Origin of the sequence: Methylomonas rapida (assembly GCF_024360925.2) — a bacterium.
Classification (GTDB): domain Bacteria; phylum Pseudomonadota; class Gammaproteobacteria; order Methylococcales; family Methylomonadaceae; genus Methylomonas; species Methylomonas rapida.
Window position 1 is genome coordinate 4,334,920 of the sequence record NZ_CP113517.1, and the last position, 115,343, is coordinate 4,450,262.

Here is a 115,343-nt window from a genome sequence, read left to right on the forward strand (position 1 = left end):
GCACATTCACATTCTCGTAAGAGAAATCAATGATCTTGCAGTCGTTTTTGTACTTGGTGGTGCGGTTGACGCGGGAGATCGTCTGTATGGCACTGATGCCGCGAATCTCCTTATCCAGAAACAAGGTATGCAGCCGCCGTTCATCGAAACCGGTTTGTAACTTGGCGACCACGATGATCAAACCATTTTTTCTCAGCGAAAATTGCTCCAGCACCTTCTCTTCGGATAGGCCGCCATTCAGGCCTTTGGCGCTTTGTTCATCCTGGTTTTCCGAATAAACGATATAAATCGGGGCGTCGGCGTATTTCTGGTATTTAGGCTCTTTGACCCGCTCATTAAAATATTTAGTCACCGCCTCTTTGTAAGCAATGGCGGCTTTGATCGAATAAACTGCCAGCATGGCTTTACCGGTACCGCGTATCTGCCGGTAAACATCTTTAACCAACATATCGGCCACATAGTTGGCGATAGCGTCTATGCGCTCGCGATTTTCGTAGATTTGCTTCTTCTGCACATCCTTGTATTCCTTGACCTCAAAGCCTTCCAACACGTTTTGCGGCACATCGAACAGCATCTTGGAGGCCACCGGCACGATATTCTTCAGCGGATTTAGAATAAAGCCATCCTCAATGGCTTCTTTCATGGTGTAAGAATCAAACGGCACCCACAACTTTTCGCTTTCGGCATAGCCGCTGTATTCGCCAAAACGGGCCAGGGTGTGATCATCCGGCGTCGCCGTAAAGCCGATAATCAGATTCTTCTTGCTGCGCTTGGCTTGGTAGGCTTTGTCCTGATCGAAAGCGGATTGCAATTCATCGAAGATATTGACCATGTCTTCGTGCAACTCGCCGCTGTTGGAGCGGTGAATCTCGTCAATCAAAAACACGATACGCAGCTGGGCCAACTTGTCCAACACCTCTTGATCCAGCATGTCGCGGGCGGCGCCGAACTTTTGCAGGTTGACAATCACAATCCGCATGTCGGATTTCAAGGCCTCCTGAAAGGTCTTCTTGTTGTGCGCCTCGATATACATGCGCTTGTCGATGTTCATGTTCAACATCAGGGAATCGAGCTGGCTGCGCAGCTGGAGCCGGTCGACCACAATCATGATCTTGTCGTAAACATACGCGCCATTGCGCCGCATGTCCTTGAGTTGCAGGGCCGTCCAGCCAATGATATTGGATTTACCAAAGCCCGCCGCGTATTGCATCAACAACGAATAAACATTCTTGTTGTTGGCGTAGGCCTTGCGTTTGTCGATCAGCTCCTGGCGTTTGGCGGGCGAAACATTCGTCAGTTGTTTTTCCAGCAAGGCAATGAAGTAGTCATCTTCGCCTTCGTGTTCCAAAAACTCGTCAATTTTGGCGATGATTTTGTCGGTGCCGAACTTTTGCTTGGGCCTCGGCGAAATCAGCTGGCCTTTTTCATCTTTAAGCTGCTTTACGCCATTCACTACATAAACATCGCGCTCGATGAAGTTGTAATACAGGATTTCCTTTTCGATGAATGCCTTGCCGTAATGGCAGGTAAATAGCTCCTTGAATTTGTCCTTTTTATCGGCGCCGGGGTTCAGCAACGGATAGGGCTTGAACACCTTCATCACCCGTTTTTCATACTCTTCGCGATCAAACTTGCCCTGGCGGCAGGTTTCCAGAATCTCGTCGAAAAAGTCGGCGATATTGCGAATGACGTAAGTGTCCTTGATGTCGGTGGTGGTGATATGAATGGCTTTTTCAAAGACTTTCAGAAAATCACGGCGGACGGCTTCCTTGTCTTTTTCACTGAGCAGGGCGTTGGCGTCAACGTGCGTGTAATAAGCCCTCACGGCGTCGAAATAATCCTTGATGACTTTGCCGCGACCGTTTTTTTGCGCGCTCTGGTTGGTGTAGTTGGATTTCAGCTCGCTATAGCCCAGATAAATGCCGTTTACAAAAAACGCTAAATCCGGTCGGAAGGAATAGATCAGCTTGTCCTGGTAGCGGTATTTATACGGCAGTTCCTGCACCACCGAAAAAATATTCTGCTCAAACAGCGCGTTGTCGTGGATCACGCTGTCGGCGGTGTAAAACAAGTGTAATTTGATGCCTTGCAAGGCGATGGATTTATTGGCGTTCAAGAACAAGGCCTTGTTACGACTGCTGCCGCAACGTTCCTGGATCAGTTCGATTAAATCGTTTAACAATGTCCGTCTGTTGCCGGCGTATTTTTTCAGCAAGGTCTCATAAGGCTTCTGGTTCAGTTCGGTTTCAGAAATGAAGGCTTCCAGGTCTTCTTCGATAATCAGCGAATGAGTGACGGTATTGGCTTTGACTTCCCGGTAGCCCAGGCTATCGCGCAGAAACGGCAGCAAAAACTTATCTTGCAGGTGTAATTCATTCATCGTCGGTCATCCATTCCGTTTTGACTTGGGCAATCACGTCTTCCAATAAACTCGGGCGAATATGCAGGGATGATTTTTGCGGAATGGCGGTCAATAACGCCACCACTTCGGCAGGGCTGCGGGTTTGCTTACGCACCGCACGGATCAGCAAACCCAGCGTGCCGTGCGTGGTGATATTGAGGTTTTTAGCCGCCAAACGCGCGGCCGTGTCATCGGTTAGCATCATGGCAATATCATGCTGCAAGCACAAGGCCAGTGCCTCACGTTCGCCGCTATGCAAGGTATATAAAGCCGCCACCGCGTTCACTTGAGGTGAAGCGGATACTATCGATTGCCGGACCAGATTCACGGCAGGATGCAACAATGCACTGGGTCGATGCCGCTCAACCTCCTGCCAGACCGCTTCAGGCACCAAAATGGCGGCGTAATCGCTCAACACATCCAGGGCGGCCAATTCATCCAGATGAATCAACGGCCCGGCGTCGGCGACGACCAGCGCGATTTTAGTCGTCGCCATGCAAGCCCCATTGCACATCATCCTTGATAAAGGCTTCGGTCAACGCCTCTTGATGGGATTCCAGATAACGCCGTAAGGCATCGTTGACGATTTCCTGAAAACTGCCTGCCCAACCTTGATGTACCAGGGTTTGCGCCTGGTTGAACAATTGATCGGGTATTTCGGCTTGCACGGTTTGGGTCATGGTGAATCCTCCTAAAGGATGCAGATTTTGCCGGTCACGACATCGTTGATCAGGGTTTTACGCAGTTCTTTAAGCTTTTCAATCTGAGCGTTGATGGCTTCGACAATGGCGTCGATTTGCGCGGTTTTCTCGTCGAGGTAATCGGCGATGGCTTTTTGCTCGCGTTGAGTTGGTAATGCTGTGCATATTTGAAAAAAATCTTTGGAGTACAACCTCAATCGAGAAGATACAATTCCTTTAGAGTTCCTTGTCATTTCGGTTATTGCATTCGGTGTCCTATATAAATAATCGAAATATCGATAACTATATGGCTTATATTTATTGGGTTTATAAACGCCATAAGCCGGACTACAAATACCATCTTCTTTTGCTGTTCCTAAAGCCCCCATCCAAGCCCACATGGTGTTAATAATCAAATCACCTGTTTTGCACAGCTTATAGCCTTCCATGGTTTCAGCCATAAACATATTTACATTTTTTTCTGAACGGCGTGTAACCCCAGTGATGTGTGAAACGGTGAGTAACGTCTCATCGCCAAAAATGCTAAGGCTCCCTCTTTCCTCAAAAATATCTTTATTTCTGGTGACTTCCCAATACGCCGGAATCTCACCAATCCACTCAATCCCACTGTCTTTCATGGGAACCGATTTATCCAGCCCGCGCGTGACGGTTTCGTTAATCAGCGCTTGCTTGAGTTCGCCGTAGTGCTTCGCCTTTTGAGTCAACAGGTCGATTTGTTGGTCGATTTTCGCGGTTTTTTCGTCGAGATAATCGGCTATGGCTTTTTGTTCTGGGGAAGGTGGGAACAATAAAGGTATATTTGCTATTTGACCCAGATTAAAGGCTTCCTTCGACGCGCCGTTTTGTTCAAATTGAATGTAATTTTTTATAAACGGCGATTTTAGAAAGAGAGAAATATAAAAGACATTAAACCAAGATTTTATTCTCAAAAATGCAATGTGTTGGCTAATATTAGCAGAACCAAAGCCAACAGGTACCACACAAGTTCTACCGATAGATGCCCCAGTGATATTAATTAAAATATCACCTGCTTTTAATCGAGAGCCTTTCATAGACTCATGAATTTCTTCTGGAATAAAAGAGGCTCTTCCGTATTTCGCGGAGTAGCCCCGACATATAGGGTTATGCATAACCGAACAACCGTCTCCCTTCGATATCAAGCCAGATATGCTGAAACAGGCGGACGGTATTGTAAATGCCAAAGCAGCGTCGTTTGATGCTTTTGATTTTGTTGTTAAGCCCTTCAACAAAGCCACTGGTTTCCCGGCGAATGAAATAGTTGGTGATTTCATTTCGCCAGTTTTGATAGGTTTTGACAAACGCATCAAAGCCCTTCAACTTCAAGACTTTGATATGCTCCATCCAGCGATCCAAGGCTTTTTCGGCCTCAGCCTTATTGAGTCGGCGCTCAAAAATACCCGTCAAAAGCTCCCGTTGGATATAGACTTCTCGCAAAATGGGGGCTTGCTGGAATAGAAAAAGCAAAACGGTTTGCTGATCGGCAGAGAGTTCCATCCAGCGCTTCCGAAAAGCCCACATCGCGCCTTTCAGCTTGGCATAATCCTCGGCAGACAGGGTATTCTTGAGTTTTTTCATTTCCGCCTTGCGGACCTGGTCGGCGCCGTCTCGATAATGCTTGGCGACATGGAAGCGATCAACCACCACCTCGACGCCGGGCAATGTCTCATAGACGGCGTTGCGATACCCTTCATACATGTCCACGCAGACGCGTTGTAACGCGTGTTGCTGTGCCTCGGGAATATTCTGCAAAAAGGCTTTAACCGTTTCTTTTTTGCGGTCGGGCAGCACCGCCAGAATCCGCTTATGGTCCTCGGTATCGATAGCCGACACGATGACCACAAAATCTTGATGCCCTTTTTTCAAAGCGATTTCATCCAGTCCCAGCAAGCGAATGCCTTGGATGGCAGACCAATCAACTTGTTGGGCCACGTGCCGATTGATAATCCCTTCCGCCGCTTCGGCGCTGATGCCGTGCTTCACGTCCATGTCGGTCACGCTGCTGTTGATCAATTCACGCAATATCCACTGCTCATACGCTTTGGTATGGGGGCTTTTCCAGTTATACCAGCCACATTGTTGCGTGGTCGTCGGACCTTTGGGGCAGTCAGGGCATCGATAGCGCTTGGGGGTTAGCTTGATCCAAACCGGCCGATCGAAAATCGACAAATGACGCAAGGTGATTTCTCTGCCATAGCCATAAAACTTATCGATCCTCTGGCCGCATTGATGGCAGGTTGCACTGGTTAACGTACTACTGACCGTGATGATGAACTCGCCTTTGGCGGTGGTTTCAACTTTTTCGATACAAACATCAGGTATATCCAGCGGTATTTGAAGTAGCGACTGTGTCATCACGATACTCCAGCGTTAAATTGTCGACCTTAGCAAAACTCACTGTGGCAGGCAAAGACTATAGCACTACATGTAGTGGTTTCTCCGCAAAATACGGAAGAGCCATAAAAGATACGTTGTCAACTCTCAAACCATCATCATGAACATTTTGGCTTCTTAGAAACGGTATCCCTGAGTCGGTATATATTTCACTACCTCCCTTGGGCGTCACACCATTTCCAATTTTTACAACGGTATCTTTGACTCTAAAAAACATCCAAGTCCCTGGGACATCTCCTAAACACTCAATCCCACTATCCCGATAGTTGTCATACCGCTTGGAAACCTGCTGGATCATAGTGTCAACCCTGCTTCCAAAGCCTTGATTTGCTCATCCAGCTTGGCGATGTCCGCCAGGATGGCGGTAACCGGTCTTAGTGATTCCGGCTTGTAAAACACCTTGTTGAAGTTGATTTCAACGCCGACTACGTTTTCCAGATAGGCAAACGGTTTGCTGACGTATTGGGCCATGAAAGCCTCAATCGCCTGCTGGTTTCCAGCGGCGTCTTTGTGAAAAGGAATGATCTCGTAGTCTTTCTGGTAATCCGGCGTGAGTTCTATCGTGATTTCAATCCGTTCCGGCTGGCTGCGGTTGGCATTTTTCAGGCTGGCTTTCACCACGATCTTGCCGCAGCCTAGTTCTTCTGTTTGACCGTTTTCGGTTTTGATCAGGGTTTCCTTGTCGTTATCAAAATGATAGTACGCTTTTGCGGTGGTGACGACCAAGGGCTGTTCTTTGTAATCCAGCGCGGCGACAAAAGGCTTGATGTCGTTTTCAAAGTAATCGGCCAGTGACGCAAACTGGGCGGCGTCGAATGTGGTGATGTCAAAATCGGTCAGGGTGCGCTCGCCGTTGTCCAGTTTGACCGGTTTCAGCTTTTGGCTTTTTTTGTCGCCGTCCAACTGCGATTCAAAGCTTCTGCCGTTGTCATCGACGTTGGTCAGCATGATGGCTTGCTTGTTGAAGTAGAAATACTCCTTGTCGAAGACGCGGGCATAGTCGTTGTCGACAAAGCGGGTCAGCGTGTCCACGATCTCCAGGCGACTTTGTTCGTCGACTTCCTTGCGCTTGGAACCCTTGCTTTTCTTGAGTGGTTTGAATTTCTCGTTGGCATTGATCAGCATGACCTTATGTTTGCGAGCGGCATCCTTGTTTTTGTTCAGCACCCACAGATAGGTATAAATACCGGTGTTGAAAAACTCATCGGTCGGCAGCTGGATGATCGCTTCGACAATATCGGTATCCAGCATCCATTTGCGGATATTGCTTTCCGCCGATCCGGCATCGCCGGAAAACAAGGTCGAGCCATTGTGAACCACTACGCCCATGCCGGTGGCGTCGAGCTTGGCAATCAGGTGCTGCATAAACAGCAACTGACCGTCGGATATGGACGGAATGAATTTGAAGCGACCGGTTTTGTCGTTGAGGATGTCTTTTTGGTAACCCTTCCAACTGACGCCATAGGGTGGATTGGCAACCACTACGTCAAATTCGTCGTTATAGAATTTGTCATCGGTCAGGGTGTTGCCATGCTCGATTTTGGAATCCACCCGAAACCGGCTTTCGATCTTGGCCAGCGCGTAAAGCGCATCGTTCCAGTCCTGGCCGAAGGTTTGGGTCATCCGCTTAACTTTCTGGCTGATCCTGTCCTCCACGCCAAACAACATGTTGCCGCCGCCGCAGGTGCAGTCGTAAAGCTTTAACAACTTGTCGGATTCTTGAATCTTGGAGGCGATAATCTCGGCAATCAGGCCAATCACGTCATCCGGGGTGTATTGCTCCCCGGCGGTTTCGGCGGAAATATCCGCCCATTTGCGTTTGATGTGCTCTTCCAGCGTGGTGATTTCGGAGTTATTGAAGGGCTTGAGGTCGATCTCGCTCCATTCCTTGGTATAGCCCAGCAATACTTTCTTGGCTTTGAGTTTGGTAATCACGCCTTTGATGTCGAGAAACTTCTCGCCTTCAGTGGCATCCACGCCCAGCAGGTCTTTGGTTTCGCCGTCGAAGCCATGTAGATAGGCGTCAAAATCGATGTCGAAGGACTTGTCGTTAGCGCAAATGTCTTTCAGGGTTTTGTGGCGTTCGAAGATATAGACGTTGTAGCCTTGGCCCTTGTCCTTGATCAAGTCGATATAGTCGGCCTTATCCATGTCTGACAATGTCTCTTTGCCATAGACCGTTTTCATGTCATCCAACATGCGAATCAAGCGGCTTTCGATCATTGCCAAAGCAAAAAACGGCATCATGAAAGAGGGCCATTCGGATTCTTTGATACCGCAGCCTCTTAACAGGTCGGCGGTGGCCCATATTTTGGATTCGTATTGCAGGATGTTTTGATTGTCGGCCATGGTTCCTAAATAGCTCGTATTCCGTTGTTTATGTACAGTCAGGGGCGGCCAAATGTACTTCGTTTTTATGGGTTGCGTATTGGGGCTGTTCAAGAAAAAATCAGCCGCTGCATAAAGCGGCAGGATTCCTGACGATGGTTTATTCCGGCTCAGCAAACGCAAACCGGTGAATAATGGCGAATCAGCCGCCTAAGTGCAAGGTCAAATCATGAGCGGAAGACGACTGACTATTAGATGCGGTTCTGATTTTGGGGATAAATCATTTTGTATTGGTTTGATAACGAACTTCCTTTTAAATCGCTCTAAAAGCGACAACTTAGTCTCCGGCATTTATTTCTTCATTACCAAGCTTATATTCAATCAACTGAATAATTTGCTTGTCTTCCGTGCCATCTTGTTTTCGGGAAGCGGTTTCTGATTTCACGCTACGACGGAGTTCTGGCACATACCATGATGTGTCGGAGCCGAAGGTGGTTTCGTCTTTGGAAACGTCAACCAGTTCTGATTTTGTGATGAGTTTTATGGCATTGAAGGTGCCGGCGGGAACGGTCACGGTTTCACTGCCCAATACTTCCGATGACAGCGTATGCGTCCGCTTTGCGCCGGTTTTTATGTCTGTCTCAACGGTGGTTTGTTGCCATTTTTTCCCGGTCGACAAGGGAAAGTCGTAATATTTTAACGGGGGTGTGTAATCCAAACCACTGCCATCAGGGTTTCTTGAACGGATCAAGTTCCATTCTGGGGTGTAATCCAATACTCTAACCGTGCCTTTTTTACTGGACAGGCTTTTCGACTCCACCACCATTTTTGTAGCGTCCGCGTAAACCACTTTTCGTTCGGTTTTAGCGCCAGGCTTCCCGTCTACTAGGTTAATGACTTCGGTAATGTAGGTATCACCCACGACATGACTAGGTATTGGTATTTGATCTGTGGTTGTGGTCGAATTGTTAGGAATTGGATTACTGGAATTGCTATTAGCTGCTGCGTGCTGGTCAGTGGCTGTGTTTGGGGCTGGATTTTTCAATTGATAACGGGTGCCGTTGAAGCTATATTTTTTCTCAATAACCGATTTTTTGCCCTCATCATCGAAGTCTATCACTACCGTGGCTTCTGCATAATTCTGCTCGGGATTGCTATTGTCCAGCTTCAAATGCAGGTCGCTGATGGTTTCGCTCTCGTCCAAAGATTCCAGTATCTGCTCCCATCCGCCCTCTTTCAATGTGTAAATCCCCATATAGGCAGAGATGACGCCTTGATGCATATCGGTGATTTTGGCCGAGATCGCATGGATATTTTTGCCGAGATTGACCCAGTTCAGCTCAGGTGGTGCCCCGTACACTCCCATTACGTCTAAATAACGGTTATCGGATTCAATGCGCCATTTGTCACCCACGCGAACAAAGATTATGGCGCCCAATAACGGGCCGCAGGGATGACAATCGTTGCTGCCATCGGTTAGTTGGGTTTGAGTGAATACAATGTGTTTAGTGTCGTTGCCTTGTTGGTATTCCTCGGAAAACACGATTTTGACAATGCCATCCTTACCGGAAAAATCAGACGCGGACTGGGATAAGTTGGCGGGTGGATTGATATTGGTCCAATAGGCAGCTTTCAATTCAGGATGGTAAGGCCCATAAACTAATTCCAGCGCTTTGATGTCATCAAACGCTCCCACAATCATGCGACTTTCGTCGGCTTTCTCGCACACTTTATTGACCAATGCCGATAAAGCCGGCTGATCACGGTAAGCTGTAAACCCGGCATCCGCAGGATAATTGGCTTCGCTGGCACCTTCTTTTGTGAATTGGGTGCCTGCAAAACCCTTATAGGTGTCTCGACAGTTGGTAACAGCATCGTGAATCGCGTAACCGGTATCCAGAACACGGAGCTGTTTGAATGTTACGCTGCCATTAGCATCACGCTTGACTGAATCAAGATCGACGAATAAGCGCGACGTTTGCTTGTCCGTACCGATCTGTACAAATCCGGGAAACTGATCGGGTTTGGGTTGATCGGATTGACTGCATGCGACCAATAGTAATCCGAGCGAGCTATAGGCGATCTTCTTCACGTGGTTACTCTCCATCCGTGCGGGTATTGCGTTCGATTGCAAGTAAAACAAGTATCAAACTAAACAAGGCAATAATGACAATACCACTGCCAATGGCGCCGGCATACCATAGCCAAGCTTCTTTCTGGGCAGCAGCCGAGATTTCTTCCGCAGCTAATTTTTCTTTCTTCAGTTCGTGATAGGTATTGATCGCATCAAATGGCGCGATGTGCTCTTTTTCAGCCTGAGTGACTGCGGCCGCCATTTCATCTAAAAAGGTTTGCTGCTGTTGATGCGGGACCGCGCTAAGCCAATTGATCAGTGTCTCCATATTATTAGGATCACTGAAATGCTTTTGCAGGATAAACGGCAATTTCAACCCCAACGGCAATCGTTTGGCTTGCGGTTTGGAAGGGGTTTGCACGGCAGTCGGTTCAGCATTTTCAACCGGCAAGGACGGTTTTAAAATATCAATGACTTCCTGTGGTTCGACTTTATTGGATTGATTGCCTGTCTGATTGACCAAAACCACCAACCCGCCAATTAACAATCCGACCAGCGTTGTGAAGATAAAAAACATCGCAAACGCACGGGTTAAACCAAACAGAAAATTACGTTCAAATTTAGCCAAGAATGTCATTTAATTCATCTCAAGTCCGAAGTGAAAACCAGAATAGATTGATGCCGTTTAAAAAGAATAGCCGTTATTTGGTTTTTTCGCTTACCTATTCGAGTTAAAGATCGATAGACGCTAACGGTTGCATCTAAATATGCCTGCCAGTAACTACACATTTGTTCCATCAGCACACACTGGGTGTTCGACCTGCGACTGATGATAACGCATAGCATGAGTGCCGGTAGTCATCGAGATGTAGTCATGTTGTTCTGTATTGAGCCATTTGTAAGCAAATGCGTGGCAACTTTACCGGTCAAGTTGCCTGATTGTTGTTCTTACTTTTCAAAAGTGCCCTGAAATAGCTATCGTAGTTCCAGCCCTTATGGGTTGATGGCGAAGGTATCTGCGGTTTTTGAGTTGCTGACATATAAAGTGCCTCTTATTGTTAAGGATCGAAAAACCATCTAACTCGAAGAGCAAACTTTGAGTTGACGGGGGATGAACCTCCAATGAGGGTACTGAATTCCTTTCGATCAATGCCAAGGTTAAGTCAAACAACACGGATTTTGTTGCCTGTAAAAACAAGGGGATATGGAAGTTAAGACTTCCATATCATTGGCATTAGTTTACGTGAACCGATACTGGTGTCCAACTGTTACCATTTTTACAGGAATAAGACCATGTTCGATAAGTTCGGCAGAATAGCTCAGTCAATCAGGCAATACACCGAGCTAAGGACTGGTGCATTGCCATTATGTTGTTGGCTTGCTGCAAGCCTAACGGATAGGGTTAATAAAACAGTTCAGGATCGAAAGATCTTGGTCGGCCTGTATTACTCATTTTGGGTTCGGGCATTTCTTTACGACCAAAGGTTCTACCGCGATTCGGTACCAACGCTCTAGCAATGTGATCAATCTTGGTGAGGTACTTGACCGCATTTTTCAGGGCGTCTATCAGATGCAGGTCGTAGTAGTTAATCATGCCGATGCAAACGGTTTCGTATTGAGGTTTGTGAGCATTGCAGTTGAAGTAAAGCCCTCTGTCCAGGGTAAGTTTTTTCCAGTATTCACCGATGCTCATGGCCAGGGTTACATCTTCACGTACCTGTGAGCCGTCGCAAAAGAAGAGTACGTGGTAATGCCAACCTTTATCGGGACCACACTCGAGTTTCCAAACATAACCCACCACATGTTTAAACAGTTTGTTTGAATCCATATTATCTAGGAAGCGTTTAAGATCTCTTTTGGCTTCAAAGAACTCAAGTTGCCAATCCCGATCCTTTCCATCGACATCCCGCTGATAGCCGAAATCCACCCTCAACACCAGTAGTCGAGCGTATCGCTCGAATAACGCTTTGATATACTCCAGCAAACGATCATAGTTATCGCTTGATACTCGTTGAGCGTTATAGACCAGCGTTTTAAACCCAGCACTGCGCATCTCATGCCTGATTTGGTTGATGAAATCTTCAATGCCCATTGCCATATCGTCGAAGATCTTGTATTCGTGATCGTTTTTATAAGCGCTGTCCTGGATATTTAAGGCTTCGTGACGCCTTACCTTTTCGATCAAGCCACCGTTCTCTGCATTTCTAACAAAGATGTCGATATAAGGGTTAAACGTGTAGATCGGGTAGTAACTGGCGACCTGTTCCATGCAGTGAGCTAAGGTCAGCATCACTGCGTATGCAAGCAGTGTCGGGGTAATTTGTTTAATATCGTCATCACCCGTAGTGTCGACAAACAAACAGTCATCTGTTTGTTGCTGGATGATCGGCATTAGATTCTTGATGTGATTCAAGGCATGGATCGGATGTTGCTGATGCTCCTTTAGCTGGATGCTTTTGATGATTTTATTGAGTATGTGGTTGTTTGCTTTGAATGCATGTGCGTTCATAACTGCCTCTTCGTTTTAAGTAAATTGAAAAACATCGATGGAGTTATGGCAGTAACGGATTGTCGTAATGTTATGGGAACATAACTCACGACATAGGCTAGCCATGGTTAGGCAATAGATGGTCAGTATCTGGGTGATAGCTAGTGATGGTTTATTTGAAGTAAACCATCACACGTCCCTAAGCATCTGTTAGGGTTTGAGGGTTACTAGCAGAGATAGACGGAAGTGGACTGGGCTAGTCTTGTCTTGTCTTGAATGAGTTATTAATACCTGAATCCGTGACTCCACATATTGCCAGACCTTTTATTCGTCATACTCTTCCAAAATTCGCTGAATTTAAAAGTGTGGTCCAGGCAATCGAGTTTAACGGCTAGAAATGCAGCGTATTATCTGGAATATTTTCCCTGCATGATTCAATTTGATGGACTTTAGGCGCAGGATTCCCAAGCCACTGTGAATTTGCGGCGTTGTGCTATCGATGGCAGAGCGATCAGTCGCTAGCCGGCGGCGAGTTTGGCGTAGGTGGATTCAAAAGCGATGAAACCGGGACAGCTCTGTGAAAAGCGCAGCTTCAGCCGGTGCCCGCTACGGATGAGTCGTGCAGCCAGGTACATAAGCTCCTGGATCACAGTTTTGATACGACGGCGTTTGGCAGGATGCCTAACGGGGCTTTGTTCGCCCAGCAAACCCATCAGGCCGATCCAGCGCAAGATGTTGTAGCTGTGGGCGCTGAGGCTCATGATGAGATCGTTGGTGGCAAATTTGCCGGACGGCAGGCGCTCGATGTCCAAATCGGTTTTGAATTCGCTGTGAAATTGTTCGGCGGTGGCGTGGTCACGATAGAGGGCGATGATGCGTGCGTCGTCATATTCAGCGGCATCAAGACTGGTCCACCAGCCTTCGATTTCGATATCCGGTAGCACGAGGGATTGGCCTTGAGCCGTGATGGTGCGCTCGGTGATTTGCATGACCCGGCGCCAGGTATAGATTTTACCGTTGCGCGTGTGGTGCTCCATGACGCTGAACAAAGCCACGCGTTTGCCTTCGCGCGGTGTGGTCCACTGGCCGTGTTGTTCGGCGTAGGCCAGCCAGGCGTCGATATCTTGTTTACGTGGATTCCATTTGATGATGAAGTCAACTTGGTCGGCTGTGTCTAAATCGATACGATTGTCGAGGGCGTCGTGACCGCCATCCAGACGCACTAATAACGGTAATGCGGTTAAGCGTTTGGCGGCGACCAAGCCACGTTCCAGCGCATACCGAAATTCGTATTGGCAATGCTGCTTGCCTTCGCGCAGTTCATTGCCAATACACCAGCCCTCTTTACCCAGATAGAGGGCGATCGGGGCGTAGCCGTCAAAACCTTTGTAGGTTCGTAAGCGCCCAGCCGTCCCACCTGTGAAAAACATTCGTCCTACGGCATCCTGTGATTTTTTCAGCAGGAGAAGTCATGGCCATCACATCGAAATGGCGTCAGCATATTGAAGCGTGGCAAAGCAGTGGCTTGTCGCAAGCCGAGTATTGCGCAGCGCAGCAGATCAATGTTCGCACGTTCGCGGCACGACTGAGCGACTATCGCAAATTATCCCAATCCGATTCGGTAGTCTTGATACCCGTGCAGGTTTCACCCTCTGAGCCCGTCGATGCGGGCATTCTCTTTACCCATGTCCAAGGCCATCGCTTGGCGCTGCCTGCTTCGGTATCAGCGCGCTGGGTGGCGGAGTTGCTGCGATGCCTGGCCTGATCGGTTATCCAGCGCAGATTTGGATTGCCGTGGCGCCGGTGGACATGCGGCGCGGCCTGGATGGTTTGTCGGCCATCGTGCAGCATAGTTTGGGGCATGCACCTTGCGCCGGCTCGGCTTTCATCTTCCGCAATCGGGCCGGTAATCGCTTGCGCTTGCTGCTGTGGGATGGCAATGGCGTCTGGTTGTGTCAACGACGTTTGCATCAGGGCAGTTTTGTCTGGCCCAAGGCTGATGAGGCGGTGTTTGGGATCAATCAGGCTCAATGGCAATGGTTGGTGACGGGTGTCGACTGGCAACGATTATCGGCCGTCCCCAAAGCCGAATGGCAAGTCTAAAATGAGACTCAAAAAAGAGGAGCCAAAAGCCGTCAAAACCCAATAAATTCAAGGCATTCAGAGGGGTGATGCGGTATAATAAACTCCATGAATCCCTTGGCCGAACTCGATCAATTAAACCTGGAACCCGCCGCGAAAACTCAAGTCGCGGCGATGATTCAGGCGCTGGTCGAGCAAGCCGCACAGGATGCCAAGATCATCCAAGCCAAAGAGGCTGTCATCAATGCCAAAGACGCCAAAATCGCCGCGCTGACGCACGAACTGGCTTACTACAAGCGTATCCGCTTCAGCCACAAGAGCGAAGCCCTGGCGCCGCTGCAACGCGATGTGTTCGAGGAAACCTGGAACACCGACATGTCGGCGATTGAAGCCGAGGTCGAGCAACTACAGGACAACAGCCCATGCGATACGGTCACTCGGCCCAAGCGCCCGCGTGCCGGTCGCCAACCTTTGCCGCCTCACTTGCCGCGCATCGAACATCGTCACGAACCCGAGTCCTGCACCTGCGGGAAGTGTGGAAAAGACTTGGTCAAGATCGGCGAAGATATCAGCGAACAACTGGATGTCGAGCCGGCCAAGTTTTTCGTGCATCGCCACATTCGGCCGCAATATGCTTGCCGGGCCTGCGAAACCATCACGGCGGCACCGATTCCGCCGGCCGTGATCGATGGCGGCATGGCGGCGATCGGTTTGCTGACGTGGGTCATGATCAGTAAATTCCTGGATCATTTGCCCTTGTACCGGCTGGAACAAATCGCCGCCAGAAATGGCGTGATCTTGTCCCGTTCCACCCTGGCCGATTGGGTCGGACGCATCGGCGTCGCTTTACAACCCTTGGCTGACCGCCTGACTTGGCATCTATTGCAACGCGATAGCCTGCACGCCGATGAGACGCCGGTGCCGCAGCTTGATCCGGGCAACGGTAAAACCAAGAAAGCCTATCTGTGGGCCTATCGCAGCAACGACTTGCAACCCGGTCCCAAGATCATCGTCTTCGACTACCAAGCCGGTCGCAGCGGCCGGCATGCGCAGCAGTTTCTACAAGATTGGCACGGTCACCTGATGGTCGACGACAAATTGCTCCTGCATTTGCTGCATTCGCGCCTTCCTTGGCGCTCACGACTATGGCGGCTATAAGGCCTTGTTTGCCACTGCCCGCGCGCACCCGGAAACCCGACTTCTGCTTGAACCGTGTATCGAACTGGCGTGTTGGACACATGCGCGCCGGAAGTTCTTCGACCTGTTCCAAGCCAGCCAAAGCCCCGTGGCGCAAGCAGCCTTGCAGCGGATCGGCGCCCTGTATGCCATTGAAGCCGAGGGTCGAGACATGAGCAGCGACGAGCGTCAACGCCTGCGGGCGGAAAAAAGCCAGCCCGCCTTATCCGAACTGCACGATTGGTTGCAGAAAACCCGACTGCTGATGGCGCCCAACAGCGCAACCGCCAAAGCCATCGATTACAGTCTGAAGCGCTGGCCCGCGCTGACGCGTTACGCCGAAACCGGCGATCTGCCCATCGACAACAATCTTGTCGAGAACAGCATTCGCCCCATTGCCCTGGGCAAAAAGAATTGGTTGTTCGCAGGCTCGGAACGCGCCGGCCAGCGGGCTGCCGTCATTCAAACCCTGCTCGGTACCGCCAAACTCAACGGCCTCGATCCAGCCGCTTGGTTAAGAGACACCCTGGAAAAACTCCCCACCTGGCCCAACAGCCGCATCGACGAACTGCTGCCGTTTGCTAACGCCGATTAAGTTCTGCCAGCGAGCTGGGGGCGTGGTACCGCTGTTCGCTTACGTAGGTTCGGGAGACGCCTTCTTTGCAGGTTTTTTCGTTGTTCATGGGGTAAACATCGATATCCAACGCGACATGGCCTGTGGCTAACGGCGTTACCGGCACCTGGGCGTGAGCCAGAAAATCGAGGTTGCTTTGATAAATGATCGGTAATAAGGCGTCGGCGTGTTCATCCAGCCGCTGTCTGAGGCGGGCGCTGGAGGGTACTTGATGAATGGCGAGTGCGGCTTTGAAATAGTCGTCGTCGCGATGGTTTTCGATGGCTTCGAAGTCGCTTTTGCCCAGGCTAAGGGTGCCTATATAGCTTTTGATAATATCGGCGTGAGCAATACCGTGCCGTAGCGGAATACCTTTTTCCAGCGCCTGATTGAGCTGGCCATATTGATTCAAACATAAACCGACCAAGGCTAATCCAGAATGGCTGGTATAAAATTCAGTTTCAGATTGCTCCAGGATAAACCGCTTCATGAATCACTCGCCGGGTGAATGGAAGAATAGCGGTATTATCCCAGAATAAGCGTTTTAAATCATTGTGTTGCGGCCGTGGATGACCTTTTAAGTCACGGATTTAGGTAATATTAATAACATAAACTCCAAAACTACCCTGCCACAAAAGACACTGGGAATCCTGATTCAATAGTTACTGAGTATTCAGGATTTCAAGTAAAAACAAAACTGACGATATATGCCAAGTTAGTGCACAACTCCATACTATCTACAGTTTTATCGAACGATCCAAAGCCAGAGTTTCCTATCGGGCGATGTTGAGGCAGTATCACTTATGACAATAGAATTCTTACCCAGCGAAAGTCTTTGGCTCTTCCGTATTTCGCGGAGTAGCCCCGACATATAGGGTTATGCATAACCGAACAACCGTCTCCCTTCGATATCAAGCCAGATATGCTGAAACAGGCGGACGGTATTGTAAATGCCAAAGCAGCGTCGTTTGATGCTTTTGATTTTGTTGTTAAGCCCTTCAACAAAGCCACTGGTTTCCCGGCGAATGAAATAGTTGGTGATTTCATTTCGCCAGTTTTGATAGGTTTTGACAAACGCATCAAAGCCCTTCAACTTCAAGACTTTGATATGCTCCATCCAGCGATCCAAGGCTTTTTCGGCCTCAGCCTTATTGAGTCGGCGCTCAAAAATACCCGTCAAAAGCTCCCGTTGGATATAGACTTCTCGCAAAATGGGGGCTTGCTGGAATAGAAAAAGCAAAACGGTTTGCTGATCGGCAGAGAGTTCCATCCAGCGCTTCCGAAAAGCCCACATCGCGCCTTTCAGCTTGGCATAATCCTCGGCAGACAGGGTATTCTTGAGTTTTTTCATTTCCGCCTTGCGGACCTGGTCGGCGCCGTCTCGATAATGCTTGGCGACATGGAAGCGATCAACCACCACCTCGACGCCGGGCAATGTCTCATAGACGGCGTTGCGATACCCTTCATACATGTCCACGCAGACGCGTTGTAACGCGTGTTGCTGTGCCTCGGGAATATTCTGCAAAAAGGCTTTAACCGTTTCTTTTTTGCGGTCGGGCAGCACCGCCAGAATCCGCTTATGGTCCTCGGTATCGATAGCCGACACGATGACCACAAAATCTTGATGCCCTTTTTTCAAAGCGATTTCATCCAGTCCCAGCAAGCGAATGCCTTGGATGGCAGACCAATCAACTTGTTGGGCCACGTGCCGATTGATAATCCCTTCCGCCGCTTCGGCGCTGATGCCGTGCTTCACGTCCATGTCGGTCACGCTGCTGTTGATCAATTCACGCAATATCCACTGCTCATACGCTTTGGTATGGGGGCTTTTCCAGTTATACCAGCCACATTGTTGCGTGGTCGTCGGACCTTTGGGGCAGTCAGGGCATCGATAGCGCTTGGGGGTTAGCTTGATCCAAACCGGCCGATCGAAAATCGACAAATGACGCAAGGTGATTTCTCTGCCATAGCCATAAAACTTATCGATCCTCTGGCCGCATTGATGGCAGGTTGCACTGGTTAACGTACTACTGACCGTGATGATGAACTCGCCTTTGGCGGTGGTTTCAACTTTTTCGATACAAACATCAGGTATATCCAGCGGTATTTGAAGTAGCGACTGTGTCATCACGATACTCCAGCGTTAAATTGTCGACCTTAGCAAAACTCACTGTGGCAGGCAAAGACTATAGCACTACATGTAGTGGTTTCTCCGCAAAATACGGAAGAGCCCACAAAATAAAGTTACTGTTTATGTTTAATGGGCGGATAACTGTTACATGGGAATCAGCAACAAGAGAATTTGGTTTTACTTTCGCTAAAACGTTAATTCGCCCAACAGTCCCTGTTCCGGTTGAATTCCACAACAGATCGTTTTCCACAAGAAATCGCTCTGGCTGATAGCTAGTTATGGAATCATCATCTACATATTTGGCTTGCAATAAATCAAAGCCATTCCATTGAATACATTTTTGGGAAATTACCCGTACTTGACCTTGATCTGCGTATTTTGGACCTTTACCCCTTTGGATATACGCTGAAACATCCTGTAATCTAACCCATTCCCAGCCAGATGGAAGCCCGAAGGATTTCTCATCATCATTGATTTCTGGCAAGGGATTTTGCTTTTTTATCTTTCCTTCTTTAACCAACCGCTCTTTTTCAACTGCAATTTTTTCCAGCAACACACTCGCTGGCTCGTCATTCGGGTCTTGCGGTACCAACTTCCCCCGCACCGCCAATTCCAAAATCAATTCGCGCAGTTTTTTTATTCCATAGGCGGTTTGCTTATCGCTGGTTCCGCGTCCGGCGGTGCTTTTGTTGAATATTGCCGAAGACCACAAATCTAAATTCTCGGTAATTGCATCAACCATTAACGGTCTCCCACCAACGCCTGTTGCAGAATGCTTTTGAGCTGGTTGCGCAATTGGCCGATTTCCTGTTGCTGCTGGGCATAACGTTGCAGCAGTTCGTCCGGGTCGTGGCTGATTTGTTCGCCGACGTGTGGGTTTTTGATGTCCAGGTTGTAGTTGCGGGCTTTGATGTCGTCGATAGACACCGGCCAGGCTTGTTCGCTGGCTTGGCGGCTGGTGTAGCCGTCGGCGGCGCTGCCCCACCAATCGATTTCGGTTTGAAATTCTTCAAAACGCATCGGCTTGGTTTTGTTGTAGCTTTTCACGCCGTCCGGGTACGGGTGTTCGTAATACCAGACGGTTTGCGTGGGCGTGCCTTTGTCGAAAAACAGGATGTTGGTTTTGATGCCGGTGTAGGGGTTGAACACGCCGTTGGGCAGGCGGACGATGGTGTGCAGGTTGCATTCGCTCAGCAGGCTTTCCTTGAGGCGGGTTTTCATGCCTTCGCCGAACAAAAAGCCGTCCGGCAACACCACGGCGGCGCGACCCTTGTCTTTGAGCAGTTTGATAATTAAGGCCATGAACAAGTCGGCGGTCTCGCGGGTGCGGAACTGGGCCGGAAAGTTGTTTTCGATGCCGTCTTCTTCCATGCCACCGAACGGCGGGTTGGTGATGATGACGTCGACGCGGTCGGCGTGGCCGTAGTCTTTGTAAGGGCGGCTGAGGGTGTTGTCGTGGCGGATGTTGGTGGGCGTGTCGATGCCGTGCAGAATCATGTTGGTGACGCAGAGCATGTGCGGCAGGGCTTTTTTCTCGACGCCGCGCATCGAGGCTTGCAGGGTTTGTTCGTCTTGTTCGGTTTTGACGTAGCGTTCGCGCTTGTGGTCGATGGCGCAGCTTAAAAAGCCGCCGGTGCCGCAGGCCGGGTCGAGCACGGTTTCGCGCAGTTGCGGGTCGATGCGGTTGACAATGAATTGGGTGACGGCGCGCGGGGTGTAAAACTCGCCGGCATTACCGGCGCTTTGCAGGTCTTTGAGGATTTGTTCGTAGATGCTGCCGAAGGTGTGGCGGTCGGCGGTGTTGTTGAAGTCAATTTCGCCGATTTTGTTGATGACCTGACGCAGCAAGGTGCCGGATTTCATGTAGTTGTAGGCGTCTTCGAACACGTCGCGCACGACTTGGGCGCGTTGGCCGGCGGGGCCGTGCAGCGGCAGTTTGTCTTTAAGCGTGGGGAACAGTTGCAGGTTGACGAAGTCGGCCAGCTCGTCGCCGGTCATGCCTTCCGGGTCTTGCGCCCAGTTGCGCCAACGCAGGTGCTTGGGCAGCGGCGATTGGTAGTCGTCTTCGATCAGTTCCAATTCTTTTTCGCGGTCATCGAATATCTTTAAAAAGAATAGCCACACCAATTGACTGATGCGCTGAGCGTCGCCGTCGACGCCGACATCTTTGCGCATGATGTCTTGGATGGATTTGATGATGCCGGAAACGTTGCTCATGTTATTTTTTGTCCTTGGTTTTAAAGCCCTCTCCAGAGGGAGAGGGTTGGGTGAGGGGAAATTTAAATAAAGTGGCTTCGCATCGTTTTGATTTCCCTCATCCTAGCCTTCTCCCTGAGGGAGAAGGAACTGTTAGCCTAATATTCGGTTTTTAGAATCGCCATGCGGATAGCTTCCAGAACGCCGGTGGTGTTTTGTAAAACTTCATTATTCCAAAATCGAATGATCTTAAAACCGCGTTTTTGCAATTGTTCGGTACGGCACTGGTCGTATTCGAGCTGTTCGGCATGTTGCCCGCCGTCGAGTTCAACGATCAATTTTACCTCCAGGCAGACGAAATCGACGATAAATGGCTCGACTGGAAATTGCCTACGAAATTTTTGGCCGCATAGTTGCCGGTCTCGCAAATGTCGCCACAGCAGGCGTTCGGCGTCGGTTTGGTTTTTTCTGAGATTGCGGGCGTTGCTGGTTAGGGACATTTTTTATTCTCCTCACCCCAGCCCTCTCCAGCTGGAGAGGGAGTTACTTGGCTTTGTACAGTTCCTGTTCTAATTCATAAATCGCGGTTTCGTATTGGTCTTTGCCGCCAAAGACTTTATTGATGATTTCGACCGGCGTGCCGATGTCGCTAAACGGTTTGAGTTTGAGGACTTTGGCGCTTTCGATGGTGCTGATGCCTTCATCGGCGTATTTTTCCAACAAGGCATTCAGCACGGCGCGGGCTTGTTCGCCGTATTTGGTGAAATAATTTCGCTTTTTGACGTTGTTGGCACGTTCCTGGCGGGTCAGCGGCGGCTGGTCGTAGGCGATGTGGGCGATCAGATCGAAGTCGCCGTAATCCTTGCCGACTTCGGCGGCGAGGTTATCCAGCACGATGCCGTGGTCTTCCAGCAAGTCGATGATGGCCTGTTTTTTCTTGGCGCCGTGCCAGCGTTGCAGAAAGTCGTCCAACGAGGCGAACTCGGACTGAATCTGTTTGCGGGTGAAGTCGCGGTAGGATTCGGTAATCAGGGTGCCGTCCGGGCCAAGGTATTCGACGCGCTCGGCGATGATTCTGACCGGTACGCCGCTTACGCGGATTTTATAAGTGCTGGCGGGTTCTTCGATGTCGTCGCCATCTTCTTCGTCTTCCGGTGCCGGGTCGGGCGGCACGGGATTATCATCATCGCCGGGTTCGTAAATCACCACCGGTTCGCCGTCGAAATCCGGATCGCGGAACAGCTCGGTGGCTTTTTTGAAGTCCATGATGGTGAAGAAGAACTTACCGAACTCTTCGTCGATACGGGTGCCGCGGCCGATGATTTGCTTGAAGATGGTCATCGAGCTGATGGTTTTATCCAGCACGATCAGCTTGCAGGTTTTGGCATCGACGCCGGTGGTGAGCAGTTCCGAGGTGGTAGCGATGACCGGGAATGTGCTTTCAGGATCGATGAAGTTATCCAGCTCGGCTTTGCCTTCCACACTGTCGCCGGTAATGCGCATCACGTATTTGGGATTGTCGATAGCCAGTTGACCGGCCGCGTTGACGATGGCGACCCGCATGCGTTCGGCGTGATCGATGTCTTCGCAGAAGATGATGGTTTTGGCGTAAGGGTCGGTTGCCAGCAAATATTGCATCACGCGCTTGGCAACCAGTTTGGTGCGTTGGTTGAGCACCAAAATCCGGTCCATGTCCGCTCGGTTATAGGTGCGGTTTTCGATGGCGTTGCCAAGGTCGTCGGTCATGCCGGGCGGCGGCGTCCAGCCGTGGATGTCTTTGTCGATGTCGATGCGCACTACTTTGTAGGGGGCAAGAAAACCGTCTTCGATGCCTTGTTTGAGGCTGTAGGTGTAAACCGGTTTGCCGAAGTAATCGGTGCTGGAGACGTATTTGGTTTCCTTGGGCGTGGCGGTCAAACCGAGCTGAATGGCGTCTTTGAAGTAATCGAGGATTTCCCTCCAGGCGGAATCGTCGGCGGCGCTGCCACGATGGCATTCGTCGATGACGATCATGTCGAAAAAGTCGGGCGAGACGTTTTTGAAGATTTTGTCTTCTTCTGCCGGACCGGTGATGGCTTGATAGAGGCCGAGGTAAATTTCGTAGGCCGGATCGAGCTTGCGATTTTTGATTTTGGTCATCACCGAGCCGAACGGTTTGAAATCGTTGACCAGGGTTTGATCGACCAGAATGTTGCGGTCGGCTAGAAACAGGATGCGTTTAACCTGTTTGGCTTTCCACAACCGCCAGATGATCTGGAAGGTGGTGTAGGTTTTGCCGGTGCCGGTAGCCATCACCAGCAGCACGCGCTTTTGCTGGTTGGCCACGGCTTCGATGCTGCGATTGATGGCCTCGACTTGGTAATAGCGCGGCTCTTTACTGCTACTGTCTTCGTAGTAGGGTTGGATGACCAGTTTTTCGGCTTGATCGGCGATGCCGCGGAAGTGTTTGTAGCGTTGCCAAAGCTCTTCTGGCGGCAGAAAAGCATCGAGCGCGAATTCGATTTCGATGTCTTCGTTTGGCTTTGGTGTTTTGTTGTGGCTGGCAAAAGCATCGCCGTTGGAACTGAAGGCGCTGGGGACTTGCAGAATCTCCGCGTAGCCCAGGGCTTGTTGCAGGCCGTGGCTGACGGTGTGGTTGTTGTCTTTGGCTTCTACTACCGCAACCGGGACGCCCGGCTCCCAATACAAAACGTAATCGGCGAATTTCTTCTTTTTCTTGTTGCGGGACGACATGTTGCCCCGCACAACGATGGGGCCAGGGGTTAGAGTGACTTCACGGCGGATTTGGCGTATGGCGTCCCAGCCTGCTTCGCGGATAGCGGGGGTGATGAAAAGGTCGCAGATGTCTGTTTCGCTGAGGGCTTTTTTGTCCTTACTATCCATTGTAAAAAGTCCTAATTTGAGTCGAAACGATGGCATGAAAGGAAATACGCATTCACTGGTGAACACTTTAAGGTCCGGCCTGTGCGGCTAGAAATCATTGTGGCATCCCTTTTTTACGAGCCAATTGCTGTGGAAGATAAGAATAGCAACAGCGGATTATCCGGCGAAGCTTCAAAGCCAAAACGCCGATAGTAACCAGCCGCTGGTTCATCAATGGCGTCGACAAACAAACCAATGCCACCCGCCTCGGTGTGAATGCGCCGCGCACGCATCAAGGCGTCAATCAGCAGTAACTCGCCGAGTCGCTTATTTTGGAACGCCTGCTCGACGGCCAACCGACCTAGTCTAACCCCGGGTATGCGGCGAGGCAGTTTTTTGCGCCACGCATCCGGCAGATGGCGATTTTCGAGTTCAGCTAGCGTGAGTGCGTAATAGGCGCAAATTTGAGTGGGCTTGGCTTCGTCGATAGCCACAAAGGTTTTCGACAGTCCTTTGTCCTGATGCTGGCGAGCAACCTTTCGCAACCAGTCATTCAGTTCTTCACGGCCGCAATCAAACCGTTGCCGATCATGGTCCCCAGTTAAAGGTATTATCTGCATTGTTTTGCTTCGCGTCCTGGTAGTGCTTCATAGCGGCCTGCAACTTGGCGTTGGGTTGCGGCGGGTTTTCCATCAGATCAAGCAACCAATTCCAGTCGCGAGGAGATAAACGAATCACTTCTTCACGCTCGATAACGGCCTGGGCTTCTTTTAAGGCCGACTGCACTAAAAACTGATTGACCGTGGCGCCGGTCAGTTCGGCAGCACGGCACAATGTTTCGTAAACCTCATGCGGGACGCGTGCGCCGATGCGGTCTTGCTTGGCTGTGACAGTTTCCATAGTGTTTACCTGCGATCAAATGGAATATTCTGTTTAGTGTAGCACTGTCGCCATAATGACGCCATATAGAATAGTGTTCAGCTAATCCCTTCTGAGGTGCAAACCTCGGTTTGCACTCTGACGCTTAACGAGGCCGGGCGCTGTAGGTATTTTTCAGTATTACATGGCTTCGCATGTTCACAGCACCTGGATTGCAAAACCCACTCTATCTGGCGTTTTGTGTAGTCGCATGACTCCACTTTTCTCATGGCAAATAATCACACTTTGCCGCGCGGAAACCTGGTCGAAAAATCAGGTTTTATCACCCTTCATGAGTTCGCTTTTTCTTCGGGCAATGACCGTTCATCGCTGCCCGCGCTTTGCCAGCCAGGGACGTCGGCCCTGTACTGCACCCCCCATGAAATAGACAACGCCCGTTTCGATAAATCGCCGTGCTTTTGCAAGGCGTTCCAGCTCGCGTAGTTTTGGCGCCGCATTGCAGGCCACGCAAATCATCCGGGAAAGCAGGGTAGCGTGGCGGCATACGGTCATTACCTTGTTCCCATGCATCTCTGATAGCGTCACATTGCCGGAAATAGGATTTTAAGCGTTTACGTTGGCTTGATGTACTCATGGTTGAATCTGCTTTCACCTACTTTAGATGTTGGCGGCAGGCTGTGCTCTGGAAACCTTGCCCAGCGTGGCGGCATTCGCGATGACTTCAGCAAATTGGTCGTGCCGTTTCCGATATGCGGCAATTTGTTGTTGCAACTGCGTATGCTCGCGTTGCTCTGCACTGTTCAATGTCATTTTTAAAGCCTCTTTAAAGATTTAATGAATTTTCGATTATTTTAATAACCCCTTGCTATTAACTGTTTATGTCACCCCCGCCACACTGTTAGTTACCACATGACAAAAGCCCTCAATCGTAAGGGTTGCCGCGTAATTGAGCTGGAAGGATTGGCGGTGCTGTGGATTGATAAGCAAAATCGGCACAACCACGCGCCAGGGTAAGCGATTGGCACGGTAGGCTAATACTGGCGTCAATCCGGCTTGACCGGCCTGTGTGACTGCCTGATCCCACCATTTTTGAATCTGCGCATCGGTGGCGGTCTGGTAGCGTTTGCTTTCAATGGCCAATAATCTGAAAGAATCCGCTACGCTGCCCACTTCATCAGGATGAACAATCAAATCATGGCCGCCGCTGCGGGTTTGCTCCAGGTTGCGGATTAAGCGAACGCCAGCCCAATCATGAATCAACCCGGCAAACTCTCGCTCTGCTGATGCACCTTTAGCTCGACTATTAATTGCCATGATTACGAACCTCAAAGCCGTTTTTACGATAAATAACACCTCGCTTTCTAGCGGCTGAAAATCCGAATGCGCACTTATCAACTATGTCTAAAACATATGCGCATTTCTTGCCTGGAAATGGCCGCCTTGCACGTCCGATTGATTGAAGCAATCTGGTTGCTGCTGGCGCTTCTCGCTTAACCTCCGCGCTTACAGGTGCCGCGAACACCACCGCGCCCACATGAGGCCAGTCGATACCTTCAGACAATAGCGACAACGTACCCACGATGATTGGATAATTGGCCGCCGCTGCCATGCGCTCGGCTCTGACTTTGGCCGGCAATTGTCCATGCAATAGTAACGACTCGCGGCCATGCTGGTTAATGATCTGGTGCAAGCGTTCGGCATGTTCGATAGTGCTGGTTAATATTGCCGTGCCAGTGGTGAGACTCGCGCGAATGGCTCGATTGACGATTAACTGATTTCGATGGTTATCTTCCGCCAACAGCTTGTTGAACTGTTGCCAGCTCTGCGGGTTGCCTTGTAACTGATAATGCAAAACGGACACAACGACCGGCAAAACAGCGCCTTCAACTTCACTGGGCTTGATTTCCGCCACGATGGGGCCAAGTGCGGCGTGTATCATCATTTCCAAACCATCACGCCGTTGTGGAGTGGCAGACAGGCCGAATTTATAACGACAATTTAACCCGTTGATGACTTGGTAAAATTGGCTTGCTGGCGCGTTGTGGCATTCATCCGCTATGGCCATGCCGTAATTCAGTCGGGATAGATCACGCTTAACCAAGGTTTGCACGGTGGCAATGGTAAACTGTTCGCCCTCTGTATCTTTTCCACTGCCAATCAGGCCAGCATTCAGGCCTGTGAACTGTTCAATTGCTGCCCGCCATTGTTCAGCCAAGTCTTTGGACTTGACCAGGATAAGGCAACGCTGCTGCAACTGAGCCGCAAGGGCAATACCTGACACCGTTTTACCGCTGCCAGTAGCCGCCACCATCACGCCACCACCTGCTTGCATGGCATTACTGACAAAGCGTTGCTGATAGTCCCGCAATTGCCCGGTAAAGCTTATCTGAGCTGCTACCGTGCGCCGTTGGTCATCGATCACAGCGCCAGCTGTGAACAGTTCCGGCAATAGGCCGACGGGAACATTCAAGCCGTCGTCGTTTCGTTTGGATAAATTGATTATTCGCTCAATGCCGCGCGTCGATCTGCTCTGCTTGAGTGCCTCGGCAAATTTCGGACTAGAAAAAGTACAGCGTTTTTCGATCTGGTTAATGATCGATTCCGAAGCCTCGATTCTGGCTTGGTGGGTTAGGGTGATTTTCATTTTTTACTCTTAAATTCTGGAAACAGTGAACATCGAGCAGCGGGCAAACGGTGTACGAACAACACCGAACACCCCTAAAGGGGTGTGTTCGTGTTCGTTCGTTCCGAACACCCTGAACGCTGTTTTGATTTGTTCGGAACTGTTCGGTTGTTCGAAAATAATCATTCGTATATTCGCCATGCATAGCCGTCATATTCAGCGGTAGCCCCATGGTTAAAAAGCTTGTCCCTTGCTCGCTTGAATGCCATGCGCTTGGAGTCGACGGTATCTTTATCGGTGACAATCACCTTATAGGATCGATCCCGCCAATGATCGACATGCACAACCTTGGCGGACGACCACTTATCAAAGCCTGCAAACTTCTCGCGGATTTCTGCCGATGGTTCAACACCATGCTTATCGATAGCCTCAGATAGTGCCGTCAATATGGCTTCGTCACGCGCCGATAATTTGCGCTTGTTGGTGGTTGACTTCGCATTGCCGGCATGCTGTAGATAAACCGATCTCAGCGGTTCGCCGTCATCATCCAGCCATGGCAGATCAATCGACATAAGGCTGAATTGTTGCGGCTTGAAGGCTTCAAAATCCTTGGCTTTGGTACAGGACAGAACAACATTCAAGCCATCTTTAGTGGCTGAAAATTCGCCATCCATTGCCGCTCTGATTGATGAGCTGCCACGGCTGCGCTGGGATGTTCCGTGGCCTGAGTGATGCACGATCAAAACCGCCGCGCCCAAGGGTTTCAGATGATTGTCGATATTGGCGACAAATTGCCCAATGTCAGAACTGCTGTTCTCATCGCCGGTCATGTTGCGGTGTAGCGTGTCGATGATGATTAGGCCCGGATTTGGGCAAAGTGCCGTGATGGAGTCCGCCACCCATTGCGCGTTATTTTCGTCGATCAAGTCGGCAGGTCGCTCACTGACAAACAGCCGATCAGGTGACGGCCTGCCGTATTTCGACTCTAGCGCCATTAACCGCCGCGCCATTCCTGCAAAGCCTTCGCCAGCAATGACAACAACGTCAGTTTGTTCGGTTGGGCAGCCTTGCCAGTGGATCCCATGCGCCAGACAGAACGCCCAATCCAGGGCAAACAACGATTTACCGGCTGCTGGCTCACCGAATAGCAAATTCAGAGAACCGCGCTCAAGAATGCCAGCCAACAACCATTGAATGCTGATGGGTTTGGCGGTAAGTTCTGCCGCGCTGGTAAATGGAAATGGTTTTGGCGGTTCAGACTGTGCCGGGTATGGGCCGCTTAAGTCGATCACATCAGGCAGCATTAGCCACCTCCCGCGCACGATTCACGCGATAGGTTTTAATCGACGGCTGATCTTTCGGCCATTCAAGATGCGGGTTCGAGTAATCCACCCAACGCGGCCAGATAGTCACCGACTCAGCGCCGGCTTTCAGTAATGCCTTTGCCAGTTCGACCACCATTTGTTCCGGGGCTGGTTGCGTCCACTCGATCACGACCATGCAATCTTTGACAGGCCAAGACAGCGCCACCAAATCAGCATCAGGTGGCAACACCAACGCGACAGAATCGCCGCGCTGATTTCGGGCTTTGGCACTGTTCCAGGCATCGCCGCCAACGCACACCACCACCAACCAGGGCGGGTTTTTAAAGCGTTGCCGATCTGCAAGCAGTTTTCCGAAGGGCGGAAGTTTTTTCTTGGCCATGACCTACGCTGCCTTTTGAGACGCAACCCATGCAAAAAATCTCCTCTCATCGATTAGCACCTTGCGCCCAAGCCGGACGATGGCACCGGATTTCGCGAGGCCGTTGCTTTGCTCATTGAAAATCAGCGCACGCAACCCTCCCTTGGTAAAAGCTGGATGCTTGTCAGCAAACTGATTGACGGTTAAGTAGATGATGACCGCTTGCGCGGCTTCGTTTTGTACTGGAGTCATGATTTTTATCCCGATTCGCTGCTTAACAAATTTTGTTACCAGCATTTGCCAATAACTTGGGTGCGATGATAAATGTATGATTTACAATACAAAACGGGGCAAATAGAGACAAAACCGGGACATTCTTTTAATATCACCATTTCAAAACCGCGACAGCCGGGGGGGCTTTGCTGTTTTCCCTCGGGCGAAAAAAAGGGCCTTTCGGCCCTTTGCTTTTTAAGTTACGGTGTCTTTCCGCCCTCGTGTCAGTGAGCATAACTTCTGCTTTTTCCAAAAGTGGCGCTCGAATGACCCAAAATTAAGCGAGAGAAACAGATTTCCATTCGCCTGCCCCAACTCGTCATACATCTTGCGGACCGTGAAATGTTTTGGCAGTTTGCAGCCAATGGCGTAATCGTTATGAATGAGCCATTGCTCAAGCACCTTTAGCCTCTGCTCATACTCAGACTGGCTAACGGTTTCACCCACTTCGGCTTCTTCAAAAAACTCTTCCGGTAAGACGTCATCAAAGCCACAGCGCTCTGCCCAATCAATCAACTGTTCGCGAGTACATGGTAATTCGAGTTTCAAGTTCTTCAACAGCTTGCGCATTTCATCAAGCTCAGGCCCGTCGGATAACAAGTCCTCGTCGCGCTCATTAAGGTATTTCGGGAAAAAACCTTTGCGAGTGATTTTTTTGCAAAGGTCACGCCACCAAAAATCGCTACGTTTTTCCAAGCCAAGCGCTTCCAGCACATCATCAAGCTCAAACAGCTTATCTTTCATCGATAAATCTCCCGCCTGTGGCCGATTTCGATCACCAAAACAACCAACTCTTCATCTTCAAACCGACACAACAACCGGTAATCGCCCACACGATAGCGCCATAGGCCGGATAGATTGCCCTGCAAAGCTTTACCGCTGGCGCGTGGGTTTTCGGCGGCTTGAATGCGCTCTTGCAGAAACGCTGCGATGCGCTTTTGTATCGGCTTATCCAGTTTTTGCAAGTCGCGCTTGGCGTCGTCGGATAACTTAACTGTCCAGGCCAAGGCTCTTCACCACATCGCCGAGGCTATGAGACACCTTGCCGCCATCCAGGTAACTCTGGTAGGCGGCTTCGGCGAGTTTGGCATCCTGGCAATCTTCCAGATATTCAAAGAGAGCTGCCTTGACCAGCTGCGTGGGGCTCAGGTGCTGTTCGGTTGCCAATGCGTTTAATACTTTGGCGGTTTCGTCGTCTAGTTCTAAGGTCATCATGGCTTGATTCCTTTGGGTTGATCGTTGAAGACTATTGCCATCACAAAAACGGATTGATGATTTTCAACTTGCCGTCAATCACTTGGCTGTGCTGCAAATCCTCGGAATATAAAACCGTGCAATCAGCCTGCAAGGCGGCTGCCACAATCAGGCTGTCGTAATGTGAGAAGCCGTAACGCTGGGCAATACCAAGTCCTCCACACAGGGTGTCTAGCGTCAACGGCTGCAACCGGCAACAGATTTGACTTAGCTTGTCCACCACACTGATAACGGCGCTGGCATCAAAGCCCAATTTACGGCGCATGGTGTTGGCGGTTTCGCTCAATACTTGAACGGACATGACCGGCCTATCAGCCAAAATCATTATCGCTGCACCTCGCTTGGCTTCATCCTTGCCAAGGCTGTAAATGACGATGTTGGTATCGACAAACTTACCGGGCATTGGCTTCGTCCCGGTCAAACTTGAAGCCGCTTAGATCGGTCTGGTAAGGCTTGAAAAACTCATCAAGCTGCTTTCGCCGCTCGTCGGCCTGCTTGGCTTTTAAATGCTCGACAAAGTCCAGCACCTCGGCGGCTTGTTGGTCGGATAAATCTTTTACTGCATCGAATACTTTTTCGGCGATGGTCATAATGGTTTCTCTGTGGTTCATTAATTGGTGCCGAATAGGCGGTTATTCATGCGTTCGACCACGTTTGCAATATGGCCGTCTGATAAGTGGCTATACCGCTTTACCATGTCTAAGGTTTTATGGCCCAACACCGCAGCGATTTCGACCATAGACGCACCGCCCATTGCCAAATAGGACGCGGTGCAATGTCTCAAGTCGTGCCAGCGAAAGTTATTCACCTCAGCCGCCTTGAGTGCGTTTGCCCAGGCTTTCTTTAGCTCGATGGGCTTATGGGGATGCGTGGGGCTTGGAAAGACAAGGGTAGTATCCAGTCGCCGCACCTTGGCGAGTTTTTGCAGTTCAACCAAGGCAAGACTGGTTAAGGGTACTCGGCGCCGGTCGCCGTTTTTGGTTTCGTGTAGGATGATGCAAGATTCCGCCAGATTGACCACGCCCCACGCGGTTTCGGTCGGTGGCGTTTCCGGTTCCCGCCAATATAGGTTCATGGTTTCGCTTTGTCGCATTCCGGTTGAAATCGCCAGAATGAAGGCCGGATAAAGCAATTGGTTTGGGGATTCCTTGCAAGCCTTTGTTAAACGCGCCAGCTCTTCATCATCCAGAAAACGAACGATACCGCGCGGCAATTCCGGCAATTCCACGCGACCATCTCTCAGTGGTGACTGCTCCAACCAATGCCACTCATTGACGCAACGCTTTAGAATGTCCTTGGCGACGACAAAGTATTTATTGATGGTGGCCGGGGATAGCGGCTTCCCCTTGCGCCCCGATTTAGCCAAGCTATCGCGGGCTTGGGCAAAGTTCGCCGTGGTTAGGTCGGCCATTACGCAATGACCTATTTGAGCCTTCCACCATTCCAGCATAGGCAGGCGGTTTCGTTGCTCGGTACTATTGAACCGTATCGGCAAAACATCCGCACTATAACGGTCAATTGCATCGGCAAAAGTATGTTTTTTGGCTTCGGTAGTTTTGAAGTGGCGGCCTTCTTTAATCGCCGCCTCGGTCAGTTGCGCCCATTTCTTGGCATCAGTTAGCCGGTCAAACGTGGCGGTTTCGGTAGGGTAGCCTTTGAGCCGGATTTTTACGCGGTAGGATGTTGCGCCGTTTTGGTCTGTACGTTTTTCGATGGTTGCCATGATTGCCCTCTTGGGATAGCAATCGGCTTTTTTGATATGATGCTTTCAGCCATTGCTTAACCCTGCTTGTTAAGTTGTGGTCATGGGCTTGATTGGTGTTCGCTGCACCTGTCAGGCCCGCTTTGTTTGTGGGCTTTGAGTATATCACCGTGGGACACTCATGGGACACTAAACCACAAAAAAACAAAGCAACCCACAAAACAGCTCAACAACAAATAAGCATTAATGAATTGATTTTATTTGTTATTTATTGCTGCCGTTTATTGTGGATTTTTGGCTTACTCGCACTCGTAACGCGAAGGTCGTAGGTTCGATTCCTATTGCCGGCACCATTTGATTTGCCAAAACCCGTTCATTAGCCTATTTTGCCGGCTTTGGTCGCGGTTTATACACTGGCGGCAAAACATGAAAAGCGTTTGTCAAATGTACTAACTGACACATCGGCACGCCAAACAATCACCGAAAGAATCACAATGAACGGCGAAACTCACAGCCAACTAGCCAATTTTATTTGGAGCATTTGCAATCTGCTGCGGGGTCCTTACAAGCGTAACGAATACCGCAAAGTCATTCTACCCCTCACCGTGTTGCGGCGTTTCGATTGTTTACTCGCACCCACAAAAAATGCGGCATTTGAGGAATTTCAAACCCTCAAAACCAAGCCGGAACGGGTCATCCAGGCCAGACTGCAATCTATTACCGGCCACCGCTTCTACAATTTGTCGCGGATGCAGTTCGATAAAAACGCCGATCATTCCCTGCTCAACGATCCGAACAATCTGGCGCCCAATCTAAACAGCTACATCAACGGCTTTTCTCCAAATGTCCGCGCCATCATGGAGAAATTCAAGTTCCGCGAGCAAATCACCCACATGGCGGAAAAGAACATCCTGTTCGAAGTGGTCAAGGCTTTTGCTTCCATCGACCTGTCACCACAACGGGTCGATAACGTGCAAATGGGCTATGTCTTTGAAGAACTCATCCGTATCGGCGCCGAGCAATCGAACGAGGAAGCCGGCGAGCATTTCACCCCGCGCGAAGTCATCAAACTGATGGTCAATCTATTATTGGTGCCGGAACAGGATTTAGCACAAAGCCATGTCGTCAAAACCATTTATGATCCGGCTTGTGGCACTGGCGGCATGCTATCGGTGGCAGAAGAATACATCCGCAAGCTCAATGCCGATGCCCAGCCAAAACTATACGGCCAGGATTTTAACGACGAGGCTTGGGCGGTCTGTAAGTCGGATATGCTGATCAAAGGCGAAGACGCCGACAACGTCATTCTCGGTGACACCTTTACACGCGACGGCTTTGATCGCGACAGCGACAATAACAAATGGACGTTTGATTACATGCTGGCCAACCCACCTTTCGGCGTGGAATGGAAACAGCAACAGAAATACATTCAACAAGAAGCCGATACCTTGGGATTTGCTGGTCGCTTTGGTGCCGGTACGCCGCGCATCAACGACGGTGCATTTCTGTTCCTGCAACACATGATTGCCAAAATGCGCTCTATCGCGGCTGGTGGCAGCCGTATCGGCATCGTTTTCAACGGCTCGCCTTTATTTACCGGCGATGCTGGCAGCGGCGAGAGCGAAATCCGCCGCTGGATTATCGAGAACGACTGGCTGGAGGCGATTGTCGCCTTGCCGGAGCAACTGTTTTATAACACCGGCATTTCCACGTACATCTGGATCATCAGCAACCGTAAGGAACCACAGCGCAAAGGCAAAGTGCAATTGATCGACGCCCGCAATTTCTGGGTGCCGATGGAAAAATCTTTGGGTAACAAACGCCGCAGCATCGGCGACCCTAGCGACAAAGCCAAAGACCCGGACCATATTGGCGAAATCACCCGCATCTACGCCAACTTTGCCGATGGTGAAACTCGTAGCTTTACATTTGACGGCAAAGACAAAGAACTAGTTGTCAGCAAAGTATTCGATAGCGAAGACTTTGGGTATCACAAAATCACCGTCGAGCGCCCGCTCAGGCTCAATTTCCAAGCCAGCACCGAGCGCATCGCCCGCCTGGAAGAGCAAACCGCGTTTATTAACCTCGCCAGCAGCAGTAAAAAGAACGAAACCGTCCGCCAAAAAGAAATCGAAGTCGGTCGCGCCCGCCAGCAGCAAATCCGCGATTTACTTGCCGCTTTTGCTGAGCTGCATGGCGACACCCTGTTTTTGGACCGCAAACAGTTCTTGCTAACACTGCGCGACATCGACCGCGCCCATGACGTGCGCCTGTCTGCCCCGGAACTCAAAGCCGTGTTGGCGGCGTTGAGTGAGCGTGACGAAACAGCAAACATCTGCACAAATAGGCAAGGCAATCCGGAGCCGGATACCGACTTGCGCGATACCGAAACAGTCCCGCTTAAGGAAAGCATCGACGAATATTTTAAGCGTGAAGTGTTACCGCATGTTCCCGATGCTTGGATAGACCATAGTAAAACCAAAGTTGGGTATGAAATTCCTCTGAATCGGCATTTCTACCGCTATGAGCCACCGCGCGATCTGGAAAGCATCGAAGCCGAAATTAAGGCGCTGGAAGGCGAGATTGTCGATTTATTGAAAGAGATCACTGCATGACGGACATGCAACCAATCCAAGGACAGGGTGAAGTCATTCTTTACCAAACCGACGATGGGCAAGCCAAAATCAACCTCAAGGCCATAGACGGCTCGGTTTGGCTCACGCAGTTGGAAATTGCCGAGCTGTTTGCCGCCACCAAACAGAACATCAGCTTGCATATCAAGAACATTCTTAAAGACGGCGAGTTGGTCGAAGCTTTAGTTGTCAAGGAATCCTTGACAACTGCCGCCGACGGCAAGAACTACAAAACCAAACTATTCAGCCTGCCGATGATCCTGGCCATCGGTTACCGTGTTCGCTCGCCAAGAGGAACGCAATTCCGGCAATGGGCCAGCCGCCATTTATCCGAATACTTGATCAAAGGCTTTGTTATGGACGACGAGCGGTTGAAAAATCCAGGTGGCTGGGATTATTTCGACGAGCTGCTGGCGCGCATTCGCGAAATTCGCGCCTCGGAAAAACGCTTTTATCAAAAAGTGCGCGATCTGTTCGCCCTCAGCAGCGACTATCAAGACGATGAAAAAAACGCGCAATTGTTCTTTGCCGAAGTGCAAAACAAATTGCTGTATGCCGTCACCCAGCACACCGCCGCCGAAATCATCGTCCAGCGTGCCAATGCCAACACGCCCAATATGAACCTGACCACCTGGAAAGGCAGCCGGGTGCGCAAAGCGGATGTGATTATCGCCAAAAACTACTTGAGTGCCGACGAAATCGACTCGCTGAACCGCCTGGTGGTGATCTTCCTGGAGCAGGCCGAATTGCGCGTCAAGGAACGCAAGCAACTGACCCTGGATTACTGGCGCAGCAATGTTGACCGCTTACTGGAGTTTAACGACAGGCCCATCTTACGCGGCGCGGGTTCGATCAGTAAGGCCGCGATGAAAACCATCGCCGAACAGCGCTTCGACGATTTCGACGCGAAACGCCGCGCCGATGAAGCAACGGCTGCCGATGCTGAAGATTTGAAAGCCTTGGAACAACTGGAGCAAGCACTGGAAAAAGGCGGTCGGCAATGAAGTATCCGGCTTATCCGCAATACAAGGACAGCGGCGTGGCTTGGTTGGGCGAGGTGCCGGAGCATTGGGAGGTGAGGCGACTCAAATATCTTGCTTCGATCAACGACTCTGCTTTACCAGAATCAACGGACGCTGATTTTGAGTTTTCCTATATTGATATTGGCAGCGTCAATTTAGTTGACGGAATAACCGCCACCGAATCAATGGCTTTCGAAAATGCGCCCTCCCGCGCAAGAAGAGTGGTGCAGGCCGGAGATATTATCGTTTCTACTGTCCGGACTTATTTGCGAGCTATTGCTTCGATTCCTCAAAGTGAAGAAACACTGATCGTTTCAACAGGGTTTGCAGTTATCCGCCCTCGGCGAATCGAGTCCAAATTTTTGAATTACGCGTTCAAAGAATCCTCATTTGTAGAAAATGTTGTATCCCGTTCAGTCGGTGTGAGCTATCCGGCAGTCAATGCAAGTGAAATTGGCGATATAAAGATTCTGGCTCCGTCCGAAACCGAACAAATCGCCATCGCCAATTTTCTGGATAGTGAAACCGGGCGGATTGATACGCTGGTGGCGAAAAAGCGCAAGCTGATGGAATTGCTCAAGGAAAAACGCAGCGCGCTGATTTCCCGCACCGTCACCCGCGGCCTGCCCGCCGACGCCGCGCGGGAATTTGGCTTAGCGTCACATGTTCACTTTAAGCAAACGGAAATTGAGTGGTGGGAATCTGTTCCCGAGAGCTGGGAAATAAAGTCTATAAAACAGCTACTAAAAGCTAAGAAAGGCGCAATAAAAACAGGACCATTTGGAAGCCAGCTTCAAAGCGCCGAAATGTTAGAAGGCGATATTAAGGTTTATAACCAGCGCTCAGTGATTGATAGAGACTTTAGCGCAGGCGAAAATTATATTAGTCAGGAGAAGTTTAAAGAACTCAAGGCATTTGAAGTGTATGCGGGCGACCTTCTAGTAACGACAAGAGGAACTATTGGAAAATGTGCAGTATTGCCCAGGGATGCAGAACAAGGAATTCTCCATCCTTGTTTAATGCGTTTACAGTTAGATGAAAGAATTTGCTTGGCTCGTTTTGTTGAGATATTGATACAAGAAAGCGGAAAAATTCTTGAACAACTGCGTATCGAAAGTAATGCGACAACGATTGATGTCATTTACTCAGAAACGCTAAAAGAAGTTAAAGTTGCATTGCCACCATTAGCCGAACAAACCGCCATCGCCACCTACCTCGACCGCGAAACCGCCAAAATCGACCGGCTGGTGGCAAAAGTCGAAACCGCCATCACCCGCTTGCGGGAATACCGCAGCACGTTAATCACCGCCGCCGTCACCGGCAAAATCGACGTGCGAGGGACGGCATGAATCGGCATGCCATATACTCCGCCACTCGTTCCCACGCTCCCGCGTGGGAATGCAGACCGTCGTTCGATGCCGGTATGGATTCCCACGGAGACCGCTCATCGTTATACACATCTCTGTGCGACAACCTGCTGAGCTTCCAATGCAATGACAAAATCGCGCAAACGCTGCAGTCCGATCCACATGGCTTTGGCACCCGGCGGCCCGTCATGCTTGCGTCCGAGATAACCGCCCAAGCTCGCCACCAAGAGAATCACTTCGCCCAAGCGAGGTGGCGTAAGCGGCGGCGGGCAAAGCTTAACCACAATGTAAGCAGCCCGCCACTCCTGTGGATCGAAGATAATTTCACAATCCATGTCCGGCGTAGTCCGTCCCAACATCAGCGTGAACAATACCCGCCAGGCAATAACCATGTACAACGCTAAACAAGGTAGCAGTCGGTCCTCGGTTTCCAGATGCAGTCGCTTAATCTGGCATCCGCTCTTGAGCACATGGAAGTACACTTCAATGCACCACCGCACGGCGTACCACATGACGATCGTTGCCGCCTGTTCGAAACAATCGATCGGCAAGCTAGTCAACAATAGCCATTCCAAACGTTCCACGCCAGACGGTGGTGCATCTTCGCGTGCCAGCACCGCATTGATGGTGAGTTCCGGTAGCCGATACCCTATCCGCTTAGGCGGTTTGAGGGTCACTGTAATGGCGCGTAACGTGATATGCGCCAGTCGCGCCGTGCGGTTCGGTCGCGGTTTGACGTTCACCTCAGAGTAACCCAATACAGGAGCTTGCTCCACGGCGGCCCACAGGCATTTCGTACCGTTCTCCGGCGAAGCCAACACTCGGTTTTGCGCCGCACGTACGATCCATTGAGCCCGTACCGCAGGTGCGTAGTCATGGTATTCGGCAAACCACTCGTAAATATCGCCCTCCCTGTCGGCAAGATTGATCAGCAGGGTGTCCGGCATTTGCGCCTGTAAAGCGCAACTGTCCTGGTAACTTTCCAGCCAATGGCGACTCTCTTTTTCGTCTACGCCTTTGTGAAGTCGTTCACTCCTTTGGCTTGGGATCTCTCGAGGCCAATACGATGCTTTCACGACACCCAAACAAATACGCGATGGCGTAAAGGCAACTGTCGGATGCAGGCGGCGCAAGTGTTTCTCCACGTCTTTCACTGTGCCAAGTCCCTTCGGCCCCAAGCAAATATTCTTATCGTCCTCGGTGGTGTCCTGTGCCAGCAGCACGATTGGGCTGCTCTTCATGCGCTCGATCGTGGCATCTCGATGCGGCGCCAGTATCTTCTCGAATGTCGTCTTAGCGTTATTGAAGAAGCGATAGGCTCCCATCGTCTCCTTCCAGCCTCCGCAGGCCGCCGGAATACTGAGTTGTGGATGCTCGCCCAATTGCTCCAATAGCAAGGCCAATCTCTTGTTTAGACGTTGATCTTCCAAATTGGCAGTTTGCACTTCTTCTTCGGCCCAGTTGCTCATCGCCTTTCTCCTGTTTCTGTGTCTCCTTGTAGTTTAGTCTTTGAGGGACTTGTGTATAACGATGAGCGGAGACCGTGGGAACCAGGAAACCGCCATCACCCGCTTGCGGGAATACCGCAGCGCTCTGATCACCGCCGCCGTGACCGGCAAAATCGATGTGCGGGAGGCGCTATGAAGTTCGAAACCTTCAAAGCCGGTTCCTGGCAATCGCGCTATCAATACAAATGCTTCGAACCGGTGCCGGTCAATCACGCGTGGATTTGGGAAGACCCGGTCATCAACACCTTGCTGGAGCAAGCCACCCGTGCGCTGGGCCGAACTGAATGCATTTTCGCTGATCGTGCCGGACATCGATCTGTTCATTCAAATGCACGTCGTCAAGGAGGCGCAAACCTCCAGCCGTATAGAAGGTACACAGACCGGCATCGACGAGGCCTTGATGCCGGAGGAACAAATCCTACCGGAAAAGCGCAACGATTGGCGCGAGGTGCGCAATTACATTGACGCGGTCAATGTCGCCATCGAGGAGTTGAGCCGCTTACCGTTGTCCAACCGGTTACTCAAGCACACCCATGCCATTTTGATGCAGGGCGTGCGCGGCGAGCATAAACAACCGGGCGAGTTTCGTTCCAGCCAAAACTGGATTGGCGGTTCGAATTTGATGGACGCGGTGTTTATTCCGCCGCACCCGGATAATGTGGCGGAATTGATGGGCGATTTGGAAAAATTCTGGCACAACGAAGCCATCACCGTGCCGCATTTGATCCGCATCGCTATCAGCCATTATCAATTCGAGACCATACATCCGTTTTTGGATGGCAACGGTCGCATCGGTCGTTTGTTGATTCCGTTGTATTTGGTGAACAATGGTCTGCTGGCCAAGCCTTCGTTATATTTGTCCGACTTTTTCGAACGCAACCGCGCCAGCTATTACGACGCCCTGATGCGGGTACGGATGAGCAACGATTTGATTCACTGGGTTCGCTTTTTCCTGGGCGGCGTGGCACAGACCGCCAGCAAAGGCCGTGACGTATTCCGGCAAATATTGGCGCTCCGCAACGAAATTGATAACCAGTTGATCGGTTTGGGCAGTAAACGTGCCGTCAACATGAAGCAATTGCTGAATTTGCTGTACCGCAAGCCGGTGATTGTGGCGAGCGAAGTGGAAAAATTTTTGGCAGTGAGTACGCCCACCGCCAATGCGCTGATCAAGGAACTGGAACGCATGGGTTATTTGAAAGAGATTACCGGTCAGCAACGCAGCCGGATTTTTTCGTTTGAACCTTACCTTAAATTGTTCGTTAGTTAAGTAAAATGACTTTTTCTTAACTAATCTTGGAATTAAGTTAAGAAACAATAAGGACATCTGAATGGCCCAAACCACCGAAAAAGCCTTCGAAAGCTATGTCGAGCAAATGCTGCTGGCCAAAGGCTGGCAACCGGGTTCGGTAAAAGACTGGGATAAGGAACTGGCTTTATTTCCTTCACAAATTTTCGAATTTATCGCCGCCACCCAAACGCCGCTTTGGGACAGCATGCACGAACAGCATGGCGCTAATCTGCAAGCCCTGTTAATCAAAGAGCTGGTTAAGGAACTGGCGATTAAAGGCTCGTTGCATGTGTTGCGACACGGCTTCAAGTTTTACGGCAAAACCTTCCGGCTGGCCTATTTCAAACCGGCGCACGGTTTGAATGCCGAGGTGCTGGAACATTATCAACAAAACCGGCTGACAGTGACTCGGCAAGTGCCTTGCCATCCGGGCGACCACAGTACGCTGGACATGTTGTTTGCGGTTAATGGTTTACCGGTGGCAAGCTGCGAGCTGAAAAACCCTTGGACTGGGCAAAACTGGCGGCACGCAGTAAATCAATACCGCAACGACCGCAATCCGCGCGCGCCGTTGTTTGAGTTTAAACAGCGGGCGCTGGTGCATTTTGCCGCCGACCCGGACGAAGTCCACATGACTACCCGGCTAGCGGGCAAAAAAACCTTTTTCCTGCCCTTCAATCGCGGTAGCCACCCAGGCGAAGTAGTTTGCGGTGCGGGCAATCCGCAGCATCCGTCCGGTTACCGCAGTGGTTATTTCTGGGAAGAAGTGCTGGAACGTGAGCAGTTTTTGGACATTCTCGGTAATTTTATTTTCATCGAGCGCAAGGAAGAAAAAGTCGACGACGGCAAGGGCGGCAGCCGCCTGCTGCAAAAAGAAGCGGTGATTTTTCCGCGCTATCACCAGCTCGATGCCACCCGGCGACTGCTATCTGCCGCGCAATTGGAAGGCCCAGGTCAGAATTATCTGATCCAGCATTCGGCCGGCAGCGGCAAGACCAATTCGATTTCTTGGTTGTCGCATCGTTTGGCCAGTTTGCATGATGGCAACGATCACAAGGTGTTTGATTGCGTGATTGTGATTACCGACCGGCAAGTGCTGGACAGGCAATTGCAGGACGCGATTTATCAAATCGAACACGCGCAAGGGGTGGTCAAGGCCATTGATCAGGATTCCAAGCAATTAGCGGCGGCACTGATTGATGGCACCAAGATCGTGATTACCACCTTGCAGAAGTTTCCGTTTGTGTTGCGCGGCTTATTGCATGCCGCTGGCGCGGATAATATCGACGCAGCGGATGAGATGGCCAAAAAGCAGGCCAAAGCCTGGGAGCAAGAGATAGCCAAGCGTCGTTACGCGGTGATCGTCGATGAAGCGCACTCGTCGCAAACCGGCGAAACGGCCCGAGAACTCAAGTCGATTTTGGGGGCGACTGCCGCCAACGGTGAAGACGACGAAATCGATTTTGAAGACCGTTTGAATCAAGTCATGGCTTCGCGTGGTCGCCAACCCAACATCAGTTTTTTTGCCTACACCGCCACTCCGAAGGGCAAGACCTTGGAGCTGTTCGGTCGTGTCGGCCACACCGGCAAGCCAGAACCTTTTCATCTATACAGCATGCGTCAAGCCATCGAGGAAGGTTTTATTCTGGACGTGCTGCAGAATTACACGACCTACAAAACTTATTTCAAATTGGTCAAAGCCATGGAGGACGACCCGAACCTGCCCAAGAAAAAGGCGGCACGGGCTTTAGCCAAATTCCTGGTATTGCATCCCACCAATATTTCGCAAAAAATCGAAATCATCGTCGAGCATTTTCGCAACCATGTTAAGCATCATTTGGGCGGCCAAGCCAAGGCCATGGTGGTGACCGGCTCTCGGCTGCAGGCCGTCAAATACATGCAGGCGTTTCAGGCCTATATCGAGCAACACGCTTACCACGATGTACAGGCCTTGGTAGCGTTTAGCGGTACGGTGCTCGACCCTGACAGCGGCCAGGAATACACTGAACCAGGCATGAATACCGACAGCGTGACCGGTAAAGCGATCGGCGAAAAGCAATTGCCGGAGCGTTTTAATTCGCCCGATTATCAAGTGCTACTGGTGGCTAACAAGTACCAAACCGGTTTCGATCAGCCGAAGTTGATGGCGATGTATGTCGATAAACGCCTGGATGGCGTGCAGGCGGTGCAAACCTTGTCGCGCCTGAATCGCATGCTGCCGGGTAAGGAAGCGCCGTTCGTGCTGGATTTTGTCAATGAAGCTGATGACATTTACCGCGCATTCAAACCTTATTACGACGCCACCAGCTTACAGGAAACGTCCGACCCGGCTTTGCTGGAACAGGTCAAACATGACTTGGACAGCATGCAGGTTTATTACTGGAACGAAGTGGAAGCGTTTGCCCGTATTTTCTACCGATCACCCAATAAGCAAAATCCGGCTGATCACGCCCATTTGCAACGCCATTTACAACCGGCAGTGGACCGGTTCAAGGCGATAAGCGATGAAGAGCAGCGCTCGGTGTTTCGCGATAAGTTAAGCGGCTATGTCAATGTGTACGCGTTTTTGAGTCAGATCATGCCGTATGCCGATCCTGATCTGGAAATGCTGTATAGCTTTGGCCGCTTGTTGTTGCCTCATTTGCCGCTGGATAGAGATAACACCAACGTCAAGCTGGGCGACGAAGTCGATTTGCAATATTACCGGCTGCAACGGGTGTTTTCCGGCGCAATCGATCTGGCGGATGAGCATGGCGAGTACACGGTAAAAAGCCCGACCGATGTTGGCACCAGCAAAACCAAGGACGAAAAAGCCCCGTTATCGGAAATTATCGAGATGTTGAACAACCGGTTTGGCACGAACTTTACCGAAGAAGACCGCTTATTCTTCGAGCAAATCAAAGAAAAAGCCACCAATACACCCGAGGTGATCCAGCTACGGCAAGCCAATCCGTTTGACAAGTTTCAACTGGGCTTGCGGCAAATGTTGGAGGACTTAATGATCAAACGCATGCACGAAAACGACAAAATCGTCACTCGTTACATGGACGACAAGGCGTTTGAGAATGCGGCGTTTGCGGTGTTGTCGAAGGTTATTTCGACAGCATTCCTCAAGCCAAGGGTTAGACCGGATCGCAATGTTCAAGACCTATCCATTAATGACGGCAATAACGTCTAGCTTGCTTTCACTGATTGGCGCGCTTCTTGGAGTGCTTGCGTTGTGGTCAGCAGTGAACAAAATGAGGTGAAAAAATTTGCAAGGTTAGGCTTGGATATAGTGCCACACCGGAAAAAGATGGTGGAACGTGACTTGGAGGCCGAATTTAAAATGAAAACAATCCCTTCCGCTTGGTAATAGTCTGCGCCATGTGGATTACCGGTTTTGATGTGCCGTGTGTATCGACAATGTATTTGGATAAACCCATCAAGGGTCATACCTTGATGCAAGCCATAGCTCGCGCGAACCGGGTCTATGACGATGAGAAAGAAAACGGCTTGATTGTCGATTATGGCAATGTTTATAAGCAATTGAAAAAAGCTTATGCCATTGCCGAGCTTTTTTCTCACACATTCCTTACCGCTCGATTCGCATATTGCCGCCGCCTTTGTTCCGCATTACGCAAAACTTGACGCCGCGCAATATCGCCGGCTTGCGACCATTGGCAAATTTCTTCCAGCGACCGAAAGCAACCCAGACAGATATTCTCGTCATTCAAACAGCAATTACGCACACAGGGCGACGCCACATTCTTTTCCGGTTCAGCCATGGCTATTTCCGGCAAAAAAGGCCTGTGCCGCCTCGACGTCTAGCTTGATTTGACTTTTCAGCGCCGCCAAGGAATCGAAACGCACCTCGTCGCGCAATTTGGCCTTGAAATGCACTTCGACATAGTGGCCGTAAATGTCCCGATTGAAATTGAAAAGATGCGTTTCCAGTACGGCTCTGGCACCGCCGGCCACGGTGGGCCGAGTGCCCAGATTGGCGACACCTTGCATTTCGCCGTTGTCCAGGCCGGTCATCGTCACCGCGAACACGCCCACTAGCGGAGTGTTCTTGCGCAGCATCTCCAAATTAGCGGTAGGAAATCCCAGTTGCCGCCCTCTTTTATCGCCGTGCGCCACGCGGCCGCATACCGAATAGTCCCGGCCCAACAGCGTTTTGGCCAAGGCCAGATCGCCCTCGCCCAAGGCATCGCGAATCAGCGTGCTGCTGACGCGCAGGCCACCGATTTCAAAGGAATGCGTGGCCTCCACCGTAAAGCCCAATTCCTGACCTCTATGTTGCAACAAGGCAAAATTACCGCGCCGGGCCTTGCCAAAATGAAAATCGTCGCCGATCACCAAATGCTTGATGTTGAGCTTGCCGATCAGAATATCGCGAATGAAGCGCTCGGCATCGACGTCGGCAACCGTACGGTTGAACGGCATGACCAGCAATTCATCAATCGGCAGCCGGGCAAATTGAATGGTTTTTTCGCGCAATCGAGTCAGGCGGGACGGCGCATGATCGCCGAGAAAGTATTCCAAGGGCTGCGGCTCGAACACCATCGCCACGACCGGCAAATTCAAACTCCGGCCACGTTCGGCCAGTTTTTCAATCACTTGTTGATGGCCCAGATGCAGGCCGTCGAAATTGCCTATGGTCAGCACACAGCCGTTACGCAACGGCTCAAGATGATTCAAACCCCGAATTAAGCGCATGATTGGTTCGATAGCAAAAGCGTGGATTTTATCAGTAACCGACTTTTTACGTGCAAGACGCAAGCGAATCGCCTGTCATTGACGACGTTTATCTTGGCCCACCCTTCATCCCTTATAATGACCACCCAACTCCCGCCAACCGTCAGCCTTGCGATGATAAACACCCTGTATATCGAAACCGCCGTCGAGCATCACCCGCGCGTGGAAGCTATCCGGCGGCGTTTTCCCGAGGCCAGGATCGTTTCCTGTGACCGCTACGGCGAGGTTTTCAACCCCAAGGCGCAAAATTTTCGCCTGCAAAAGCAGCAACCGGCGTTGATCCTGGCCGAGAAATACCAAAGATTCGTGTTACCGACGCCGGCTGGCTACGGCATCGGCGGCCAGCGCAATTATTATTTCTCGCATATGCTGAATTGCCTGTACGACTGCCGCTATTGTTTTTTGCAAGGCATGTATCAATCGGCCAATTACGTGTTGTTCGTGAACTTCGAGGATTTTCAGCAGCACATCCGCCAAGCCTGCGCACAAGCGCCCGATGAAGACGTCTATTTTTTTTCCGGCTACGACTGCGACAGCCTGGCCTTCGAGCCGGTGACGGGCTTTGCCGAGTCGTTTTTGCCATTGTTTGCGGAACTACCCAACGCCTGGCTGGAACTACGCACCAAGAGCACGCAAATCAGAAGCCTGATGCACCGTGAGGTAATTGACCGCTGCGTGGTCGCCTTCAGCTTGTCGCCGGATACGGTAGCCAACAAAGTGGAAGCCAAGGCCCCGAGCGTGGCCAAACGCATCGAAGCCGCCGCCAAGTTACAGCAACAGGGCTGGCCCATCGGCTTGCGCTTCGATCCGATGATTTACCAACACGACTACCGCCGGCTTTATCAAGCCTTGTTCGAGCAGGTCTTCGCGGTCATCGATGCCGACGCGCTGCACTCGGTCAGTCTGGGCGCATTTCGTCTGCCGGAACAATATTTCAAGAAAATCCACAAGCTGTACCCGGAGGAAAAACTGTTCGCTAGCCCGCTGCAAACCACCGCCGGCATGGTGTCCTATCGAGCCGATCTGGAACAATCGATGATGGCCAATTGTGGTGCGATGCTGTTGGAATACATCCCGCCAGCCAAGTTTTTCCCATGCAGTCTATGACACGCACGGTACTGGTGACGGGCGCCAGCTCCGGCATCGGCCGGGCGATTGCCGAACGCCTGTTGCGGCACGGTCACACCGTGATCGGCACCTCGCGCGATAGCCGGCGTTTCACCACGGCGCATCCCCATTTCCACGCCGCAGAACTGGATTTGGCGGAAACCCGGCAAATACCTACGTTTGCCAATCGCTTGCAGCAGGATTTTCCCGCGCTGGATGCGGTGGTCTTCGCCGCCGGTTTCGGTCAATTCGGCGGTTTGGAGCAGTTTTCCTATCAGCAGATCGAAACCCTGCTGACGGTCAATTTCACGGCCCAGGCTTTCCTGACCCGCGCGCTACTGCCCCGGTTAAAACGAAAGACTCAAGCCAATCTGCTTTACATCGGCTCGGAAGCGGCTTTGAAAGGCAGCCGCAACGGTAGCATCTATTGCGCCAGCAAATTCGCGCTACGCGGCTTCACGCAGGCGCTGCGGGATGAATGCGGCAAAACCGGGGTTAGGGTATCCCTGATCAATCCCGGCATGGTCGATACGGCGTTTTTTGAAACCTTGCATTTCGCCCCCGGCAGCCAACCGGGTCAGGTTTTGCTGGCCGATGACATCGCCGATGCCGCTCTTTATATCCTGCAGGCCGGCTTGCATTGCGCCATCGATGAAATCAACCTGAGCCCGGCCAGCAAGGTCGTGGAATTCAAAAAGTAGCCCGAGATTCGCCCCCGCTTGAGTCAAGGATTCCATGCAAAATAACTTCCGCACTTTCTTTTCTCCCTCGCCCTGTGGGCGGCGTAACAATAAAAAATGCCAGCGTCACTCGGTTAAAGCTATGGATTTGGTTGAAAATAATTTCCCGCACTCCGGCCTCAATGCCGTTTTAAAACCGGCTCCACTCAAAACGTTGCGCGTCATTCCATTCAAGCCGGCCCAGCTTTTACCACGCTTCATTAGCGAGGTGGCGGCAGGAGATTGCGGGCACCGGACTTCAGGCTGTCGGCGCCTTGGTCGATGATCGCGTCGACCGGATTTTGCGGAGAGCCATAACGGGGATCGCCATAGCGCGGATCGGAATATCTTGGGTCGCCATATCGCGGATCTCCATAACCTTGCGGTTCGTGCATGTCGTGACGCTCTTCGGACCGCTCCCGGCCTCGCTCGCTGGATTCCAAAGCCTGTTTGTTGGTGTTTTCCCAGCGTGATTCGGTCTGACGTTTTGCCTTGTATTGACCTTTGCCTTTTTCATGGCGCACTTGGGCGTGCTGCTTTCCTTTTGCCTGTTCCTTACCTTTCGCCAGCACCGGATTGCCGATTAACATTGCCGAGATAAAGAGGGCGATTAATGGGGCGATTTTGTTCATTTTAGCGCTCCTATTGTTTTTTTCCGCCTAACTATAGCCGATTATTTTTGACCCGGCGGCAATTCCCACGAAATTTCGGTTTGACGGATAACGGCCACAGCCGGCACACTCCCACCGGTAATCCATTTAACAGCCATGAGGACATTGTCATGAGTAATCAAGCAAAATTGCGCTGGGGCATAGTGGGCGCCGCGCGCGTCAATGAACGTTTGCTGCCGGCCATCGTCGAAGCATCCAATGCAGAGCTAGTGGCGATAGCCAGCCGTCGGCCCGGCGCGGCTGCGGAAACCTTGAGGAAATACGCCCCCTGCTATCCCGGTATTCACGCCTATGACGATCTGGAGACCGTGTTGACCAATCCCGACGTGCAAGCCGTCTATTTACCGATGGCCAATCACGAGCATGCGGAATGGGCACTGCGAGCCATCGCGCACCGCAAACACGTGCTGGTCGAAAAACCGATGGCCTTGACGGTGACCGACATAGACGCGATCGAGACCGCCGCCCGTCGTTATAAAGTCAAGGTGATGGAAGGTTTCATGTACCGCTTCCATCCTCAACACGTCCGAGTGATGGAGATTTTGCGCTCCGGCATGATAGGCGAAGTGCGCTCGGTGCGCGCCAGCTATTCGTTCATGATGCGTCCGGCCAGGATGTATCGATTGGCCGAGCATGTCGAACGCGGCGGCGGCGCGATGTGGGACATCGGTTGCTATGCCATCCATTCTTTGCGGATGTTTTTCGAGCAGCCGCCCTTGGCCGTGACCGCGATGGCCAAATATGTCGAGAGCGGTGCCGATATTTCCACCAGCGGCATCCTGGATTATGGCGACGGCCGCTTTGCGCACTTTGATTTCAGTTTTGAACGCGCGCGTCGTTGCGAATACGAAATCGTCGGCACGCAAGGGGGCTTGAAATGCCATGTGGTCTGGCAATTGCCGGGCGATGTGCCGGTGATTTCCTGGTGGACCGAGGATGGCCGCCAGGTCGAGGAGCGTATGCCGGCTTCGAATCACTTCAAACTGGAAATCGAGCATTTCAGCGATTGCGTGTTGAACGATAGGGAACCGGCCTTGTCGCTGGACGACGCCCGCGATAATTGCCGCGTCATCGTTGCGGCGCTGGAGTCGGCGGCCAATGGGCAAGTGGCGAAAATTTAGCGCCGCACCCGATAGGTGCCCAGATAAATCGACATGCGTTTAGTCGAACAAACCACGCCGGAGCACAACCGCAAACCCAGCAGTTCCCGTTCAAGGTTGCTGTTTTTCGCTCTTGTATGCTTGCTTTCACTGCTGGTTGTTGCTTGGTGGTGGCGCGGCTTGCTGATGCAGTGGGCGTTGCAACAGTTCTTGCAACGCCCGCCGTTTGCCGATGCGGTCGTTTCTGGTATGGGTTTCAGTCTCGATCAGGCCCACGTCAATAGCCTGCAATTGGGCTTGCAAACTGCGGCAGGCCCATTATCGATGCGATTGCAAGACGTTCGTGCCAGCTACGATTTAAGAGCATCCAACATCGACACCATTGCGGTAGCTAAGGCTGAGTTGCGGTTTACCTACCAGCCGACTCCCGACGCAAGCGAACAATCTGCGACGGCATCCAATAGACTGGTGGTGCCGCTACAACATCTGACAATCGACAACCTGGATTTGAGCGTCGATACACCGCAGGGAACTATCGTTTTCAATGGCGCTTGTGAACTGAATATTTCCTCAGCGCAAGCCATTCAGGTTGTATTTCAAGACACTAGTTATTCTTTGAGGCTGGATGTTGCGCCCGATTGGCACAAGGCCAACGTAATAGTCGCGCAACATGCCGGCGGCACTGTTTTGCAGCTGGATTATCATTGGCGGGATGTACAAAAGCATGCAGCTAAGCTAGAGGCGGATGCCAGTGCGCTGCTGAAATGGCTGAGCAGTAGCGGACTGATTCCGGCAACGCTAAAAAAAGACATGGCCTCGTCGGAACTGATGCGGGCAGCTCCGGGTATGGCGGCAGTCAAGTTGGCCCTGAGTGCGGAATCGCCGGATGATTTGGCGAATCTGACTGGTCGTTTGTTGCTGACGCGGGACGAGGATTATCTCGCCACTGCCGATCTAGCGCTGAAAACCGCTACCATGCGATTGAAAGCCGATGCACACCTGGACTTGACCACGGTTGAGATTGTCGAATTGTTCAAACCCTGGCTGCCGGAAGTCGTCAATGCCTGGCGTTTCGCCACCGGTCATGCGATGACAACGCTGCATCTGGAATGGCGACCGCAACATGCTTTGACAGGATCCGCCTATCTGCGGGCTTATCACTTGGGCATAGGCTTCGGGGCGATACAGGTCGAAGACGGTTTTTTGCAATTGGACGTCAAGGACTGGGCCAAATTCTCCGTGTTCATGTCGGCCGACGTGCCGAAACTCTTACTGGGCAAAGAAACCACGGTGCGCGACCTGACGCTGAAGGCGCACCTTCAAAATCCTCTTTTGACGATAGAGCGGGTCAATCTGCCGGTTTTCGGTGGCGTGTTGGAAGTGCTGCCGGCTACCGTAAATATCGAGCGCTGGCCGGTTCAATTGACACTAGGCGTCAAGGACATCGATTTGGCGCAACTGCTAGATAGCTTGAATTATCCGGCTTTATCCGGCACGGGCACTCTGAATGGTAAGCTCCCGTTAAGCCTGACACCGGACACTTTTGAAATCAACGGCGGCTTATTGAAGGCTACGGTTCCTGGGGTATTGCGTTATCAAGGACCGACGGCGGATGACGAAAACATTGCCTTCAAGGCCTTGCGCAATATGCTGTACCATAGCCTGCAGGCTAGCATGGATTATCGGCCCAACGGCGAATATCACATCGGCTTGAGAATAGAGGGCAAAAACCCGCAGTTGTTATCCGGCCACCCGGTCGCCTTTAATCTAAATTTAAGCGGCCAGTTACCGGAGTTACTGCAAAAAGGCATTTTGACAGGGGATTTCAATCAGCCTGTGCTGGAACAACTGAATGGAACTGGCCATCCTTGAATCATCAGTAAAATCATCAATTCAAACCGCCACGGCGGAACGGAGCAAGCAATGAATTGGAGTGCAATAACGATTGCGGGTTTATTTTCCGCGGCTTTCTATCTGTCGGGATGTTCGCCATCCGTCAAGCTGGAAGCGCCGGAAAAACCCATCGAGATCAATATGAACGTCAAAATCGACCATGAAATTCGTCTGAAAGTGGAAAAAGACGTCGACGAATTGATTACCAGCAACAAAAATCTGTTTTGAAGGAGCGAGCGATGAGAAACCCAAACCCGCTATCGATGTTAATCGCCGTATTGCTTGGCTTTTGGCTGACTGCGATGCCCGTTTCAGCGGCCGATCTGGCACAGGTGAAAGCAGCAGGCCTGGTTGGTGAGCAAATGAACGGGCTACTAGGCCTGGTCGACCCGAATGCGTCGGCCGATGTGAAGGCGCTGGTGAACAGCATCAACGCCCAGCGCCAGGCCGAATACCAACGCATCGCCGCCAAAAATGGCGTACCGGCCGATGAAGTGGCAAGATTGACCGCGCAAAAGGTCATTGGCCAGGCGGCGGCGGGGCATTATGTGCAAACGCCGTCCGGCTGGCAAAGACGCTAAACTTATAGCTTGGTCGGGTTAGGGCTGACACCTAACCCGCTCTGCTGTCTATTTCGCATCCCCGACCGGCGCGGCAAACCCATCCGATACCAGGGTGTGTACATTGCTGCCGGTCAGCGCTTGTAAAAAGGCCACCAGATCGGCGATTTCCCCGTCCGTCAACGCCAAAGACTTGATGAGCGGCGACAGGTTTTCATTGGCAATACCGCCCTGATTATAAAAGCGCACCACGTCTTCCAAGGTCGCCAGCGAGCCGTTATGCATATAGGGCGCACTCAAGGCCACGTTGCGCAGTGTTGGCGTTTTGTACGCCCAACGATCCGCCGGGTTTTGGCTGACCTCGTAATAGCCCAAGTCGTTGGGTTTTTCACTGTTCAAGCCTTTCAGATTCTCGCTGTCGACATCGACAAACACCCCCGGCGCAACTTGGACTTTTTGCCTGCCCGGCGTTTTTTGCATCGCTTCGGCGTAGCCTATGCCGGTGTTGTGGCGTTTTTGGTCGGTGAACAAGGCGGATTTCTCGCCGATGGTGTGGCACGTGTTGCAGGCGGCCTTGCCGGTAAATATCGCAAAACCGCGTTGAGCTGGCTCGCTCAAGGCATTTTTTTGTTTGCCGAAATACCAGCGATCGAACGGGGAGTCGGCCGAATTCAAGCTGCGTTGGTAGCTGGCCAGAGCTTGACCGATGGTTTCCATGGTCGGGCCTTTGTTGAAGGCTTTTTCAAACAGGCCGCGATAATCCGGGCTGGCCTTGAGTTTATCGATCACATAGCCGATGGATGGGTTGGCCATTTCGTTATGCGCCAATAGCGGGGCCCAGGCTTGCTGTTCCAGACTGTTTTCGCGGCCATCGTGAAACAGCAATTGCGCATAGCCTACATTGTACAAAGACGGCGCATTGCGGCGTACGCTACGGCCTTCGATGCCCACCGCCGTCGCCATTTCGTTGTTGGCAAAGCCCTGTTCGGGAATGTGGCAGATCGCGCAGGAAAAGGTGTTATTCAGCGACAGGCGGCGGTCGTAAAACAGTTTGCGGCCAAGCTCGATTTTGGCCGTCGTCAGCGGGTTGTCCTTGGGCTCGGGTAATTTGGGCAAGCCCAAGGGCGGTTTTTGCGCAAAAGTTATCAGTTTGGCGGGGCTGCCCTTGCGTTGCTCCAGGGCCAGTGACCGCGTTTCATAATCGGCTCGTTGATAGTTTTGCTTGTCGTCGCCGGCGCGATATGGCACGGATTCTGGCGGCGCGTTGTCCGCGACGGGGGCCGCGTTGCCCACTATTAGTGTTTTGACGTCGTTGATGACCGTATCGGCATGCAGAAAATCCACGCTATAAATATTGCGTATGTTTTTGTCCTTGTCGATCAGATACACGCGCAACAAATGCGAAAAGGTACCGGTGAACTGGCCTTTGTCATCGTATATTTTCTGCACGTTTTGCTGGTAGCCATCCAGTATCGGCTGCAAGGCGGCTTCGTCGCGGGTAGTCAAAAACTGCCAGTCGAACTCGCCGGCTTTAAAACCCTCGCCATAGTGACGCATCATTTCAGGTGTGTCGTGAGTCGGATTGAAGCTCAGCGTCAGCAGGCGCAATTTGTCCGCCAATTCTGGCTGTTTCTGCAATTGCCGGCTGATTTTGTGCAGCACCTGAGTCGCCAGGGGGCAACCGTTGACATCGCTGCAAGCGGCGTAGATGAAGCTCAGCAATACCAGCTTGTCGCCCATCAGGTCATGCAGTCGTTTGGGCTGGTTTGCCGTGGTCAGAACCTCGCCATTGGCGGCGGGGCCTATGACCGGCAGGGTATAACTGCCTGGCGTGGCGGGCTGGTAGGGCAAGGCGGAATAACCAGGCGCCAATGGCTTGGCGTCCTGGGCCTGGATGGCCGTGGAAGCCAGAATCGAGAGAAGCACAAGCAGATAACGATATTTCATGATTGCTGTTTACCCTCTCTATTGAATTGATACAGCTTACAATCGAGCCGAAAGTACAGATAGGTGAGTTTTCGGCATCGATCGTCGTTTATTCCAGGATTCTGCGGGATCAGTTGTTAGGCAGTGTCAGTGAGTGTTGTTCTTTTTGCTCTTTCGGTACCGGTATGCGCGTCATGGCCGTGGCATCCGGCCCCATCTTAATCGAGTAGTCGGTCGATGAGATGATGTTTTGCGTTGCGATGTCAACGATACGCAGCGACACATACACGTTTTTACGTCCGGCGGCGTACGTGCCGACCAACAAGGCGTTTGCATGAACGTTGTTCAAGGCTTCCTTGGTGGTATCGGGTAACTGCAGAATTCCTGCTTCGTTTTTAGTGAAAATCTCGGTCGGCAGTTCCATGCCCATTACCCGGTAACCATTCTGATGCATGGAAGAGGCGATTTGATCGGAAACGATGCGGCCAAAAGGCAGGTTTTGTCCCAAATCGTTGACATTGACCAGTGAATTGATGACGACCAGGCTTCCCCGTGGCAGCGGTTGTCTCAGGTCGCTCAATAGCTGGTCGACGCCGTCATAACTGACATCGATCCAGTCATCGTCATAAACATAACGATATTCATTGTATATACCGCAGCCGCTCAGCAGGCTTAGAGCCAGTATTGGATACACCAGCAAGGACTTTTGTTTCATGAAACCTCTCCTAATTAGAATGTGAGTATTTTATAGCCGAAGATACCGAATGGTTGTAGTGTAGCAAAGCCGATCCCGGCCACCTCACCTTAAATGCCGTTGCCTGCCTGGAAATGATGAATCGCAACTCCGCCAAACCCAAAAATCCATTATTCAAACCACAAGACCGTTATTACGTAAACGAACAGGGCTGGTGGTTTTACACGGTCGATAAAATCAGTGGACCCTATAAAACCAAGGCGGACTGTGTCGATGCTTGCCGGCTTTACATTCAGCGCCGCGATGGGCTCTTACCCTAGACGGTCTATCATCTGTTCCGCCTGCTTGGCGAAGGCTTTCAAGTCGCCGCTTTTGATGGTTTCCCGCGGAATCACGATCGCGGCGTCGAAATCGATGTAAATATAGATGTAATCCTTGTGTCTTTCGACCCGCAGCATGTCGCCCCACGGCGTTTTGTGCTTGCCGCCGGGTGATTTTTCCAGCAAATATTCGGGCTCGATTTTCAGATGGTGAATGCCGAACATCGCCTTCTTTTCTGCTTCGGTGTATTTGTTGAAAAACTGCCGGCGCATATCGATTTTCATGATGAAAGGCGATGCGATCCCCCAGCCTATCGCCAGCAGGGTGATGTAGGCGGTCGTCATCATTTCTTGGTAATAAACATAATAAAACAGGCCAAACACCAGCATCACGCCCGGCACCAGCATGCGGTTCTGGCGGATTTTCTTTTGCATTTCCGGGTTGTTTTTCAGGCGCAGTTCGTTGAAGTGAACCAGGTCTTGCTCGCGGAATTCGTATTCGATTTCAAACATTCAGATTACTCGCTGGAGATTAAGGTTAGTGCATTTTGATTTTGGCGTGCGTGCTGCGGCGGAACAAGTTGGACAGCGTCAGCATCGCGGTGCGGAAATAGCCGTGAATGGCGACTTGGTGCATTTTGTACAAGGACAGATACACGACGTAGGCGATGAAACCGCCGACGCTGACGGTCCCCATCAGACTGCCCATCAACGAACCGACGGTGCTGAATTTGCCCAGCGATACCAAGGAACCGTAGTCGCGATAGACAAAGGGCACCGCCGGCTTGCCTTTCAGGCGGTTGATGATGGTCTTGGCCACGGTCGAAGCCTGTTGGTGAGCCGCCTGGGCCCGGGGTGGCACGTTGCCGCCGTGGCCGACCCACGCGCAGGCAGCGCAGTCGCCAACCGCAAAGATGTCGTCGTCGCTGGTTTTCAAGGTCTGATCGACCACGAGCTGGTTGATGTGGTTGGTTTCCAGTCCGTCGAGATTTTTCATCCAGTCCGGTGCCTTGATGCCTGCGGCCCAGACTTTCAGGTCCGCCTCGAATACCTCGCCGTCGTGGGTATGCACAGCAGTCTCGGTAACTTCGGTCACCCGGCGGCCCAGTTTCAGGTTGATGCCGAGTTTGACCAATTGCTGCTGGGTGGCCTGTGATAGGCGTGGCGGCAAGGCTGGCAACAACTGGGTGGCGGCTTCGATGATGGTGATGTCGACCTTGATCGAGCCTTCCAGCCCGTAGGTAGCCAACAGTTTGGTAACTTCGTGCAATTCGGCCGATAATTCCACGCCTGTCGCGCCCGCGCCGATAATGACTATCGAGAGTGGCTTGTCGCGCTGATGGCTCTGGCTGGCATAGGATTGGATGTAATAGGTATCCACCAGTTGCTTCTGAAAGCGAAATGCTTCCTTGGTGGTGTCGATGAAGCGGCAGTATTGATCGACGCCCTTGATGCCGAAGGTGTTGCTGACGCTGCCTACCGCCATCACCAATGTGTCGTATTTAAAGGTTCGGCGCGGAATCAATTCAACGCCTTGCTTATTGGTAATCGGGCTGACGATGATTTCCTTCGCCGCGCGATTCAGGCCTTCCATGCGCCCAAACAAAAAACGGAAATGATTGCGATGCGCTTGCGCCAGATACTCGATTTCTTCGGCTTCGGCCAGGGTGCCCGAGGCCACTTCGTGCAGCAGTGGTTTCCAAATATGCGTCGATGCCGCATCCAGCAGCGTGACTTCCGCCAATCCGCGCTGGCCGAGTTTTTGCCCTAGTTCGGTCGCCAGTTCCAGTCCGGCTGCGCCACCGCCGACAATCAGTATTTTGTGTTTATCGTCAGCCATACTTTGTCTTCCCCTCACTATAGATGCCGTTTGCCGGCCGATATGAAACGCATCCCTTCTTCTTATTGAAATTCCATTGGCCGGCATTATAACCAATAGCGTTATTCGGCGAAGATTTTGACGAATGACCGCCATCATGCACTTGAGGGGATACAGCTTTAAGGCATGAATTTTCGGTTAAGCCTGACGCTTTCGTTCGGTAAAGTGTAAACCCGCTTAAGCTTATCGGTATTTGAGGCTACACTTGCCGACAAAACTTTAACCGGAGCAGCAAAAATGAATGTCGTTCGCCGCCTGTTGATGCCACTGATGTTACTCGCTACCGTCTTTCCCGCAATGGCGATGGATTTGCAAGCCATTCCAGAATCGCTGAAGCCATGGATTCCCTGGGTGCTAGCTGACCAGCCCCAATACCAATGCCCATTCTTTTACCGCGATTTTCAACAAAAGCATTGCAGCTGGGCCGGGCCAATGCAGCTGGAGCTGGATCGCAGTCAGGGCAGCTTCAGCGGCGCATGGACACTTTATCAGCCGGACTGGATCGTGCTGCCGGGGGATCAGGAGCACTGGCCGCAGCAAGTCAGCATCGAGCAAAAACCTGCGATCGTGGTCGAGCAGCAGGGCAAGCCCGCCATCTGGATGCCGGCAGGACGTTATCGGGTCAGCGGGCGTTTCTTCTGGGACAAGCTACCGGAAAGCCTGGCGATTGCCGGCGACATGGGTTTGGTTAGGCTCAGCATCGACGGCAAGAACGTTGCTTATCCTCGCATCGAGCAAGGCGCCTTGTGGCTTTCCTCGGCACAAGGCACGATTAGTGCAGAACAGCAAAATAGCCTGGATTTGCAGGTGTTCAGGCAAGTCATAGACGACAACCCCTTACAGATGATCACCCGACTCGAACTGAACGTGTCCGGTGCCGCTCGGGAAGTGACATTGCCTCATGCCTTGTTGCCGGCATTCATTCCGATCAGGCTCGACAGTCCTCTACCAGCCAGAATCGAGCCCGATGGCCATTTATTGGTGCAAGTGCGTGCGGGGCGCTGGATGATCGATATTCATGCGCGCCACCCCCAGACCTTGTCACGGCTGGATTTGGCTGTTCAAGATCCCGACTGGCCGCAGAGCGAGCTATGGGCTTTTCAGGCCATGCCGGCGCTACGGCTGGTCGAAATCGAAACGCTGGCCGCCGTCGATGCCAGCCAGACCAACATGCCGGCGGAATGGCGGCATTTGCCTGCCTATCAGGTCAAGCAAGGCCAAAGCATGCAATTCAAGCTGATTCGGCGAGGGGATCCCGAGCCCGAGCCCAATCAGCTGAACCTGGTGCGCAAATTGTGGCTGGATTTCGAGGGCGGCGGCTACAGCGTCAGCGACCATATCAATGGAAAAATGACGCGTGACTGGCGGTTGAATGCGTTACCCGAGCTGCGCCTGGGGCAAGTGTTGTTGAACGGGCAAAATCAATTGATCACCCAGTTGAGTGATCAACAGCAGGGCGTGGAAGTCCGCCGCGGCGCGATTCAGTTGCAGGCCGATAGCCGTATCCAAGCCGGCATCGGCGAACTCAACGCGGTGGGTTGGCGGCAAGCGTTTCACCAGGTCCGGGCGGAATTGAATATACCTCCCGGCTGGCGTCTATTGGCCGTCAGCGGCGTCGATAACGAACCGGACAGCTGGTTGACCCGATGGACTTTGCTCGATTTGTTCTTGGTCCTGATTGTGGCACTGGCGACCGCGCGGCTATGGTCTTGGCACTGGGGCTTGCTGGCCTTGTTCAGCCTGATGCTGTTTTGGCACGAAGCCGACGCGCCTCGCTGGATATGGCTCAATACGCTGGCGGCATTGGCTCTGTTACGGGTGTTGCCGGACAACCGGTTTGCGTATTGGGTCAAGTGGTATCGCAATCTGTGCTGGCTGGGGCTGGGGCTGATCGTGGTGCCGTTCATGATCGCGCAAATTCGCATCGGCATTTATCCACAACTGGAAAAGCCCTGGCAGCCCATCATGCCGGCACCCTATGTCGATAGCAGCCTGGACGATGAAAGAGCCATACCCATGCAGACGATGGAAATGGCGCAATCGAAGGTGGCGCCGATGGCAGTGCCGAGAAGGGACAAGGCTTACGGTTTGGCGGCGGGCGGCTTTGCCAGCTCGGCGCTCAATGTCGACCGTATCGATCCGGAAGCCAACCTGCAAACAGGGCCGGGGCTGCCGCAATGGCAATGGCAAACCGTGTATTTGAGCTGGAACGGTGCCGTGGACGACCAGCAACGCCTAAGCTTGTGGTACTTGTCGCCACGCTGGACGCTATTGCTGCATATCGTTCAAGCCTTGCTCGCGGCCGTGATGACTCTGCGCATGCTGGGAGTATTGGGCGATACATGGCGGCTGGCGTTACCGATGGCGAGTGCCTGGCTGCTGCTGCCACTATTGATATTACCCGGAGGGGATTGTTTGGCCGATATTCCGGATCAGGCCATGCTGGATCAACTGAAAGCCCGCCTGCTGGAAACGCCCAAATGTTTGCCTGTGTGCGCGCAAATGCCGGATATGGCGGTCGACATCAAGCCCGACTCGATGCAGATCACGGCACGGATTCATGCGCAGCAGGATGTGGCCGTACCGTTGCCGGCGCAACTCGAACAGTGGTTTCCGGAGCAAATCCAGGTCGATGGGCATGAGGCCGAAACATTGATCAGACAAAACGACGGCTCCTTGTGGCTGGGAGTCAGGCAAGGGGTGCATACGGTCGTGATGCAGGGGCGGCTTGTGCCGCAGCAGAAGTTTACCTTGCCGTTGCAGCTGACCCCGCAACGCGCCGAGGTCAACAGCGATGGCTGGCGCGTCGATGGCGTGTATGAAAATGGCAAAGTAGGGCCGCAATTGGAATTCAGCCGCCTGCAGATTGAGCGGAATGCGTCCGCGCAAACTCTGCAACAAGCAGCCTTGCCGGCGTTTATTCGGGTTGAACGAACCCTGCATTTGGGACTGGACTGGCGCATTACCACCCGCGTCGTACAGTTGGCGGGGACTAATACCCCGGTGGTGCTGGAGTGGCCCCTGTTGCCGGGAGAGGCGGTGATCAATGCCGATGTGCGGGTCAAAAACGGCAAAGTCTTGATCAATATGGCGCCCGGACAGGGTAGTCTGGAGTGGCAATCGTTGCTGGAAAAGCGCGAGCAACTGGAATTGCAGGCGGCCGATACCACGCAATGGCATGAGCTTTGGCGCGCGGACGTCAGTCCGATTTGGCATTTGGATGCCGCTGGTATTGCCGTCGTGCATCATCAGGATCAGCAAGGCGCATGGCTGCCTGAATGGCGACCCTGGCCGGGCGAGACTCTACGCTTTCTCATCAGTCGTCCGCAACCGGTGCCGGGTCCCACCCTGACCATCGACAAAAGCGAATTGAAGCTGCAGCCGGGCAAACGCAGTCAGTTTGCCGATTTGAGCTTGAGCATCCGCAGCTCCAAAGGCGGGCAGCACACCGTGACCCTACCGGCGCAAGCCGTGTTGCAAAGCGTCAGCATGGACGGTGTCGACCAACCGATTCGGCAAAAAGGCGGGACGGTGACCTTGCCGATTCGCCCAGGAGCGCAACAAGTGGCGCTGAATTGGCAGACGGCACAAGAGCTATCCGCGATCATGACCACGCCTCTTGTTAATCTGGGCGTCGACAGTGTCAATAGTCATATCCAGGTGACTTCCGGGGCGGATCGCTGGGTTTTGTTTACCTTCGGGCCCAAATTTGGTCCCGCCGCATTGATCTGGGGCTTGTTGATCGTGTTGTCGTTGCTGTCCTTGGGTTTGGGGCGTATCCGGCTGACGCCTTTGAACGCGAGGCAGTGGTTGTTGTTGCTGATAGGCTTGAGCCAGCTGCATGTGGCCGCAGCCATGGTGGTGGTCGCCTGGTTGTTTGCCTTGGGCGCACGCGCCAAACTCCGCATCGAGGGGCCATTGCGTTTCAATTTGCTGCAGACTGGGTTGGGGCTGATGACGCTAATTTCTCTGCTGTTGCTGTTCGCCGCCGTGCAGCAGGGGTTGTTGGGGACGCCGGACATGCAGATTACCGGCAATCAGTCATCGGCAAACAATTTGCAGTGGTATCAGGATCATTCGGGTCCCGAATTGCCCACCGCGGTCATGGTATCGGTGCCGATGATGGTGTACCGGGTATCGATGCTGTGCTGGTCGCTCTGGATGGCGATTGCGTTGCTGGATTGGTTGCGCTGGGGCTGGGATTGTTTCGCCAGCGGCGGCCTGTGGAAAGCCAAATCGGTTGTGGCGAAGTCCGGCAAGGTAAAGGAATGAAGCCAGCCCGGATAGCGAGCGCGCTATCCGGGCCGTAATTCAGATGCCTTGGTTCTTCTCCTCGACCATGTCGTCGATATGCTGCATGACCAAGTTGCTGGCTTCTTCCGACAACTGCATCTGCTTGATGATTTCTTCCAGCTTTCTTGGGTCCTCCGCCCAGTTACCGCGGGAAATTTGGTAGGCCATTTGCGTGGTTCTGTGTACTTCCTGATGCGGAAAATCCAGATTGCTATAAGCCTTGGTGATGCGGAATTTCTCGTAACCTATGCCTTCATAATACCATTTGCCCAGGCGGCAATTGTGGTTGTCGACCATGATGGCCTGGTGCTGCGGGCAATCTTCCGCGGTTTCTATGGCTATATAGCCGTTCTGTTTGTAGATGATGTGGTCCAGTTTGGTCAGCAAGGCGAAAGACTTGTCCTTCGCGTAGGAGATGTAACCGACCGATGCCTTGGCCGAGTCCGACAGTCCGGAAAACTGATGGCGGAAGGAGTTGACTTGCTCCATGACTTCCTGGGACAAATTGGCCGAGGTTTCAGCCTCGACATGCATTTGCTCGACCCGCTTGTTGAAAGCCTTGAGCGTTTTTGAGACCTCCAGCGCGGCATCCTTGGTGTGCTCGGAAAGGTTTTTCACTTCGTCGGCGACCACCGCGAATCCCCGCCCGTGTTCGCCGGCCCGGGCCGCCTCGATCGATGCGTTCAAAGCCAGCAAATTGGTCTGGTCGGCAATGCCTGTAATCATCGATAACGATTCGGTGATTTTTTTGCTGTCGTTGATCAATGCCGTGATCACTTCCGAAACCGAATGCACGTTATCGTTGATGTTGTTCAGCGATATGCTGATTTGTTCGACGGTCTCCAGGCTGGCATCGGCATTCTGCCCGGTCTGCATGGTGATGTTTTCGACCTTTTCCAATTGCTGGGTGATGTTGATCAAGTCGTTTTGGCTGGTTTTCAGGTTGCCCGACAGATTGGCAGTGTTGAGCGCGTGCAGGCCGGCGGACAGGCGTCTTTTGATCATCAGCTTTTCGTTCTCGTTCATGTGCTGCAGCGCAATGTTCATGTTTTTGCCGGACTGTTTCAGCAGACCCGGCAAGCCATCGACCAGCGCATAACGATCCAGGTTGCCGCCCGCGGCCTGGCTGAAACAGGCATTGATTTCCTTGAAATAGGACTCCATGATGTCCAGCATTTCATTCAACTCCCAAGCCACCTTGCCTAACTCGCCCAGGCCTTGGGTCCCGGTGATCCGGTGGTATAGCTCGCCGCGATTGGTGCAGATCAGAACTTGCTCGATGCGTTCGACAACGTCGAGATTGCGCTGGGCGGTTTTCCAAACCTCGTAAGCAATTAAAGGCGATGGCAGTGCCAGTATCAAGGCAATCCAGGAAAAGCCATGTGCGATCAGGCTATAAGCCAGTTGCGCCAGCGAGAATAGAACGATTCCCGTTACCGCGTAGTTGACCTTGGTTCTCAAGAACGGGATATTTGCGCTCACTCTATTCATGTTTAGTTATGCTCCGTTGGGCTTGTATAGTTTTAACACCAGATTGTTATAGTTTTTTGCCCCGGATTGGTTGACAGCATCCTGGAGATATTCCAGGGATTTGTTCGGAGCCTCCTTGGTGGAACTGCGTTTTTCTATTGCCAGCATTTCCTGATAGATCGGAATGATGACCTCGAGCGCTGACCGCGGCGGGTTGCGGCGCACCGAATAGTAGCCCTGTAGCTGGCCATCCTTGTCGTAATCCGGCGTGATGTTGGCAAATACCCAGTAATAACCGCCGTCGGCGCAAAGATTTTTGGCGAAACCAAAAAACTCCTCTCCCGCTTTCAAGGTGTTCCACATCAGCCGAAAGACGCCGCGCGGCATTTCGGGATGTCGAATGATGTTGTGCTGGATTCCCAATAATTCATGCTCGGGGTAACCTGCTATTTCCATGAATATCCGGTTGGCGTAGGTAATACGCCCGGTAGGATCGGTTTTGGAAACGATAAAGTCTTCCTCGGCCAGCTTTTTTTCCGTGTTGTTTGGGGTGATCGCAGGTTTCATTGTCCGCACCTTGTTAAGAATTCTGACGAATTCTAGGCCTTTTTTGTAAAAACGCTAAATCGAAACAAGCCTGAAGCCAGTATCCGAGGGTTTACGGCACTTTATTCCAAAACTTGAATGAGGTAGAGGTGTCAGTCGGTACCTGGTTGGCACTGCGACGGGGTTGAGTTTTGTTTGGAAGGGGTTGATGAATGGCAGAAAGCAGACGGTATTTTACGTGTCAGATAGTTGAGGCGGTCGGCTTGTCGCTCGACCACCCCGAGCATGTGTTACTGTTCGGTCATGGCTTAGTTCAAGACATTATGACCACGTTGTCTCAAGCAGCTACGATAGGCATTTTTGTAGCGATCGTCGGATTGAAAACCTTGATATCCGGCACCGCTGGCGCCGCCGGCAACCGCTCCGATGGCTGCCCCAGTGCCGGGATTACCGGTAATTGCGCCAATAGCGGCGCCGCCAGCTGCGCCCACCAGACCGCCGACTGCGGCGCCGGCTGCGGTGTCTTTAACGCCGCTGGTGGCGCTTGATGCGAGAGCTCGGCATTCTTCCATGTCTTGATTGAGGCGGTAAGCATTGGGGTCGTTGTAGGTGTCGACAGTGGGGGTCCAGCCGCGTTGCTCGGCGCAGGCCGATAACAAAAGGCTACAAGTGAAAATGGTGCTGAAAGTGATTCTATTCATGAGGGTACCTGGTTTTGAGTAGAAAATATGGTTATATTTTTATCATTGAATTGAACCACTTTCTACCAATTTGCCTGCGCAAAGTCAAATTGACATCGAGCAAGCTCTTCACGTATTATCCGCAGCCTTTTTATCCGTTTTATTTAATTAGGCAAAATCCCATGAAAAGAACCTATCAACCCAGCAAAATCAAACGCGTCAGAACACATGGCTTCCGCGCCAGAATGGCTACCGTTGGCGGTCGTAAAGTCATCAATGCGCGCAGAGCCAAAGGCCGCGCCTCGTTGACCGTTTAATTGTCGGCCGAAGATTTCAGCTTCCCCGATCTGTATCGGCTCAGGACGCCAGCCGATTATAAAAAGGTCTTTAGCGATCCCGTAAAATCCACAGACCGGTATTTTACGGTATTAGCGATCTGCAATCCCTTGCCGCACCCGCGGCTGGGATTGGCGATCGCCAAAAAAGCCATCAGAAAAGCAGTCGCACGGAATCGCATAAAAAGAGCTGTACGGGAAAGTTTTCGCTTACAACGTCAACAGATTGTCAACATTGATATTGTCGTATTGGCACGCGGCGACGCCGCCAATGCGGATGTGCATATTTTGAGGAAGTCATTGGAAAGGCATTGGCTTAAATTGGTAGATCGATGCGATTCCTGCTCATAACCCTGATCAAGGTTTACAAATACTTCATAAGTCCTTTGCTGGGACCCAGGTGTCGTTTTTATCCCAGCTGTTCAAGTTATGGCATAGAGGCAATCCAGCTTCATGGTGCTATCAAAGGCTCCTACCTCACGCTTCGACGATTACTGAAATGCCACCCTTTTCACGAGGGCGGCGTCGATCCTGTTCCAGAAAAATTGAGTAAATAACAATGGATAACATTAGATTCATACTTGTCATGGCGCTGCTGATGATTTCCTATATGCTGTGGGAGTCGTGGCAGATCGATTACGGCCCGAAACCGCAGGCAATCGTTTCCGACAAGCCCCTGGTGGCTGGCGGTGAAGTGGCGAGCGCCACTGCTGCCGCAAACACGGCCACGGGCGAGTCGCAAGCAGCAAGCAAGGCGGAACCGAGCCAAAAGATCATCAAAGTCAAAACCGACGTTTTTTCACTGGAAATCGACACCGAGGGTGGCACCTTGCGCAACCTCGATTTGCTGCAATACCCTCGTGAAAAAGAAAACACTTACGTCAAGAAAGCCTATGGTTTGATTGGCATGCAAGCACCCGAAAAAGACCTGTCGCCGGTCCGTTTGTTCGACAGCAATCCGGAACATTTGTTTTTGGCGCAAAGTGGCTTGGTGGCCAGCGGCAATGCCGCGGGGGCGCCAGACCATCACGCCAGCTATAGCGCGGAAAACACCAGCTTCGAGTTACAGGAAGGCCAGGACGAATTGAAGGTCCCGCTGAGCTGGATCAACGATCAAGGCTTGCGCATCACCAAAACCTTTACCTTCAAACGTGGCAGCTATGCGGTCAACGTGGAGCACAAGGTCAACAATCGTAGCGACAAAGCCTGGACGGGTCGTCAATACAATCAGTTGATGCGCGTCGAACACAGCGATAAAAGCAACAACAATTTCATCAGGACCTTTTCCGGCGGCGTGATCTACACCGACAAGGACAAGTTCCAAAAAATCAAATATGAAGACATGGCCGACGGTAATCTGGACGTCACCGTTCAAGGCGGCTGGACTGGATTCATCCAGCACTATTTCGCCAGCGCCTGGATTCCGCCGGCGGATCAGGAAAACCATTTCTACACCAAGGCCTTGAACGACGCCCGTTATGTGATCGGATCGTATTCGCAGGATCTCAGCGTTCAGCCTAACAGCGAAGGCGTGTTCAATGCGCAAATGTTCGTCGGTCCCAAAATACAGCCTGTCATGGAAGCCATGGCGCCCGGACTGGAATTGACCGTCGATTACAGCTGGCTGACCATCATCGCCAAACCGATTTACTGGTTGCTGAACAAGATTTACGGCTTCGTCGGCAACTGGGGACTGGCGATTCTGGGCGTGACCTTCTTCATCAAGGCCTTGTTCTTCAAGCTGTCCAAAGCCAGCTTCCAGTCCATGGCCAAAATGCGCAAGATTCAGCCCAAACTGAAAGAGCTGCAAGAACGTTACGCCGACGACAGGCAAAAGTTCAACACCGAAATGATGGCTATGTACAAGCGCGAGAAGGTCAACCCGCTCGGAGGCTGCTTGCCGATCATGGTGCAGATCCCCGTGTTCATTTCCTTGTACTGGGTGCTGATCGAAACCGTCGAATTGCGTCAGGCCGATTTCGCCTTGTGGATACAGGATCTGTCGGCGCAAGACCCGTTCTACCTATTGCCGATTCTGTACGGCATCACGATGAAGATTCAGCAAAGCCTGAATCCGGCGCCTATCGATCCGCTGCAAGCACAGGTCATGAAAATGTTCCCTATCGTTTTCACGGTGTTCTTCCTGTTCTTCCCATCCGGCTTGGTTCTGTACTGGATCTGCAACAACAGCTTGTCGATCATTCAGCAATGGTATATCACCAAACACGTGCTGGCAGAAGGCGATCGACATCATCACTAAGGCATGAATACCGGCGACACCATAGCCGCCATCGCCACACCGCCGGGTAACGGCGGTGTCGGCATCATCCGCATTTCCGGCCCGGCTGTGTCCGATATAGCACGCCAAATTACCCGGAAATCGCTCAAACCCCGCTACGCGCAATTCTGTTGTTTTCATGATGCCGATGACAGCGTCATAGACTCTGGCTTGGCCCTGTATTTTCCAGGCCCTGCTTCGTTTACCGGCGAAGACACGCTGGAGTTGCAAGGCCATGGCGGCAGCGTCGTGCTGGATATGCTGTTGCGGCGGGTGTTAAGTCTTGGCGCAAGGCTGGCCAATGCCGGCGAATTCAGCCAACGCGCGTTCTTGAACAACAAAATCGATCTGGCGCAAGCCGAGGCCATCGCCGACTTGATCACCAGCGGCACCGAGCAAGCGGCACGCTCGGCCCAGCAATCGATGCAAGGGGTATTCTCCGCGCAAGTCAACGAACTGATAGACGAGTTGATCGAGCTGAGGGTGTACATAGAAGCCGCGATAGATTTCGTCGATGAAGAGATCGATTTTCTGACCGACGGCATGGTAGCCGGCAAGATCGAGCAATTACACGGCAGAATCCGCGAAATTCACGCCACGGCCCAGCAAGGCCGCCTGCTGCACGACGGCATGACCGTGGTGCTGGCCGGCAAGCCGAACGCCGGCAAATCCAGTCTATTGAATGCGTTGGCGGGGCACGAGGCGGCCATCGTCACCGAAATCGCCGGCACTACCCGCGACGTGCTGCGTGAACGCATCCAGATCGACGGCATGCCGCTGCATGTCATCGACACCGCCGGCCTGCGCGACAGCGACAACATCGTCGAACAGGAAGGCATACGCCGGGCCAGGCGCGAGATCGAAAACGCCGATAAAGTCTTGCTGTTACTCGACCTGACCGATGGCGATCAGGCAACGTTGCGGGAGCAGCTGCCTGACGACATCGATGTGACCAGGGTGTTCAACAAAATCGACTTGTGCGGGCAAACGCCGCGCATCGAGACGCGCGAGCATGGCGCCGACATTTACTTGTCCGCCAAAACCGGCGCCGGCCTGGATTTGCTGAAACAACATCTAAAAAGCAGCGTCGGTTTTGGCGAAAGTACCGATAACGTCTTCATCGCCCGCCGCCGCCATCTGCAAGCCTTGGGCCAGGCGGAAAAATCGCTGGAAAACGCCTGTTTGCAATTGAGCAATCAATCTCCTGAACTGGTCGCGGAAGAACTCAGACAAGCACAAACCTGCCTCTCCGAAATCACTGGCGAATTCACCTCGGATGATTTGCTGGGTGAGATCTTCGGCAGTTTTTGCATCGGAAAATAACCATTGAACCCTAGCGCAACGAGCACGACAATCAAGCCAATGGTTGCCGATATAGGAGTAATCTATTGGCCGCGACCTAAAATGGCAAGTCGGCTGTAGTGCGCAATATCCCTTAAAGGCGGCAGCCGGCCAATACCTGACAGTCGGGGTCACTATCCAATTTCAATGATTAAGGCATCCAGTGCCCCTGTCGGCTGTCCGGTATTCAGCGAGCAAATTGACATTATCACTGCCTCAATTCGGCAATTTGAGACATTCAAGATGCTAAAAATGTTAGTTGTAAATGGCAAGTTTTAACTTGATTAAGTATGCTGGCATCGCGGAAATATGCTAGTCTCTCGGCTATTGTGGCCGCTCATGGTCTAGGCTAGATAAGTTTGATGGGAGTACGTTTGATGAATGGCAGAGATTTTGATGATGAACAAGTAAGTCCAATACTTGAAGCGTTAAGAAACTGGGCAGGTACTCATCCCGCACCAGATCAACCATTTTTTATCATTATGGACGATGACGATGACGATGACGATGACGACGATCAGGATAATAATTATCACGAAAGATACGATCATCGTAGCAGGAACATTACACCAAATCAGTTTTTGAATGCAGTGGAGGATCAAACTAAGTTTGGTTCCCGGTTCTTGAGGTTTATCTTCGCTCAGGCAAAGATTTACGACAGGCGTGCAGAGGATTTTATCTGGTCTGCGGTTGAAGCTAATAAGAGACCAAATATCGAACAGGAGAGTTAGTGATGCCCAGCTCTATACTTATTATAGCCACTTGCTATGATGTGGGTACATATTACCAGGGCAATCGCGCTTTGTAGCACTTGCACGGGCAAGGGGTTTAGTATAGCGATTTTGCCTAATATCCCAGATGCTCCCAGATCCAACCCCCTATTTTGCTGACCTCACAGACCCGCGGCGAGAGGGCAAAAACAAACTCCACAAACTCACGGATATCGTGATGATCGTCTTATGCGCAGTATTGAGCGGCATCGAGGATTGGGTCGGCATGGAAGAGTTTGCCGAAGAAAAAGAAGATTGGCTGCGGACCTTTTTGGAATTACCGAATGGAATTCCCTCGCACGATACCCTGAGTAATGTCTTGGGCCGCCTGAATCCCCAAGCGTTTGCCGAGACCTTTCAACGTTGGGTGCAGGCGGCATTGCCAAGCCTTTCAGGACAGCAAGTCTGTTTGGACGGCAAGACCTTGCGCGGCAGCCGCGAAGGGGATAAGGCCGTGCATTTGATGAGCGCCTTTGCGGCTGAAGCGCGTTGGGTGTTGGCGCAACAGGCGGTGGATGAGAAGACTAACGAAATCAAGGCGATCCCCGATTTATTGTCGATGTTGGACATCAAAGGAGCTCTGATCTCGATCGATGCCATGGGTTGTCAAAAAGCCATTGCGAAAACCATCGTTACGGCGCAAGCGGATTACGTGTTGGCACTGAAGGATAATCATCCGAACCTTTGCGAGGATGTCAGGTTGTGGCTGGATACTGAAAATGCCAACGACCGCTTACCGGTCTACGAAACCATCGACAAAGATCACGGTCGCCTGGAAATACGCCGTTACAGCTTGAGTAGCGAGATTGCTTGGTTGACGCAAAAACCTGACTGGGCCGGGCTACAAGCCATTGGTCGGGTTGAATCGATTCGCACCCTCGGTGACAAGACCTCGGTTGAGTGTCGCTACTATTTGTGTTCGTTTACGGATTTGCAGCGCTTTGCCGAAGGGGTACGGCAGCATTGGGCGATAGAAAATTCCCAGCACTGGGTGCTGGATGTGCAGTTTGGCGAAGATGCGAATCGCGCCAGAACAGATCATTCCGCCGAAAACTTGGCGTTGATGCGACGGATGGCACTCAATTTACTACGAAATAACGGACCTACTAAAGACAGCTTGAAGCGCCGCAAGTTGCGAGCATGTTTGAACGATAACTATCGCTTTAAATTACTCTTCGGAACATCTGCAACATAGCGCGATTGCCCTGTACATATTACACGCATTCATGGGCCAAAACTCTTCAAGAGGACTCGATGCGAAAAGGACACAATTGCATATTGCTGGATGCCGAATCTTTGTGCCATTCTGGATCGACTCTAAGAGAGGCAATCGAGCGAGTTGACTACGTAATATTTTATGGGCACGGCCTCCGGGATCAATGGACTGCGATGCCTTCGAGTTCTAGTGCGGGTGGTGTAGCAGAACGTCCATTGATCGACACTAATAATGTGAGCGTCCTTGATGGACGACAGGTTTATGCGGGGTGCTGTCATTCCCTGACCCAATTAGGTCAAAGTTTCGTAACGATATGTTCTGGCGAGTATGTCGGATATTCACAACGATTTCAGTTTGAGACTACGAACCATCGAGATTTTAGCGCTGTCGTTAACACGTCTGTCATGGCCTATGTTGCAGGGGACTCCGCCAGCAAGGTTGCAACAGCCTTAGCCAATGACTGGGATAGACTGCGTGACGATTTCGTTGCTGGTAGACTACGGACGCGACCAAATGCAATCATGGCTGCTCAATGTGCTGACGATAATAGCCAACGTGTAGGAAGTTTACCTTAAGTTATATTAGGAGTAAGAGCATGATCGACAAGATGGAAGAAACAGCAACTAGCATAGCACTGACGGATGTGGTGGATTCATTTCGAACGGCACTTGGGATTGTGAAGGCTCGAACGCGTGGAGATTTGAAAATCACTCTTACGAAAGTCGATTTGTGTCTAAAAGTCGAAAGTAAAACCGAAGCCAAAGCGGGAGGTAAATTCGTCTACTTTGTGCCAATTGAGGTTGGAGGAAGCCATGAGTCAACAAAGACACATCAACTCATACTGTCGCTTATCCCAAGCCCCGCAGCTGCTGATCTTGGAAAAGCGGAGGCCGAGGAATTGGCCGATGCAATTGTAGACCTTGCTGCTGCGGCTGTTGATATTAAGCAGCGTGTTGCAAAGGATTTCCAGCTTGACACCTTCAGCATTTCAGTCGATGTTGGTGTGTCCCGAGGGGGGAAGCTACAGGTCATCGTGGGAGGGGGGAAATCAACAGGAACATATCATAAAATCGACCTTTCATTTAGAACTCGGTGAGGAAATCGAGGTCATGGCGGTGGGGCGATACCACCACATCAACATCGGATAACCAGTAATTGATCATCTGGATTGTAAGCGCCTGACCTCGCTACTTAGCCCATATATTGCGGTCGTTGGGTGATGCCAACAATGGCTGCTTTATAGACCTCCAGTTCGCCGATTCTGGATTAGTATGACTGGCCGGTTCGGAGAATCGCGACTGGCAGCAACGGGTCGGTCTTTGTCAGTCAAGTCGCTACTGATACCTATGACGAAAAATAACCAGTCCAGAAAAAGTTGGTTTGTCGGGGATAATTGTAGGTTGCAACAGTCAGGTCTTGGTGTCACCGGTTTTGGCGTTATTTGAGATAAACCGCCTCAAACAGCAATATCGATTGATTTTGCTCGTCGTATAAAGTCAGTCTCTCGCCTTGTATTGAATATCGCCGGACTTTATTCAGTGCATCAAGAAAAGTGCTTTCTAGCTCCATAGTCTCGGCGCACGCCATCCTGGTCGTTGCCAAATTTCTGAATTCCAAACGATCATTGTTCCGTTTGTATCCCCCCGAAAACCGATTACAGCCGGAAAAGCCATGGACATGGTTTTCCCCGCCGCCTGTAATCAGGCTGATCTCTTTCCCCCCGGCGTCCAGTGCTGCGGGCTTGCCATTCATTTCCAGGAGTTTCCAATACGTGTTGACCAGACTCGCATCGGGTTTACTGGCTTCTGCTTGCATGGGAGGTGTCGCCACATGGGCGGCATCGTTATTAGCTGCGCAACCAAACAGGGAAAACACGGGTAGGCAGGCAAAGACCAGAGCTTGTTTGTACCTCGGGCGATATGGCGTCATCTAAATTCTCCGGTTAAAAAAGCTATGGCCGTTTGTCCTCTTCAGGGAGCAAGTCGGTTACGCTGCAATTCAAGGCTTTGGCCAGCTTTCGCAAGGCTTCGACCGAAATGTTATGCGCCGTCCCATTCTCCAATTTGCTGATCATGGATTGGGTCACGCCGGAACGCTCCTCAAGCTCTTGTTGAGTAAAGCCAAGTTCTAGGCGTCTTTCCTTCAAGATATTGCCGACATGCATCAGATTCATGGGCATAATGAAAACCGTCGGCATTATATGAATTTATTCATAACCAAGGGAATAGCCGCCGAAGCGACTCTGTTACAGGTTTACTTGATTACCAAGAGGAAATACGGGGGGATGCCGCAGCCCTAAAGATCCCGTCATAATGGTAGTTTTACGACACAACTCAAGCCAACAGAGATGAAAGAAACGATTGTCTCGTTAGTCGCGTTTACAGAAGAGTTATCGGAATTGATTACCTGCTTGGTGAAACAAATTCCCTATGACCATCGACGTCAGGCGATGGAAGATGTTGTGCAAACCTTGCGGGAAGGGAAATCGCGAAAAGCCGAGGACCGGCTCGCCACGAACAGCTTGACCTAATGGCATTGACTCCTTAAAACCGCGACCGCTCAAAAATAGCGATCAAACCCACGCATTTTTGGTATTGATTTTCCCGCCGGCTTACAGCTTATGCACAATGCGCTCAACCGTGACCATCAGTGCAAAAACGCCGCAGACACCGAAGAAAATACATGTCACAAAAACAATTATATGATTGTTTTATATAGCATGATTTTTAATAAAGGCACTCTAAATCCTGATCGGCGCAGTGGAATCGACAAAGATGCTCAACAACTTTAACCAGCTTACCCACAGAGTTATCCACAGAATTTGCGATTGATCCCGTTTTTATCCGTTTGCAATATATGCCACCAAGGTAAAGCGCGTTATCTCGTCAAGGTTTGCTAGAATGCCGGCAAGCTTGCACTTTATGCCACTGCCCACCATCCACCGCTTAAAAAAGGAGGCTTCATGTCGACCGTGGAAAGCATCGTTCTTGGCGCCCTGGCCATTTTATTGCTCTTCTGGATGCAGCCCGGCATAAAGGCCGCGATGACGCGAAGCAAACAAGCTACCGCCGACTGGCCGAGCTTGATCGTGCCTATCGGCATGGTTGTAATATTCGTGCTTTTTCTAATAGCAATGGTTTGAAATGATCGAAGAAGAATATTTTCCAGAAGACGAGGACGAGGAAGCCGAGTATTACGCGATACGTCCGAATAAAACGCAGATAAAAAAAGAAATTGCGGCAATTTTCGCAATGGCCGAGGAAATTTCCGAGCTGGCCCCCGCGCAAATCGCGGAATTCGAATTGCCCGAGAAGATTGTATCCGCGTTGTTGGATGCGGGCAAAATGGGAAAAAACGCCGCACGCAAGCGTTTATTGAAATTCATCACCGCCCAACTGAGAGCGCTGGACACCGAGGCCGTGCAAGAAAAACTGGCCAGAATGAAAAATAAAAGCGCTCACGCCGTCAGGGAGCATCACCAGGCCGAGCGTTGGCGTGATCGATTGCTCTCGGATACCGGCAATCAGCAGTTAACGCTATTGATCGGCGAATATCCCGATGCGGACAGCCAGCACTTGCGCCAACTGCAGCGAAATGCCCAGAAAGAAACCAAGGAGGGCAAACCGCCCAAGTCGGCCCGCCTGTTATACAAATATCTAAAAGACGTGATTACAGCTCAAGCAGGCCATGAGGCCACTTATGCAGACGAGGAAATGGATAGCGACGAAGAGCAATAATCAGGCCTCATCCAGATCAGGCATTTGCCCCGAATTTGCCCAAAAGCAAATGCCGGGGCGGATGGCAATCCGTTTAAAAAGCCAAATTATGCATTTGCCGCAAAATCCAGCTTTGGCGGCGCAGTAAATACGCCGAAGGACGGTCGGCTTTCAAAATCTTCGGATTCGGTAAGGTAGCCGCGAGCAACGCAGCCTGGCTGGCGGAAAGTCGCTGGGCGGAAATGCCGAAATAATGCCGGCTGGCGGCTTCGATGCCGTATAAATGGTCACCGAATTCGGCAATATTCAGATACATCTCCAAAATTCTCGCCTTGCTCCACAGCGTTTCAATCAAGAACGTAAACCAAACTTCCAAAGCCTTACGGCCAAAATTTCTCGCCGGACTCAAAAACAAGTTTTTCGCCACCTGTTGACTTATCGTGCTGGCGCCGCGCATTTTGCCGCCATGCGAATTGTGCTTGTACGCCTTGTAAATCGCATCGAAATCAAAACCGTGATGCTGATAGAAACGCTGATCCTCGGCCGCGATCACGGCCATAAAGGCATGTTTGGAAATATGGTTTCGGTTCATCCAACGCTGATCTATCTCCATATAACCATTGCCCGCAACCAAATCGTCAATATGCTGATGCAGCATGAAGGCAGATGTCGGCGCCGGTAAAAAACGCAACACGCCGACCAGCATCACGGAACCGGCGACCAATGCCAACGCGGCATAAGCCAGAAATTGCTTGATACGTTTTGAAAACGAAAGCGAATTTCCAAAATTTGCCGGTGATTGCCGATAGCGGGAAGGACGAGAGCGACTCAATGCAGTAAAGGAGTTGAAAATATGGACCCATTATCCCTGATTCAACAGTTCATGGGTAAATTGCAGTCCTGTTCTACCTAACACGTCAAATCACGCTACTCATGAGGCAAATAACACAGATTATTTACCAGGGACCTGGCATTTTGTCCTGTAAATCCAGATGAATCAGCCATTAAACAAGTTGGCACGAGTTTCGCTTATAGTATTGCAGGTGTCAGGGATTTTAAGTTCTCTCCCCCGTGAACATGGAAAATATAGATGCCAAGGAATAACCCGGATATTCGCATAGGGAATTTGTGTTTATCCGGGCAAGGACGACCCACTCGAGCGGCCATGCCGGCTTGCTCATGCGCATGCCGCGTAATCAGAACATCTTCCAGTCTATTTGCTTCCAAGCCATTCTCGACGATTCCGCTTTTCTTTCGCCAAGCTTGCGCTGTATGATCCCGGCAACGAATGCCCTCCACGAATCAACGGTCGCAAAATGTCTTCATCGCGCAACATCGTCACTCCCGCCTTCTTCGTCTTATCGCTCTTCGCCTGCGCCAACGGATTTGCCGGCGAAACCGCGAAAGTTTGGGCGGCATTTACCACGCCGACAAACAGCCAGGTCGCTCAAAGCATAGGCAACTATACCAATGGCTGCATCGGCGGCGCCATGGCCCTGCCTCTGTTCGGCAAGGGTTATCAGGTCATGCGCGTTTCGCGCAACCGCTATTTTGGTCACCCGTCGCTCGTTCAATTCATCGAGCGGCTCGGCCAAACAAGCGCCGACCAGCAGCTTGGCACACTATTGATCGGCGACCTGGGACAACCGCGCGGCGGCCCAACCCCAAGCGGACACCGCAGCCACCAGACCGGACTGGATGTCGATATCTGGTTCATGCTGTCAAAACATGCCGATAATCAGATGCTGACGGAAAACGAACGTGAGACCTGGGCTGCAGCGTCGATGCTGGATGCGCATTCCGGCGGCGTGGATTATCGGCAATGGACTCTTGCGCACGCAAAAATCCTCCAGATTGCCGCAAGCCAGCCGGAAGTGGAGCGTATTTTTGTCAATCCCCACATCAAACGGGAATTATGCAGAAACGATGTGGGCCATTCCCGCCTATGGCTGAGAAAAATTCGCCCTTGGTGGAAACATGACGATCATTTTCATGTGCGCCTGAAGTGCCCCGATGACAATCCCTATTGCGCCGCTCAAGAGCCGTTACCGGGTGGAGATGGTTGCGATGCCAGCCTGGATTGGTGGTTTACACCGGATGCCGCCGCGCCCAAGCCCGCCAAGCCGGCGCCTCCGCCAAAGCTGCCTGCCTTGTGCGAACAAGTCATGCAGCAGTGACGAGATTAGCCGCGCATGGGTCAGTCTGGACTGGCCGATGCCGTGGTAAACAATGCCTGAAATTTATTCTTACCGGCGTTGGACTTGCGCTGTTGCGTATTGGCCAACGCCAATTTGGCCTCATTTTGCAACTGGGTATCGGCAAAGACCTGCTGTTTCCGCACCGGCGCCTGCAAGGCTTTTTGAAAAAAGGCTTCGGCCTCGGCCTCGCGACCCTGCCGCAGCAAAAAGTCCGCATAAAAATAATTCGCGTCAATGCCGTTGGGATTGATTTTCAAGCTGGTCTTTAAAAGCCGCTCCGCCACTTCGTCATCCCCAAACGACACCGGCCAACCCGGCACCATGTAATAAAGCGTGCCCAGCGTCACGTAAGCGGCCCCATCCAGGGCTTTTGGATTGATTTTAATCGCGTCTTCCAGCAATTTTTTCGCTTTTTCCAGTGTAGAAAGCGCGGTCAGCGAGGATTCAAATGCCGCATTGGTGGCCATGATCGTGGCTTGCCAAATTTTGGGTTCCGCCGCATTGGGATGGCGCGCAACCAAATCCGCCGCCTGCCTCAATAAGGCAGGGTAGGTTTGCTTTTGTCGCGACTCGTCCGGTTGATAATAAGCCTCGGCCCACGCGCTTTCGATGCTGGAAATGGACGTATCCAGCTCGGAAGCCCTCAGTGGCGACATGAAAAGTAACAAAAAAACAACAACAGTGGCTCTATTCATACAGAAAATATAGTCCATTGTCATTCGGTTTTCAAGATGTGCGTTAAATTATTGTTATTTATTCCAATCTTTGTAGGGGCTTTTAGTCAAATTATTGTTGTAGTAGCGCAAATCGTGTGTAACTTCTTCGCCAATCCAGTCCGGTTTTGCAAAGGATTCACCAATTTGCGACAACTCGACCTCAGCCACGATCAAACCGGCGTTGTCTCCCATGAACTCGTCGATCTCCCAGACATGACCCGCGTGATGAACGAAGTGACGCATTTTTTCAACCAACGGTTTATGACACAACTCATCCAGAATCGCATGGGCGTCGCTCAGCGGGATTTCGTACTCGAATTCCTGCCTATGCGTGCCGATGGTAGCGCTTTTGATGTTCAGCCAGGCGTGACTATCCGAAATGCGCACCCGAATAGAACTCAACGGACTACTGCTGAGATACCCCTGTTTGTAATGCACGGAATGCTCGATTTCGTCGCGCCAGTTGTCGTTTGCCAGCAAAAACTTATGTTCAACTTCCAAAGCCATTGGATTTTCTCCAGAAAATAGTGATTTGCAATAATTCTTTATTATAATGCTTGGTTATTAGGGCAATGGCGAGAGCCTGCGCGCTAAAGTTGCTGTTCATTCACTCTGGAGAAATAAGATGACTTTCGAATTACCTGCATTACCGTACGCAAAAGACGCACTGGCACCGCATATTTCCGCCGAAACCATCGAGTACCACTACGGCAAACACCATCAAACCTATGTCACCAACCTGAACAATCTGGTTCCCGGCACCGAATTTGAAGGCCTGTCCCTGGAAGACATCGTCAAAAAATCCTCCGGCGGTATTTTCAACAATGCGGCGCAAGTCTGGAACCACACCTTCTACTGGAACTGCCTGTCTCCAAACGGCGGCGGCGCGCCAACCGGCGGCCTGGCCAACGCCATCGACAGAACGTTCGGTTCCTTCGACAAATTCAAGGAAGAATTCACCAAATGCGCGGTCACCACTTTCGGCTCAGGCTGGGCCTGGCTGGTAAAAAATCCCAATGGCACACTGGAACTGGTCAGCACCAGCAACGCCGGCTGCCCACTGACCGCAGGTCAAACCCCGATTTTGACTTGTGACGTTTGGGAACACGCGTATTACATCGATTTCCGCAATCTGCGCCCTAAATATCTGGAAGCTTTCTGGGCCTTGGTCAACTGGGATTTCGCCAGCGCCAATTACGAGGCTTAATTAGCTAAGCCCCAGCAAAAAAGGCCGGCATGATAAAAATCATGCCGGCCTTTTTGATGCTTGCCGCAAACACATGTGCAAGCCAGCTTTCAGCTAGAATTTACTGCAACACGTCAGCTTCCTTGCGACCCACACCAAAACTTTCCAACACCATCAAGCCCACACCGATACAAATCGCCGAATCGGCGATATTGAATGCGGGCCAATGCCAGTCTTTATAGTAGACATCGAGGAAATCGATCACATAACCATAGGCCACCCGGTCGATCAGATTGCCGATGGCACCGCCCAATACCAGCGACAACGCAACCGCCAACAAGGTTTCGTGCTTCTGCAATCGGGCCAGCCAAACACCGATGATGCCACTCATGACCAACGCCAGACCGGCAAACAACCAACGCTGCCAACCGCCGGCCTTGGCCAGAAAGCTAAACGCGGCGCCGGTATTGTGGGCATAGGTCAGATTGAAATACGGCAGCAGCGGAATCGAGTCATAAAGCTGCATCGTGGCATCGATTGCCAGCTTGCTGGCCTGATCCAGAATCAGCACCAGCAAGGATAACCACAACCACTTAAGCATAATGCCGGGTCTCGCCGCTGCCGGCCACGTTTTCCACGCAGCGCCCGCACAATTCCGGATGCTCGGCATGCTCGCCGACGTCGTAACGTTGATGCCAGCAACGCACGCATTTTTTGTGCTCGGATACCAGCACCTTCAATTTGACGCCTTCCAGTTCGGTGGCAACCGCATCGTCCGGGCAGAATTGCATGTCGGCCACGCCGGCATTGGAGGTAATGAAGACGAAATGCAGTTCGCTGGCTAGTTTGTTGAGCTCGGCCGCATAACTTTCGCCGCAATACAACTCGACTTCGGCATTCAGGGAGGCGCCAATCGCGCCCTGGCTGCGCAATTGCTCCAACTCCTTGCTGACGACCGTGCGCACGGCCATGACTTTTTCCCAGGTTTTTCCGTTGATGGCGGCATCGGCATCCAATGGAAACAAGCCCTCGTACCAGGTTTCCAAAAATACCGATTCGCTGCGCTGCCCCGGAATGGCTTGCCAGATTTCATCGGCGGTATAACTGATGATGGGCGCCAGCCAGCGCACCATGGATTCGATGACGTGATGCATCGCGGTTTGCGCCGACCGCCGCGCCAGACAATCTTCCTTGGCGGTGTATTGCCTGTCCTTGATGATGTCCAGGTAAAAGCCGCCCAAATCGATGCTGCAGAAATTCAGTACTTTTTGGTAAATGACCTGGAATTGATAATCGCTGTATGCGGCCTTGATCTCTTCCTGCAATTGCCAGGCCTTGTCGACCACCCAGCGATCCAGAGCCAGTAAATCGGCTTTATCGACCGCATGTCGTGCCGGCTCGAACCCATGCAAATTTGATAGCAGGAAACGCGCGGTATTACGTACACGACGATAAGCGTCGGAAGTGCGTTTCAAGATTTCGTCGGATACCGACATTTCGTAGCGATAATCGCTGCCAGCCACCCACAAACGTAACACGTCCGCACCCAGTGATTTCATCACCGTTTGCGGCAACACCACGTTGCCTTTGGATTTGGACATTTTTTTGCCCTCGGCATCGACGGTGAAGCCGTGTGTCAACACTTCCTTGTAAGGCGCAACGTCGTTCATCGCCACTGACGCCAGAAGCGAAGATTGGAACCAGCCGCGATGCTGATCCGAGCCTTCCAGATACAAATCTGCCGGGAAGCGCAGTTGTTCGCGGCGCTCGAGTACCGCGCCATGCGTTACCCCGGAATCGAACCAGACATCCAAGGTATCACTGACTTTTTCGTAATGCTCCGCGTCGGCACCAATCAGTTCGGCCGCATCCAGTTCGAACCAGGCGTCGATGCCCTGCTGCTCGATGCGTTTGGCCACCTGCTCGATCAACTCGGGCGTTCTGGGATGCAATTCACCGGTTTCCTTATGCACAAAGAATGCAATCGGTACACCCCAGGTGCGTTGACGGGAGATACACCAATCGGGACGGTTGACTATCATGGCTTCGATACGCGCCTGCCCCCAATCCGGCACCCAGTCGACGCGCTTGACCTCGTTCAACGCGGTATCGCGCAAGCCGTTTTTCTCCATCGCAATGAACCATTGCGGGGTGGCACGGAAGATGATCGGGGTTTTATGCCGCCAGCAATGCGGATAACTGTGCAACAAGGCATGATGATGAACCAGCTTGCCGCGCTCGCGCAGCACTTCCAGCACCTTGTCATTGGCACTGAACACATGCAGGCCGGCGAACAATTCGGTATTCGGCAGAAACACGCCGTTGCTGCCGACCGGATTATCCACCGGCAGGTTGTATTTCATGCCGACCACATAATCTTCCTGGCCATGGCCGGGAGCGGTATGCACCGCGCCGGTACCGGCATCGGTGGTGACGTGTTCCCCCAGGATGACAGGCACTTGCCGGTCGTAGAAAGGATGTTGCAGCATTTGGCCTTCCAGCGCGCTGCCCTTGCAATAGCCCAAAACATGATGCTCTCCGATGCCGTAACGCACCACGGCATCCTTCAACAAGGCTTCGGCCAACACCAGGCGTTCGGCCTGGCCGTCGATTTCGCATTGCACCACGGCGTATTCCAGCTCGGGATTCAACGCCACGGCCTGATTGGCCGGCAAGGTCCACGGCGTAGTGGTCCAGATGACCACCGAGAGCGGGCCTTGCCCCTCGTGCTCCGGCGCATGGTGGCAGCGAGCCATGAAGGCATGCTCATCGACGACTTGAAAGCGCACATCGATGGCCGGCGAATGCTTGTCTTCGTATTCGACTTCCGCCTCGGCCAACGCGGAACCGCAATCGGTACACCAATGCACCGGCTTCGCACCCTTGCTGAGATGGCCTTTGGCGGCGATTTTGCCCAGCGATCGGACGATGTCGGCCTCGAAGGCAAAATCCATCGTCAAATACGGATTATCCCAATCGCCCAGCACGCCCAGACGGATGAATTCCTCTTTTTGAATGTTGACTTGTTTTTTGGCGTAGGCGCGGCATTCTTTACGAAATTCCGCCGGACTGACTTTGACCCCGGCCTTGCCGACATTTTTTTCCACCATCAATTCGATCGGCAAACCATGGCAATCCCAGCCCGGCACATAGGGCGCATCGAAACCGGCCAAGGTTTTGGATTTGATGATGATGTCCTTCAATACCTTGTTGACAGCGTGACCGATATGAATCGCGCCGTTGGCATAAGGGGGCCCATCGTGCAGCACAAATTTTGGCCGTCCGGCGCAATGTTCGCGGATTTTTTGATACAGCCGGTTTTCGTTCCACTTTTTCAGCATCTCGGGTTCGCGCTGAGCCAGATTGGCTTTCATCGCAAACTCGGTTTTGGGAAGGTTGAGGGTAGTTTTATAATCCGTGGTCATGATGGTATCGTGAGCGCTGCATGCAATCGTAAGTGAGAGTAGGTCGACTAAAGCCGAGCAACCAATCCGTAAGAGTTGCTTCGCATAGCCGTACGATTCTAAATTCCGAGACTAAAAGCCGGATTCTATCACCAACTGCTTCAGCCTATAAACCTAAAGCTTTGGCCGGCTTGTGGCGCAAAAACCCATTTACAATCAATCCAGATTGGACAACTGTATTTCATCGCATTCAAGTTACGGAATTATCATGAAAAGCCCAATTCTTCTGATCTGTCTAAGCTTTCCCGTGGCTAGCTGGGCCGGTGTTTATAAATGCACGGATGCCACGGGCAACACTCATTACCAATCGTCCCCCTGCACAGACGAAAGCAAAGCCGTGCAAATCAATACCAAGACAGGCAGTAGAGTCGATTTAACCGAAATAGAAAGCCGAAAAACCTTGGAAAACGAACAAAAAAAGCAGTTTGAGGCACAGAAACAGGCGGAAGAACACGTCCGACTCGATGCCATAGCCCAGCGCAAGCACGCGGCCATACAGGAACACGAACTGACTCAGGCCATGATCAAGCAAAACCCCAACCAATTTTCCGCCTATGCGATTCCGCCCTACGACCCTGATAAATTGCCGAACTCGGTAAAACCGTTCGAGGAGCGATTGCCTGAAATAGAGAGATTCCGCCGCCTCGCGGCGCAAAAGGCGTTGGCAAGCGGAAAATGCCAACGTGTGGAAGCCGATGAATTGAACGCCAAAAGCACCCAGGAACAACTGATATTCCTGATCAATTGCAGCTCTGGCGCCAGCTATTATTTTAACGAATCCGAATTGACAGAATGAATACAAATCCTCAAACCGTTTTCATCACCGGCTGCTCGTCCGGCATCGGCTATGTCACCGCCCAATTATTGAAAGATCGAGGCCATCGTGTCATTTGCTCGGCCCGCAAGCAAACCGACGTCGAGCGCTTGATCGCCGAAGGCTTCGAGTGTTTACAGCTGGACTTGGCCGACTCCGCCAGCATCCAGCACGCCGTAAAACAGCTGAGCGAAATGACCGATGGCAAAATCGATGCCTTGTTCAATAACGGCGCCTTTGGTCAGCCCGGCGCGGTGGAAGATTTGAGTCGCGAAGCACTTAGAAACCAATTCGAAACCAATTTCTTCGGCACGCATGAATTGACCAATCTACTGATTCCGCTGATGCGCCGGCAAGGCCATGGCCGCATACTCTATAACAGTTCGGTGCTGGGATTCGTCGCGATGAAGTTCCGCGGCGCCTATAACGCCAGCAAGTTTGCGCTGGAAGGCCTGGCGGACACCTTGCGCCTGGAATTGCGCGGCTCCGGTCTCCACATCGTCTTGATAGAACCCGGCCCCATCGAAAGCCGTTTTCGCGCCAACGCATTCGCAATGTATCAAAAGTACATCGATCCCAACCGCAGTTGCCATAAGGCGACTTATCAGGCCATGGAAACACGATTGCAAAAACCGGGGCCGGCCGCGCCCTTCACGTTGCCGGCAACGGCGGTGGCTGAAAAAGTGATACATGCGCTCGAATCGAAACGTCCTAAGGCGCGCTATCGGGTTACCGTTCCGACATATTTGTTTGCCGGGCTGAAACGCCTGTTGCCAACGACCTGGCTGGACAGGATTTTGGCCAGCGTGGCTTGAATCTCAATCTTGAATGTTCGGCATAAAAACAGCCGAATTGAACCACAAACATGCTATGAAACCATGGGAAACATGTTATTATGACCAGTGACATGTGGCACGCTTAAGTATTAAGGGTCATGTGTTCCTTATAAAAACAACTGCGAGGTTTCCATACATGAAAATTTTAAAAAGTGCTGTTATCGCTTGCTCACTGACCGTTGCCATGGGCGCATTCTCAACCGCAGCGGTTGCAGAATCCGATCCAGGTAGAATTACCTATGCCCCTGTCGACGCCATCAATGGGATTTCTGAGCGCGTAGCTGCTGCGGAAGCCGCTATCAATAACGGCGCTTCAGGCGAAGAAGTTGCGACTTTGATCAAAAAAGCCACCGATTTCAGCAAAGAATTGAATGCCAACGACAAAGTCGACAGAGCAAATTCAAAAGCCAAAGCTCATTTGAAAGAAGGCATCAAATCAGCTAAAGCGGGCAACATGGAAGAGACCAAAGCCCACATCAATGCAGCCAAAGAAATCCTTGCGACCCTGAAAGGCTTGCTGTAAATCTCTGGCCAAAAACAGAAAAGGGAGCTTACAGCTCCCTTTTTTTTTACCCCAGGCCCACCAAAAAAACACGATATCACAGACAAAAATCCGTGTTTTCCAGTTGTTTTTCCAGCCAAACCAACAATTCCCTGCTGCTCCTCGGTTTTTCCTGCCCCCAGGCCATTGCCTCCTCGCCCCGCAACAACCGCCAACGCAACAACAAAGCCCGTAGCCGCAGCGAAGCAGTCAGGGAAAAATGAAACCGCTTCAGCAGCTGTTCGTACAAAGCCAAATCCAATACCGGAATACGCTGCCGCAGACAGTTTAATTGTTCCAATATCGCTTCAATGGCATCGATACGCGCCGCCATCCAAGTCTCCACCCTCGTTTCATCGATGGCCGCAATCGAGGTCTCGGCGTTATCGGAAACTATTTTGACGACGTGAATCAATTCGCTCGAAGCACATTTGACCGCAAGCTCATAAAAACCGCTGGCTTCCATGTCGTACAAGGCGTCTTCGACATAGTCCACCTGCGGTTTTGCGTGCGTAGTCAGAGGCGCGGTTTGACAGGGAGGAATGAATGGAAATTGCGGAAAAAAGCCGCGCCCTGTTTCGGCGTCGACAACCTTATCGGCCAGACAAATCGTTCCCGCCGGATAACGCGGGTGACCGGCGATGCCCACGTTGAGCAATATCGGCAATTCCGCATAATCAGGGAATGAAGCCAGCGTATAGCCGACCGCGCCAGCCATGGCCTGCTTGCCAACGCCGCTAATCGTCAAAACCCTGTCCTTGCCGAAATAGATGGCGAACGGCTGCCCCTTGCCCGACAATTTTTTTAATTGCCAAGCCCGAATCAACGGCCGGGCTTCGCAAGCCAGCGCACAAAAAACAAAAACGGTAGGCGTAATCTCAGACACTGGCGAATACCATATTGCTTCGACGCGCTTTCATGCCCAATTCGAACTCGCCGCTCCTACCCGTAGTTGAAATTCATGCATGGCTTATTTGTCGGTAGTAGTCCCGCTAATACCCGAGCTCGGGCCCTTAGCATCCTTGATGAACAACGCCTTTAAACGCGTGAAGGCTGCGCTCAAGGTTTTATCCATTACCACTTGGTTGCCGATGGATACGATCACCCGCGCCAACTCGGGCATTTTGGTTTTGGTTGCCAACATGTAAATCGGCTGTACATACAAAATGGAATTTCCCATCGGCAATATCACCATGCGGCCCTTTTTGACTTCCGATCCCTGCTGATTCCACAAGGTAATTTGCGCCGCGATATCCGGGTTTTGATCGATCAATGCACTCACTTGCGAAGGCCCATTGACTTGCACGGCCTTGGGGAATTTGAAAATGGTGATACCCGGCTTGTAACTGCGCGGATCGCAATGCGAATGATCCATAGTGCCAGCGATGCCCACCATGCTCAAATTGTTGCTGTTGACCGGCGTCATCGGATTGATCATCACGAATTCTTCCGTACTATTGCAACGTTCAAAGTTCATCGTAATGAAATAGGGTAGCACCGGCTCGCCGCTCACCATCGCGTATTGCCAGGTTTCCGCCTGCTCATAAAACGCCTCGGGCGTGTTTTGATGATATTTGGCGAAGATTTTCATTTGCATGTAATACAGATCGCGCGGATAGCGCAGATGCGGCCTCAAGCCCTCCGGCATGTCGTTCAATGGCTTGAAAACGCCCGGATAAGCCCGGCTATAAGCCGCTATGATCGGGTCGGGATCGCAAATGTAATAATCGACCTTGCCGGTATAGGCATCGACCACAATTTTGACCGAATTACGGATGTAATTGAAGTTTTGCACGCCATCCAGGAAATCATCGGCGGCGGGCTTGGCCACCGGATACATGTTCGACAGGGTATAGGCGTCTTGTATCCAGTAAAAACGGTCGTTATCCACCACCAGATAAGGGTCTTTGTCCAGATGCAGAAAGGGTGTCAGCGTCGCTATACGGTCGACGATGTTGCGCCTTATCAACACCTTGCTGTCGGTGGAAATGTTCGGCGAGAAAAATATCTTCTCGTCCTTGAAATAAAACGCAAACAGCAGCTTGCGGAAGTAGGACGGAATCGGCACCCCGGAATTGCCCAAATAGCCACGCGCCATTTCCGCGTCCGTGCCGCTGATATTTTGTGTCACCAGTTTGTTCGGCACAATCGCATACTTATACTCCTCCATACCGTAATAAATATCCGGATACTTGACCGAAAAGCCGACGCTGGAGCTCAAGTTCAAATCGCGCAAATACCAGACGATGGGAATATCGGCGTCTTGCGCGGCCGGCGACACGACGGCGCCAAAGCCGTGGGTGTAGCGCAAATGGGTGTTTTCCCAGTTTTGCGCTTCCTTGCTCAAATTACCGACATTGGTTTCGCGTGCCGCCAGGTTCACTTGCTGATAATGGCCGCGAATGAAGTAACGGTCTTCGTCGACGGTCGGAAAAGTGTAATAGGGCCGGATAGTCTGCAACTGGCGGTAACTGTCGATCAGATATTCCCTGTCCCAAACCGGGATATTTTCGAAGTTTTTCTGTGTCGCCCATTGTTCGATGTCCTGCGTCGCGTCGACATTGATAGGCAGCTCGATGGTGTTGATGTTATTCAGGTCGTAAGCCGCCATGGTCGCATCGATGTTGTACTGCATGAACTGACCTTCGGTGCGCGTCGGATTGGGTTTGACGATGAATTTTTCGATAATCCCGGGCAAAAAGGTCGAATTCTTCAGGCCCGTTAGCGCCATGAAGCCCAACACCGCAATGACGATGGGCGTTTTGCTGCGGTGTTGCTCGGAAAACACATAAAAAATGACCAGGGCGGCGATGCTCAAAAACGCCACCACCGACAGCCATATCAACGGCAATTTATAGCGTAAATCGACAAAGCCAGGGCCGAAAAACACGGGTTCCCGACCGCTTGCATACAACAGCGAGAAGCGGTCCAGCATGAATCCCCAGGTCACGAAAAACACGATGAACGCAAACAGCACGGTCAAGTGAATTTTCGCGCCGAACGGAAATTCCCGCCCCTGATTGGGGATGAATTTATGCTCCAGCCAATACAAGAGGCCTGTTGCACCGAAGCCAAGCACGGCGGTCGTCAACAGCTCCTTTTGAATCAGCATGTAAATGGGGTAGGAAAACAGATAAAAGCTGATGTCCCGTTCGTAGACAGGGTCCTTGATGCCCGAGGAGCTGCCAAAGAAGAACAGCAAGGCATCTTCCCATTGCATGTAAAAAGGTATCGCAACTGCCACGCCCAGCAAAAACGATACCGGAGTATAGACTTTGGCCGACCCGTAAAAAAACACATCGGCAAAACGCTGAAAGCGCCGCCTTTTGGTATCGTCAAGCCAGACCTCGTCCGGAGGATTCAAGCCGAGATAGCGCGAGGCAATCCAGAAATGAAACTGGAAGATAGCGAAGAAGAATATCGTCACCGCGCCGGAGAAAATAAACCGATACAGCAGCCGCAACCAGAAATAGGCTTCAAGCTCGAGGGATCTAAACCACCACAAATCCACGAAAAAATCGAGAAACACGAAGTAAAACGCAACATACACGACAATCGCGCCGATGATCGTAGTGCCTACCAACGCAGGTAACAGTTTCCGGTTACGCATAATTTCCTCTTAAACTTTTAAGTTTGAGCCGATTGGGTGATGGTCTCGCCATGGCTTTACCTGTCGGCTTTACCACCACCATTCTATCACCCAAACTCGCAATGTGACTGCCCGGCGTTCGCGGCAGGATTGCGCCCGCCAGACTTAATTTAACAGCAACGGTCATGAAGCCTTTGCTTCGCCCGGCCCATGAAAGCAGCCTCTCTGGGTGCGACGCCTTCGCCGCGACAAGGGCGCAGCTTCCACAATGACTTTCACTGTTACGAAAAAGGATGACGGAGGGAGGCCGGGCCGTTTTTCGACGCATGCAGAGCATGGCCGAGAAGCATCGAAAGGCCTATTGCTCTTTCCGACGAAACGCAAGCATTAGGCGGGGCTGTACGAGGGGGCTCTGTCGAAGGATAAATGGGAGAAGTCCGAGAGGATAAGTTAAGCCGTTCATCATGGTTCGACGGTCTCACCACGAAAGGCTTAACCTGACGTTCATGACGGCTCGACATCACTCCGGCAAATGAAAGTTTTCTGGAGCGACGCATAGTCGCGAATTGAAGCCATTTATCGCGACTATGCGTCGCTCCCACGATGACTTTCGAGTAACGCTCATGAAGGCTGGGCATCACCCCGGCAAATGAAAATAGCCTTCAGGGTAAGGTTGCTTGCCGGACAGGCCGCCTTGAATACATCCATGTAGGCTCGTCGGCGGCATCCTTGCCGCCGACGCCTGTCCAACAAGCAACCGCACCCTCACATTTTGCTACTTTCAGAGTAACGTTCATGAAGGCTAGGCATCGCCCCGGCAAATGAAAGTCAACTTTGTTATGTCGTTAGTCTGTTTTTGGGGTTGCCGCGTGACTTTCAGAGTATGGCATTGCTGGAAAATCTTCAAGGTTCGATGCCAGCCGATTCGCTTTTCGGCTGCAGGGCTTCCCGCTCCGTGCGCACCAACCAATCCAGCATCAAGGCATAACTGGTTGCCAGCAAGGTCGGCCCGATAAAGACGCCGATGAAACCGAAGGCCAGCAAGCCGCCAAAAATACCGAACATAATCAGCACAAAGGGTAATTCGACTTCCCGGCTGATCAATATCGGCCGCAGCCAATTGTCTATGGTGCCGACAAACAGCAAAAACCATAGCGCAATAAAGATCGCCCTGCCGGTTTCGCCTTCGATCAATAACCAGGCGGAAATCGGAAACCAGACTATCGTGCCGGCGGCGGGAATGATCATCAAAAAAAATGCGATAAATCCCAAAACAAAGGCATAGGGTACGCCTGCCAGCATCAGGCCCACTATCGATGCCAGCGCTTGCGCGAATGCGGTCCCCAAAATGCCATAGACGACGGCCCGCAAGCTGGAGCGGATGATATCCGGGATACGCGCCGTTTGCTCGCCGGCCAGCCGTTTGATCGCCGCGACGACATGCACAGAGGCTTGCTCGCCATCCCGGTACAAAAAAAACAGCACTAGGATGCTCAAGCCCATGTGCATCAATTCTCCGGCGAGATTGAGTCCTTGCTCCAATATCCAGCGACTGGTGCCAAAGGCGTATTTACGGGCTAAAGCCAGCAGCCGGCTCGAATCTTCGCCGAAGCCTTGCCAACTGGCCGCGATATTGTCGCCAATGACGGGCAGCTCTTTAAGCCACGCCGGCAGTTCCGGCCAGGCATATGCGTTGTCGTTCAACCACTGCAACAAGCGATTGATCTCGTCCGGAACGGTTATCGCCGCCGCGACAAACGGCATCAATAACAATATGCCTATCGGCAGCACGATCGCGGCGGCGGCCCAATGGGGAGACAGTTTCCATTCGCGCAAACGCAAATACAATGGCCAGGTTACGACGCACAGAATGGCGGCCCACAGAATGTCAAATAAAAAAGGCTTCAACACCTGATAGCAGGCAAACAGCAGCAATATCAACGCCGCCGCGCTGGCCATTCTTTCAAAACGGGAGACAAGGATACTCATGCTGGCGATTCCATCAACATTTTGTCGACGCACCTTAGCACGGACGCCCCAAAGCAGCGACAAAAGATTTGTTACCGTTTTTTGATCCCATCACCGTGGCCAAGCCGCACAGATTAAAGCCCCTATCCGCCCAATCGTATAAAATAGGCCGAAATCAGCTTGCATTCCCCGCAAATCAAGGCCAAATGTCTTCAAAACTCAATCCGCAACAACAAGCCGCCGTCAAAATCATCGATCGTCCGTTGCTGGTGTTGGCCGGCGCCGGCAGCGGCAAAACGCGCGTGATCACCGAGAAAATAGCCTATCTGGTGCAACAAGGCATTCCGGCCCGCCATATCGCCGCGGTCACCTTTACCAACAAAGCGGCCCGCGAGATGAAGAGCCGGGTCGGTAAACTGCTGGACGACAAGCAAAGCCGCGGCCTTAGAGTATCGACGTTTCATTCCTTGGGCTTGGACATTTTACGGGCCGAACACAAAGCCCTGGGCTACAAAGCTTCCATCACGCTGTTCGACGAACAGGACCGGCTGACGCTGCTGCGCAATCTGATCAGCCACGGCCTCAAGGACTGCGACATCGACCAGGTCGAGCAATACAATGGGCAGATCGGTCAATGGAAAAATGCCTTCGTCACCCCGGAGCAGGCGGTAAGCCGCGCCGATGCCGCCAGTTATCCGGCAGCCTTGCTGTACGATGCCTTTAATCGCAGCCTGAAGGCCTATAATGCGGTCGATTTCGACGATCTGATTCTGCTGCCGGTACTGTTGTTTCAACAACACCCGGAAGTGCTGGAAAAATGGCAAAACAAAATCCGCTACCTGCTGGTGGATGAGTATCAGGACACCAATATCACCCAGTACCAGTTGGTGCGCTTGCTGGCCGGCAATTTGGGCCGTTTTACCGTGGTCGGTGACGACGATCAGTCGATTTACGCCTGGCGCGGCGCACAACCGGAAAACCTCAGCCAATTGCAAAAGGATTACAGCCGTTTGCAAGTCATCAAGCTGGAGCAAAATTACCGCTCATCCGGGCGAATTTTGAAGGTCGCCAACCAGTTGATCGCCAATAATCCGCATACCTTCGAGAAAAAACTCTGGAGCGAACTCGGTTACGGCGACCCGCTGCGCGTGCTCAGCCACAGGAACGATGCCATCGAAGCCAAGCAGATCGTCGCCGAGATCGTGCATCATCGCTTCAAGCATGGCGGCAAATACGGCGACTATGCGATTTTGTATCGCGGCAATCACCAATCGCGGTTGTTCGAGCGGGAATTGCGCGAAAGCAACGTGCCGTATTTCATCAGCGGCAGCACTTCGTTTTTCGCCTATGCCGAAATCAAGGACGTGCTGGCCTATTTGCGCCTGCTGGTCAATCCCGGCGACGATGCCGCCTTTTTGCGCGTCATCAATACGCCGCGCCGGGAAATCGGCCCGACGACCTTGGAAAAACTCGGGGCTTATGCCAACGAGCGCCATATCAGTTTGTTCGATGCCTGCTCGGAATTCGGCCTGCAGCAGCGCATCTCGGAAAAATCCGCGCACCGGCTGCGAAATTTCTGCGACTGGATCAACGAAACCGCGCAAAAAATCGAACGCGAGGATACCTTTAAAGTGATCCACCAGATGCTGGAGCAAATCCATTATCAACAATGGCTGCAAGAGAACAGCAAGACGCCGGCGGCGGCCGAACGGCGGATGGGTAACGTCTACGAACTGATCGAATGGTTGCAACGCATCGCCGGTAGCGAGCAGGACGGCGTGACGGAAAAGTCGCTGACGGATGTAATCGCCAAGGTCATGTTGCTGGACATTCTCGACCGCAATCAGGAGCAGGAAGCCGGCGACCAGGTCAGCCTGATGACCCTGCACGCCGCCAAGGGCCTGGAGTTTCCGCATGTGTTTCTGATCGGCATGGAAGAAAATCTATTACCGCATCAAAACAGCATAGAAACCGACAATATCGAGGAAGAACGCCGACTGGCCTACGTCGGCATTACTCGCGCCCAGCGCACCTTGACCTTTAGTTACTGCACCCACCGCAAGCGTTACGGCGAAATGGCGGAATGCGAACCCAGCCGTTTTTTGGCCGAGCTACCGGAAGAGGACTTGGAATGGGCCAACAAGAAACAGTTGGCGCCGGAGGAAATCAAGCAACGCGGCAAGGCCAACTTGTCCGCGCTGAAATCGATGCTGGCTTGAAGCCCAAGCCAGCATCGCCAACGGATTATTGCAGCACGACAAAAAACGCTTCGCCGCCGCGTTGCAGATTGATCAGCAGCGGACCGCGCGGATTGACCACCTCTTTCAATTCATCCAAGGTTCTAACCCGGTAACGGTTCGCGGTGACGATGATGTCGCCGGGACGCAAACCGACTTTCCAGGGATAGGAATTCGGTTCGACCTTTTCTAGCAAAATCCCTTCCACTTGATCCTTGGTGGTCGCGCTGAGCGAGGCGCCTTTCAGCAGCGGATGCAGCTTGTCGCCGGCCAGTTGTGGGCGCTTCGGCTTGCCGATGGTGGCTTGCAAGGTTTTGCGCTCTTCGCCGCGCATGACTTCGACTTCGGCGGTATCGCCGATCTGCAACAAGCCGATCGCGGTACGGATTTGAGCGCTGCCGTTTTTGATTTCCTGGCCATTGATCGCCACGATGATGTCGCCCGGTTCCAGACCGGCTTTTTCCGCCGGCGAGCCGGCCTCGACCCGACTAATGACAGCGCCATGCTGGCTTTGCAGCGAAAAGGCTTTCATCAATTCCGGCGTCAGATCCTGCGTCGTGACACCCAACATCCCGCGCCGCACTTCGCCGTGCTGCACCAGGGATTCCTTGATGGTCATCGCCATGTTCGCAGGAATCGCAAAGCCGATACCGACGTTGCCACCGCTGGGCGCCAGAATCGCCGTGTTCATGCCGATGAATTCGCCGCGCAGATTGACCAGCGCGCCGCCGGAGTTGCCGGGGTTGATCGAGGCATCGGTCTGAATGAAGTCTTCGTAACCTTCGATGCCGAGACCGGAACGGCCCAAGGCGCTAATGATGCCTGACGTCACCGTCTGCCCCAAACCGAACGGGTTACCAATCGCCACGACGAAATCGCCCACCTTCAGGCGGCTGGAATCGGCTATCGGCAGCGCCGTCAGATTGTCGGCCGGAATCTGGATCACGGCGACATCAGCCTCGGGATCGGCGCCTATCAATTTGGCGGACAACTGGCGGCCATCGCTCAAGGTCACGGTGATTTTGTCGGCTTTGTCGATCACGTGATTGTTGGTCAGCACATAGCCTTCATCCTTGTCGATGATGACGCCGGAGCCCAGGCTGTTGCGCTGTTGCTGGCGCGGTTGATTCGGTATACCAAAGAAATAGCGAAACACTGGATCATTCAGCATCGGATTGTCCTGCATCCTGACATTGACCGAAGTCGAGATATTGACCACAGCCGGCATGCTGCGCTCCAGCATCGGCGCCAATGTGGGCATGGGCGTGCCGTCGACTTCCGAAGGCCAGGCGGCGTCCGCCGTGACACTGGACAGGCTGAGGGAGAAAATCAAAAGCAATTTGGCTATTTTGTTCATAGTCGATTCTTCCAGCAGTTGAGTCGCCGGATGGACAAGCCGGCGTGAAAAATGTTTCCATAAAATATTAGCGCATAATCGACTATGATACGCGCTGTTCCTCGCCGTCACTCAATCCGTATCGTCCCGCAAAAACTCATGGCCGTCGACATTCAGTCAGAAGAAGCGCGCATCATCCGGCAATTGATTCCCTTGTCGACGTTGCCATCCCATCAATTTGCCAAGCTATGCGAACAACTGACCATCGAGGTGGCCGAAACAGGCGATTTTTTGTTTCACCGCGGCGCCATCGATAGCGATCTGTATTTCCTGCTGGATGGCGCCATCGATCTGCAAACCGAAACGTTCACGGTCGAGACCATCCGGGCTGGCAGCGAGTCGGCCCGCTTTGCGATAGCGCATCAAATTCCACGAAAAATCGACGCGGTTGCGGCGAGCAGAATTCAGTTTTTACGCCTGAATGCTGCTATGATGAAAGCGGACCATGAAATACCTTACCATGAGAACGAAAGCACTATGATGGTCGAAGAATTGGAGGACGATGATGATTGGATGACGACCTTGCTGCGGTCGCCGATTTTCAGAGCCCTGCCGCCAGCCAATCTGCAACGCATATTGATCAGCCTGGAAGAGGTTCAATATCAGACCGGTGAAACCATTATCCATCAAGGCGATCCGGGCGATTATTACTACATCATCAAAAAAGGCCAGGCCTTGATCAGTCGCAAGCCATCGCCCACGGCCAAGGAAATCAAACTGGCACAATTAGGTGACCTGGATACCTTCGGCGAGGATTCATTGATTTCCGGCGAGCCGCGCAATGTTTCGGTCAGCGCCCTGACACCGATAACCCTGCTTCGCCTGAACAAGGATCAGTTCATCAATCTGATCAAAAAACCGACGCTGAAATATATAAGCCTTGACGAAGTACAGCCTCAGATCGACAACGGCGCCGTCCTGATCGATGTCAGAGGGCCCGACGAATACAAGAACCATCATCTGCCGCGCAGCATCAATGTGCCGTTTTTTTCGCTGCGCATGCACCTGAAATCGCTCAACAGGCATCACCCCGTCATCGTCGTGTGCAAGGATGGCAGAACCAGCGAGTCGGCGGCTTTTGTCCTGCATCGCTTCAAATTCAACGCCCTGGTTCTGCAAGGCGGCATGGCCAATATCAAGCCGGCGTCCTCCGGGGCCAGCGAGAATATCGCCTCATTCAGCATTGACGACGGCACCGAAACCAGCAATTTATTATTTGCCGCAAGCGAAAAGAAAACCCAACTCGAGGAGGCTGAAGCCGTTACTGACCAGGAAGAGTCGACGGTCGACATGAATCAACTGGTACAACAGCTCAAGGTTAAATGCAGCGAACTAGAAACCGAAAAAATGACCCTGGAATTGAAATGCATGTCATTGAGCAGGCAGCTGGACACGCTGAAGGCGGAACTGGCCATGTTAAAGAAAAACGCCGACTAGCCTGGACCGGCGGCCAGACGCTTCCTTTGAGTATCTGGCTACAAATCACTTCCCCTTTGGTAAAAGGGATCGAGTCCTTGATAGAAAAAGCTAAAGCTTTTCCCCCCAGTCGCAACTCGTGCGCGCAATAGCTTTAACTATTGCCGGCTGGTGCTGGCGTTTTTACTTTCAAGAGTTTCCGGGCGTGGGAGATGATGCAACCACCCGATTTAACCCCCTCAGCCTAACCTTCTCCCGGTGGGAGAAGGAATCAGTTTAGCTTTTACGGCAACCTCCGCGAAAGAAGGAGCTTTTACGCCACCCTCATGCGGAAGCGGGAATGCCGCTTATTTGATTTTGGCTTCTTTGTAAATCACATGCTTGCGAACCACGGGATCAAATTTTTTGATCTCCATTTTTTCGGGCATGGTTTTTTTGTTTTTGGTGGTGGTATAAAAATGACCAGTGCCTTCGCTAGAAACCAGTTTGATTTTGTCACGCATGTTTTAATCTCCTTAAACTTTTTCGCCGCGGCTACGGATGTCGGCCAACACCGCATCGATGCCGTTCTTGTCGATGATACGCATACCTTTCGAAGATACTCTCAAACGGACCCAACGGTTTTCGCTTTCCACCCAAAATCTGTGATGATGCAGATTCGGGGTAAAACGTCTTTTGGTTCTGTTCATGGCGTGTGAAACGTTGTGCCCGGTGATGGGGCGCTTACCTGTTACTTGGCATACTCTGGACATGACTACCTCAATGCGAGCTATTAGATTCAAAATAGCCGAGCTTTATACCAAAAAAACTTTTATCGGTAAACCACCGCCTAAAAAATAAATTTGATAGAATTTTGCCATCTCAACCCAATGCACGAAAAAACAGGACATCAATGACGCTCAAATTCGGCATGGTCATGGACCCCATCGGTCAGATCAATATCAAAAAAGACACCAGTTTCGCCATGCTGCTGGAAGCACAATCGCGCGGCTGGGAACTGCATTACATGGAGCTGGGCGATCTGTTTTTACAAAACGGCCAGACATACGCCCGCACCCGGACACTGCACGTCGAACGTAACCCACAGCAATGGCACCGTTTCGTCGGCGAACAGGAAATTCACCTGGCCGACCTCGACGTGATTCTGATGCGCAAGGACCCGCCCTTCAATCAGGAATACATTTACGCCACCTACATGCTGGAGCAGGCCGAGCGCCAGGGTGTTTACGTGGTCAACAAGCCGCAGTCGCTGCGCGACGCCAACGAAAAAATGTATACGGCCTGGTTTCCGCAGTGTTGCACCGATACCCTGGTGGCGCGTGACCCGCAAAAAATCCGCGCCTTCTTGCGCCAGCATCAGGAAATCATTTTGAAGCCACTGGACGGCATGGGCGGCGCGTCGATTTTCCATGTGCGGGAAGACGACCCCAACCTCAGCGTGATCCTGGAAACCATGACCGAGCACGCTTCGCGCTACATCATGGCGCAAAAATATCTCCCTCAAGTCAAGGATGGCGACAAGCGCATCCTGATGGTCAACGGCGAACCGGTGCCGTATTGCCTGGCCAGAATCCCGGCCAGCGGCGAAACCCGCGGCAACCTGGCCGCCGGTGGCCGTGGCGAAGGGCGCGAATTGAGCGCGCGCGATCGCTGGATAGCCGAACAAGTAGGACCAACCCTGCGGGAAAAAGGCCTGGTATTCGTCGGCCTGGATGTGATCGGTGACTACCTGACCGAGGTCAACGTCACCAGTCCTACCTGCGTGCAGGAACTCGACCAGCAGTTTGGCATCAATATCAGCGCGCAATTGATGGATCACATCCAAGCCCGGCTACAATCCAAGTTACAAAATTGATCATGCAAAATGTCGACCTGACGGCCTCGCCACTCTCCAACGACGACGCACTACTGCTAGCGGTGTTCGTCGCGACCGTGGTGCATGTCGGCATTTTGCTGGGCATCAATTTCAAGGCGCCAGAACCGAAGAAAATCAATAAATCCATCGAAATCACGCTATCGCATGCCCCATTGAAAAAAGCACCTAAGGAAGCGAAATTTTTGGCACCGGACCATCAGCTCGGCGCGGGCAACGAAAACCAAAAACCGCAACCCGTGGCGCAAGCCCTGCCGTCACCGGAAATCCAGGCAGCCAAGGCCAGCAAGGTCGAGCCGCAAAAACCACCGCAACCCGAAACCAAAAAGGCGACCCCGCAAAAAGTGCTGACACAGGCGAAGGCACCGGTCAAAATTGCCTCGCCGGTCGAAACGGTGGACGAACCGGTGGAAGAGGCCGTCGAAGAGAAACCGAAACTCTCCGCGGAAGCCTTGCAACAACAAATCGCCCAACTCGGCGAGCAAATTCGCAATAGCCGTGCCAGTACGGAAGACAGCAAGATCAAGTTCGTCAAATCCGTCAGTACGCACAAATATCTGGCGGCACAATATGTCAAGGATTGGGAGGACAAGGTTGAGCGCACCGGCAATCTGAATTATCCCTCGTCAGCTCGCGGCAACCAAGGGAAGTCGCAAATGCTGACGATGGATGTCGGCATCAACGCCGACGGCAGCATTTACAGCATCCGAGTCGCTCAATCCTCCGGGAATCCCGCGCTGGACGAAGCCGCCAAGCGTATCGTCAAGATGAGTGCGCCTTTCGCCCCGCTGCCCTCGGAACTTCTGCAGGAGGTGAACGTTTTAGTCATCACCCGCGTCTGGAAATTTTCCGACGAAACCGGCATGACCGCCCGCTAGCCTAATTTTGCCTTGTTATGACAGACATCACTTATCTCAATAATCAGTTCTTGATCGCGATGCCGGGCCTGCTCGACCCGCATTTCTTTCACACCGTCACCTATCTATGCCAGCACAATCAGGAAGGTGCACTGGGCATCGTCATCAATCGCCCGACCGGCATGAAATTGAAGGACATTTTCGAGCAAATGGGCATCAGCAGCGAATTGGAGTGGGTCTTGAACACGCCGATTTTCGCCGGCGGCCCGGTACAACAGGAACGCGGCTTCGTCATCCATAGCCCATGCGAACGACACTGGGATTCCAGCATCGCCACGGCCGACAACATCATGCTGACCAGCTCACGCGACATCTTGGAGGCCATCGCCAAAGGCGAAGGGCCAAAACATTTCCTGATAGCGCTGGGCTACGCCGGTTGGGGTAGCGGGCAACTGGAAAAGGAAATCTCCGAAAACGCCTGGCTGAACACCCCGTGTGGAGAAAACATTTTGTACGACACTCCGATCAATCAGCGCTGGAATGCCGCCGCCAGCCAATTGGGCATAGACATCAATCGCTTGACGACGCCGGCCGGCCATGGTTAAGGGCGATCCTCTCGCAGCCAGATTCCGCAGCGATGCCTATTTGGGTTTTGACTTTGGCAACAAGAAAATCGGGGTGGCCGTCGGCCACGCCGATACCGGCATCGCCAGCCCTTTGCAAACCATCCGTTCGCCCAATCAAGTACCCGACTGGCAAACCATAGGCAAGCTGATCGCGGAATGGCAGCCGATTGGTCTGGTCGTCGGCATTTCCCGGCAGCAGGATGGTTCCGACAACCTCATCACGCCGCGAATGCAGAAATTTTGTCGACAACTGCAGGGCCGCTTCAACCTGCCCGTGCATCAAGTCGACGAAACGCTGACCACCTTTGCCGCCAAGCAGATGTTATTTGATGACCTCAAAGTCAGTGCTGGTAAACTATGGGCGGTACAAGACCAGCTCGCCGCGCAATTGATATTGCAGAGTTGGTTTGATACATAAACCAGATGAAAGGCGAAAGCAGCAAGATGAAAGCGCACCTCCCGACTCCAGCTCACTTTCCAGCTTGCAGCGTGTATGTTTCCTCCTTCGCCTTTCGCCTTTAACCTGGCTCTTAAAAACCCATGCTTACCTCGACGCTCAACATTACCGAACTTCTCGACAATCTCGAAACCGATATCCGGCAACAAATCGCCTTGCGCCGGCTCAACACCCCCTTGTTGATCGGCATACACAGCGGCGGCGCCTGGATAGCCCGGCATATGCATCAACGCTTGGGCTTGACGGAGCCGCTCGGTTTGCTGGACATCACGTTTTACCGCGACGATTTTTCCCAGATCGGCATGCATCCCAACGTCAAAGCCAGCCAGTTGCCGCCTCATCTGGAAGGCCGCGACATCATTCTGCTCGACGATGTGTTTTATACCGGCCGCACGATACGCGCCGCGCTGAACGAGATTTTTGATTATGGCCGCCCAAACCAAGTCTTGCTGGCCGTCTTGATAGAGCGCAACGGCCGGCAAATCCCGCTGCAACCCGACTGCCGCGGCGCGCGCATAGAATTGCCGGAAGGTCAGCGCATCAAACTGACCGGTCCCGAACCCTTGGCCATCGAAGTTCAAACCTTAGCCTGCGCCGCCTGATCATGAGCCGACATCTACAACTGACCGAAAATGGCAAGCTCAAGCATTTTTTGAGCATAGAAGGCCTGGATAAGGCCTTGTTGACCGAGATACTGGATACCGCGGAATCCTTTGCCGGCATCTCCGAGCATCAGGTCAAAAAGGTGCCGCTGCTGCGCGGCAAGACCATCGTCAACCTGTTTTTCGAAAACAGCACCCGCACCCGCACCACCTTCGAATTGGCGGCAACCCGGCTTTCCGCGGACGTATTGAACATCAACATCGCCACCTCGGCCACCTCCAAGGGCGAAAGCCTGCTGGACACCATCCGCAATCTGGAAGCCATGCATGTGGACATGTTCGTGGTCCGGCATGCCTTGAGCGGAGCGGCGCATTTCATCGCCCAGCATACCGCGCCTCACATCAGCGTGATCAACGCCGGCGACGGCCAGCATGCGCATCCGACCCAGGCTATGCTGGACATGTTCACGATACGCCAGCATAAAAAGCATTTCGAGGGCTTGAAAGTGGCGATCGTCGGCGACATTCTGCATTCGCGGGTGGCCCGCTCGCAGATCCTGGCCTTGAACACACTGGGCGTTTCCGAAGTCAGGGTCATTGCGCCCAAGACCCTATTGCCGGCGCATGTCAGGAGCATGGGTGTCATTCCGCTGCACGACATGGACGCAGGCCTGAAGGACGTCGATGTCATCATCATGTTGAGATTGCAAAAAGAACGTATGAATTCAGCATTTTTACCCAGCGAAAGCGAGTTTTTCCGCTGCTACGGCCTGACCGAAGCCAAACTCGCTCTCGCCAAACCCGACGCGATCGTAATGCATCCCGGGCCTATCAACCGTGGCGTCGAAATCGCTTCCAGCGTCGCGGACGGCAGCCAATCCGTGATTCTGCAACAAGTCAGCAATGGCATCGCCGTGCGCATGGCCGTCATGACCATGACGATGGGCAGTCGAGGAGGCATGCAGTGACCAGATTCTTGATCGAAAACGGCCATATTATCGACCCCGCCAATGCCATCGATGAGTTTGGCGCGGTTTGCATCGCCGATGGCAAAATCGTGCAGGTCGGTGCGCCGGCCGCGAATTTCACGCCGGATGAAATCATCGATGCCAAGGGCAAGATCGTTTGTCCCGGCTTCATCGATTTGAGCGCACGCCTGCGCGAACCGGGTCATACGCAAAAAGGCAGCATCAAAAGCGAAACCCAAGCCGCGCTCAGCGCGGGCGTCACGTCTATCTGCCTGCCGCCGGATACCAAACCCTGCATAGACACTCCCGCGGTAGTCGAATATATCAAGGACAAGGCCGAAGCCGCCGGCTTCCCCAAAATCCATGGCATCGGCGCATTGACGCAACGTCTGGATGGCACGGAGCTCAGTTCTATGTTCGCGTTGAAACAAGCCGGATGCATTGCCGTCAGCAACGCCCGCGCCCCGCTGGCCAATTTGCTGATTTTGCGCCGCGCCATGGAATATGCCAGCAGTCACGACTTGCTGTTGATGGTTCACGCCAACGATGCCGCATTGAGCGGCAAAGGCTGCGCGCATGAAGGTGCCATGGCCAGCCGTTACGGCCTTCCCGGCATTCCGGCGGCGGCCGAGTCCATCGCTCTGGCCGAATGCCTGGAGTTGGCGCAACTAACGGGCTGCCGGCTGCATGTCAGCCAGATCAGCTGCAAACAATCGGTGATCAAGCTGCAGCAGGCAAAAAAATACGGGCTGAACGTCACGGCGGACGTCGCCATTCATCAATTGCATCTGACCGAAAACGAGGTGGTTCCATTCGATAGCCATTATCACGTGATGCCGCCATTCCGTAGCGAGGAGGATTGCCATTATCTGCGTGACGGCCTGGCCAACGGCACGATAGACGCGATTTGCTCGGATCACCAGCCGCACGATCTGGACGCCAAACTCGGCGCTTTTCCGGAAACCGAACCCGGCATCGCTTCGCTGGAAACCTTGCTGCCGCTGACCCTGGACTATGCCGAACAACATAGAGTCGACCTATCCAAAGCCATTGCCAACCTGACGCAAAAACCGGCGCAAATTCTGGGCTTGAGTGCAGGCGCGTTGACGGTGGGGTTCGACGCCGATATTTGCATTTTCGACCCCAAACTGACTTGGGAGGTCAATGCCCAAACCTGGCACAGTCTCGGCCACAACACCCCGTTTTGGCGGCAAACCCTGATCGGCAGAGTGACCCACACCCTGCAAGGCGGTCGCTTGCTGTACAAACTGCGCAACCGATGACCGGTTTCGTTGCTTTCCCTTTTCGCTTAAGCACCTAGTAATCCGCATGTCCTGTATCAAAAACCGCTCCACAACCTCGGCCACTTCCAGCATCATCGATGACCTGAAAGGCGACCAATCCTGGCGAATTTTTCGCATCATCAGCGAATTTACCGAAGGCTTTGACGAACTATCCGGCCTCTGCGACGCGATTTCTATTTTCGGCTCGGCCCGTCTGGTGCCGGACAGCTTCTATTATCAAAAAACCGTGGAACTGGCCGAACTGCTCAGCAAGGAAGGCTTCGCCATCATCAGCGGCGGCGGCCCAGGCGTCATGGAAGCAGCCAACAAGGGCGCCATCGCGCAAAACCAGCCATCCATCGGTTTGAACATCGAACTGCCGATGGAACAAAAACCCAACCCCTATCAAAACTTGTCGTTGAATTTTCGCTATTTCTTCGTGCGCAAGGTGATGTTCGTGCGCTACTCGATGGGCTATGTCTGTATGCCGGGCGGTTTTGGCACGCTGGACGAATTTTTCGAAGCGCTGACCTTGATGCAAACCCACAAGATCTACCCCTTGCCGCTGGTATTGTTCGGCAGTGATTTCTGGAGCGGCTTGATGGATTGGCTGGAAAACAAGCTGATCGATTACAGCGTGATTTCGCCGGAAGATCTGCGCCTGATCACCGTCACCGATGATCCGCAACAAGTCGTCGACATCATGGCCGCCCACCGGGATTGGAAAAATCTGCAGCGTCATCCGACGCCGTAATGTTCTGCATAGAAACGGAGACTGTTATAACTCATGACTGCTAACGATTTGACGCCCGCGCAAACCGCGCTGCACCAACTCAAAGCCCATATCAACACTCAGATCATCGGCCAGGATATTTTGGTCGAACGCATGTTGATCGCCTTGCTGGCGGACGGTCATTTGCTGGTGGAAGGCGCGCCGGGATTGGCAAAAACCCGAGCCATCAACGTGTTGAGTCAAGCCATGGAAGCGGATTTTCACCGGGTACAATTTACGCCGGATTTATTGCCGGCCGATTTGACCGGCACCGAGATTTATCGGCCGCAACAAGGCTCGTTCGAATTTCAGAAAGGCCCGTTGTTTCATAACCTGATTCTGGCGGACGAGATCAATCGCGCGCCGGCCAAGGTGCAGGCAGCCTTGCTGGAAGCCATGGCCGAGCGGCAAATCACGGTCGGCAAGGCCACTTACTCTTTGCCCGATTTGTTCATGGTCATGGCCACGCAAAACCCGATCGAGCAGGAGGGCACCTATCCCTTGCCCGAGGCGCAACTGGACCGGTTTTTACTGCACGTCAAAATCGATTACCCCAATGCCGCGCACGAACAAAGCATTCTGCATCTGGCGCGCGCCGAAGCCAGGGGCAAGTTGCGGCCCGCAGGCAGCGAAGTGCGGAAAATCGACCAACAAACGCTGTTTGCCGCCCGCAACGAAGTGCTGGATATTTATATGGCCGAGGCTTTGGAGCACTATCTGCTACAGATCATCCTGGCGACCCGCACGCCGTCCGCCTACGGCCAGGACCTGGCCAACTGGATAGAATACGGCGCCAGCCCGCGCGCCAGCATCGCGCTGGATCGCTGTGCAAGAGCCAAGGCCTGGCTGGATCAACGCGACTTCGTCGATCCGGGCGACATTCAAGACATGGCCTACGACGTGTTGAGGCATCGCCTGATCTTGTCCTATACGGCCGAAGCCGAAGGCATCAGCACCGACGATGTGATCCGGCAACTGTTGGCGCGCATTGCCGTGCCGTAAACCCGGCAGGCGGACTATTCATCTTTTCAATACGGAGAAGCGGCATGAAAAACGTTTTTTTATTGGCATTGCTGATTGCTATCGCCGGCATGGCTCACGCCGAAACCGTAGGCTGCGTCACCACCGCGTGGAAATTGATAGGCGCCAACCATAAAGTCTGTGTCGAAGCCTTTGCCGATCCGAAAATTCCCGGCGTGACCTGTCATGTCAGTCAGGCCAAGACTGGCGGCGTTTCCGGCGCGCTGGGCGTGGCCCAGGATCCCTCCCAGTTTTCGCTGGCCTGCCGCCAGACCGGCCCGATCACACTGCCCAAAGAATTGCCCGAGGATGAGGAAGTGTTTTCCGAAGGCACCTCATTGTTGTTCAAGGAAACCCGCGTGATGCGCTTATGAGACAAAGTGCACAACACCTTGGTGTACTTGGCCATCAGCCGCAAGCTGATCGAAGGCGCACCGATGAACAGCATCTCCACGGTCCCCGTGATGCCTTGGGGAGAGAGCAAGGCGACCGATCAGCGATGAACGCCGTCGTCACTGCCGATGACGAGCGTATCGCCGTCAGCTTGAAAAGCCTGGTCGATCTGGCCAAACCGGCCGCCATGCTGCGTTTACGTCCGCAACACATCCGCGCATCGCAAAACGGCAACTACCTGTCCCGCTTCAAGGGCCGCGGCATGGCCTTTGCCGAAACCCGTCTGTATCAAGCCGGCGATGATGTGCGGCGCATGGATTGGCGGGTTACCGCCCGCACCGGCAAGCCGCATAGCAAAATTTTTCAAGAAGAACGGGAACGCCCTCTATTCATCTCGGTGGATTATCGCGCCAGCATGAACTTTGCCACCCGCGGCGTATTCAAGTCGGTACAAGCCGCCAAGCTGGCGGCGTTGCTGGCCTGGGCCGCGCTGCAGCAGGGCGACCGCATCGGCGGGCAAATTTTCACCGATCAAGGCTGCATGGAATTGAAACCGCGCACCGGCAAAGCGGCGCTGCTGCGTTTTTTTAACGCACTGGTAGCGCCCAAACTTGGCGATAACCGCGACAAGGGCTTGGAGCAGGCATTGTCGCGCTTGCAACATCATGCGCACCCTGGCAGCCGGATTTATATCATCAGCGATTTTAGAGGCCTGGATGCCAGTGCCGAGCAGCATCTCGCCCAGCTGGCAAGGCATTGCGAAGTGGTGTTGATACAGGTCTACGACCCACTGGAAAGTCAATTGCCCAGCACGGGCCGCTACCGTTTCACCGACCGCTTGCGCGAGGTAATCTTCGACAGCGCCAACAAGCAACAGCTGGAACACTACCATCGGCGTTTTCAGCAACGGCAGGCTCATTTGCAGCGACTCAGTAACAAGCTAAAGTTACAGTGGCTGCCATGCAGTACGCAACAATCACCCTTGACGGTACTTGCGCGCGGTCAGCAATGACTTGAGTCGCTTTAATCCTTAGCCCACGCAGCCAGCCATGTCTTCGCTCATTTTCCGTCTCATTGCCGTTAGCTGCCTGATCTTTTTAGGCGGCTGGCTGGGCTTGAAAATGGCGGTTCCCCCCGGTTACGCCAGCCCCATATGGCCGCCAGCCGGTCTTTCGCTGTCCGCCTTGTTGTTGGGCGGCAAACGTTTGTGGCCGGCGATCTGGCTGGGATCCTTCGCCAATAACGTATTGGTCGGCATCAGTATCGGCGGAAAACTATCCCTCTCCATTATCATTTCATCCGGCCTGATTGGATTGGGCAGCACCGCACAGGCTTTTGTCGCCGTCTGGCTCAGTCGAAGATTCGTTCATCCAGCCATTCCGCCACTGGACAACCCCAGACAGGTCCTGACATTTTTCCTGCTGACGGGTCCCTTGTCCTGCTGGATCGCCCCCTGTATCGGCACGACGAGTTTGTTCCTGCTGGGACTGATGCCGCCTGCCGAATGGCTGAAGTCGTGGGGAAACTGGTGGTTCGGCGACACGCTAGGCGCGCTATTGGTCACGCCTTTGGTCTTTTGCCTGTTCGCCAGGCCTAGCCGGCTCTGGCATCCACGGCGGTTGCGCGTGGCGCTACCGCTGCTGCTCGCTTTATTGGCACTGACAACGACTTTCGAGTTTGTATTCCGCGCCGAACGAGCCAGATTGCAGCTGGTGTTCGACAACCAGGCTTCGGCCATCGAGCGCTTGTTGATGGAAGCCGCCGGCAATGTGGCGGATAGCACGCAAACCCTCAGCGACTTGTATCAAGCCTCGGACAGCATCGATCGCCAGGAATTTTCGTTGTTTGCACGCGGCTTGCTCGACAGGCACCCGGAAATTCAAGCCTTGGAGTGGATGCCCAGGGTAACCGCAAAAGACTTGCAGGTTTTCGAACGCAAAATCCGGGATGAGGGCTATCCCGATTTTGCCGTCCGGGAACGCGCCGTGAACGGCGTGTTACGCGCGGTAGCGCAACGCGACGAATATTTTCCGATTCTGTACATCGAGCCGATGACCGGCAATGAACTGGCCTTAGGTTTGGATTCCATCGCCAATCCAAGCAGCCGGCTTTCGAAAGAATACGCTTACCGCAGCCGAAAACCCAGCGCCTCGGAAGGCATACGACTGGTTCAACGTGACGACCACGACATGGCGGTACTGGTTTCGCAAGCCGTATTGATCAAATCGGACGACGAAACGGCACACGATTTGGCGGGATTCGTATCGGCCGTATTGCTGCCCGCGCGCATGATGCAAAACGCCTTGCAAGGTTTCGACAACCGGCTGTTTGGCATAACGCTGCGCGATTTGGGCATGGCAGTAGAACAAGGCATATTATTTTCGCAACCGCTAGAAATGCCGACGGCTCATGATTACGGCATCCGGAGCTGGCGGCACGATCTTGCGTTTTGCGATCGCACCTGGCAACTCCATATCGTCGCCGGCAAGCGCTTTTTACTCGAATATGGCTCGATTCTGCCTTGGATGACGCTGGTCGGCGGTCTTAGCTTCGCCAGCTTGCTGTCCATCCTGCTGTTGACGATTACCGGCCGCACCGCCCAGGCCGAAGCCCTGGTGAATGTCCGCAATGCCGAACTCGAGGCCGCCAACGCCGAACTCGAAAGCATTGCCAGCGATTTAAAGGCCTCTGAATTGAAACTGCGCACCTTGATTCAGTCTCAGCCGGAATGCGTAAAACTGGTGGCGCACGACGGCACGCTGCTGGAGATGAATGCCGCGGGCCTGGCCATGCTGGACGCTGACTCCGTCGAACAAGTCAAAGACGTGTCCCTGGCTCGACTCGTCTTGCCGCAGTATCGCCAAGCCTTCAAGGACAGCATTCGCCGGGTCTTTGCCGGCCAATCGGTCTCGCTGGAATTTGAAATTCAGAGCCTGAAGGGCGTGCATCGCTGGCTCGACACGCAAGCCGTGCCGCTGCGCAACAGCGACGGCGAGATCGTCGCCCTGTTGGGCCTGACACGCGACATCAGCGCACGCAAGCACATGGAAAGCGCCTTGCGCGAAAACGAGCAAAAACTCAGCAACATCCTGAACAACGTTAGCGCCTGTGTCTATCTGAAAGACAAACAGGGACGTTATTTGTACGCAAACCGCGCCGTCCATGAGCTATGGCATGCCAACGAAGCCGAAATCCTGGGCTTTGGCGATGAAAGCTTCTTCGATGCGGAATCGGTCGCCAGGATTCGCGAACACGATAATCGTGTCCTGATAAACGGCGAAACCCTGAAAATCGAAGAAACCAACCTGTTGCAGAAAACCGGCAAGCCGGCAACCTACTGGTCGACCAAATTACCGCTGTATAACGAACAGGGCGAAATTTATGCGTTGGTCGGCATCTCCACCGACATCAGCGACCGTAAAAAGGTCGAGGACGATCTCAAACTGGCCGCGCGGGTATTCGGCGAAGCGCACGAAGGCATCCTGATTACCGATGCGGACGCCAACATCATCGACGTCAATCCGACCTTCTGCGAGATAACGGGCTACGCCCGCGAAGACGTGCTCGGCAAAAATCCTCGCATCCTGCAGTCGGGCAGGCACAGCGTGGATTTTTACCGCGACATGTGGCATACCCTGATCAGTCAGCGGCATTGGCGCGGCGAAGTCTGGAACCGGAAAAAGAATGGCGAACTGTATGCCGAATTGTTGACGATGTCGGCGCTGTGCAATGAACAAGGCCAAGTGATCAATTACATCGGCCTGTTCTCCGACATCACGCCGTTCAAGCAACAGCAACACATGCTGGAACTGTTGGCGCATTACGATCCCTTGACCCAGCTGCCCAACCGCACGCTGTTCGCCGACAGGCTGCTGCAAGCCATCGCCCACAGCAAGCGGGACAAATGCCTGTTAGCCATTTGTTTCCTGGATTTGGACGGTTTCAAACCGGTCAACGACCAGCTTGGACACGATGCGGGCGACAAGGTCTTGGTCGAAGTTTCCAAGCGCCTGCGCGCCACCTTACGCGAGGAGGACACCGTGTCTCGCCATGGCGGCGACGAGTTTGCGCTCCTGATGGGCGATTTGCATTCGATCGACGAATGCACGCAAACCTTGAGCCGTATCCATCAAGCCGTCATCGAACCCTATGCCATCGACGAACACAGTGTCAGCATCGGCGTCAGTAGCGGCATCACGATTTATCCGCTCGACGATGCCGATCCGGACACGCTGCTGCGCCATGCCGATCACGCCATGTATCAGGCCAAGCTGTCCGGCAAAAACCGTTATCACTTATTCGATGCCAGCCAGGATCAGTTGGTGATAGAACATCACCGCCAATTGAACGACATCGCCCAAGCCTTTGCCGACCATCAGTTTTGCCTGTATTACCAACCCAAGGTCAATCTGAAAACTGGCCAGGTAGCCGGTGTGGAAGCCTTGATTCGCTGGCGGCATCCACAGCGGGGCATGCTGCCGCCAGCCGAGTTTTTACCGGCCATCGCTTCCCACGAACTGGAGATCGAGATCGGCAACTGGGTCATCGAACAAGCTTGGCAACAACTGGCCGACTGGCACAGGCAAGGCATCCCTCTGGAAGTCAGCGTCAATATCTCCGCCTATCATTTGCTATGGTCGGCATTCACCGAGCATCTGGAAGCCACCTTGGCGCGGAATCCCGGGATCAGGTCGCATTACCTGCAACTGGAAATTCTGGAAAGTACCGCGCTGGACGATCTGTCGGCCGTCAATCGCATCGTCAGCGCCTGCCGGGACGGCCTGGGCGTTACCACGGCGCTGGATGATTTCGGTACCGGTTACTCGTCGCTGGCGCATTTGCGCCATTTGCCCGTCAACGCGGTCAAGATCGACAAAGGTTTCGTCCGCGACATGCTGGACGACCCGGACGATTACGCCATCGTCGAAAGCGTCATCGGCCTGAGCCAGGCCTTCCGCCACGAAGTCATCGCCGAAGGCGTCGAAACGCCTGAGCAAGGCGTGATGCTGTTATTGATGGATTGTCATTTGGCTCAGGGTTACGCTATCGCAAAACCCATGCCCGCCGCGGAGATAGCCGAGTGGACGGCCCATTATCAGCCTTACCCTGACTGGCAATCCTATGCCAGCCAAAAACTGTCGGCACAACAAATCCACATTTCGATTCGCCGGATCGATCTGAAGCAGTGGCTGCAGCGCGTCCATCTATGCCTGAACAGTCAACAAAACGGCATGGCGTACTGGCCCATCATGCTACCCGGCAAAAGCCATTTCGGCCGCTGGCTGAAACAAGCCCAACAGCAAGATCTGTATAATGAGCAGTGGTTACAGAAACTTGGCGGCCTGCATGGTGAACTATTGCAAAAAGGCAATATACTGATGAGTCAATTTTGGGCTGGCGAAGCGCAAGCCGCCCGGGCCGGCTTTGTCGAATTGGAAAGGATTTGGCAAAGCCTGGATGATTGCCTGGCAAACTACGCTTGATCGAAAGCATGGAACCCTTACCCTTAAGAGACATACATCTCCCAGAATCCATCGACTGGTGGCCGCCGGCACCCGGCTGGTGGCTTTTACCCATCGTACTGGTCCTGCTGATCGCGGGACTGCGTTACCTTTACAAACGCTTGACGCAAAAAACCGCGTTGAAAAGCGCGCAAGCACTGCTGAAAAGCCTACGCTCAAACCACGCCGACCAATTACAAACACTGACCGAACTGTCCGCCTTGTTGCGGCGCACGGCCATCAGCATCGACCAAAGCGGCGACGTAGCGGGTTTGCATGGTCAGGCCTGGCTGGAATATCTGGATCGCGCAATGCCGGACCGCCCGTTCAGCCAAGGCACGGGGCGCTGCCTGGCGGATGCGCATTATCGCCCCGGCATTGGCGAAGAGCTGGATCTGACCGCGTTGTTTGCGCTGTGCGAACGCTGGCTGAAGCAGCAGGACAAAAAAGCATGATCGTCTTTGAATGGCCCTGGCTGGCCTTTTTAATGCCCCTGCCGTTGCTGTTGCGCTGGCTGTTGCCCGCCAAACCACAAGTCGAGCAGGCCGCGCTGATCGTGCCGTTTTTGGATGATTTGCCCGGCAACGCCCCGATGCAGGCCAGCACGGGCAAGCGTTGGCCGCTGCGAATCGCGGCGCTGGCCTGGATTTTTTTGCTGATCGCCTGCACCCGGCCGCAATGGCTGGGCGAACCGCTGGAGTTGGCGGTCAGCGGCCGCGACTTGATGCTGGCCGTGGATGTATCCGGCAGCATGGAAGAAAAGGATTTCGTCATCGACGACAAGCGTTACGACAGGTTGACCGCCACCAAATTCGTGGTCAGCGATTTCGTTTTGCGCCGGGTCGGCGACCGTATCGGCCTGATTTTGTTCGGCACCCGTGCCTATCTGCACGTACCCTTGACCTTCGACCGCAGGACCGTGCAAACCCTGCTCAACGAGGCCTTTATCGGCATTACCGAGGACGAGCCGCAAACCTCGATCGGCGATGCGATTGGACTGGCCGTCAAACGCTTGCAAGCCGAAAAATCGGACAGCAAGGTGTTGATTTTATTGACAGACGGCGCCAATACCGCCGGCGAATTGACACCGTTGAAAGCCGCCGAGATCGCCGCCGAACAACATTTGAAAATCTACACCATCGGCATCGGCGCCGATGAAATGCTGGTGCGCAGCCTGTTCGGCACCCGCCGCGTCAACCCTTCCGTCGATCTGGACGAAAAAACCCTGCAAGCCATTGCCGATACGACCGGCGGCCGTTATTTCCGCGCCCGCAACACCGAGGAGCTGAATCAGATTTACGCCATTCTCGATGAATTGGAACCCGTGGAGAAGGACAAGCAGTTTTTCCGCCCCAAAGCCGAGCTCTATCCCTGGCCGCTGGCCATGGCTTTGATTTTGGCGGCCATGCTGGTAGGCTACCGATTGAGGTGGTTTTGATGCTGGCCGATTTTCACTTTCTAAGACCCTGGTGGCTGCTGGCCCTGCTGCCGGCCGCTATCCTGCTGTATTTACTCCGCAAAAATAAATTTCAGCGCGGCGATTGGACCCGCGTCTGCGACGCGGAATTGTTACCGTATATTTTACTGGAACAACCGCCGCAAACCCGCCCCGGCGGCGGGTTGCTCGCGGTGCTGGCTACCTTGTCATGCATTCTGGCATTGGCGGGCCCGACCTGGGAACGCCTGCCCGGCCCCGCATTTCGCAACGATTCCGCCCTGGTCGTCGCACTGGATTTGTCGGAATCGATGAATGCCACCGACATCAAGCCCAGCCGCATCAGCCGCGCCCGCTACAAGATCGCCGACATTCTGAAGCAGCGCAAGGACGGCCAGACCGCCTTGCTGGTGTATAGCGGCGACGCCTTTACCGTGACGCCGCTGACCACCGATACCGCCACCATCAACAGCCAGCTGGAAGCCCTGACCACCGACATCATGCCCAGCTCCGGCAGCAACACCCGGATTGCGCTGGAAAAGGCCGTGGATTTATTGCGGCAAGCCGGCCTGGCGCAGGGCCATATTTTGCTGGTGACCGACGGCGCCGATGCGAATAGCGTAACGCAGGCCGAGCGCATGCTGGGTGATTACAAATTATCCGTGCTGGGCACGGGCACGCCGGAAGGCGCGCCGATTCCCCAACCGGGCGGCGGTTTCCTGAAAGACGCTGCCGGCAACATCGTCGTGGCCAAACTCGACCTCGATCAACTGAGCCAGTTGGCAGCGGCTGGCCACGGGCTCTTTCAAACCGTGACCGCGGACGATGACGACATCGAACGCCTGGGTGCTTTGTTCAATGACGCCGTAAACCGCGAAAACAGCGCGCAAACTGATTTGTTGCTGCAACAATGGGATGAAAAAGGCCCCTGGCTGCTGTTGCTGGTACTGCCATGGGCCGCGCTACGCTTTCGCAAAGGCCTGTTGCAGTTTGCCTTGTTGTGCCTATTGTCATGGGCCATGCCGCAAGACGCCTTGGCGCTGGATTGGCAAAGCCTGTGGCAAACAGCCGATCAACGCGCGCAGCAGGCTTTTGCTGAACAACATTACGACCAGGCCGCCGAACAATTCAACAATCCCGAATGGCGCGCCGCCGCTCAATACAAGGCCGGCCAGTACCAACAAGCCGCCGAAACCCTGAAAGACACCCAGACCGCCGACGGCCATTACAACCGTGGCAACGCCCTGGCCAAAGCCGGACAGCTGCAAGAAGCCCTGCAAGCCTATCAACAAGCGCTGAAACTCGATCCCCAGCATGCCGATGCAAAGTTCAACAAAGAACTGGTGGATAAACAGTTACAGCAGCAAAAGCAACCACAAAAACAGGATCAGTCATCTCAAGACCAGCAACAAAAATCGCAGAATCAACAACCTGATTCAACAGATAGTCAGCAATCGCAGGATCGGCAGTCGAGTTCAGGCGATCAACCGCAAGACCAAGGACCGGAGAAAGCACAGGAAAACGCCCAATCCGACGCCAAACAAACAAACCCTCAGCCAAACGAGGACAAACGGCAGCAACCGGAACAACAAAGCGATAAACCCGACGATGCCCGCCGTTCGTCGAATAACCCTAAACCCGAACAAAGCCGGCAAAAAGAGCCGCCAACGCCCAATAATGCCGAGCAGGAAGAGGCCCAGCGCGCCAACGATAACGCATTGAAGCGCATTCCGGACGAACCGACCGGCTTGCTGAAGCGCAAATTCAAATATCAATACGGCCAACGCAGCCCGCCCCCCCACGACGGCCCAGCTTGGTAAACAACTGGCCGCTTCTCTGTAAGGCAATCATCCCGTTGCTTTGAGGCTGTTTTAATCCGTCCACCTCAATCCATCAACGCGACCTACCCATAAAGTCTGCGATGGATTGGTTATTGGACTTCGCCTCGCCCGTTTACGCAGGGCGACGGTTATTTCAACCCTCCAGGCTATTGGGATGATCCCGAAAAAATCATTTTGTCCACGAAACACACGAAACCTGTCCTGAGCAGGGATGAAGGAATCACGAAAAGTTTCAAACCGTTATCACCTCAAAGAGCAGTACCGAACAGGTGAATTGATAATATTCATAACGCAATGATTTCTTTCGTGCTTTTCGTGGACTTGCTGCCGTCATTAGAATGCAGCCAGCCCATTCAACTCGCGAGAGTTCCCCAACCCCATGTCGTTGAGATTCAACCATGAAAATTAGCCGAATTGTATTTTTTGCCTTGTGTTTGACCGCACTGGCATGTTCACCGGAAAAACCCGTCGAAAACAAACCCGAAACCTATCAGGTCATCAATCCTCTGGTAAAGGACACCAGCTACACCAGCGAGTATGTCGCCGAAATCCAGTCGGTCCGCTATGTCGAGGTCAGGAGCAAAATCAAGGGCTTCATCGAAAAAAACTATGTTGACGAAGGCCAGGCCGTCCAAAAAGGCCAGTTGTTGTTTTCCTTGAGCTTTTCCGAATTCGAAAAGGAATTGCAAAAAGCCGAGGCCGATTACAAAGCGTCACTGGCCGATCTGAAAGCCGCCGAAGTCGAGTTGAATAACGTGAAACACCTGGTGGAGAAAAACATCGTTTCCAAACCGGAACTGGATGTATTGCAGGCCAAGGCCAATGCCTTGAAAGCCAAGGTTGAGGAAGCAGTCGCGCACAAGGAACAGGTGGCCTTGCATCTGTCTTTCGCGCAGATCAAGGCGCCCTACGACGGCATCATCAACCGTATTCCGCACAAAATGGGCAGTCTGATCGAGGAAGGCGACATGCTGACCTCCATTTCGGACAATCGCGAGATATTCGCCTATTTCCATTTATCTGAAATCGATTACCTGAATTACATCGGCAACGAGGAAAAGGAAACAAAAACCGTTGTGCTGAAACTGGCCAACAACGACCTTTATCCGCATAAAGGCAAAATAGAAACCATCGAAAGCGAATTTGACCGGGAAACCGGCAATATCGCGTTCCGTGCCAGATTCCCGAATCCCGAGGCCATTTTGAAACACGGCGCCAACGGCAAGATCGTCATCAACAAAATACTGAAAAACGCGCTGATCATTCCGCAAAAATCGACCTTCGAAATTCAGGACCAGCTTTATGTCTTCGTGGTCGATAAGGACAACATGCTCCGCCAACGCAAAATCGTGCCGAAAATGCGCTTTACCGATTTTTACGCGGTCGAATCCGGCTTGACGAAAAACGACAGAATCGTCTTCGAAGGCGTCGAAAATGCGAAAGACGGCGCCAAAATCGAGCCCGTCCCCATCGACTTGGCCGCAGCCGTGCCTGCTGAGCCTCAGCATTAGGCGGGTGACATCATGATGACAGTCAAATTCATTCATCGCCCGGTATTGTCCATCGTCATATCGGTGCTGATCACCCTGATGGGCTTGCTGGCCTTGATCCAGCTGCCCGTCACCCAGTTTCCGGACATTGCGCCGCCCGAGGTCACCGTCACGACCAAATTCACCGGCGCCAATGCCGAAGTCGTGGTCAAGGCGGTCATCACGCCGCTGGAACGGGCCATCAATGGCGTGCCGGGCATGAGCTACATGTCTTCGGTGGCCGGTAACGACGGCAGCGGCTTGATCAGCATCGTGTTCAAGCCCGGCACCGACCCCGACGTGGCGGCGGTCAACGTGCAGAACCGGGTGTCCGCGGTCGTGGACGAATTACCGGAGGAAGCCATTAAGGCCGGCGTCATCGTCGAGAAAGTGCAAAACGCGATGCTGCTCTATATCAACATCTTGAGCGCCGATCCGACGGTTGACGAAAAATTCCTGTTCAACTTCACCGACATCAATGTCCTGAAAGAACTCAAACGTATAGAAGGCGTCGGCTTTGCCGAAATCCTGGGGTCTCGGGAATACGCGATGCGGGTCTGGCTGAAACCCGACAAATTGCTGATGTACAACCTGTCGGCCACTGAAATCGTCGAAAAACTGCGGGCGCAAAACGTCGAGGCGGCGCCCGGCAAGATCGGCGAAAGCTCGGGCAAGGAAGCGCAATCGCTGCAATACGTGTTGCGTTATACCGGCAAGTACAACACCCGGGAAGGCTATGAAAACATCGTATTGAACAGCGGTGAGGATGGCGAAATCGTGCGCTTGAAGGACGTGGCCGACATCGAATTCGATTCCAAGGATTACAACGTCCTGTCCAAGGAAAACGGCCAGCCGTCGGCGGCGATTTTGTTGAAGCAGCGCCCCGGCAGCAACGCCAAGGAAGTCATAGAAAACATCAAGAAAACCATGGCGGAGATCAGGGTCAACAGTTTTCCGCCCGGCATGGACTATACCGTCAGTTACGACGTATCGCTGTTCCTGGATGCGTCGATACACGAGGTACTGAAAACCTTGGTCGAGGCCTTCGTATTGGTGGCTCTGGTGGTGTTCGTATTCCTGCAGGACTGGCGCTCGACGCTGATTCCTATCATCGCGGTGCCAGTGTCGCTGATCGGCACCTTTTTCTTCATGCAATTGCTGGGTTTTTCGCTGAACCTGATCACGCTGTTCGCGCTGGTGCTGGCCATCGGTATCGTGGTCGATAACGCCATCGTCGTGGTCGAGGCGGTGCACGCCAAGATGGAGCATTCGCACATGGGGCCGCGACGCGCCACCGAGCATGCGATGCGCGAAATCAGCGGCGCGATCATCGCGATCACACTGGTGATGTCGGCGGTATTCATTCCGGTGGCGTTCATGGAGGGCCCGGAAGGGGTATTTTACCGGCAGTTTTCGCTGACGATGGCGATCGCCATCGTGCTGTCGGGCGTCACCGCATTGACGCTGACGCCGGCCTTGTGCGCGATGTTTTTGCAGAACCTACATGGCGATAGCCACCACACGCCAACCCGGCTGCAAAAATTGTTTGCCGGCTTCAACCGCTGGTACGACGGTCTGGCCGAGCGCTATAAGACCATCATCGCCGCAATTGGTAATCGCAACGTGGTGACCTTTGCGATATTGCTGGGCTTCTCGGTCGGCGCCGGTCTGATAGGCCGCTCCGTGCCGACGGGCTTCATTCCCGAGGAAGATCAGGGCACCATTTACGCCAACATCACCACACCGTCCGGCGCCACGCTGGAGCGCACCGAAAAAGTCTCCAACGAGGTGCAGCGCATCGCCTCGAGCCTGGACGAGGTTGCTTCGGTTTCCAGTCTGGCCGGCTTCAGCATTCTGTCCGACGGTACGGGGTCCGTGTACGGCATGAATCTGATCAACCTGAAAAACTGGGAAGAACGCGAAGCCTCCGACAAGGACATCATTCGCGCGCTGGAAGAAAAAACCCGGCATATCAAGGACGCCACCGTGGAATTCTTCACGCCGCCGCCGGTGCCGGGCTACGGTAATTCCAGCGGTTTTGAAATGCGCTTGCTGGACAAAACCGGCTCCGATGATCTTGCCCGTTTGCAAAAAGTGGCTGACGACTTTGTCGAGGAGCTGAACAAACGACCGGAGATTACCAACGCCTTCACCACGTTCAATGTCAGCTTTCCGCAGTTTGTGTTGCATATCGACGGCGACAAGGCCGCGCAAAAAGGCGTCACCGCCGACAATGCGATGAGCACGCTGCAAACCCTGATCGGCAGCGAATACGCCACCAACTTCATCCGCTTCGGCCAGATGTACAAGGTCATGGTGCAGACCTTGCCGGAATACCGCGCCCAGCCCGAAGACCTGATGGAACTGTACCTGAAAAACGACGCCGGCAAGATGGTGCCCTTTTCGTCGTTTCTGACCGTGGAAAAAGTCTACGGCCCGGAACAGGTGACCCGCTACAACATGTACCCTTCGGCGATGGTCAACGGCCAGCCGGCACAGGGTTACAGCAGCGGGCAGGCGATTGCGGCCATCAAGGAAGTCGCGGCCGAAAATTTGCCGAAGGGTTTTGGTTACGATTGGGCCGGCTCATCGCGGGATCAGGCCAATGCCGGCCATCAGGCGATTTTCATCTTTTTGATTTGCCTGACCTTCGTCTATTTGCTGCTCGCCGCGCAATACGAGAGCTTTCTGTTGCCGTTCGCGGTGATTCTGTCGCTGCCGATCGGCGTGTTCGGCGCCTTGGGCTTTTTGTTGCTGATGGGACTGGAAAACAACATTTACGCGCAAATCGCCATGGTCATGCTGATCGGCATTCTCGGCAAGAACGCGATTCTGATCATCGAGTTCGCCGCCTTGAAACATAAGGAAGGCATGTCGCCGTTCGCAGCCGCCATCGAAGGCGGCGTGTTGAGGCTACGGCCGATTCTGATGACCTCGTTCGCCTTCGTGGCCGGCCTGCTGCCGTTGATGTTTGCTTCCGGCGCCGGCGAGATCGGCAATAACACGATAGGTTCGGCCGCGGCCGGCGGCATGATATTCGGCACGATATTCGGCGTCATCGTCATTCCGGGCTTGTATGTGACCTTTGCCGGCATCGCCGACAAACATCATCGCAAAGGCCAAAAAGAAGAAGCCCCTTTCACCGAGACCCTTTAATCACCCATGAAACCCAGATATTACTATCCATTAACTTTCTCGTTGCTGGCCCTGGTCGGCGGCGGTTGCGGCAATCTGAACACCGATTTAGCCATACCCGACCTGCCGATGCCGGCCAGTTTTCGCGATCACCAGGATAAACCAGAAAATGCCCCGGTCACCCAGATCGACTGGCGCGAGTATTTCGCCGATCCCAACCTGCTGGCGCTGATCGATAAGGCGGTCGCCAATAACCACGATCTGCAGATCGCCCTGCAACGCATCGAAACGTCCAGGGCCAGCGTCAAACTGGCCAATGCCGCGATGTTGCCTAAGGTGAATTTGAACATCGGCGGCGGCGTGCAAAAGTTTGGCCTCTACACGATGGATGGGGCCGGTAACGCGTCTACCGAAATCACGCCCGGCCAGATTGTGCCGGAACATCTGACCGATATGTTCGTCGGCCTGCAATCGTCCTGGGAAATCGATGTCTGGGGCAAATTGAAAAGCCAGCGCAACTCGGCCGCCGCGACCTATCTGTCCAGCATCGATGCCGCCAATTTGGTGATTTCCAATCTGGTGGCCGACGTCGCGGTTTATTACAGCGAATTGCTGGCACTGGACCATGAACTGGAGATCATCAGACGCACCATCGCCAAGGAGCAGGAAGCCCTGGACGTCATCAAACTGCAAAAAGAAGCAGGCCGGGCCAATGAATTGGCGGTGCAGCAATTTCA

The 115,343-nt window shown here is 52.7% G+C and carries 106 protein-coding genes, 1 tRNA gene and 3 pseudogenes (2 of these 110 only partly in view); 55 read left to right on the top strand and 55 right to left on the bottom strand.

The annotated features are described in order from the left end of the window. The 10 genes and pseudogenes from NM686_RS20500 to NM686_RS20545 form a co-directional block, all read right to left on the bottom strand. Nucleotides 1-2,380, bottom strand: the 5' portion of a protein-coding gene (locus NM686_RS20500; RefSeq protein ID WP_255189664.1) for a DEAD/DEAH box helicase family protein. 845 nt of this gene lie to the left of the window's left edge; only the first 2,380 of its 3,225 coding nucleotides appear in the window; it begins with the start codon at nt 2,378-2,380; its stop codon lies off the left edge, out of view. Continuing rightward, nucleotides 2,373-2,897 (bottom strand): hypothetical protein, encoded by a 525-nt coding sequence (locus tag NM686_RS20505; RefSeq protein WP_255189665.1) that lies wholly within the window; start codon nt 2,895-2,897, stop codon nt 2,373-2,375. The genes NM686_RS20500 and NM686_RS20505 overlap by 8 nt, the downstream gene beginning before the upstream one ends. Then, on the bottom strand, nt 2,884-3,081 hold the full coding sequence (locus tag NM686_RS20510; RefSeq protein ID WP_036280312.1) for a ribbon-helix-helix domain-containing protein: 198 nt from the start codon (nt 3,079-3,081) through the stop codon (nt 2,884-2,886). The genes NM686_RS20505 and NM686_RS20510 overlap by 14 nt, the downstream gene beginning before the upstream one ends. Nucleotides 3,082-3,092: 11 nt before the next feature. Next, nucleotides 3,093-4,232 (bottom strand): restriction endonuclease subunit S, encoded by a 1,140-nt coding sequence (locus tag NM686_RS20515; RefSeq protein WP_255189666.1) that lies wholly within the window; start codon nt 4,230-4,232, stop codon nt 3,093-3,095. Beyond that, complete coding sequence (locus NM686_RS20520) at nt 4,225-5,475, bottom strand: ISL3 family transposase (protein WP_255187011.1); 1,251 nt, start codon at nt 5,473-5,475, stop codon at nt 4,225-4,227. The genes NM686_RS20515 and NM686_RS20520 overlap by 8 nt, the downstream gene beginning before the upstream one ends. A 333-nt stretch (nt 5,476-5,808) precedes the next feature. Beyond that, nucleotides 5,809-7,863, bottom strand: a complete 2,055-nt coding sequence (locus NM686_RS20525) for an HsdM family class I SAM-dependent methyltransferase (protein WP_255189668.1) — start codon at nt 7,861-7,863, stop codon at nt 5,809-5,811. Between the two features lie 316 nt (nt 7,864-8,179). Continuing rightward, complete coding sequence (locus NM686_RS20530) at nt 8,180-9,934, bottom strand: hypothetical protein (RefSeq protein ID WP_255189669.1); 1,755 nt, start codon at nt 9,932-9,934, stop codon at nt 8,180-8,182. 4 nt (nt 9,935-9,938) lie between these two features. Further along, entirely contained in the window at nt 9,939-10,553 is a 615-nt protein-coding gene (locus NM686_RS20535; protein WP_255189670.1) for a hypothetical protein, read from the bottom strand. A gap of 765 nt (nt 10,554-11,318) precedes the next feature. Beyond that, complete coding sequence (locus NM686_RS20540) at nt 11,319-12,425, bottom strand: YagK/YfjJ domain-containing protein (protein WP_255189671.1); 1,107 nt, start codon at nt 12,423-12,425, stop codon at nt 11,319-11,321. Between the two features lie 497 nt (nt 12,426-12,922). Further along, nucleotides 12,923-13,813, bottom strand: a pseudogene (locus tag NM686_RS20545) (IS1380 family transposase); the annotation flags it as partial. Between the two features lie 62 nt (nt 13,814-13,875). Between NM686_RS20545 and tnpA the strand changes: the two are divergent. The 3 genes and pseudogenes from tnpA (at nt 13,876) to tnpC (ending at nt 16,257) form a co-directional block, all read left to right on the top strand. Further along, nucleotides 13,876-14,169 carry an IS66 family insertion sequence element accessory protein TnpA gene (gene tnpA / locus NM686_RS20550; protein ID WP_255189672.1) on the top strand — a complete coding sequence of 98 codons (294 nt, stop codon included), beginning with the start codon at nt 13,876-13,878 and terminating at the stop codon, nt 14,167-14,169. Next, nucleotides 14,157-14,507: an IS66 family insertion sequence element accessory protein TnpB gene (tnpB, locus tag NM686_RS20555; protein WP_255189673.1), complete on the top strand. Its 351-nt coding sequence runs from the start codon at nt 14,157-14,159 to the stop codon at nt 14,505-14,507. Before tnpA ends, tnpB begins: the two co-directional genes overlap by 13 nt. Before the next feature lie 87 nt (nt 14,508-14,594). Further along, nucleotides 14,595-16,257: pseudogene (gene tnpC / locus NM686_RS20560) on the top strand (IS66 family transposase). 43 nt (nt 16,258-16,300) lie between these two features. On the opposite strand, the pseudogene NM686_RS20565 reads toward tnpC, so the two are convergent. The 21 genes and pseudogenes from NM686_RS20565 to NM686_RS20660 form a co-directional block, all read right to left on the bottom strand. Then, nucleotides 16,301-16,765, bottom strand: a pseudogene (locus NM686_RS20565) (IS1380 family transposase); the annotation flags it as partial. Nucleotides 16,766-17,152: 387 nt separating this feature from the next. Beyond that, complete coding sequence (locus tag NM686_RS20570) at nt 17,153-18,403, bottom strand: ISL3 family transposase (protein ID WP_255187011.1); 1,251 nt, start codon at nt 18,401-18,403, stop codon at nt 17,153-17,155. Between the two features lie 58 nt (nt 18,404-18,461). After that, the gene (locus tag NM686_RS20575) at nt 18,462-19,148 is read right to left on the bottom strand and encodes a restriction endonuclease subunit S domain-containing protein (RefSeq protein ID WP_255189676.1); all 687 of its coding nucleotides are present in this window, start codon (nt 19,146-19,148) and stop codon (nt 18,462-18,464) included. Then, the gene (locus NM686_RS20580; RefSeq protein ID WP_255189677.1) at nt 19,148-20,623 is read right to left on the bottom strand and encodes a type I restriction-modification system subunit M; all 1,476 of its coding nucleotides are present in this window, start codon (nt 20,621-20,623) and stop codon (nt 19,148-19,150) included. Before NM686_RS20580 ends, NM686_RS20575 begins: the two co-directional genes overlap by 1 nt. 137 nt (nt 20,624-20,760) lie before the next feature. Continuing rightward, nucleotides 20,761-21,102, bottom strand: a complete 342-nt coding sequence (locus NM686_RS20585) for an endonuclease domain-containing protein (RefSeq protein WP_255189678.1) — start codon at nt 21,100-21,102, stop codon at nt 20,761-20,763. Between the two features lie 43 nt (nt 21,103-21,145). Next, nucleotides 21,146-23,485 (bottom strand): EcoAI/FtnUII family type I restriction enzme subunit R, encoded by a 2,340-nt coding sequence (gene hsdR / locus NM686_RS20590; protein WP_255189679.1) that lies wholly within the window; start codon nt 23,483-23,485, stop codon nt 21,146-21,148. A gap of 113 nt (nt 23,486-23,598) precedes the next feature. Further along, nucleotides 23,599-24,084: a GNAT family N-acetyltransferase gene (locus NM686_RS20595; RefSeq protein WP_255189680.1), complete on the bottom strand. Its 486-nt coding sequence runs from the start codon at nt 24,082-24,084 to the stop codon at nt 23,599-23,601. Continuing rightward, entirely contained in the window at nt 24,053-24,364 is a 312-nt protein-coding gene (locus tag NM686_RS20600; RefSeq protein WP_255189681.1) for a type II toxin-antitoxin system TacA family antitoxin, read from the bottom strand. The genes NM686_RS20595 and NM686_RS20600 overlap by 32 nt, the downstream gene beginning before the upstream one ends. A 301-nt stretch (nt 24,365-24,665) precedes the next feature. Further along, nucleotides 24,666-24,977: an HGGxSTG domain-containing protein gene (locus NM686_RS21850; protein WP_407942366.1), complete on the bottom strand. Its 312-nt coding sequence runs from the start codon at nt 24,975-24,977 to the stop codon at nt 24,666-24,668. Between the two features lie 23 nt (nt 24,978-25,000). Beyond that, on the bottom strand, nt 25,001-25,153 hold the full coding sequence (locus NM686_RS20605; protein ID WP_255189683.1) for a hypothetical protein: 153 nt from the start codon (nt 25,151-25,153) through the stop codon (nt 25,001-25,003). Between the two features lie 66 nt (nt 25,154-25,219). Continuing rightward, nucleotides 25,220-25,657: a putative PDDEXK endonuclease gene (locus NM686_RS20610; protein WP_255189684.1), complete on the bottom strand. Its 438-nt coding sequence runs from the start codon at nt 25,655-25,657 to the stop codon at nt 25,220-25,222. Beyond that, complete coding sequence (locus tag NM686_RS20615; protein WP_255189685.1) at nt 25,647-26,792, bottom strand: DEAD/DEAH box helicase; 1,146 nt, start codon at nt 26,790-26,792, stop codon at nt 25,647-25,649. Before NM686_RS20615 ends, NM686_RS20610 begins: the two co-directional genes overlap by 11 nt. A gap of 356 nt (nt 26,793-27,148) precedes the next feature. Then, a complete protein-coding gene (locus tag NM686_RS20620) occupies nt 27,149-28,270 on the bottom strand; it encodes an AAA family ATPase (RefSeq protein ID WP_255189686.1) in 1,122 nt (373 codons plus the stop codon). Continuing rightward, the gene (locus NM686_RS20625) at nt 28,260-28,670 is read right to left on the bottom strand and encodes a hypothetical protein (RefSeq protein ID WP_255189687.1); all 411 of its coding nucleotides are present in this window, start codon (nt 28,668-28,670) and stop codon (nt 28,260-28,262) included. The genes NM686_RS20620 and NM686_RS20625 overlap by 11 nt, the downstream gene beginning before the upstream one ends. 3 nt (nt 28,671-28,673) lie before the next feature. Then, complete coding sequence (locus NM686_RS20630) at nt 28,674-28,901, bottom strand: hypothetical protein (protein WP_255189688.1); 228 nt, start codon at nt 28,899-28,901, stop codon at nt 28,674-28,676. 216 nt (nt 28,902-29,117) lie between these two features. Further along, nucleotides 29,118-29,666: a hypothetical protein gene (locus NM686_RS20635; RefSeq protein ID WP_255189689.1), complete on the bottom strand. Its 549-nt coding sequence runs from the start codon at nt 29,664-29,666 to the stop codon at nt 29,118-29,120. After that, complete coding sequence (locus tag NM686_RS20640) at nt 29,663-29,929, bottom strand: type II toxin-antitoxin system RelE family toxin (protein ID WP_255189690.1); 267 nt, start codon at nt 29,927-29,929, stop codon at nt 29,663-29,665. The genes NM686_RS20635 and NM686_RS20640 overlap by 4 nt, the downstream gene beginning before the upstream one ends. Then, entirely contained in the window at nt 29,913-30,137 is a 225-nt protein-coding gene (gene relB / locus NM686_RS20645) for a type II toxin-antitoxin system RelB family antitoxin (RefSeq protein ID WP_255189691.1), read from the bottom strand. Before relB ends, NM686_RS20640 begins: the two co-directional genes overlap by 17 nt. A 40-nt stretch (nt 30,138-30,177) precedes the next feature. Next, complete coding sequence (locus tag NM686_RS20650; protein WP_255189692.1) at nt 30,178-30,579, bottom strand: PIN domain-containing protein; 402 nt, start codon at nt 30,577-30,579, stop codon at nt 30,178-30,180. Continuing rightward, a complete protein-coding gene (locus tag NM686_RS20655; protein WP_269022017.1) occupies nt 30,569-30,766 on the bottom strand; it encodes a hypothetical protein in 198 nt (65 codons plus the stop codon). The genes NM686_RS20650 and NM686_RS20655 overlap by 11 nt, the downstream gene beginning before the upstream one ends. A 20-nt stretch (nt 30,767-30,786) precedes the next feature. Next, the gene (locus tag NM686_RS20660) at nt 30,787-31,899 is read right to left on the bottom strand and encodes a tyrosine-type recombinase/integrase (protein WP_255189694.1); all 1,113 of its coding nucleotides are present in this window, start codon (nt 31,897-31,899) and stop codon (nt 30,787-30,789) included. A gap of 255 nt (nt 31,900-32,154) precedes the next feature. Here NM686_RS20660 and NM686_RS20665 point away from each other — a divergent pair. The 4 genes from NM686_RS20665 (at nt 32,155) to NM686_RS20680 (ending at nt 36,882) form a co-directional block, all read left to right on the top strand. Further along, nucleotides 32,155-32,231: transfer RNA gene (locus tag NM686_RS20665), tRNA-Ser, on the top strand. Nucleotides 32,232-32,372: 141 nt separating this feature from the next. After that, nucleotides 32,373-34,493 carry a type I restriction-modification system subunit M gene (locus tag NM686_RS20670; protein ID WP_255189695.1) on the top strand — a complete coding sequence of 707 codons (2,121 nt, stop codon included), beginning with the start codon at nt 32,373-32,375 and terminating at the stop codon, nt 34,491-34,493. Continuing rightward, the gene (locus tag NM686_RS20675; RefSeq protein WP_255189696.1) at nt 34,490-35,515 is read left to right on the top strand and encodes a virulence RhuM family protein; all 1,026 of its coding nucleotides are present in this window, start codon (nt 34,490-34,492) and stop codon (nt 35,513-35,515) included. Before NM686_RS20670 ends, NM686_RS20675 begins: the two co-directional genes overlap by 4 nt. Further along, nucleotides 35,512-36,882 (top strand): restriction endonuclease subunit S, encoded by a 1,371-nt coding sequence (locus NM686_RS20680; protein WP_255189697.1) that lies wholly within the window; start codon nt 35,512-35,514, stop codon nt 36,880-36,882. Before NM686_RS20675 ends, NM686_RS20680 begins: the two co-directional genes overlap by 4 nt. 101 nt (nt 36,883-36,983) lie before the next feature. On the opposite strand, the gene NM686_RS20685 is transcribed toward NM686_RS20680, so the two are convergent. Further along, nucleotides 36,984-38,369, bottom strand: a complete 1,386-nt coding sequence (locus NM686_RS20685) for an IS4 family transposase (protein WP_255187523.1) — start codon at nt 38,367-38,369, stop codon at nt 36,984-36,986. A gap of 61 nt (nt 38,370-38,430) precedes the next feature. On the opposite strand from NM686_RS20685, the gene NM686_RS21855 reads away from it, so the two are divergent. The 4 genes from NM686_RS21855 (at nt 38,431) to NM686_RS21860 (ending at nt 43,329) form a co-directional block, all read left to right on the top strand. Beyond that, nucleotides 38,431-38,544, top strand: coding sequence for a restriction endonuclease subunit S (locus NM686_RS21855; protein WP_407942367.1), 114 nt, complete (start codon nt 38,431-38,433; stop codon nt 38,542-38,544). A gap of 129 nt (nt 38,545-38,673) precedes the next feature. Further along, nucleotides 38,674-39,678 carry a Fic family protein gene (locus NM686_RS20690; RefSeq protein WP_255189698.1) on the top strand — a complete coding sequence of 335 codons (1,005 nt, stop codon included), beginning with the start codon at nt 38,674-38,676 and terminating at the stop codon, nt 39,676-39,678. Between the two features lie 61 nt (nt 39,679-39,739). Next, nucleotides 39,740-42,877 (top strand): type I restriction endonuclease subunit R, encoded by a 3,138-nt coding sequence (locus tag NM686_RS20695; protein WP_255189699.1) that lies wholly within the window; start codon nt 39,740-39,742, stop codon nt 42,875-42,877. A 188-nt stretch (nt 42,878-43,065) separates the two neighbouring features. Beyond that, entirely contained in the window at nt 43,066-43,329 is a 264-nt protein-coding gene (locus NM686_RS21860; protein ID WP_255189700.1) for a type I restriction enzyme subunit R domain-containing protein, read from the top strand. Here the strand turns inward: NM686_RS21860 and NM686_RS20705 are convergent. Together NM686_RS20705 and ribF are read right to left on the bottom strand one after the other, a co-directional pair. Beyond that, nucleotides 43,263-43,466 carry a DUF1289 domain-containing protein gene (locus NM686_RS20705; protein ID WP_269022022.1) on the bottom strand — a complete coding sequence of 68 codons (204 nt, stop codon included), beginning with the start codon at nt 43,464-43,466 and terminating at the stop codon, nt 43,263-43,265. The genes NM686_RS21860 and NM686_RS20705 overlap by 67 nt on opposite strands. Beyond that, nucleotides 43,459-44,400, bottom strand: coding sequence for a bifunctional riboflavin kinase/FAD synthetase (gene ribF, locus NM686_RS20710; protein WP_255189701.1), 942 nt, complete (start codon nt 44,398-44,400; stop codon nt 43,459-43,461). The genes NM686_RS20705 and ribF overlap by 8 nt, the downstream gene beginning before the upstream one ends. Before the next feature lie 153 nt (nt 44,401-44,553). Here ribF and NM686_RS20715 point away from each other — a divergent pair, with 153 nt between their 5' ends. Then, nucleotides 44,554-45,546: an SPL family radical SAM protein gene (locus NM686_RS20715; RefSeq protein ID WP_269023015.1), complete on the top strand. Its 993-nt coding sequence runs from the start codon at nt 44,554-44,556 to the stop codon at nt 45,544-45,546. Continuing rightward, nucleotides 45,534-46,247 (top strand): SDR family oxidoreductase, encoded by a 714-nt coding sequence (locus NM686_RS20720; protein ID WP_255189703.1) that lies wholly within the window; start codon nt 45,534-45,536, stop codon nt 46,245-46,247. The genes NM686_RS20715 and NM686_RS20720 overlap by 13 nt, the downstream gene beginning before the upstream one ends. 239 nt (nt 46,248-46,486) lie before the next feature. Here NM686_RS20720 and NM686_RS20725 read toward each other — a convergent pair whose 3' ends face one another. Further along, nucleotides 46,487-46,897, bottom strand: a complete 411-nt coding sequence (locus NM686_RS20725) for a hypothetical protein (protein WP_255189704.1) — start codon at nt 46,895-46,897, stop codon at nt 46,487-46,489. A gap of 149 nt (nt 46,898-47,046) precedes the next feature. Here NM686_RS20725 and NM686_RS20730 point away from each other — a divergent pair, with 149 nt between their 5' ends. Genes NM686_RS20730 through NM686_RS20745 form a run of 4 tightly spaced genes read left to right on the top strand, consistent with a single transcriptional unit; the run spans nt 47,047 to nt 50,510 of the window. Beyond that, complete coding sequence (locus NM686_RS20730; protein WP_255189705.1) at nt 47,047-48,057, top strand: Gfo/Idh/MocA family protein; 1,011 nt, start codon at nt 47,047-47,049, stop codon at nt 48,055-48,057. A 33-nt stretch (nt 48,058-48,090) separates the two neighbouring features. Then, nucleotides 48,091-49,908, top strand: a complete 1,818-nt coding sequence (locus NM686_RS20735) for a YdbH domain-containing protein (RefSeq protein WP_255189706.1) — start codon at nt 48,091-48,093, stop codon at nt 49,906-49,908. Nucleotides 49,909-49,959: 51 nt separating this feature from the next. After that, nucleotides 49,960-50,157 (top strand): YnbE family lipoprotein, encoded by a 198-nt coding sequence (locus NM686_RS20740; RefSeq protein ID WP_255189707.1) that lies wholly within the window; start codon nt 49,960-49,962, stop codon nt 50,155-50,157. Nucleotides 50,158-50,168: 11 nt separating this feature from the next. Further along, a complete protein-coding gene (locus NM686_RS20745) occupies nt 50,169-50,510 on the top strand; it encodes a YdbL family protein (RefSeq protein WP_255189708.1) in 342 nt (113 codons plus the stop codon). Nucleotides 50,511-50,558: 48 nt separating this feature from the next. On the opposite strand, the gene NM686_RS20750 is transcribed toward NM686_RS20745, so the two are convergent. Both NM686_RS20750 and NM686_RS20755 read right to left on the bottom strand, forming a co-directional pair. After that, on the bottom strand, nt 50,559-52,436 hold the full coding sequence (locus tag NM686_RS20750; RefSeq protein ID WP_255189709.1) for a cytochrome c peroxidase: 1,878 nt from the start codon (nt 52,434-52,436) through the stop codon (nt 50,559-50,561). Nucleotides 52,437-52,545: 109 nt separating this feature from the next. After that, on the bottom strand, nt 52,546-53,130 hold the full coding sequence (locus tag NM686_RS20755) for a FlgO family outer membrane protein (protein ID WP_255189710.1): 585 nt from the start codon (nt 53,128-53,130) through the stop codon (nt 52,546-52,548). Between the two features lie 113 nt (nt 53,131-53,243). Between NM686_RS20755 and NM686_RS20760 the strand changes: the two genes are divergently transcribed. Beyond that, the gene (locus tag NM686_RS20760; protein WP_255189711.1) at nt 53,244-53,429 is read left to right on the top strand and encodes a hypothetical protein; all 186 of its coding nucleotides are present in this window, start codon (nt 53,244-53,246) and stop codon (nt 53,427-53,429) included. Here the strand turns inward: NM686_RS20760 and NM686_RS20765 are convergent. After that, nucleotides 53,421-53,942, bottom strand: a complete 522-nt coding sequence (locus tag NM686_RS20765; protein ID WP_255189712.1) for a YcxB family protein — start codon at nt 53,940-53,942, stop codon at nt 53,421-53,423. The genes NM686_RS20760 and NM686_RS20765 overlap by 9 nt on opposite strands. Nucleotides 53,943-53,967: 25 nt before the next feature. Further along, on the bottom strand, nt 53,968-55,269 hold the full coding sequence (locus NM686_RS20770; protein ID WP_255189713.1) for an NAD(P)/FAD-dependent oxidoreductase: 1,302 nt from the start codon (nt 55,267-55,269) through the stop codon (nt 53,968-53,970). Nucleotides 55,270-55,545: 276 nt separating this feature from the next. On the opposite strand from NM686_RS20770, the gene NM686_RS20775 reads away from it, so the two are divergent. Then, nucleotides 55,546-59,580, top strand: coding sequence for a hypothetical protein (locus NM686_RS20775; RefSeq protein WP_255189714.1), 4,035 nt, complete (start codon nt 55,546-55,548; stop codon nt 59,578-59,580). A 39-nt stretch (nt 59,581-59,619) separates the two neighbouring features. On the opposite strand, the gene NM686_RS20780 is transcribed toward NM686_RS20775, so the two are convergent. The 3 genes from NM686_RS20780 to NM686_RS20790 all read right to left on the bottom strand — a co-directional run bounded on the left by NM686_RS20780 (nt 59,620) and on the right by NM686_RS20790 (nt 62,318). Then, nucleotides 59,620-61,092 carry a methyl-accepting chemotaxis protein gene (locus tag NM686_RS20780; RefSeq protein ID WP_255189715.1) on the bottom strand — a complete coding sequence of 491 codons (1,473 nt, stop codon included), beginning with the start codon at nt 61,090-61,092 and terminating at the stop codon, nt 59,620-59,622. A gap of 6 nt (nt 61,093-61,098) precedes the next feature. Then, nucleotides 61,099-61,638: a PAS domain-containing protein gene (locus NM686_RS20785; protein WP_255189716.1), complete on the bottom strand. Its 540-nt coding sequence runs from the start codon at nt 61,636-61,638 to the stop codon at nt 61,099-61,101. A 287-nt stretch (nt 61,639-61,925) separates the two neighbouring features. After that, a complete protein-coding gene (locus NM686_RS20790) occupies nt 61,926-62,318 on the bottom strand; it encodes a glycine zipper family protein (protein WP_255189717.1) in 393 nt (130 codons plus the stop codon). A gap of 161 nt (nt 62,319-62,479) precedes the next feature. On the opposite strand from NM686_RS20790, the gene rpmH reads away from it, so the two are divergent. From rpmH to NM686_RS20830, 8 genes are all read left to right on the top strand, one after another. After that, a complete protein-coding gene (gene rpmH, locus NM686_RS20795) occupies nt 62,480-62,614 on the top strand; it encodes a 50S ribosomal protein L34 (protein ID WP_054763660.1) in 135 nt (44 codons plus the stop codon). Next, nucleotides 62,615-62,983 carry a ribonuclease P protein component gene (rnpA, locus tag NM686_RS20800; RefSeq protein ID WP_255189718.1) on the top strand — a complete coding sequence of 123 codons (369 nt, stop codon included), beginning with the start codon at nt 62,615-62,617 and terminating at the stop codon, nt 62,981-62,983. Next, entirely contained in the window at nt 62,965-63,189 is a 225-nt protein-coding gene (gene yidD / locus NM686_RS20805) for a membrane protein insertion efficiency factor YidD (protein WP_255189719.1), read from the top strand. Before rnpA ends, yidD begins: the two co-directional genes overlap by 19 nt. Nucleotides 63,190-63,191: 2 nt before the next feature. Next, the gene (gene yidC / locus NM686_RS20810; protein ID WP_255189720.1) at nt 63,192-64,892 is read left to right on the top strand and encodes a membrane protein insertase YidC; all 1,701 of its coding nucleotides are present in this window, start codon (nt 63,192-63,194) and stop codon (nt 64,890-64,892) included. Between the two features lie 3 nt (nt 64,893-64,895). Next, entirely contained in the window at nt 64,896-66,233 is a 1,338-nt protein-coding gene (gene mnmE / locus NM686_RS20815) for a tRNA uridine-5-carboxymethylaminomethyl(34) synthesis GTPase MnmE (protein ID WP_255189721.1), read from the top strand. A gap of 395 nt (nt 66,234-66,628) precedes the next feature. Next, nucleotides 66,629-66,982 carry a hypothetical protein gene (locus NM686_RS20820; RefSeq protein WP_255189722.1) on the top strand — a complete coding sequence of 118 codons (354 nt, stop codon included), beginning with the start codon at nt 66,629-66,631 and terminating at the stop codon, nt 66,980-66,982. A 127-nt stretch (nt 66,983-67,109) separates the two neighbouring features. Continuing rightward, on the top strand, nt 67,110-68,216 hold the full coding sequence (locus NM686_RS20825) for an ISAs1 family transposase (RefSeq protein ID WP_255187025.1): 1,107 nt from the start codon (nt 67,110-67,112) through the stop codon (nt 68,214-68,216). A 616-nt stretch (nt 68,217-68,832) separates the two neighbouring features. Further along, the gene (locus NM686_RS20830; RefSeq protein ID WP_255189723.1) at nt 68,833-69,333 is read left to right on the top strand and encodes a trypco2 family protein; all 501 of its coding nucleotides are present in this window, start codon (nt 68,833-68,835) and stop codon (nt 69,331-69,333) included. A 341-nt stretch (nt 69,334-69,674) separates the two neighbouring features. On the opposite strand, the gene NM686_RS20835 is transcribed toward NM686_RS20830, so the two are convergent. Beyond that, nucleotides 69,675-70,166 (bottom strand): META domain-containing protein, encoded by a 492-nt coding sequence (locus NM686_RS20835; protein ID WP_255189724.1) that lies wholly within the window; start codon nt 70,164-70,166, stop codon nt 69,675-69,677. A 22-nt stretch (nt 70,167-70,188) separates the two neighbouring features. Next, nucleotides 70,189-70,410, bottom strand: coding sequence for a helix-turn-helix domain-containing protein (locus NM686_RS20840; RefSeq protein WP_255189725.1), 222 nt, complete (start codon nt 70,408-70,410; stop codon nt 70,189-70,191). A gap of 174 nt (nt 70,411-70,584) precedes the next feature. Here NM686_RS20840 and NM686_RS20845 point away from each other — a divergent pair, with 174 nt between their 5' ends. The 3 genes from NM686_RS20845 to yjgA all read left to right on the top strand — a co-directional run bounded on the left by NM686_RS20845 (nt 70,585) and on the right by yjgA (nt 71,974). Continuing rightward, nucleotides 70,585-70,767: a hypothetical protein gene (locus NM686_RS20845; protein WP_255189726.1), complete on the top strand. Its 183-nt coding sequence runs from the start codon at nt 70,585-70,587 to the stop codon at nt 70,765-70,767. Between the two features lie 432 nt (nt 70,768-71,199). Then, nucleotides 71,200-71,379: a hypothetical protein gene (locus NM686_RS20850; RefSeq protein WP_255189728.1), complete on the top strand. Its 180-nt coding sequence runs from the start codon at nt 71,200-71,202 to the stop codon at nt 71,377-71,379. Nucleotide 71,380: 1 nt separating this feature from the next. Beyond that, a complete protein-coding gene (yjgA, locus tag NM686_RS20855) occupies nt 71,381-71,974 on the top strand; it encodes a ribosome biogenesis factor YjgA (RefSeq protein WP_255189729.1) in 594 nt (197 codons plus the stop codon). 73 nt (nt 71,975-72,047) lie between these two features. Here the strand turns inward: yjgA and mtgA are convergent, their stop codons facing one another. Then, nucleotides 72,048-72,785 (bottom strand): monofunctional biosynthetic peptidoglycan transglycosylase, encoded by a 738-nt coding sequence (gene mtgA / locus NM686_RS20860; protein WP_255189730.1) that lies wholly within the window; start codon nt 72,783-72,785, stop codon nt 72,048-72,050. A 484-nt stretch (nt 72,786-73,269) separates the two neighbouring features. On the opposite strand from mtgA, the gene mepA reads away from it, so the two are divergent. Beyond that, nucleotides 73,270-74,130, top strand: coding sequence for a penicillin-insensitive murein endopeptidase (gene mepA / locus NM686_RS20865; RefSeq protein ID WP_255189731.1), 861 nt, complete (start codon nt 73,270-73,272; stop codon nt 74,128-74,130). A gap of 20 nt (nt 74,131-74,150) precedes the next feature. Here the strand turns inward: mepA and NM686_RS20870 are convergent, their stop codons facing one another. Together NM686_RS20870 and NM686_RS20875 are read right to left on the bottom strand one after the other, a co-directional pair. After that, nucleotides 74,151-74,807 carry a tetratricopeptide repeat protein gene (locus NM686_RS20870; protein ID WP_255189732.1) on the bottom strand — a complete coding sequence of 219 codons (657 nt, stop codon included), beginning with the start codon at nt 74,805-74,807 and terminating at the stop codon, nt 74,151-74,153. 93 nt (nt 74,808-74,900) lie between these two features. After that, the gene (locus NM686_RS20875) at nt 74,901-75,374 is read right to left on the bottom strand and encodes a CYTH domain-containing protein (protein ID WP_255189733.1); all 474 of its coding nucleotides are present in this window, start codon (nt 75,372-75,374) and stop codon (nt 74,901-74,903) included. A 118-nt stretch (nt 75,375-75,492) separates the two neighbouring features. Between NM686_RS20875 and sodB the strand changes: the two genes are divergently transcribed. Then, nucleotides 75,493-76,074 (top strand): superoxide dismutase [Fe], encoded by a 582-nt coding sequence (gene sodB, locus NM686_RS20880; protein ID WP_255189734.1) that lies wholly within the window; start codon nt 75,493-75,495, stop codon nt 76,072-76,074. A 100-nt stretch (nt 76,075-76,174) separates the two neighbouring features. On the opposite strand, the gene lspA is transcribed toward sodB, so the two are convergent. Then, nucleotides 76,175-76,654, bottom strand: a complete 480-nt coding sequence (gene lspA, locus NM686_RS20885) for a signal peptidase II (protein WP_255189735.1) — start codon at nt 76,652-76,654, stop codon at nt 76,175-76,177. Then, the gene (ileS, locus tag NM686_RS20890; protein WP_255189736.1) at nt 76,647-79,478 is read right to left on the bottom strand and encodes an isoleucine--tRNA ligase; all 2,832 of its coding nucleotides are present in this window, start codon (nt 79,476-79,478) and stop codon (nt 76,647-76,649) included. The genes lspA and ileS overlap by 8 nt, the downstream gene beginning before the upstream one ends. 247 nt (nt 79,479-79,725) lie before the next feature. Between ileS and NM686_RS20895 the strand changes: the two genes are divergently transcribed. The 3 genes from NM686_RS20895 (at nt 79,726) to NM686_RS20905 (ending at nt 81,690) form a co-directional block, all read left to right on the top strand. Further along, the gene (locus NM686_RS20895; RefSeq protein ID WP_255189737.1) at nt 79,726-80,313 is read left to right on the top strand and encodes a DUF4124 domain-containing protein; all 588 of its coding nucleotides are present in this window, start codon (nt 79,726-79,728) and stop codon (nt 80,311-80,313) included. Further along, complete coding sequence (locus NM686_RS20900) at nt 80,310-81,146, top strand: SDR family oxidoreductase (RefSeq protein WP_255189738.1); 837 nt, start codon at nt 80,310-80,312, stop codon at nt 81,144-81,146. The genes NM686_RS20895 and NM686_RS20900 overlap by 4 nt, the downstream gene beginning before the upstream one ends. 157 nt (nt 81,147-81,303) lie before the next feature. After that, entirely contained in the window at nt 81,304-81,690 is a 387-nt protein-coding gene (locus NM686_RS20905) for a hypothetical protein (protein ID WP_255189739.1), read from the top strand. A 76-nt stretch (nt 81,691-81,766) separates the two neighbouring features. On the opposite strand, the gene NM686_RS20910 is transcribed toward NM686_RS20905, so the two are convergent. From NM686_RS20910 to NM686_RS20920, 3 genes are all read right to left on the bottom strand, one after another. After that, nucleotides 81,767-82,594, bottom strand: a complete 828-nt coding sequence (locus NM686_RS20910) for a nucleoside phosphorylase-I family protein (RefSeq protein ID WP_255189740.1) — start codon at nt 82,592-82,594, stop codon at nt 81,767-81,769. 84 nt (nt 82,595-82,678) lie between these two features. Beyond that, nucleotides 82,679-85,318, bottom strand: a complete 2,640-nt coding sequence (locus tag NM686_RS20915) for a UPF0182 family protein (protein ID WP_255189741.1) — start codon at nt 85,316-85,318, stop codon at nt 82,679-82,681. An 882-nt stretch (nt 85,319-86,200) separates the two neighbouring features. Then, nucleotides 86,201-87,286, bottom strand: a complete 1,086-nt coding sequence (locus NM686_RS20920; RefSeq protein WP_255189742.1) for an AI-2E family transporter — start codon at nt 87,284-87,286, stop codon at nt 86,201-86,203. 185 nt (nt 87,287-87,471) lie between these two features. Here NM686_RS20920 and rep point away from each other — a divergent pair, with 185 nt between their 5' ends. Then, on the top strand, nt 87,472-89,484 hold the full coding sequence (gene rep / locus NM686_RS20925) for a DNA helicase Rep (protein WP_255189743.1): 2,013 nt from the start codon (nt 87,472-87,474) through the stop codon (nt 89,482-89,484). Between the two features lie 25 nt (nt 89,485-89,509). Here the strand turns inward: rep and NM686_RS20930 are convergent, their stop codons facing one another. Then, the gene (locus NM686_RS20930; RefSeq protein ID WP_255189744.1) at nt 89,510-90,859 is read right to left on the bottom strand and encodes a DegQ family serine endoprotease; all 1,350 of its coding nucleotides are present in this window, start codon (nt 90,857-90,859) and stop codon (nt 89,510-89,512) included. Nucleotides 90,860-90,997: 138 nt separating this feature from the next. Here NM686_RS20930 and NM686_RS20935 point away from each other — a divergent pair, with 138 nt between their 5' ends. Further along, the gene (locus NM686_RS20935) at nt 90,998-92,335 is read left to right on the top strand and encodes a cyclic nucleotide-binding domain-containing protein (RefSeq protein WP_255189745.1); all 1,338 of its coding nucleotides are present in this window, start codon (nt 90,998-91,000) and stop codon (nt 92,333-92,335) included. 326 nt (nt 92,336-92,661) lie between these two features. On the opposite strand, the gene rpmG is transcribed toward NM686_RS20935, so the two are convergent. Further along, complete coding sequence (gene rpmG, locus NM686_RS20940) at nt 92,662-92,817, bottom strand: 50S ribosomal protein L33 (protein ID WP_255189746.1); 156 nt, start codon at nt 92,815-92,817, stop codon at nt 92,662-92,664. Nucleotides 92,818-92,829: 12 nt separating this feature from the next. Continuing rightward, complete coding sequence (gene rpmB, locus NM686_RS20945; RefSeq protein WP_255189747.1) at nt 92,830-93,066, bottom strand: 50S ribosomal protein L28; 237 nt, start codon at nt 93,064-93,066, stop codon at nt 92,830-92,832. A gap of 140 nt (nt 93,067-93,206) precedes the next feature. On the opposite strand from rpmB, the gene gshB reads away from it, so the two are divergent. The 18 genes from gshB to NM686_RS21035 all read left to right on the top strand — a co-directional run. After that, nucleotides 93,207-94,169 (top strand): glutathione synthase, encoded by a 963-nt coding sequence (gene gshB / locus NM686_RS20950; protein WP_255189748.1) that lies wholly within the window; start codon nt 93,207-93,209, stop codon nt 94,167-94,169. A 2-nt stretch (nt 94,170-94,171) separates the two neighbouring features. Beyond that, nucleotides 94,172-95,065, top strand: coding sequence for an energy transducer TonB (locus NM686_RS20955; protein ID WP_255189749.1), 894 nt, complete (start codon nt 94,172-94,174; stop codon nt 95,063-95,065). A 17-nt stretch (nt 95,066-95,082) separates the two neighbouring features. Further along, entirely contained in the window at nt 95,083-95,649 is a 567-nt protein-coding gene (locus tag NM686_RS20960; RefSeq protein ID WP_255189750.1) for a YqgE/AlgH family protein, read from the top strand. Further along, nucleotides 95,642-96,088, top strand: a complete 447-nt coding sequence (ruvX, locus tag NM686_RS20965; RefSeq protein WP_255189751.1) for a Holliday junction resolvase RuvX — start codon at nt 95,642-95,644, stop codon at nt 96,086-96,088. The genes NM686_RS20960 and ruvX overlap by 8 nt, the downstream gene beginning before the upstream one ends. A 122-nt stretch (nt 96,089-96,210) precedes the next feature. After that, complete coding sequence (gene pyrR / locus NM686_RS20970) at nt 96,211-96,729, top strand: bifunctional pyr operon transcriptional regulator/uracil phosphoribosyltransferase PyrR (protein ID WP_255189752.1); 519 nt, start codon at nt 96,211-96,213, stop codon at nt 96,727-96,729. A gap of 2 nt (nt 96,730-96,731) precedes the next feature. After that, nucleotides 96,732-97,697, top strand: coding sequence for an aspartate carbamoyltransferase catalytic subunit (locus NM686_RS20975; RefSeq protein WP_255189753.1), 966 nt, complete (start codon nt 96,732-96,734; stop codon nt 97,695-97,697). Then, nucleotides 97,694-98,980: a dihydroorotase gene (locus NM686_RS20980; protein WP_255189754.1), complete on the top strand. Its 1,287-nt coding sequence runs from the start codon at nt 97,694-97,696 to the stop codon at nt 98,978-98,980. The genes NM686_RS20975 and NM686_RS20980 overlap by 4 nt, the downstream gene beginning before the upstream one ends. Before the next feature lie 46 nt (nt 98,981-99,026). After that, nucleotides 99,027-99,734: an LOG family protein gene (locus NM686_RS20985; protein ID WP_255189755.1), complete on the top strand. Its 708-nt coding sequence runs from the start codon at nt 99,027-99,029 to the stop codon at nt 99,732-99,734. Between the two features lie 33 nt (nt 99,735-99,767). Further along, a complete protein-coding gene (locus NM686_RS20990) occupies nt 99,768-100,754 on the top strand; it encodes an AAA family ATPase (protein ID WP_255189756.1) in 987 nt (328 codons plus the stop codon). Nucleotides 100,755-100,798: 44 nt separating this feature from the next. Continuing rightward, on the top strand, nt 100,799-101,146 hold the full coding sequence (locus NM686_RS20995) for a CreA family protein (protein WP_456238240.1): 348 nt from the start codon (nt 100,799-100,801) through the stop codon (nt 101,144-101,146). Continuing rightward, nucleotides 101,143-102,177: a DUF58 domain-containing protein gene (locus NM686_RS21000; RefSeq protein WP_456238241.1), complete on the top strand. Its 1,035-nt coding sequence runs from the start codon at nt 101,143-101,145 to the stop codon at nt 102,175-102,177. The genes NM686_RS20995 and NM686_RS21000 overlap by 4 nt, the downstream gene beginning before the upstream one ends. A 37-nt stretch (nt 102,178-102,214) precedes the next feature. Next, a complete protein-coding gene (locus tag NM686_RS21005; protein ID WP_255189757.1) occupies nt 102,215-106,648 on the top strand; it encodes an EAL domain-containing protein in 4,434 nt (1,477 codons plus the stop codon). Between the two features lie 8 nt (nt 106,649-106,656). Continuing rightward, on the top strand, nt 106,657-107,121 hold the full coding sequence (locus tag NM686_RS21010; RefSeq protein WP_255189758.1) for a DUF4381 domain-containing protein: 465 nt from the start codon (nt 106,657-106,659) through the stop codon (nt 107,119-107,121). After that, on the top strand, nt 107,118-108,104 hold the full coding sequence (locus NM686_RS21015; protein WP_255189759.1) for a vWA domain-containing protein: 987 nt from the start codon (nt 107,118-107,120) through the stop codon (nt 108,102-108,104). Before NM686_RS21010 ends, NM686_RS21015 begins: the two co-directional genes overlap by 4 nt. Beyond that, nucleotides 108,104-109,921, top strand: coding sequence for a VWA domain-containing protein (locus NM686_RS21020; protein ID WP_255189760.1), 1,818 nt, complete (start codon nt 108,104-108,106; stop codon nt 109,919-109,921). Before NM686_RS21015 ends, NM686_RS21020 begins: the two co-directional genes overlap by 1 nt. A 419-nt stretch (nt 109,922-110,340) precedes the next feature. After that, complete coding sequence (locus NM686_RS21025; protein ID WP_255189761.1) at nt 110,341-111,453, top strand: efflux RND transporter periplasmic adaptor subunit; 1,113 nt, start codon at nt 110,341-110,343, stop codon at nt 111,451-111,453. Nucleotides 111,454-111,468: 15 nt separating this feature from the next. After that, complete coding sequence (locus NM686_RS21030; protein ID WP_407942392.1) at nt 111,469-114,627, top strand: efflux RND transporter permease subunit; 3,159 nt, start codon at nt 111,469-111,471, stop codon at nt 114,625-114,627. Nucleotides 114,628-114,633: 6 nt separating this feature from the next. Further along, nucleotides 114,634-115,343, top strand: partial view of a TolC family protein gene (locus NM686_RS21035; protein WP_255189763.1) — the start only. The gene runs 730 nt beyond the window's last position; only the first 710 of its 1,440 coding nucleotides appear in the window; the start codon lies at nt 114,634-114,636; the stop codon falls past the right edge of the window.

Coding starts and splice junctions, on each gene's coding strand:
- NM686_RS20790 (WP_255189717.1), bottom strand. CDS start 62,318: ATGAATAGAATCACTTTCAGCACCATTTTCACTTGTAGCCTTTTGTTA.
- NM686_RS20575 (WP_255189676.1), bottom strand. CDS start 19,148: ATGGTTGATGCAATTACCGAGAATTTAGATTTGTGGTCTTCGGCAATA.
- tnpB (WP_255189673.1), top strand. CDS start 14,157: ATGCCTGGCCTGATCGGTTATCCAGCGCAGATTTGGATTGCCGTGGCG.
- NM686_RS20505 (WP_255189665.1), bottom strand. CDS start 2,897: ATGGCGACGACTAAAATCGCGCTGGTCGTCGCCGACGCCGGGCCGTTG.
- yidD (WP_255189719.1), top strand. CDS start 62,965: ATGCGATTCCTGCTCATAACCCTGATCAAGGTTTACAAATACTTCATA.
- NM686_RS20570 (WP_255187011.1), bottom strand. CDS start 18,403: ATGACACAGTCGCTACTTCAAATACCGCTGGATATACCTGATGTTTGT.
- NM686_RS20975 (WP_255189753.1), top strand. CDS start 96,732: ATGAGCCGACATCTACAACTGACCGAAAATGGCAAGCTCAAGCATTTT.
- NM686_RS20600 (WP_255189681.1), bottom strand. CDS start 24,364: ATGGAAACTGTCACAGCCAAGCAAGACCGCATCGGCGCACGCGTCCCG.
- NM686_RS20820 (WP_255189722.1), top strand. CDS start 66,629: ATGAATGGCAGAGATTTTGATGATGAACAAGTAAGTCCAATACTTGAA.
- NM686_RS20850 (WP_255189728.1), top strand. CDS start 71,200: ATGTCGACCGTGGAAAGCATCGTTCTTGGCGCCCTGGCCATTTTATTG.
- NM686_RS20895 (WP_255189737.1), top strand. CDS start 79,726: ATGAAAAGCCCAATTCTTCTGATCTGTCTAAGCTTTCCCGTGGCTAGC.
- NM686_RS20620 (WP_255189686.1), bottom strand. CDS start 28,270: ATGCTGCCTGATGTGATCGACTTAAGCGGCCCATACCCGGCACAGTCT.
- NM686_RS20780 (WP_255189715.1), bottom strand. CDS start 61,092: ATGAATAGAGTGAGCGCAAATATCCCGTTCTTGAGAACCAAGGTCAAC.
- NM686_RS20650 (WP_255189692.1), bottom strand. CDS start 30,579: ATGCCCGGTAAGTTTGTCGATACCAACATCGTCATTTACAGCCTTGGC.
- NM686_RS20750 (WP_255189709.1), bottom strand. CDS start 52,436: ATGAAATATCGTTATCTGCTTGTGCTTCTCTCGATTCTGGCTTCCACG.
- NM686_RS20735 (WP_255189706.1), top strand. CDS start 48,091: ATGCGTTTAGTCGAACAAACCACGCCGGAGCACAACCGCAAACCCAGC.
- rep (WP_255189743.1), top strand. CDS start 87,472: ATGTCTTCAAAACTCAATCCGCAACAACAAGCCGCCGTCAAAATCATC.
- NM686_RS20845 (WP_255189726.1), top strand. CDS start 70,585: ATGAAAGAAACGATTGTCTCGTTAGTCGCGTTTACAGAAGAGTTATCG.
- NM686_RS20715 (WP_269023015.1), top strand. CDS start 44,554: ATGATAAACACCCTGTATATCGAAACCGCCGTCGAGCATCACCCGCGC.
- NM686_RS20955 (WP_255189749.1), top strand. CDS start 94,172: ATGCAAAATGTCGACCTGACGGCCTCGCCACTCTCCAACGACGACGCA.
- NM686_RS20840 (WP_255189725.1), bottom strand. CDS start 70,410: ATGAATCTGATGCATGTCGGCAATATCTTGAAGGAAAGACGCCTAGAA.
- ribF (WP_255189701.1), bottom strand. CDS start 44,400: ATGCGCTTAATTCGGGGTTTGAATCATCTTGAGCCGTTGCGTAACGGC.
- NM686_RS20670 (WP_255189695.1), top strand. CDS start 32,373: ATGAACGGCGAAACTCACAGCCAACTAGCCAATTTTATTTGGAGCATT.
- NM686_RS20755 (WP_255189710.1), bottom strand. CDS start 53,130: ATGAAACAAAAGTCCTTGCTGGTGTATCCAATACTGGCTCTAAGCCTG.
- NM686_RS20625 (WP_255189687.1), bottom strand. CDS start 28,670: ATGGCCAAGAAAAAACTTCCGCCCTTCGGAAAACTGCTTGCAGATCGG.
- NM686_RS20915 (WP_255189741.1), bottom strand. CDS start 85,318: ATGCGTAACCGGAAACTGTTACCTGCGTTGGTAGGCACTACGATCATC.
- NM686_RS20605 (WP_255189683.1), bottom strand. CDS start 25,153: ATGACATTGAACAGTGCAGAGCAACGCGAGCATACGCAGTTGCAACAA.
- NM686_RS20720 (WP_255189703.1), top strand. CDS start 45,534: ATGCAGTCTATGACACGCACGGTACTGGTGACGGGCGCCAGCTCCGGC.
- hsdR (WP_255189679.1), bottom strand. CDS start 23,485: ATGGATAGTAAGGACAAAAAAGCCCTCAGCGAAACAGACATCTGCGAC.
- NM686_RS21000 (WP_456238241.1), top strand. CDS start 101,143: ATGAGACAAAGTGCACAACACCTTGGTGTACTTGGCCATCAGCCGCAA.
- NM686_RS20825 (WP_255187025.1), top strand. CDS start 67,110: ATGCTCCCAGATCCAACCCCCTATTTTGCTGACCTCACAGACCCGCGG.
- NM686_RS20685 (WP_255187523.1), bottom strand. CDS start 38,369: ATGAGCAACTGGGCCGAAGAAGAAGTGCAAACTGCCAATTTGGAAGAT.
- mnmE (WP_255189721.1), top strand. CDS start 64,896: ATGAATACCGGCGACACCATAGCCGCCATCGCCACACCGCCGGGTAAC.
- NM686_RS21860 (WP_255189700.1), top strand. CDS start 43,066: ATGTGGATTACCGGTTTTGATGTGCCGTGTGTATCGACAATGTATTTG.
- gshB (WP_255189748.1), top strand. CDS start 93,207: ATGACGCTCAAATTCGGCATGGTCATGGACCCCATCGGTCAGATCAAT.
- tnpA (WP_255189672.1), top strand. CDS start 13,876: ATGGCCATCACATCGAAATGGCGTCAGCATATTGAAGCGTGGCAAAGC.
- NM686_RS20635 (WP_255189689.1), bottom strand. CDS start 29,666: ATGAAAGATAAGCTGTTTGAGCTTGATGATGTGCTGGAAGCGCTTGGC.
- NM686_RS20920 (WP_255189742.1), bottom strand. CDS start 87,286: ATGAGTATCCTTGTCTCCCGTTTTGAAAGAATGGCCAGCGCGGCGGCG.
- NM686_RS20830 (WP_255189723.1), top strand. CDS start 68,833: ATGATCGACAAGATGGAAGAAACAGCAACTAGCATAGCACTGACGGAT.
- yidC (WP_255189720.1), top strand. CDS start 63,192: ATGGATAACATTAGATTCATACTTGTCATGGCGCTGCTGATGATTTCC.
- ruvX (WP_255189751.1), top strand. CDS start 95,642: ATGGTTAAGGGCGATCCTCTCGCAGCCAGATTCCGCAGCGATGCCTAT.
- NM686_RS20725 (WP_255189704.1), bottom strand. CDS start 46,897: ATGAACAAAATCGCCCCATTAATCGCCCTCTTTATCTCGGCAATGTTA.
- NM686_RS20510 (WP_036280312.1), bottom strand. CDS start 3,081: ATGACCCAAACCGTGCAAGCCGAAATACCCGATCAATTGTTCAACCAG.
- NM686_RS20695 (WP_255189699.1), top strand. CDS start 39,740: ATGGCCCAAACCACCGAAAAAGCCTTCGAAAGCTATGTCGAGCAAATG.
- NM686_RS20535 (WP_255189670.1), bottom strand. CDS start 10,553: ATGACATTCTTGGCTAAATTTGAACGTAATTTTCTGTTTGGTTTAACC.
- NM686_RS21850 (WP_407942366.1), bottom strand. CDS start 24,977: ATGAGTACATCAAGCCAACGTAAACGCTTAAAATCCTATTTCCGGCAA.
- NM686_RS20680 (WP_255189697.1), top strand. CDS start 35,512: ATGAAGTATCCGGCTTATCCGCAATACAAGGACAGCGGCGTGGCTTGG.
- NM686_RS20995 (WP_456238240.1), top strand. CDS start 100,799: ATGAAAAACGTTTTTTTATTGGCATTGCTGATTGCTATCGCCGGCATG.
- NM686_RS20990 (WP_255189756.1), top strand. CDS start 99,768: ATGACTGCTAACGATTTGACGCCCGCGCAAACCGCGCTGCACCAACTC.
- NM686_RS20770 (WP_255189713.1), bottom strand. CDS start 55,269: ATGGCTGACGATAAACACAAAATACTGATTGTCGGCGGTGGCGCAGCC.
- NM686_RS21010 (WP_255189758.1), top strand. CDS start 106,657: ATGGAACCCTTACCCTTAAGAGACATACATCTCCCAGAATCCATCGAC.
- NM686_RS20525 (WP_255189668.1), bottom strand. CDS start 7,863: ATGGCCGACAATCAAAACATCCTGCAATACGAATCCAAAATATGGGCC.
- NM686_RS20540 (WP_255189671.1), bottom strand. CDS start 12,425: ATGAACGCACATGCATTCAAAGCAAACAACCACATACTCAATAAAATC.
- NM686_RS21005 (WP_255189757.1), top strand. CDS start 102,215: ATGTCTTCGCTCATTTTCCGTCTCATTGCCGTTAGCTGCCTGATCTTT.
- lspA (WP_255189735.1), bottom strand. CDS start 76,654: ATGCTTAAGTGGTTGTGGTTATCCTTGCTGGTGCTGATTCTGGATCAG.
- relB (WP_255189691.1), bottom strand. CDS start 30,137: ATGATGACCTTAGAACTAGACGACGAAACCGCCAAAGTATTAAACGCA.
- NM686_RS20835 (WP_255189724.1), bottom strand. CDS start 70,166: ATGACGCCATATCGCCCGAGGTACAAACAAGCTCTGGTCTTTGCCTGC.
- NM686_RS20765 (WP_255189712.1), bottom strand. CDS start 53,942: ATGTTTGAAATCGAATACGAATTCCGCGAGCAAGACCTGGTTCACTTC.
- NM686_RS20740 (WP_255189707.1), top strand. CDS start 49,960: ATGAATTGGAGTGCAATAACGATTGCGGGTTTATTTTCCGCGGCTTTC.
- pyrR (WP_255189752.1), top strand. CDS start 96,211: ATGCTTACCTCGACGCTCAACATTACCGAACTTCTCGACAATCTCGAA.
- NM686_RS20655 (WP_269022017.1), bottom strand. CDS start 30,766: ATGACCATCGCCGAAAAAGTATTCGATGCAGTAAAAGATTTATCCGAC.
- NM686_RS20985 (WP_255189755.1), top strand. CDS start 99,027: ATGTCCTGTATCAAAAACCGCTCCACAACCTCGGCCACTTCCAGCATC.
- NM686_RS20595 (WP_255189680.1), bottom strand. CDS start 24,084: ATGCAGATAATACCTTTAACTGGGGACCATGATCGGCAACGGTTTGAT.
- NM686_RS21020 (WP_255189760.1), top strand. CDS start 108,104: ATGCTGGCCGATTTTCACTTTCTAAGACCCTGGTGGCTGCTGGCCCTG.
- NM686_RS20610 (WP_255189684.1), bottom strand. CDS start 25,657: ATGGCAATTAATAGTCGAGCTAAAGGTGCATCAGCAGAGCGAGAGTTT.
- sodB (WP_255189734.1), top strand. CDS start 75,493: ATGACTTTCGAATTACCTGCATTACCGTACGCAAAAGACGCACTGGCA.
- NM686_RS20905 (WP_255189739.1), top strand. CDS start 81,304: ATGAAAATTTTAAAAAGTGCTGTTATCGCTTGCTCACTGACCGTTGCC.
- NM686_RS21015 (WP_255189759.1), top strand. CDS start 107,118: ATGATCGTCTTTGAATGGCCCTGGCTGGCCTTTTTAATGCCCCTGCCG.
- NM686_RS20960 (WP_255189750.1), top strand. CDS start 95,083: ATGACAGACATCACTTATCTCAATAATCAGTTCTTGATCGCGATGCCG.
- NM686_RS20745 (WP_255189708.1), top strand. CDS start 50,169: ATGAGAAACCCAAACCCGCTATCGATGTTAATCGCCGTATTGCTTGGC.
- rpmB (WP_255189747.1), bottom strand. CDS start 93,066: ATGTCCAGAGTATGCCAAGTAACAGGTAAGCGCCCCATCACCGGGCAC.
- NM686_RS20935 (WP_255189745.1), top strand. CDS start 90,998: ATGGCCGTCGACATTCAGTCAGAAGAAGCGCGCATCATCCGGCAATTG.
- NM686_RS20785 (WP_255189716.1), bottom strand. CDS start 61,638: ATGAAACCTGCGATCACCCCAAACAACACGGAAAAAAAGCTGGCCGAG.
- NM686_RS20900 (WP_255189738.1), top strand. CDS start 80,310: ATGAATACAAATCCTCAAACCGTTTTCATCACCGGCTGCTCGTCCGGC.
- NM686_RS20520 (WP_255187011.1), bottom strand. CDS start 5,475: ATGACACAGTCGCTACTTCAAATACCGCTGGATATACCTGATGTTTGT.
- NM686_RS20870 (WP_255189732.1), bottom strand. CDS start 74,807: ATGTCGCCACTGAGGGCTTCCGAGCTGGATACGTCCATTTCCAGCATC.
- NM686_RS21030 (WP_407942392.1), top strand. CDS start 111,469: ATGACAGTCAAATTCATTCATCGCCCGGTATTGTCCATCGTCATATCG.
- NM686_RS21025 (WP_255189761.1), top strand. CDS start 110,341: ATGAAAATTAGCCGAATTGTATTTTTTGCCTTGTGTTTGACCGCACTG.
- NM686_RS20515 (WP_255189666.1), bottom strand. CDS start 4,232: ATGCATAACCCTATATGTCGGGGCTACTCCGCGAAATACGGAAGAGCC.
- rpmG (WP_255189746.1), bottom strand. CDS start 92,817: ATGCGTGACAAAATCAAACTGGTTTCTAGCGAAGGCACTGGTCATTTT.
- NM686_RS20585 (WP_255189678.1), bottom strand. CDS start 21,102: ATGTCCCTAACCAGCAACGCCCGCAATCTCAGAAAAAACCAAACCGAC.
- yjgA (WP_255189729.1), top strand. CDS start 71,381: ATGATCGAAGAAGAATATTTTCCAGAAGACGAGGACGAGGAAGCCGAG.
- NM686_RS20875 (WP_255189733.1), bottom strand. CDS start 75,374: ATGGCTTTGGAAGTTGAACATAAGTTTTTGCTGGCAAACGACAACTGG.
- NM686_RS20580 (WP_255189677.1), bottom strand. CDS start 20,623: ATGAGCAACGTTTCCGGCATCATCAAATCCATCCAAGACATCATGCGC.
- NM686_RS20760 (WP_255189711.1), top strand. CDS start 53,244: ATGATGAATCGCAACTCCGCCAAACCCAAAAATCCATTATTCAAACCA.
- mepA (WP_255189731.1), top strand. CDS start 73,270: ATGTCTTCATCGCGCAACATCGTCACTCCCGCCTTCTTCGTCTTATCG.
- NM686_RS20630 (WP_255189688.1), bottom strand. CDS start 28,901: ATGACTCCAGTACAAAACGAAGCCGCGCAAGCGGTCATCATCTACTTA.
- NM686_RS20775 (WP_255189714.1), top strand. CDS start 55,546: ATGAATGTCGTTCGCCGCCTGTTGATGCCACTGATGTTACTCGCTACC.
- NM686_RS20660 (WP_255189694.1), bottom strand. CDS start 31,899: ATGGCAACCATCGAAAAACGTACAGACCAAAACGGCGCAACATCCTAC.
- NM686_RS20705 (WP_269022022.1), bottom strand. CDS start 43,466: ATGGCTGAACCGGAAAAGAATGTGGCGTCGCCCTGTGTGCGTAATTGC.
- NM686_RS20675 (WP_255189696.1), top strand. CDS start 34,490: ATGACGGACATGCAACCAATCCAAGGACAGGGTGAAGTCATTCTTTAC.
- NM686_RS21855 (WP_407942367.1), top strand. CDS start 38,431: ATGAGCGGAGACCGTGGGAACCAGGAAACCGCCATCACCCGCTTGCGG.
- ileS (WP_255189736.1), bottom strand. CDS start 79,478: ATGACCACGGATTATAAAACTACCCTCAACCTTCCCAAAACCGAGTTT.
- NM686_RS20730 (WP_255189705.1), top strand. CDS start 47,047: ATGAGTAATCAAGCAAAATTGCGCTGGGGCATAGTGGGCGCCGCGCGC.
- rpmH (WP_054763660.1), top strand. CDS start 62,480: ATGAAAAGAACCTATCAACCCAGCAAAATCAAACGCGTCAGAACACAT.
- NM686_RS20930 (WP_255189744.1), bottom strand. CDS start 90,859: ATGAACAAAATAGCCAAATTGCTTTTGATTTTCTCCCTCAGCCTGTCC.